The organism is Micromonospora echinospora (genome assembly GCF_900091495.1).
Taxonomy (GTDB): domain Bacteria; phylum Actinomycetota; class Actinomycetes; order Mycobacteriales; family Micromonosporaceae; genus Micromonospora; species Micromonospora echinospora.
This window is the reverse complement of sequence record NZ_LT607413.1, coordinates 3017499-3129906: the sequence shown is the minus strand read 5'-3', so window position 1 is coordinate 3129906 and position 112408 is coordinate 3017499. Positions and strand designations below refer to the sequence as shown.

116 protein-coding genes, 4 tRNA genes, 2 pseudogenes and 1 riboswitch (2 of these 123 only partly in view) are annotated in these 112408 nt (G+C 71.4%); of the genes and pseudogenes, 22 read left to right on the top strand and 100 right to left on the bottom strand.

What is annotated here, in order from left to right:
* The 6 genes from GA0070618_RS14525 to ung form a co-directional block, all read right to left on the bottom strand.
* Positions 1 to 1016: the 5' portion of an ABC transporter transmembrane domain-containing protein gene (locus GA0070618_RS14525; RefSeq protein ID WP_088982109.1), read on the bottom strand. The gene continues 688 nt to the left of window position 1, outside the view; 1016 of the gene's 1704 nt are visible here — the first part of the coding sequence; the start codon lies at positions 1014 to 1016; its stop codon lies off the left edge, out of view.
* Positions 1017 to 1083: 67 nt separating this feature from the next.
* On the bottom strand, positions 1084 to 1338 hold the full coding sequence (locus GA0070618_RS14520) for a hypothetical protein (RefSeq protein ID WP_088982108.1): 255 nt from the start codon (positions 1336 to 1338) through the stop codon (positions 1084 to 1086).
* A 67-nt stretch (positions 1339 to 1405) separates the two neighbouring features.
* Positions 1406 to 2452, bottom strand: a complete 1047-nt coding sequence (tsaD, locus tag GA0070618_RS14515) for a tRNA (adenosine(37)-N6)-threonylcarbamoyltransferase complex transferase subunit TsaD (protein ID WP_088982107.1) — start codon at positions 2450 to 2452, stop codon at positions 1406 to 1408.
* Positions 2453 to 2478: 26 nt separating this feature from the next.
* Entirely contained in the window at positions 2479 to 2988 is a 510-nt protein-coding gene (rimI, locus tag GA0070618_RS14510; protein ID WP_088982106.1) for a ribosomal protein S18-alanine N-acetyltransferase, read from the bottom strand.
* Entirely contained in the window at positions 2985 to 3662 is a 678-nt protein-coding gene (gene tsaB / locus GA0070618_RS14505) for a tRNA (adenosine(37)-N6)-threonylcarbamoyltransferase complex dimerization subunit type 1 TsaB (RefSeq protein ID WP_088982105.1), read from the bottom strand. Before tsaB ends, rimI begins: the two co-directional genes overlap by 4 nt.
* Positions 3663 to 3830: 168 nt before the next feature.
* Positions 3831 to 4532 carry a uracil-DNA glycosylase gene (gene ung, locus GA0070618_RS14500; RefSeq protein ID WP_088982104.1) on the bottom strand — a complete coding sequence of 234 codons (702 nt, stop codon included), beginning with the start codon at positions 4530 to 4532 and terminating at the stop codon, positions 3831 to 3833.
* A 194-nt stretch (positions 4533 to 4726) separates the two neighbouring features.
* Between ung and GA0070618_RS14495 the strand changes: the two genes are divergently transcribed.
* A complete protein-coding gene (locus tag GA0070618_RS14495; RefSeq protein ID WP_088982103.1) occupies positions 4727 to 5374 on the top strand; it encodes a hypothetical protein in 648 nt (215 codons plus the stop codon).
* A 115-nt stretch (positions 5375 to 5489) separates the two neighbouring features.
* On the opposite strand, the gene tsaE is transcribed toward GA0070618_RS14495, so the two are convergent.
* The 4 genes from tsaE to GA0070618_RS14475 form a co-directional block, all read right to left on the bottom strand.
* A complete protein-coding gene (gene tsaE / locus GA0070618_RS14490; RefSeq protein ID WP_088982102.1) occupies positions 5490 to 5972 on the bottom strand; it encodes a tRNA (adenosine(37)-N6)-threonylcarbamoyltransferase complex ATPase subunit type 1 TsaE in 483 nt (160 codons plus the stop codon).
* Between the two features lie 23 nt (positions 5973 to 5995).
* Entirely contained in the window at positions 5996 to 7090 is a 1095-nt protein-coding gene (locus GA0070618_RS14485) for an alpha/beta fold hydrolase (protein WP_088982101.1), read from the bottom strand.
* Positions 7087 to 8205 (bottom strand): alanine racemase, encoded by a 1119-nt coding sequence (gene alr, locus GA0070618_RS14480; protein ID WP_088982100.1) that lies wholly within the window; start codon positions 8203 to 8205, stop codon positions 7087 to 7089. The genes GA0070618_RS14485 and alr overlap by 4 nt, the downstream gene beginning before the upstream one ends.
* A 111-nt stretch (positions 8206 to 8316) precedes the next feature.
* Complete coding sequence (locus tag GA0070618_RS14475) at positions 8317 to 9786, bottom strand: NAD(P)H-hydrate dehydratase (protein WP_088982099.1); 1470 nt, start codon at positions 9784 to 9786, stop codon at positions 8317 to 8319.
* A gap of 231 nt (positions 9787 to 10017) precedes the next feature.
* Between GA0070618_RS14475 and GA0070618_RS14470 the strand changes: the two genes are divergently transcribed.
* Entirely contained in the window at positions 10018 to 10332 is a 315-nt protein-coding gene (locus GA0070618_RS14470) for a hypothetical protein (protein WP_231931738.1), read from the top strand.
* Positions 10329 to 11978: an alpha/beta hydrolase gene (locus GA0070618_RS14465; RefSeq protein ID WP_088982098.1), complete on the top strand. Its 1650-nt coding sequence runs from the start codon at positions 10329 to 10331 to the stop codon at positions 11976 to 11978. The genes GA0070618_RS14470 and GA0070618_RS14465 overlap by 4 nt, the downstream gene beginning before the upstream one ends.
* 117 nt (positions 11979 to 12095) lie before the next feature.
* Here the strand turns inward: GA0070618_RS14465 and glmS are convergent, their stop codons facing one another.
* Positions 12096 to 14003 (bottom strand): glutamine--fructose-6-phosphate transaminase (isomerizing), encoded by a 1908-nt coding sequence (gene glmS, locus GA0070618_RS14460; RefSeq protein ID WP_088982097.1) that lies wholly within the window; start codon positions 14001 to 14003, stop codon positions 12096 to 12098.
* Between the two features lie 209 nt (positions 14004 to 14212).
* On the opposite strand from glmS, the gene GA0070618_RS14455 reads away from it, so the two are divergent.
* Positions 14213 to 15427 carry a pyridoxal phosphate-dependent aminotransferase gene (locus GA0070618_RS14455; protein WP_088985526.1) on the top strand — a complete coding sequence of 405 codons (1215 nt, stop codon included), beginning with the start codon at positions 14213 to 14215 and terminating at the stop codon, positions 15425 to 15427.
* 107 nt (positions 15428 to 15534) lie between these two features.
* Here the strand turns inward: GA0070618_RS14455 and glmM are convergent, their stop codons facing one another.
* From glmM to GA0070618_RS14435, 4 genes are all read right to left on the bottom strand, one after another.
* A complete protein-coding gene (gene glmM, locus GA0070618_RS14450) occupies positions 15535 to 16890 on the bottom strand; it encodes a phosphoglucosamine mutase (RefSeq protein ID WP_088982096.1) in 1356 nt (451 codons plus the stop codon).
* 133 nt (positions 16891 to 17023) lie between these two features.
* Positions 17024 to 17488, bottom strand: a complete 465-nt coding sequence (rpsI, locus tag GA0070618_RS14445) for a 30S ribosomal protein S9 (RefSeq protein ID WP_088982095.1) — start codon at positions 17486 to 17488, stop codon at positions 17024 to 17026.
* 20 nt (positions 17489 to 17508) lie between these two features.
* Positions 17509 to 17952, bottom strand: coding sequence for a 50S ribosomal protein L13 (gene rplM, locus GA0070618_RS14440; RefSeq protein ID WP_088982094.1), 444 nt, complete (start codon positions 17950 to 17952; stop codon positions 17509 to 17511).
* Positions 17953 to 18160: 208 nt separating this feature from the next.
* Positions 18161 to 19540 (bottom strand): MFS transporter, encoded by a 1380-nt coding sequence (locus GA0070618_RS14435; RefSeq protein WP_088982093.1) that lies wholly within the window; start codon positions 19538 to 19540, stop codon positions 18161 to 18163.
* A 288-nt stretch (positions 19541 to 19828) separates the two neighbouring features.
* Here GA0070618_RS14435 and GA0070618_RS14430 point away from each other — a divergent pair, with 288 nt between their 5' ends.
* The 5 genes and pseudogenes from GA0070618_RS14430 (at position 19829) to GA0070618_RS14410 (ending at position 27623) form a co-directional block, all read left to right on the top strand.
* Positions 19829 to 22021, top strand: coding sequence for a molybdopterin oxidoreductase family protein (locus GA0070618_RS14430; protein WP_088982092.1), 2193 nt, complete (start codon positions 19829 to 19831; stop codon positions 22019 to 22021).
* Positions 22018 to 23496: an FAD-dependent oxidoreductase gene (locus tag GA0070618_RS14425; RefSeq protein WP_088982091.1), complete on the top strand. Its 1479-nt coding sequence runs from the start codon at positions 22018 to 22020 to the stop codon at positions 23494 to 23496. Before GA0070618_RS14430 ends, GA0070618_RS14425 begins: the two co-directional genes overlap by 4 nt.
* Before the next feature lie 32 nt (positions 23497 to 23528).
* Positions 23529 to 26054, top strand: coding sequence for a nitrite reductase large subunit NirB (nirB, locus tag GA0070618_RS14420; protein WP_088982090.1), 2526 nt, complete (start codon positions 23529 to 23531; stop codon positions 26052 to 26054).
* Positions 26051 to 26383: pseudogene (gene nirD, locus GA0070618_RS14415) on the top strand (nitrite reductase small subunit NirD); the annotation flags it as partial. The gene nirB and the pseudogene nirD, both read left to right, overlap by 4 nt.
* 151 nt (positions 26384 to 26534) lie before the next feature.
* On the top strand, positions 26535 to 27623 hold the full coding sequence (locus tag GA0070618_RS14410; protein WP_088985525.1) for a uroporphyrinogen-III synthase: 1089 nt from the start codon (positions 26535 to 26537) through the stop codon (positions 27621 to 27623).
* Positions 27624 to 27755: 132 nt separating this feature from the next.
* On the opposite strand, the gene GA0070618_RS14405 is transcribed toward GA0070618_RS14410, so the two are convergent.
* The 4 genes from GA0070618_RS14405 to GA0070618_RS14390 form a co-directional block, all read right to left on the bottom strand.
* Entirely contained in the window at positions 27756 to 28379 is a 624-nt protein-coding gene (locus GA0070618_RS14405; RefSeq protein WP_088982088.1) for a GTP-binding protein, read from the bottom strand.
* Entirely contained in the window at positions 28360 to 28725 is a 366-nt protein-coding gene (locus GA0070618_RS14400; protein WP_088982087.1) for a DUF742 domain-containing protein, read from the bottom strand. The genes GA0070618_RS14405 and GA0070618_RS14400 overlap by 20 nt, the downstream gene beginning before the upstream one ends.
* Positions 28726 to 28790: 65 nt before the next feature.
* Entirely contained in the window at positions 28791 to 29198 is a 408-nt protein-coding gene (locus tag GA0070618_RS14395; RefSeq protein WP_088982086.1) for a roadblock/LC7 domain-containing protein, read from the bottom strand.
* The gene (locus GA0070618_RS14390; protein WP_088982085.1) at positions 29195 to 32362 is read right to left on the bottom strand and encodes a sensor histidine kinase; all 3168 of its coding nucleotides are present in this window, start codon (positions 32360 to 32362) and stop codon (positions 29195 to 29197) included. Before GA0070618_RS14390 ends, GA0070618_RS14395 begins: the two co-directional genes overlap by 4 nt.
* A gap of 443 nt (positions 32363 to 32805) precedes the next feature.
* Here GA0070618_RS14390 and GA0070618_RS14385 point away from each other — a divergent pair, with 443 nt between their 5' ends.
* Complete coding sequence (locus GA0070618_RS14385; RefSeq protein WP_088982084.1) at positions 32806 to 33990, top strand: ABC transporter substrate-binding protein; 1185 nt, start codon at positions 32806 to 32808, stop codon at positions 33988 to 33990.
* A 152-nt stretch (positions 33991 to 34142) separates the two neighbouring features.
* Here GA0070618_RS14385 and GA0070618_RS14380 read toward each other — a convergent pair whose 3' ends face one another.
* Together GA0070618_RS14380 and GA0070618_RS14375 are read right to left on the bottom strand one after the other, a co-directional pair.
* Positions 34143 to 34988 (bottom strand): ABC transporter permease, encoded by an 846-nt coding sequence (locus GA0070618_RS14380; RefSeq protein WP_088985524.1) that lies wholly within the window; start codon positions 34986 to 34988, stop codon positions 34143 to 34145.
* Positions 34989 to 35126: 138 nt separating this feature from the next.
* The gene (locus tag GA0070618_RS14375; RefSeq protein WP_088982083.1) at positions 35127 to 36158 is read right to left on the bottom strand and encodes an ABC transporter substrate-binding protein; all 1032 of its coding nucleotides are present in this window, start codon (positions 36156 to 36158) and stop codon (positions 35127 to 35129) included.
* 272 nt (positions 36159 to 36430) lie between these two features.
* On the opposite strand from GA0070618_RS14375, the gene GA0070618_RS14370 reads away from it, so the two are divergent.
* The 4 genes from GA0070618_RS14370 to GA0070618_RS14355 all read left to right on the top strand — a co-directional run bounded on the left by GA0070618_RS14370 (position 36431) and on the right by GA0070618_RS14355 (position 40501).
* Positions 36431 to 37213 carry an ABC transporter ATP-binding protein gene (locus GA0070618_RS14370; protein ID WP_088982082.1) on the top strand — a complete coding sequence of 261 codons (783 nt, stop codon included), beginning with the start codon at positions 36431 to 36433 and terminating at the stop codon, positions 37211 to 37213.
* Between the two features lie 2 nt (positions 37214 to 37215).
* Entirely contained in the window at positions 37216 to 38163 is a 948-nt protein-coding gene (locus GA0070618_RS14365; protein ID WP_088985523.1) for an LLM class F420-dependent oxidoreductase, read from the top strand.
* The gene (locus GA0070618_RS14360) at positions 38160 to 38453 is read left to right on the top strand and encodes a cupin domain-containing protein (protein WP_088982081.1); all 294 of its coding nucleotides are present in this window, start codon (positions 38160 to 38162) and stop codon (positions 38451 to 38453) included. Before GA0070618_RS14365 ends, GA0070618_RS14360 begins: the two co-directional genes overlap by 4 nt.
* Before the next feature lie 158 nt (positions 38454 to 38611).
* On the top strand, positions 38612 to 40501 hold the full coding sequence (locus tag GA0070618_RS14355; protein WP_143740245.1) for a hypothetical protein: 1890 nt from the start codon (positions 38612 to 38614) through the stop codon (positions 40499 to 40501).
* Positions 40502 to 40504: 3 nt separating this feature from the next.
* On the opposite strand, the gene thiC is transcribed toward GA0070618_RS14355, so the two are convergent.
* The 7 genes and pseudogenes from thiC to thiE form a co-directional block, all read right to left on the bottom strand.
* Positions 40505 to 42097 (bottom strand): phosphomethylpyrimidine synthase ThiC, encoded by a 1593-nt coding sequence (thiC, locus tag GA0070618_RS14350; protein ID WP_088982079.1) that lies wholly within the window; start codon positions 42095 to 42097, stop codon positions 40505 to 40507.
* A 20-nt stretch (positions 42098 to 42117) separates the two neighbouring features.
* Entirely contained in the window at positions 42118 to 42903 is a 786-nt protein-coding gene (gene thiD / locus GA0070618_RS14345) for a bifunctional hydroxymethylpyrimidine kinase/phosphomethylpyrimidine kinase (RefSeq protein WP_088982078.1), read from the bottom strand.
* A 241-nt stretch (positions 42904 to 43144) separates the two neighbouring features.
* A pseudogene (locus tag GA0070618_RS14340) lies at positions 43145 to 43730 on the bottom strand (thiamine phosphate synthase); the annotation flags it as partial.
* A gap of 77 nt (positions 43731 to 43807) precedes the next feature.
* Positions 43808 to 44584, bottom strand: coding sequence for a thiazole synthase (locus GA0070618_RS14335; RefSeq protein ID WP_088982077.1), 777 nt, complete (start codon positions 44582 to 44584; stop codon positions 43808 to 43810).
* Positions 44581 to 44781 carry a sulfur carrier protein ThiS gene (thiS, locus tag GA0070618_RS14330; RefSeq protein ID WP_088982076.1) on the bottom strand — a complete coding sequence of 67 codons (201 nt, stop codon included), beginning with the start codon at positions 44779 to 44781 and terminating at the stop codon, positions 44581 to 44583. The genes GA0070618_RS14335 and thiS overlap by 4 nt, the downstream gene beginning before the upstream one ends.
* An 81-nt stretch (positions 44782 to 44862) precedes the next feature.
* Positions 44863 to 46005, bottom strand: coding sequence for a glycine oxidase ThiO (gene thiO, locus GA0070618_RS14325; RefSeq protein WP_172900295.1), 1143 nt, complete (start codon positions 46003 to 46005; stop codon positions 44863 to 44865).
* Positions 45999 to 46625 (bottom strand): thiamine phosphate synthase, encoded by a 627-nt coding sequence (gene thiE / locus GA0070618_RS14320; RefSeq protein WP_088982074.1) that lies wholly within the window; start codon positions 46623 to 46625, stop codon positions 45999 to 46001. The genes thiO and thiE overlap by 7 nt, the downstream gene beginning before the upstream one ends.
* A riboswitch (TPP riboswitch) is annotated at positions 46620 to 46729 on the bottom strand. Its footprint overlaps the gene before it by 6 nt.
* A gap of 159 nt (positions 46730 to 46888) precedes the next feature.
* Between thiE and GA0070618_RS14315 the strand changes: the two genes are divergently transcribed.
* Positions 46889 to 47809 carry a hypothetical protein gene (locus GA0070618_RS14315; protein WP_088982073.1) on the top strand — a complete coding sequence of 307 codons (921 nt, stop codon included), beginning with the start codon at positions 46889 to 46891 and terminating at the stop codon, positions 47807 to 47809.
* Positions 47810 to 47888: 79 nt separating this feature from the next.
* Here GA0070618_RS14315 and GA0070618_RS14310 read toward each other — a convergent pair whose 3' ends face one another.
* The 3 genes from GA0070618_RS14310 to GA0070618_RS14300 form a co-directional block, all read right to left on the bottom strand.
* Positions 47889 to 48833 carry an aldo/keto reductase gene (locus GA0070618_RS14310; RefSeq protein ID WP_088982072.1) on the bottom strand — a complete coding sequence of 315 codons (945 nt, stop codon included), beginning with the start codon at positions 48831 to 48833 and terminating at the stop codon, positions 47889 to 47891.
* A gap of 155 nt (positions 48834 to 48988) precedes the next feature.
* Positions 48989 to 50668: an ABC-F family ATP-binding cassette domain-containing protein gene (locus tag GA0070618_RS14305; RefSeq protein ID WP_088985521.1), complete on the bottom strand. Its 1680-nt coding sequence runs from the start codon at positions 50666 to 50668 to the stop codon at positions 48989 to 48991.
* Positions 50669 to 50709: 41 nt separating this feature from the next.
* The gene (locus tag GA0070618_RS14300; protein ID WP_088985520.1) at positions 50710 to 51315 is read right to left on the bottom strand and encodes a class I SAM-dependent methyltransferase; all 606 of its coding nucleotides are present in this window, start codon (positions 51313 to 51315) and stop codon (positions 50710 to 50712) included.
* Positions 51316 to 51438: 123 nt separating this feature from the next.
* Between GA0070618_RS14300 and GA0070618_RS33475 the strand changes: the two genes are divergently transcribed.
* A complete protein-coding gene (locus GA0070618_RS33475; RefSeq protein ID WP_143740244.1) occupies positions 51439 to 52671 on the top strand; it encodes a hypothetical protein in 1233 nt (410 codons plus the stop codon).
* A gap of 22 nt (positions 52672 to 52693) precedes the next feature.
* Here the strand turns inward: GA0070618_RS33475 and truA are convergent, their stop codons facing one another.
* The 57 genes from truA to GA0070618_RS14015 form a co-directional block, all read right to left on the bottom strand.
* Positions 52694 to 53524, bottom strand: a complete 831-nt coding sequence (gene truA / locus GA0070618_RS14290; protein ID WP_088982070.1) for a tRNA pseudouridine(38-40) synthase TruA — start codon at positions 53522 to 53524, stop codon at positions 52694 to 52696.
* Positions 53525 to 53592: 68 nt separating this feature from the next.
* A complete protein-coding gene (gene rplQ, locus GA0070618_RS14285) occupies positions 53593 to 54153 on the bottom strand; it encodes a 50S ribosomal protein L17 (RefSeq protein ID WP_088982069.1) in 561 nt (186 codons plus the stop codon).
* Positions 54154 to 54187: 34 nt separating this feature from the next.
* Positions 54188 to 55210, bottom strand: a complete 1023-nt coding sequence (locus GA0070618_RS14280; protein WP_088982068.1) for a DNA-directed RNA polymerase subunit alpha — start codon at positions 55208 to 55210, stop codon at positions 54188 to 54190.
* Between the two features lie 100 nt (positions 55211 to 55310).
* A complete protein-coding gene (rpsD, locus tag GA0070618_RS14275; RefSeq protein ID WP_046567178.1) occupies positions 55311 to 55937 on the bottom strand; it encodes a 30S ribosomal protein S4 in 627 nt (208 codons plus the stop codon).
* 13 nt (positions 55938 to 55950) lie between these two features.
* Entirely contained in the window at positions 55951 to 56358 is a 408-nt protein-coding gene (gene rpsK / locus GA0070618_RS14270) for a 30S ribosomal protein S11 (protein WP_030329919.1), read from the bottom strand.
* 18 nt (positions 56359 to 56376) lie between these two features.
* A complete protein-coding gene (gene rpsM, locus GA0070618_RS14265; protein WP_007073012.1) occupies positions 56377 to 56757 on the bottom strand; it encodes a 30S ribosomal protein S13 in 381 nt (126 codons plus the stop codon).
* Positions 56758 to 57022: 265 nt separating this feature from the next.
* A complete protein-coding gene (gene rpmJ, locus GA0070618_RS14260) occupies positions 57023 to 57136 on the bottom strand; it encodes a 50S ribosomal protein L36 (RefSeq protein ID WP_088982067.1) in 114 nt (37 codons plus the stop codon).
* A 97-nt stretch (positions 57137 to 57233) separates the two neighbouring features.
* The gene (gene infA, locus GA0070618_RS14255; RefSeq protein WP_007073013.1) at positions 57234 to 57455 is read right to left on the bottom strand and encodes a translation initiation factor IF-1; all 222 of its coding nucleotides are present in this window, start codon (positions 57453 to 57455) and stop codon (positions 57234 to 57236) included.
* A gap of 541 nt (positions 57456 to 57996) precedes the next feature.
* A complete protein-coding gene (gene map / locus GA0070618_RS14250) occupies positions 57997 to 58848 on the bottom strand; it encodes a type I methionyl aminopeptidase (RefSeq protein ID WP_088982066.1) in 852 nt (283 codons plus the stop codon).
* A gap of 113 nt (positions 58849 to 58961) precedes the next feature.
* Complete coding sequence (locus GA0070618_RS14245; RefSeq protein ID WP_088982065.1) at positions 58962 to 59615, bottom strand: adenylate kinase; 654 nt, start codon at positions 59613 to 59615, stop codon at positions 58962 to 58964.
* Positions 59616 to 60944, bottom strand: a complete 1329-nt coding sequence (gene secY / locus GA0070618_RS14240; protein ID WP_088982064.1) for a preprotein translocase subunit SecY — start codon at positions 60942 to 60944, stop codon at positions 59616 to 59618. It abuts the gene before it with no gap.
* 241 nt (positions 60945 to 61185) lie between these two features.
* A complete protein-coding gene (rplO, locus tag GA0070618_RS14235) occupies positions 61186 to 61629 on the bottom strand; it encodes a 50S ribosomal protein L15 (protein WP_088982063.1) in 444 nt (147 codons plus the stop codon).
* Entirely contained in the window at positions 61629 to 61811 is a 183-nt protein-coding gene (rpmD, locus tag GA0070618_RS14230) for a 50S ribosomal protein L30 (protein ID WP_088982062.1), read from the bottom strand. The genes rplO and rpmD overlap by 1 nt, the downstream gene beginning before the upstream one ends.
* Positions 61811 to 62425 (bottom strand): 30S ribosomal protein S5, encoded by a 615-nt coding sequence (rpsE, locus tag GA0070618_RS14225; RefSeq protein ID WP_088982061.1) that lies wholly within the window; start codon positions 62423 to 62425, stop codon positions 61811 to 61813. The genes rpmD and rpsE overlap by 1 nt, the downstream gene beginning before the upstream one ends.
* Before the next feature lie 33 nt (positions 62426 to 62458).
* Positions 62459 to 62848 (bottom strand): 50S ribosomal protein L18, encoded by a 390-nt coding sequence (gene rplR / locus GA0070618_RS14220; protein ID WP_088982060.1) that lies wholly within the window; start codon positions 62846 to 62848, stop codon positions 62459 to 62461.
* A complete protein-coding gene (gene rplF / locus GA0070618_RS14215) occupies positions 62845 to 63387 on the bottom strand; it encodes a 50S ribosomal protein L6 (RefSeq protein ID WP_088982059.1) in 543 nt (180 codons plus the stop codon). Before rplF ends, rplR begins: the two co-directional genes overlap by 4 nt.
* A gap of 16 nt (positions 63388 to 63403) precedes the next feature.
* Positions 63404 to 63811: a 30S ribosomal protein S8 gene (gene rpsH, locus GA0070618_RS14210; protein ID WP_013288624.1), complete on the bottom strand. Its 408-nt coding sequence runs from the start codon at positions 63809 to 63811 to the stop codon at positions 63404 to 63406.
* A gap of 97 nt (positions 63812 to 63908) precedes the next feature.
* Positions 63909 to 64094, bottom strand: coding sequence for a type Z 30S ribosomal protein S14 (locus GA0070618_RS14205; RefSeq protein WP_007465272.1), 186 nt, complete (start codon positions 64092 to 64094; stop codon positions 63909 to 63911).
* A 1-nt stretch (position 64095) separates the two neighbouring features.
* Positions 64096 to 64665: a 50S ribosomal protein L5 gene (gene rplE / locus GA0070618_RS14200; protein WP_088982058.1), complete on the bottom strand. Its 570-nt coding sequence runs from the start codon at positions 64663 to 64665 to the stop codon at positions 64096 to 64098.
* Positions 64665 to 64985 carry a 50S ribosomal protein L24 gene (gene rplX / locus GA0070618_RS14195; protein WP_172900294.1) on the bottom strand — a complete coding sequence of 107 codons (321 nt, stop codon included), beginning with the start codon at positions 64983 to 64985 and terminating at the stop codon, positions 64665 to 64667. Before rplX ends, rplE begins: the two co-directional genes overlap by 1 nt.
* Positions 64982 to 65350 (bottom strand): 50S ribosomal protein L14, encoded by a 369-nt coding sequence (gene rplN, locus GA0070618_RS14190; protein WP_007465279.1) that lies wholly within the window; start codon positions 65348 to 65350, stop codon positions 64982 to 64984. Before rplN ends, rplX begins: the two co-directional genes overlap by 4 nt.
* A 98-nt stretch (positions 65351 to 65448) precedes the next feature.
* Positions 65449 to 65730: a 30S ribosomal protein S17 gene (gene rpsQ, locus GA0070618_RS14185; protein ID WP_088982057.1), complete on the bottom strand. Its 282-nt coding sequence runs from the start codon at positions 65728 to 65730 to the stop codon at positions 65449 to 65451.
* Complete coding sequence (gene rpmC / locus GA0070618_RS14180) at positions 65727 to 65963, bottom strand: 50S ribosomal protein L29 (RefSeq protein WP_088982056.1); 237 nt, start codon at positions 65961 to 65963, stop codon at positions 65727 to 65729. Before rpmC ends, rpsQ begins: the two co-directional genes overlap by 4 nt.
* On the bottom strand, positions 65963 to 66388 hold the full coding sequence (gene rplP, locus GA0070618_RS14175; protein ID WP_007465292.1) for a 50S ribosomal protein L16: 426 nt from the start codon (positions 66386 to 66388) through the stop codon (positions 65963 to 65965). The genes rpmC and rplP overlap by 1 nt, the downstream gene beginning before the upstream one ends.
* A gap of 3 nt (positions 66389 to 66391) precedes the next feature.
* A complete protein-coding gene (rpsC, locus tag GA0070618_RS14170) occupies positions 66392 to 67246 on the bottom strand; it encodes a 30S ribosomal protein S3 (protein WP_088982055.1) in 855 nt (284 codons plus the stop codon).
* Complete coding sequence (rplV, locus tag GA0070618_RS14165; RefSeq protein WP_088982054.1) at positions 67246 to 67704, bottom strand: 50S ribosomal protein L22; 459 nt, start codon at positions 67702 to 67704, stop codon at positions 67246 to 67248. The genes rpsC and rplV overlap by 1 nt, the downstream gene beginning before the upstream one ends.
* A 35-nt stretch (positions 67705 to 67739) precedes the next feature.
* Positions 67740 to 68021 carry a 30S ribosomal protein S19 gene (rpsS, locus tag GA0070618_RS14160; RefSeq protein WP_020520478.1) on the bottom strand — a complete coding sequence of 94 codons (282 nt, stop codon included), beginning with the start codon at positions 68019 to 68021 and terminating at the stop codon, positions 67740 to 67742.
* A gap of 12 nt (positions 68022 to 68033) precedes the next feature.
* The gene (gene rplB / locus GA0070618_RS14155) at positions 68034 to 68873 is read right to left on the bottom strand and encodes a 50S ribosomal protein L2 (RefSeq protein WP_088982053.1); all 840 of its coding nucleotides are present in this window, start codon (positions 68871 to 68873) and stop codon (positions 68034 to 68036) included.
* A 12-nt stretch (positions 68874 to 68885) separates the two neighbouring features.
* Entirely contained in the window at positions 68886 to 69188 is a 303-nt protein-coding gene (gene rplW / locus GA0070618_RS14150; RefSeq protein ID WP_088982052.1) for a 50S ribosomal protein L23, read from the bottom strand.
* Positions 69185 to 69835 carry a 50S ribosomal protein L4 gene (gene rplD / locus GA0070618_RS14145; RefSeq protein WP_088982051.1) on the bottom strand — a complete coding sequence of 217 codons (651 nt, stop codon included), beginning with the start codon at positions 69833 to 69835 and terminating at the stop codon, positions 69185 to 69187. The genes rplW and rplD overlap by 4 nt, the downstream gene beginning before the upstream one ends.
* Complete coding sequence (rplC, locus tag GA0070618_RS14140) at positions 69832 to 70497, bottom strand: 50S ribosomal protein L3 (protein ID WP_088982050.1); 666 nt, start codon at positions 70495 to 70497, stop codon at positions 69832 to 69834. Before rplC ends, rplD begins: the two co-directional genes overlap by 4 nt.
* An 11-nt stretch (positions 70498 to 70508) precedes the next feature.
* Positions 70509 to 70817, bottom strand: coding sequence for a 30S ribosomal protein S10 (gene rpsJ / locus GA0070618_RS14135; protein WP_007073037.1), 309 nt, complete (start codon positions 70815 to 70817; stop codon positions 70509 to 70511).
* Between the two features lie 350 nt (positions 70818 to 71167).
* A complete protein-coding gene (gene tuf / locus GA0070618_RS14130; protein WP_088982049.1) occupies positions 71168 to 72361 on the bottom strand; it encodes an elongation factor Tu in 1194 nt (397 codons plus the stop codon).
* Between the two features lie 170 nt (positions 72362 to 72531).
* A complete protein-coding gene (fusA, locus tag GA0070618_RS14125; RefSeq protein ID WP_088982048.1) occupies positions 72532 to 74628 on the bottom strand; it encodes an elongation factor G in 2097 nt (698 codons plus the stop codon).
* Between the two features lie 77 nt (positions 74629 to 74705).
* Positions 74706 to 75176, bottom strand: coding sequence for a 30S ribosomal protein S7 (rpsG, locus tag GA0070618_RS14120; protein ID WP_046567226.1), 471 nt, complete (start codon positions 75174 to 75176; stop codon positions 74706 to 74708).
* Position 75177: 1 nt separating this feature from the next.
* Entirely contained in the window at positions 75178 to 75552 is a 375-nt protein-coding gene (gene rpsL, locus GA0070618_RS14115) for a 30S ribosomal protein S12 (RefSeq protein ID WP_014440718.1), read from the bottom strand.
* A gap of 461 nt (positions 75553 to 76013) precedes the next feature.
* Positions 76014 to 76439: a hypothetical protein gene (locus GA0070618_RS14110; RefSeq protein ID WP_088985518.1), complete on the bottom strand. Its 426-nt coding sequence runs from the start codon at positions 76437 to 76439 to the stop codon at positions 76014 to 76016.
* A 500-nt stretch (positions 76440 to 76939) separates the two neighbouring features.
* Positions 76940 to 77308, bottom strand: a complete 369-nt coding sequence (locus GA0070618_RS14105) for a hypothetical protein (RefSeq protein WP_088985517.1) — start codon at positions 77306 to 77308, stop codon at positions 76940 to 76942.
* Positions 77309 to 77413: 105 nt separating this feature from the next.
* Complete coding sequence (locus tag GA0070618_RS14100; protein ID WP_088982047.1) at positions 77414 to 81307, bottom strand: DNA-directed RNA polymerase subunit beta'; 3894 nt, start codon at positions 81305 to 81307, stop codon at positions 77414 to 77416.
* An 87-nt stretch (positions 81308 to 81394) separates the two neighbouring features.
* The gene (gene rpoB, locus GA0070618_RS14095; RefSeq protein ID WP_088982046.1) at positions 81395 to 84835 is read right to left on the bottom strand and encodes a DNA-directed RNA polymerase subunit beta; all 3441 of its coding nucleotides are present in this window, start codon (positions 84833 to 84835) and stop codon (positions 81395 to 81397) included.
* 573 nt (positions 84836 to 85408) lie between these two features.
* Positions 85409 to 85798, bottom strand: coding sequence for a 50S ribosomal protein L7/L12 (rplL, locus tag GA0070618_RS14090; protein WP_088982045.1), 390 nt, complete (start codon positions 85796 to 85798; stop codon positions 85409 to 85411).
* A gap of 54 nt (positions 85799 to 85852) precedes the next feature.
* Positions 85853 to 86398, bottom strand: a complete 546-nt coding sequence (gene rplJ / locus GA0070618_RS14085) for a 50S ribosomal protein L10 (RefSeq protein ID WP_088982044.1) — start codon at positions 86396 to 86398, stop codon at positions 85853 to 85855.
* 346 nt (positions 86399 to 86744) lie between these two features.
* Positions 86745 to 87437 (bottom strand): hypothetical protein, encoded by a 693-nt coding sequence (locus tag GA0070618_RS14080; protein WP_088982043.1) that lies wholly within the window; start codon positions 87435 to 87437, stop codon positions 86745 to 86747.
* A complete protein-coding gene (locus tag GA0070618_RS14075; RefSeq protein WP_088982042.1) occupies positions 87434 to 88399 on the bottom strand; it encodes an ATP-binding cassette domain-containing protein in 966 nt (321 codons plus the stop codon). The genes GA0070618_RS14080 and GA0070618_RS14075 overlap by 4 nt, the downstream gene beginning before the upstream one ends.
* Before the next feature lie 75 nt (positions 88400 to 88474).
* The gene (rplA, locus tag GA0070618_RS14070; RefSeq protein WP_088982041.1) at positions 88475 to 89191 is read right to left on the bottom strand and encodes a 50S ribosomal protein L1; all 717 of its coding nucleotides are present in this window, start codon (positions 89189 to 89191) and stop codon (positions 88475 to 88477) included.
* Positions 89192 to 89274: 83 nt separating this feature from the next.
* Entirely contained in the window at positions 89275 to 89706 is a 432-nt protein-coding gene (gene rplK, locus GA0070618_RS14065; RefSeq protein ID WP_088982040.1) for a 50S ribosomal protein L11, read from the bottom strand.
* Between the two features lie 188 nt (positions 89707 to 89894).
* A complete protein-coding gene (nusG, locus tag GA0070618_RS14060; RefSeq protein ID WP_088982039.1) occupies positions 89895 to 90617 on the bottom strand; it encodes a transcription termination/antitermination protein NusG in 723 nt (240 codons plus the stop codon).
* A gap of 29 nt (positions 90618 to 90646) precedes the next feature.
* A complete protein-coding gene (secE, locus tag GA0070618_RS14055; protein ID WP_088982038.1) occupies positions 90647 to 91039 on the bottom strand; it encodes a preprotein translocase subunit SecE in 393 nt (130 codons plus the stop codon).
* Between the two features lie 208 nt (positions 91040 to 91247).
* Positions 91248 to 91320: transfer RNA gene (locus GA0070618_RS14050), tRNA-Trp, on the bottom strand.
* A gap of 128 nt (positions 91321 to 91448) precedes the next feature.
* Positions 91449 to 91841 carry a MaoC family dehydratase gene (locus GA0070618_RS14045; protein ID WP_088985516.1) on the bottom strand — a complete coding sequence of 131 codons (393 nt, stop codon included), beginning with the start codon at positions 91839 to 91841 and terminating at the stop codon, positions 91449 to 91451.
* Between the two features lie 34 nt (positions 91842 to 91875).
* Positions 91876 to 92322 carry a MaoC family dehydratase N-terminal domain-containing protein gene (locus GA0070618_RS14040; protein ID WP_088982037.1) on the bottom strand — a complete coding sequence of 149 codons (447 nt, stop codon included), beginning with the start codon at positions 92320 to 92322 and terminating at the stop codon, positions 91876 to 91878.
* Between the two features lie 113 nt (positions 92323 to 92435).
* On the bottom strand, positions 92436 to 92603 hold the full coding sequence (rpmG, locus tag GA0070618_RS14035; RefSeq protein WP_013288652.1) for a 50S ribosomal protein L33: 168 nt from the start codon (positions 92601 to 92603) through the stop codon (positions 92436 to 92438).
* Between the two features lie 129 nt (positions 92604 to 92732).
* Positions 92733 to 92805 (bottom strand) — tRNA-Met (locus tag GA0070618_RS14030).
* A gap of 26 nt (positions 92806 to 92831) precedes the next feature.
* Positions 92832 to 92904, bottom strand: a tRNA-Thr gene (locus GA0070618_RS14025).
* 107 nt (positions 92905 to 93011) lie between these two features.
* On the bottom strand, positions 93012 to 95540 hold the full coding sequence (locus GA0070618_RS14020; RefSeq protein ID WP_088982036.1) for a putative bifunctional diguanylate cyclase/phosphodiesterase: 2529 nt from the start codon (positions 95538 to 95540) through the stop codon (positions 93012 to 93014).
* Between the two features lie 70 nt (positions 95541 to 95610).
* Positions 95611 to 95763: a hypothetical protein gene (locus GA0070618_RS33470; protein WP_157748944.1), complete on the bottom strand. Its 153-nt coding sequence runs from the start codon at positions 95761 to 95763 to the stop codon at positions 95611 to 95613.
* A gap of 472 nt (positions 95764 to 96235) precedes the next feature.
* Positions 96236 to 97096: an SDR family oxidoreductase gene (locus GA0070618_RS14015; protein ID WP_088982035.1), complete on the bottom strand. Its 861-nt coding sequence runs from the start codon at positions 97094 to 97096 to the stop codon at positions 96236 to 96238.
* Positions 97097 to 97223: 127 nt separating this feature from the next.
* On the opposite strand from GA0070618_RS14015, the gene GA0070618_RS14010 reads away from it, so the two are divergent.
* The 3 genes from GA0070618_RS14010 (at position 97224) to GA0070618_RS14000 (ending at position 99134) form a co-directional block, all read left to right on the top strand.
* Positions 97224 to 97577 carry a winged helix-turn-helix transcriptional regulator gene (locus GA0070618_RS14010; protein ID WP_088982034.1) on the top strand — a complete coding sequence of 118 codons (354 nt, stop codon included), beginning with the start codon at positions 97224 to 97226 and terminating at the stop codon, positions 97575 to 97577.
* Positions 97578 to 97611: 34 nt separating this feature from the next.
* Entirely contained in the window at positions 97612 to 98058 is a 447-nt protein-coding gene (locus tag GA0070618_RS14005; RefSeq protein ID WP_088982033.1) for an Rv0361 family membrane protein, read from the top strand.
* 122 nt (positions 98059 to 98180) lie between these two features.
* Positions 98181 to 99134 (top strand): DMT family transporter, encoded by a 954-nt coding sequence (locus tag GA0070618_RS14000; RefSeq protein ID WP_197701758.1) that lies wholly within the window; start codon positions 98181 to 98183, stop codon positions 99132 to 99134.
* On the opposite strand, the gene GA0070618_RS13995 is transcribed toward GA0070618_RS14000, so the two are convergent.
* From GA0070618_RS13995 to GA0070618_RS13970, 6 genes are all read right to left on the bottom strand, one after another.
* Complete coding sequence (locus GA0070618_RS13995; RefSeq protein ID WP_088985515.1) at positions 99090 to 99833, bottom strand: class I SAM-dependent methyltransferase; 744 nt, start codon at positions 99831 to 99833, stop codon at positions 99090 to 99092. The genes GA0070618_RS14000 and GA0070618_RS13995 overlap by 45 nt on opposite strands.
* 59 nt (positions 99834 to 99892) lie before the next feature.
* On the bottom strand, positions 99893 to 100546 hold the full coding sequence (locus GA0070618_RS13990) for a methyltransferase family protein (protein ID WP_088985514.1): 654 nt from the start codon (positions 100544 to 100546) through the stop codon (positions 99893 to 99895).
* Positions 100547 to 100548: 2 nt separating this feature from the next.
* On the bottom strand, positions 100549 to 100908 hold the full coding sequence (locus tag GA0070618_RS13985; RefSeq protein WP_088982031.1) for an ArsR/SmtB family transcription factor: 360 nt from the start codon (positions 100906 to 100908) through the stop codon (positions 100549 to 100551).
* A gap of 61 nt (positions 100909 to 100969) precedes the next feature.
* Positions 100970 to 101863: a phosphotransferase family protein gene (locus GA0070618_RS13980; protein ID WP_088982030.1), complete on the bottom strand. Its 894-nt coding sequence runs from the start codon at positions 101861 to 101863 to the stop codon at positions 100970 to 100972.
* 175 nt (positions 101864 to 102038) lie between these two features.
* Positions 102039 to 102569, bottom strand: coding sequence for a GNAT family N-acetyltransferase (locus GA0070618_RS13975; protein ID WP_088982029.1), 531 nt, complete (start codon positions 102567 to 102569; stop codon positions 102039 to 102041).
* Between the two features lie 443 nt (positions 102570 to 103012).
* Positions 103013 to 103408 carry a site-specific integrase gene (locus GA0070618_RS13970; RefSeq protein ID WP_143740243.1) on the bottom strand — a complete coding sequence of 132 codons (396 nt, stop codon included), beginning with the start codon at positions 103406 to 103408 and terminating at the stop codon, positions 103013 to 103015.
* Between the two features lie 315 nt (positions 103409 to 103723).
* Here GA0070618_RS13970 and GA0070618_RS13965 point away from each other — a divergent pair, with 315 nt between their 5' ends.
* Positions 103724 to 104092, top strand: a complete 369-nt coding sequence (locus GA0070618_RS13965; RefSeq protein ID WP_088982027.1) for a YciI family protein — start codon at positions 103724 to 103726, stop codon at positions 104090 to 104092.
* Between the two features lie 681 nt (positions 104093 to 104773).
* Here GA0070618_RS13965 and GA0070618_RS13960 read toward each other — a convergent pair.
* The 3 genes from GA0070618_RS13960 to GA0070618_RS13950 all read right to left on the bottom strand — a co-directional run bounded on the left by GA0070618_RS13960 (position 104774) and on the right by GA0070618_RS13950 (position 107176).
* On the bottom strand, positions 104774 to 105334 hold the full coding sequence (locus tag GA0070618_RS13960; protein ID WP_088982026.1) for a GNAT family N-acetyltransferase: 561 nt from the start codon (positions 105332 to 105334) through the stop codon (positions 104774 to 104776).
* Positions 105335 to 105581: 247 nt separating this feature from the next.
* Positions 105582 to 105980: a DUF3592 domain-containing protein gene (locus GA0070618_RS13955; RefSeq protein WP_088982025.1), complete on the bottom strand. Its 399-nt coding sequence runs from the start codon at positions 105978 to 105980 to the stop codon at positions 105582 to 105584.
* Positions 105981 to 107092: 1112 nt separating this feature from the next.
* A tRNA-Tyr gene (locus GA0070618_RS13950) sits at positions 107093 to 107176 on the bottom strand.
* A 152-nt stretch (positions 107177 to 107328) separates the two neighbouring features.
* Between GA0070618_RS13950 and GA0070618_RS13945 the strand changes: the two genes are divergently transcribed.
* Together GA0070618_RS13945 and GA0070618_RS13940 are read left to right on the top strand one after the other, a co-directional pair.
* Positions 107329 to 107823, top strand: coding sequence for a YajQ family cyclic di-GMP-binding protein (locus tag GA0070618_RS13945; RefSeq protein WP_088985513.1), 495 nt, complete (start codon positions 107329 to 107331; stop codon positions 107821 to 107823).
* Entirely contained in the window at positions 107823 to 108395 is a 573-nt protein-coding gene (locus tag GA0070618_RS13940; protein ID WP_211296293.1) for a GNAT family N-acetyltransferase, read from the top strand. Before GA0070618_RS13945 ends, GA0070618_RS13940 begins: the two co-directional genes overlap by 1 nt.
* Positions 108396 to 108419: 24 nt before the next feature.
* On the opposite strand, the gene GA0070618_RS13935 is transcribed toward GA0070618_RS13940, so the two are convergent.
* The 3 genes from GA0070618_RS13935 to GA0070618_RS13925 form a co-directional block, all read right to left on the bottom strand.
* The gene (locus GA0070618_RS13935; RefSeq protein WP_088982024.1) at positions 108420 to 109685 is read right to left on the bottom strand and encodes an MFS transporter; all 1266 of its coding nucleotides are present in this window, start codon (positions 109683 to 109685) and stop codon (positions 108420 to 108422) included.
* A gap of 254 nt (positions 109686 to 109939) precedes the next feature.
* Positions 109940 to 110815: a zinc metalloprotease HtpX gene (htpX, locus tag GA0070618_RS13930; protein WP_088985511.1), complete on the bottom strand. Its 876-nt coding sequence runs from the start codon at positions 110813 to 110815 to the stop codon at positions 109940 to 109942.
* A gap of 145 nt (positions 110816 to 110960) precedes the next feature.
* Positions 110961 to 112408, bottom strand: partial view of an NADH-quinone oxidoreductase subunit N gene (locus tag GA0070618_RS13925; protein WP_088982023.1) — the 3' portion only. The gene runs 13 nt beyond the window's last position; 1448 of the gene's 1461 nt are visible here — the last part of the coding sequence; its start codon lies off the right edge, out of view; it ends in the stop codon at positions 110961 to 110963.

The following is a 112408-nucleotide window of genomic DNA, read 5'->3' as shown; positions in this document are numbered from 1 at the left end:
ACCGGGCGGGCCGGGTCGGTCAGCTCCGGGGTCAGCCGGAGCAGGTCGACCACCCGACGGGCCGCCACGTGCCCCCGGGTCAACTGGTCGACCGTCTCGGTGATCGTCCGCAGCGGGGTGACCAGGAACGCGGTGTAGCCGTAGAAGGCGACGAGCTGGCCGGCGCTGATCTCGCCGCGCAGCGCGAACCGGGCTCCGAGCCAGGTGACCAGGGCGAGGAAGAGGCCGGGCAGCAGGATCTGCACCGCCGCCAGCAGCGAGTCAACCCGGGCCACCCGTACCCCCTCGGCGCGCAGCGCCTGGGACTCGGCCCGGTAGCGGGCCGCGACCACCTGCTCGCCGCCCACGCCCCGCAGCACCCGCAGCCCGCGCACGATGTCCCCGACCCGGGTGGTCAGTTTGCCCTCCTGGTCACGGTAGGTGCGCTGCCGGCGGTGCAGCGGCCGGATGAGCAGCGCGACCGTCGCCATCAGCACCGGCACGCCGAGCACCACCACCAGGCCGAGCGGCAGTGACGCGGTCAGCAGGATCACCGTGATGGTGACGAGGGCGACCACCGCGCCGCTGCCCCGGGCCAGGATCTCCATCGCGGAGCCGATCTGCCCGATGTCCGACGTGCCGATGCTGACCACCTCACCGGCGGCGACCCGCCGGGGCAGGGTGGCGCCGAGCCGGTTCGCCGCCTCGACGGTGAGCTGCACGGTGCGGTACGCGGCGGCGAGCCAGTTGTACACCGCGCAGCGGTGCCGCAGGACGCCCGCGACGGCCTGGAGCACCCCGAGCCCGAGCAGCACCAGCCCCCAGGTGACCAGCGCGTCGGGGTCACGCGCGGTGAGGCCGGCGTCGATCGCCTTTCCGATCGCCGCCGGGGCGAGCGCCTGGGCCACCATCCACACGACGCCGAGCGCGACCCCGGCGACCAGGGTGGGACGGCTCTGGTTGGCCAGCCAGACCAGGAAGCGGGTGGCCGACCGGGAGTCGGGGATGCCGGGATCGCCGGCCGGTAGGGAACGCATGACAGGACGAACGTATGCGACGGACACGGAACGCGCCCGTCACGTCACCCACCGGAAGGTCGGCGTGTCAGCGATCGACCTGCGTGAAGTCCCAGGAGTGGGCGGGCCGGGCGAGCAGCGTCGGCGGCGGTTCGGGCATCGAGCGGGGCGTGTTGCGCCACTTCGAGATGACCACCACCCGGTGGTCGGTGGAGGTGAAGACCTCGCTGGACACGTGCAGCGGGTCGTGGCCGAACTCCGGCAGCGCGATGTCGCAGACCCAGGCCAGCAGGTCGTCGAAGCCGTACGGCTCGGCGCGGGCCTCCCACATCCGTACGATCACGTCGACCGCCCCCTGCCTCCGCCTCGCCCCCGGGCTCCGCTGCCCCGTCTCGCCTCGTTCGCGAAGGTTACCCGCTCACCCTGGTCAGCGGCATGGCCGAATCGGCGGGCAGGTCGAGACGGCTCGGCGCGACCCCGGCGGCGACCAGGTGCGAGCCGAGCGCGGCGACCATCGCGCCGTTGTCCGTGCACAGCTGCGGCCGGGGCACCCGGACCCGGACACCGTGCCTGGCCGCGCGGTGCTCGGCCATCGCCCGCAACCGCGAGTTGGCGGCCACTCCCCCACCGACGACCAGCGTCTCCACGCCGTGCGACCGGCACGCGTCGAGCGCCTTGGTGACCAGCACGTCGCAGACCGCCTCCTGGAACGACGCCGCCACGTCGGCGACCGGCACCGGTTCGCCGGCCCGCTGCCGGGCCTCCACCCAGCGGGCCACCGCCGTCTTCAGCCCGGAGAAGGAGAAGTCGTACCGGTGCGCGGCGAGGTCCTTGGCGGCGGTGAGGCCACGCGGGAAGGCGATCGCTGCCGGGTCGCCGGCCCGGGCCTCCCGGTCGACGTACGGGCCGCCGGGGAAGGGCAGGCCGAGCAGGCGGGCCACCTTGTCGAACGCCTCACCGGCCGCGTCGTCGATGGTCGCGCCGAGCGGCGTGACGCCCCGGGCCAGGTCGTCGACGAGCAGCAGGGAGGAGTGCCCGCCGGAGACCAGCAGGGCGACCGCCGGTTCGGGCAGCGGACCGTGCTCCAGGGTGTCCACGGCGACGTGCGCGGCGAGGTGGTTCACCCCGTACACCGGCTTCTCGGCGGCCAGCGCGTAACCCTTGGCGGCGGCCACGCCGACCAGCAGCGCGCCGGCCAGGCCGGGACCGGAGGTCACCGCGATCGCGTCGATGTCGGCGAGGGTCACCCCGGCCTCGGCGAGCGCCCGGTCCATGGTGGGCACGATCGCCTCCAGGTGGGCGCGGCTGGCCACCTCGGGGACCACGCCACCGAAGCGGGCGTGCTGTTCCACGCTGGAGGCGAGCGCGTCGGCCAGCAGGGTGTGGCCCCGCACGATGCCCACGCCGGTCTCGTCGCAGGAGGTCTCGATGCCGAGGATCAGCGGTTCGTCAGCCATCGTGTGTCGTCAGTCCCTGCTGCTCGTCAGTCTCTGGTGCGCCGCATGACCAGCGCGTCGGTGTTGGTCGGCTGGTAGTAGCCGCGCCGGATGCCGACCGGCTCGAAGTCGTACCCGGCGTAGAGCTTCTGGGCCGGGGCGTTGTCCACCGCGACCTCCAGCAGCACGTCCCGGACGCCCCGCGTGTCGGCCTCGGCGAGCAGCGCCTCCAGCAGGGCCCGGCCGACCCCGCGCCGCTGGGCGTTCCGCCGGACCGCGATGTTCTGCACCCACGCCTCGTCCGGGCCCGCCACGGCGAGCCCGGCGTAGCCGAGCACCTCGCCGCCCTCGGTGCCGGTGCCGGCGGCCGGATCGGGGTCGGTGGCGACCAGGTAGTGGTGCCGGTTTGCCAGCTCGTTCCAGAACATCGCCGCCGACCACTGCTCGACGCCGAAGAGGTCGGCCTCGATCGGCAGCACCGCGTCGATGTGCCACCAGCGGAACCGGTCGACGCGGACGGTTCCCGGCCGTCCCCCCGCCGGACCGCCTGCGGTCACGGCAGCACCGACTTGCGGGCGGTGGCCGCCACCGCGTCCGGTCGGCGCAGGTAGAGCGGGGTGAGGCGTTCGCCGGGCGCGGCGGTGAGGATCCGCTCGGCGGCCAGCCCGGCCAGGGCGGCGGCCGACGGGTAGCGGGGTTCCTCCCGCAGCGGCAGGCCGAGCACGTCGGCGTAGCGGTGCGCGCCGTCGCCGACCATGGCGGTGGCCCCGAGGTCACGGGCCCGCTCGGCGACGAGGGCCGGCACGTCGACGTCCGGACCGGCGATCCGCTCGCCCGCCCCGTCGTACACCGCCCAGTAGACCTCCCGGCGACGCGCGTCGCTGGCGGCCAGCACCGGTTCACCGGCGGCGGCCGGGTGACCGACCGCGTCCAGGGAGCAGACGCCGTACGTCGGCACGCCGAGCACCTGCCCCATGGTGGCGGCGGTGACCAGCCCGACCCGCAGCCCGGTGAACGGCCCGGGACCGAGCCCGGCGACGATCGCGCCCAGGTCGGCGGGACGGGCGCCCACCTCGGCGAGGACCGCCGCAACCTGCGGCGCGAGCAGCTCGCCGTGGGCGCGGGCGTCGACCGTGCGCCGCTCCGCCCGGAGCGTGACGCCGTCCGCCGCGATCTCCGCCAGCGCGGCGGTCACCGCCGGGGTCGAGGAGTCCACCACCAGTACGAGCACGTGCCCACCCTAACCGGGCACACCGCCGGCCCTCCGCCGAGTCGGCCCCGACCCACGCCTCCACTGGTCGGGCTGCCCAGCGGCGGCACGGTCACCGGCCGGGCGCGTTCCTCGTCGCCCGGCCCGTGGACGGCCGGCGAGGGACGCGGCCCGGTGGACAGCGTCGGCTCAGCCCGCCGACCGCTCCCAGTCGACGGTGGGCAGGCCGGCGTCGGCGAGGGCCTTGTTCGCCGCGCTGAACGGGCGGCTGCCCAGGAAGCCGCGCGGGTTCATCGGGCTCGGGTGCCCGGCCTCCAGCACCACGTGCTGCGGGTTGGTCACCAGCGCCGCCTTCTTGCGGGCGTAGCCGCCCCAGAGCAGGAAGACCACCCGGTGGTCCAGCGCGTCGAGGGCCCGGATGGTGGCGTCGGTGAACTCCTCCCACCCCTTGTTGCCGTGCGATCCCGGCGTCGCCTGGCGGACGGTCAGCACCGCGTTGAGCAGCAGCACCCCCTGCGCCGCCCAGCCGTCGAGGTTGCCGCTGCGCGGCTTCGGCACGCCGAGGTCCTCGACCATCTCCTTGAAGACGTTGCGCAGCGACGGCGGCACGCTCACCCCGTCCCGCACGCTGAAGCTCAGCCCGTGCGCCTGCCCGGCCTTGTGGTACGGGTCCTGGCCGAGGATCAGCACCCGGCAGTCCTGCGGAGCGCAGAGACGGTACGCCGAGAAAAGGTCCTCGACCGGCGGGAAGACCGTCTGGGTGGCGTACTCCCGGGCGACGAACTCGCCGAGCGCGGCCGTGCGGGCCGGATCGAGGTGCGGCGCCAGCACGCTTCGCCACCCCTCCGGCAGCAGGTCCATCAGGTCCAGGGTCGGCACGTCCTCGGGCATGGGCCACCTTTCCGTCCAGCGGTCGGCTCTGTCGACCGCGCGGGGTCGGCTACTTCCTACCAGCCCGGCCCGACAGTCCTCCGGACGGGCGCTCCGCACCGGGTCGCAGCCCCGGAGCAGCCGGCCCCGGAGCAGCCGGCCCCGGTGGTGGCACGGTCGCACTACGCTGCGGCCACCTCACGAAAGGACACTTGATGCGCAAGACCCTGCTGCCGTTCCTGGTCCTCGCCCTGGCGACCGGGCTGGCCTGCGGTTCCGGTGGCGACACCACCCCCGACGACGAGGCGGTCGCGACCCCCGCCCAGGGCCTGGACAGCCCTGCCGCCGACGTCACCGACCCGGTCCCGGCGGCCACCACCGAGCCCGCCCCGGCCACGGTCAAACCGCTGACCTGCAAGCAGCTACAGACCGCGTCGCTGGGCAACGCGGCCCAGCCGTACAACGGCTACCGGGACCCGATCCCGCTGGTCGACGGCATGTGGTCCGGTGAGGACGGGGTGGTCGTCCGGTTGCAGGCGCCCTGCGCGATCGGCGAACTGACCGGCGACAAGGCCGCCGACGCGGTGGTGCCGGTGCTGATGGACGGCGGCGGCACGGGCAAGTTCTGGCAGCTCGCGATGTTCCGCAACGTCGACGGCCGGCCGGCGTACCTGACCATGGTCGAGATCGGGGACCGCACCCCGATCGAGAAGGTGGCGATCAGTGCCGGGCGGGCGAGGGTGGAGTACCTGAAGCGCCCCGACGACCCGTCGTCGACGGTGGACGTGGTCCGCCGTACCTCCGTGTACGAGCTCGACGGGAACAACCTCGTGGAGATCGGCTACTTCGACGACCCCGCCTGAGCCGTCCCGCCGCGTGGGTGGGGTCACCGTCCCGGCGGCCGGCCCCACCCGACCACGCTTCCGCGACCTGCCGCGCCGACCGGTACCGGCACCCGTCAGCCGCCCGGTCCCCGGATCAGGCGGACAGGGCCCTCAGCCGGATGGGCCAGTCGCCGCCCACCGGGACCAGCTCGGCGGTGCGGGTGTCGTCGTCGTGGCGGTCGAGCCGGACGTGCAGGTGCGACTCGGTCAGGTGCTCGGCCAGGCCCTCGCCCCACTCGACCACCGTCACGGAGTCGTCCAGCGAGGCGTCCAGGTCGAGGTCGTCGATCTCGGCGCGCGGATCGGTGGCGTCGCCCAGGCGGTACGCGTCGGCGTGCACCAAGCCCACGCCGCCGCGCGCCGGATCCGGCCGGTGCGCCCGGGCGATCACGAAGGTCGGCGAGGTGACGTCGCCGAGCACGCCGAGGCCCGCGCCGATGCCCTGGGTGAGCGCGGTCTTGCCGGCCCCGAGCGGCCCGGTGAGCAGCACCAGGTCACCGGCGCGGAGCACCCCAGCGAGCCGGCGGCCGAAGGCGTGCGTGTCGGCCAGGGTGGGCAGCTCCACGACGACCGACACCGTTCCTCCACCGCGCACACCGCTCAAAGTCGCTCCAGGAAGTCCGTCAGGGCGGCGTTGACCTCGTCCGCGTGCTCCAGCATGACCACGTGCCCGCTGTCCGGGATCCGGACGAACTCGGCGTGCGGCAGCCGGCGCACGATCTCCTCCGAGTGGGTCACCGGCGTGATCATGTCCTTCTCCCCGGCCACCACGAGCACCGGGGTGCCGGCCAGTGCGGCGAGCGCCGGGTAGCGGGCGTGGGTCGCCAGGGTACGCAGGTATCGGGTGACCGTGTCGGCCGAGGTACGGGAGTTCATCTCCTCCACGTACGACACCAGGGCCGGGCTCGGCTTCGGGGTGCCGAAGCCGTACCGGCGGGTGAGCAGCCAGGCCACGTTGGAGGTGGACCGGCGGGCCCGGTCGATGATCGTTCCGCCGTACCGGGTGGTGGTGTTGACCATGTAGAGCACCGGCGGGCCGACCCGGCCGAGCAGGGCCGGGGCGACCAGCTTGGTCTCGGCGAGCAGTCCACCGGAGGTGGCCATCAGCACGGTGCCGACCACCCGGTCGCCGAACATCTCCGGGTACAGCTCGGCGAACGCCATGATGGTCATGCCGCCCATCGAGTGCCCGACCAGCACCAGTGGCCCGTCCGGGGTGGTCCGGTCGATGACCCGGCGCAGGGCGTGGCCGAGCGCGGTGAGGTCGTACTCGCCGGTCTCCAGCTTGCCGGAGCGGCCGTGGCCGGGCTGGTCGTACGCGACGACCCGATGCTCGCCCCGCTCGGCGAGCAGCTTGCGCTGGAAGTGGAAGGTCCCCATGTCCAGGCAGAACCCGTGCACCAGGACGACGGTGGGCCGCCCGGGGGCCGGACGGGTCGGCTCGACCACCTCCACGTGCAGGTCGGTGCCGTCGGGCAGTTCCATCCGGAACGACTCGTCGTACCGCGGTTGGCCGAAGACCTCGTCGGCGTACCGGTCGGTGGGGTCGGCCTTGTACCGGCGGACCAGGGCCCGTTCGGTGGCCACTCCCGCCGCGAGCCCGGCGGCGGCCACCCCGACGGCCGCGCCGACCAGGCCGGCGACCTTCCCGGCGGCGGTACGCGGCCGGGGCACCCGGTCGAGCAGGGGGGTCATGTCCGCTCGCCGTCGTACACCCGGGCGACCCGGCAGCCGCCGAACCGGGTGACGATCTCGTAGTTGATGGTGCCGACCGCCTCGGCCCAGTCGTCGGCGGTGGGCTCGCCGTCGACGCCGCTGCCGAAGAGGACCGCGACGTCGCCCGCCGCCACCGGGTCGTCGCCGCAGTCGATCATGATCTGGTCCATGCAGACCCGACCGGCGATGGTCCGGTTCCGCCCGGCGAGCCGGACCGGGCCGACGTTCGAGGCGTGCCGGGGCACCCCGTCGGCGTAGCCGACGGGCACCAGGGCCAGCGTGGTCTCCCGCTCGGTGGTGTAGGTGTGGCCGTAGGAGACGCCCGTGCCGGCCGGGACCCGTTTGGCGAGCGTCACCCGCGCCCGGGCGGTCATGGCGGGACGCAGGCCGTGCCGCTCGCCGGCCACCGGGGAGAGCCCGTAGACCGCCAGACCGGGACGGACCAGGTCGAAGTGGGTGTCGGGGCGGGTCAGGGTGGCCGCCGAGTTGGCCAGGTGCCGTTGCCGGGGGCGCAGTCCGGCCCGCTCGACCATGGCCAGCGCCTCGTGGAAGACCGCGATCTGCCGGTCGATGGTCGGGTGCCCGGGCAGGTCGGCGTAGGCGAAGTGGCTCCACACGCCGACCACCTCGACCAGGCCGTCGGCCTGAGCCTTGGCGGCGGCCTCCAGGAGCGCCGGCCAGTCGGCGACGGTCGCGCCGTTGCGGGAGAGCCCGGTGTCGATCTTCAGGTGCAGCCGGGCCGGACGCTCCGCCCGCCGGGCCGCGACGATCATCTCGTCGAGCTGGCCCTCGCTGGCGGCGGAGAGGTCGACGTCGGCCGCCACCCCCTCGTGCAGCGGCAGCCCGGGGCTGAGCAGCCAGGCCAGCACCGGCGCGGTGATCCCGGCCCGGCGCAGGGTGAGCGCCTCGTCCAGGGTGCAGACCCCGAGCCAGTCCGCCCCGGCGTCGAGCGCCGCGCGGGCCGCCGGGAGCATGCCGTGCCCGTACCCGTCGGCCTTGACCACCGCCATCAACTCCGCGCTGGTGCCGGAGCGCAGCCGCGTCACGTTCTCCCGGATGGCGTCAAGATCAACCCGTACCTCGGCCTGCCACATGGCCCCAGCCTACTGACCACGGTGATCGGCGCCCTCCAGCGCCGCTGAAGGTTTTCCGGACGACCCGCCCTACGCCGCCGGTCGGGCGCCGCGCTCGCGGGTCGCCGCCGGTCAGCCCAGCCCGGCCAGGACCGGCCGGAGCGCGGCGGCCACGTCGGTCGCGGTCACCGGCCCGTGCCGGGCCGCCTCCCGGCCGGCCAGCCCGTGCAGGTACGCGGCCAGCGCGGCGGCCCGCTCGGCCGGCAGCCCGGCGGCGAGCAGCGAGCCGAGCAGACCGGCCAGCACGTCGCCGGTGCCGCCGGTGGCCAGGACCGGGGTGCCGGTCGGGTTGACGTAGGCGCGTCCGGCCGGCGTGCCGACCACCGTACGGCTCCCCTTGAGCAGCACCACCGCGTTCATCCAGGCGGCCAGGCGCAGCGTCGCGGCGACCCGGTCCGCCCCCGGCTCCTCCCCGCAGAGCCGGGCGTACTCCCGGTCGTGCGGGGTCACCACGATCGGGGCGTCCCGCCCGCGCAACCGGTCGGCCATCGAACCGTCCACCAGCATGGTCAACGCGTCCGCGTCGAGCACCACCGGCACCGGCGCGGCGAGCACGGTACGCAGTTCGGCGACGGCCTCCGCGCCGGTGCCGAGCCCCGAACCGCAGACCCACGCCTGCACCCGCCCGGCGTCGGCCACCCGCCCGGTGGCGATCACCGACGGATGGTGGCGCAGCACCTCGGCGGCGGCGCTGCCGGCGTACCGGACCAGGCCGGTCGGGCCGGCGAGCGCCCCGGCGACGGAGAGCACCGCCGCGCCCGGGTAGGTCGCCGATCCGGTGGCCAACCCCACCACGCCCCGGTTGTACTTCTCCGATGCGGGACCGAGCCGGGGCCAGCCGTCGACCACGTCCGTCACTTCGGTGACGTGCAGTGCCGGAGTAGCGCGCAGCCAGGGCCCCAGACCGATGTCGACCAACTCGACCTGGCCGGCGTACGCCGCCGCCTCCCCCACCACCAGAGCCGGCTTGAGCGCGCCGAAGGTCACCGTCACGTCGGCGCGCAGCGCGCCCGGCCGGCCGTCGCTGTCGTGCGGCACGTGACCGGTGTCGACCGCGACCCCGCTGGGCACGTCCACCGCGACCACGGTGGCCCGCCCGCCGTCCCGGCCACGGACCTCCCCGAGCCGCGCCACCAGCCGCGCCACCGACTCCCGGAGCCCGCCGCTCCCACCGATCCCGACGATGCCGTCGAGCACCAGGTCGGCCCGGGCCGGCAGCTTGGCGACGGTCCGGCCACCGGCGGCCCGCAGCGCGGCGAGCCCGTCGGCGTGCGCCCGCCCGGGGCTGAGCAGCAGCGCCTCGACCGCGGCGCCCCGGCGGGCCAGGTGCGCCCCGGCGAGGAGGGCGTCGCCGCCGTTGTCGCCGCTGCCGACCAGCAGCAGCACCCGCCCGCCGTACACCCCGCCCCGGTCGGCGAGGAGCAGCGCGCAGCGCCGGGCCAGCCCGGCGGCGGCCCGCGCCATCAGGGCGCCTGTCGGCAGCGTCGCCATCAGGCCCGCCTCCGCCGCCCGTACGTCACCGACCCGCCACACCGGCCTCATGCCCACCCCATCCTGTCGGCCCGATCGGCCCACGTCCGCCCCGCGACATCGACGGCGACGGTCACCGACCCACCCTAACGGCGCGGAGGGTAGCCGCCGGCCTCCCTGCGGGCAATCCCTGTGGACAGAACGCGGATCCGTCCCGCGCCGGTTGTCCACAGCCGGTTCCACGACCGTTCCGCCAGCCCTAGCGTCGGCGGCACAGGCGGGTCGTCGAGCGGGAGGTGCGTGGTGGACGAAGAACGTGGATCGGGCGGGCCGCCGCTGACCGTCGACCTGCCGGCGTTGCGCACCACCGCCGCCCGGCTCGCCGACGAGGCGTACCCGCTGGGACACGGGCTGGCCGGGGTGCCCGGGCTGACGGTGCCCGCGCCCCACTGGCGCAGCGCACGGGCACTGTCCGACCTGGAGTCGGCGGTGCACGCCTGGTTCGGGGCGCTCGGCGCCCGGCTGGCCGACACCGCCACGGCGGTCCGCACCGCCGCCGACCGCTACGCCGCGACCGACGAGCGGGCGGTCCGGCGACTGCCCACCCCGGGCCGGTGAGCGGCTATGCCCGGCTCTGGACGACCGACCCGGCGACCTGGGAGCGGGCCGGCGTCGCCTGGCGGGGTGCCGGCGCCCTGGTGGACCGCCGGGCCGCCGGGCTCTCGGCCGGGGCCACCGGACTCCGGGACGCCTGGGCCGGCGCCGCCGCCGGGGCGGCCGGTGACCGGCTCACCGGGATCCGGTCCGAACTGGTCTCGGTCTCCCCGGTGCCGATCGAGGTGGACCAGATTCTCGCCGAGTTCGCCGCCCGGCTCCGACGGGCGCGGGCCCGACTGGCCGACGCGGTGACCCGGATCGACGCGGCGGGGCTCGGGATCGACCGGGACGGGCGGGTCACCATGCCCGCCACCGCACCCGGTCAGCGCGGTGCGACCGTGGGTCGGGAGGGTGGGCCGACCGCGGGTCGGGTCACCCGGCCGGCGGACCGGGCCGCCGAGGCGGCGCGCCTCTCGGCGGAGGTCGGCGACGCGCTCGCCCTGGCCGAGGCGGCCGACCGGGAGGCGACCGCCCGGCTCGGCGCGCTGACCACCGCCGCGCGCGCCGGTTGGGTGACGCCGCCGCCGACGTACCGGCCGCCGCCGGAGGCCGACCCGGCGCTGGTCCGGCGCTGGTGGGCCGGGCTGACCCCGGCCCAGCGCCGCTGGCTGGTGGTGCACGAGCCGGCCCGGGTCGGACGGCTGGACGGGGTGCCCGCGACCGCCCGGGACCAGGCGAACCGGCTCCTTTTCGAGGACCACCGGGAACGGCTCCTGGCCCGGCGGCGGGAGCTGCTGCGCCGGGTTCGGCGAGGACCGGCGGAACTGGCCGGGGTGGCCCGGCTCGACGCCACGCTGGCCGGACTCGCCACCCTCGCCGACCGGCTGGCCGCGCCGGGCACGGCCGACGCGCCACGGGCGTACCTGCTCGGGCTGGACCCGGCCGGCGACGGGCGGGCGGTGGTCGCGCTCGGCAACCCGGACCGCGCCGACCGGGTGCTCACCTATGTGCCGGGGATGACCGCCGACCTGGCCGACGCCGACGGCGAACTGGGTCGCGCGGCCCGGGTGGCGGCCCGCGCCACCGCGCTCGACCCGGGCGGGGAGACCTCGGCGGTGCTCTGGCTGGACTACGACGCCCCGGACTTCGTCCACGAGGCGTACCGGGCCCGGCAGGCCGAGGACGCCGCCGCCGGGCTGCACCGCTTCCAGGAGGGGCTGCGCCTCACCCACGAGGGGCCGCCGGGCCGGCAAACCGTCCTCGGGCACAGCTACGGTTCGCTGGTGGTGGGCACCGCCGCCCGGGAACACGGCCTGGCCGCCGACGCCCTGGTCTTCGTCGGTTCCCCGGGTGTCGGCGTGGACCACGCGGCCGACCTGCGCCTGCCGCCCGGTCAGGTCTGGGCGAGCACCGCCACCGACGACGTCATCGGCCTGGTCCGGCCGCCGGTCGAGCTGGCCGGGCGGGCGGCGGTCGGGGCGGCTCTGCCCTGGTTGGCCGGGGACGTGGTCGGACGGCCCGACGACGACCTCTGGTTCGGCCGCGACCCGACCGACCCGGGTTTCGGCGGACGGGTCTTCCCGAGCGGCCGGTACGGCCACACCGGTTACTGGGAGCCGGCGAACCCGGCCCTGGACGGCATGGCCCGCATCGTGGTGGGACGCTGACGGCCCCCTCCCGCAGCGGAAGGGGGCCGGACGACAGCGCGATCTCCTGGCAGGTCGCCGGAGCCGCCTCAGGTCGGGGGACGTCCGGTCACCCGGACGGCCGGAACGAGGTGGTGACTACTCGACGGTGACCGACTTGGCCAGGTTGCGCGGCTGGTCGACGTCGTGGCCCCGGGCGGCGGCGATCTCGGCGGCGAGCACCTGCAACGGCACGGTGGTGACCAGCGGGGCCAGCAGCGTCGGGGTGCGCGGCACGTAAATCAGGTGGTCGGCGTACGGGACGACGGCCTGGTCGCCCTCCTCGGCGATCACGATGGTCCGGGCCCCCCGGGCACGGACCTCCTGGATGTTCGAGACGACCTTGTCGTGCAGCATGCCCCGGCCCACCGGCGACGGGACGATGCAGATCACCGGGGTGCCCTTGTCGATCAGCGCGATCGGGCCGTGCTTCAGCTCACCGGCGGCGAATCCCTCGGCGTGCATGTACGCCAGTTCCTTGAGCTTGAGCGCGCCCTCCAGGGCCACCGGGTAGCCGACGTGCCGGCCGATGAAGAGCACGGTCGGCTCGGCCTTCAGGTCGCGGGCCAGCTCCCGGACCGGCTCGATCCGGTCCAGCAGCTCGCGCAGTTTGCCGGGCATCTGGTGGAGCTGGTCCACCACGGCGGCCACCTCGTCGGCGAACTTGACCCCGCGCACCTGGGCCAGGTGCAGGCCGATCAGGTAGCAGGCGACGAGCTGGGTAAGGAACGCCTTGGTGGAGGCGACCGCGATCTCCGGGCCGCCGTGGGTGTAGAGCACGGCGTCGGACTCACGCGGGATGGTGGACCCGTTGGTGTTGCAGATGGCCAGCACCCGGGCCTTCTGCTCCTTGGCGTGCCGCAGCGCCATCAGGGTGTCCATGGTCTCGCCGGACTGCGAGATCACCACGATCAGCGTGGACCGGTCGAGGACCGGGTCGCGGTACCGGAACTCGCTGGCCAGCTCCACCTCGCAGGGGATCCGGGTCCAGTGCTCGATGGCGTACTTCGCGACCAGACCGGAGTGGTAGGCGGTGCCGCAGGCCACGATGAAGATCTTGTCGACGTCGCGGAGGTCCTGGTCGCTGAGGCGTACCTCGTCGAGCATGATCTCGCCGGTCTCGGTGAGCCGGCCGAGCAGCGTGTCGGCGACCGCCTGCGGCTGCTCCTCGATCTCCTTGAGCATGAACCAGTCGTAGCCGCCCTTCTCGGCGGCGGAGGAGTCCCAGTCGATGTGGAAGTCCTTGCCGCTGGCCGGCTGCCCGTCGAAGTCGGTGATCTCGATGCTGTCCGGGGTGATCAGGACGATCTGGTCCTGCCCCAGCTCGACCGCCTCCCGGGTGTGCTCGATGAACGCGGCGACGTCGCTGGCCAGGTAGTTCTCCCCGTCGCCCCGGCCGACCACGAGGGGCGAGTTGCGCCGCGCGCCGACCACCGCACCGGGCACCCGGGCGTCCACGGCGAGCAGCGTGAACGCCCCCTCCAGCCGCTGGCAGACCGCCCGCATCGCGGCGACGAGGAGCTGCGGCCCGTCCGGCTCGCCGGCGGCGCGCAGCTCGGCCAGCGCGGCGGAGAGCAGGTGGGCAGCGCACTCGGTGTCGGTGTCGCTGAGGAAGGTGACCCCGTCGTCCTCCAGCTCGGCGCGGAGCTTGGCGAAGTTCTCGATGATGCCGTTGTGGATCACCGCCACCCCGTTGTCCGGGGAGAGGTGCGGGTGGGCGTTACGGTCGGTCGGGCCGCCGTGGGTGGCCCAGCGGGTGTGGCCGATGCCGGTGGTGCCGTCGCCGATGCCGACCTCCCGGCAACCGGTCGGGTCCGCGCTGATCCGCTCGGCCAGGACCTTCTCCAGGTTGGCCAGCTTGCCGGCCTTCTTCTCGGTCAGCAGCTCGTCCGCGCAGACGACGGCGACGCCCGCCGAGTCGTAGCCGCGGTACTCCAGCCGCCGCAGCCCGTCGAGCACGATGCCGAGCGCCGGGCGCGCACCGGCGTAACCCACGATTCCACACATGAACCGCAGCCTAACCCAGCTTCACTCACCACGCCTGCTCGGAACTGGGGTTATCGCTCACCGAACTTGAGCGATCGGACTCCATCCCGGGACATCCGTGACGAAAACCCCGCCCCCGGCAGGCCAGGCATGGACACGGGCCACCCGGGGAACAGGGCCGACGCCGCAGGCGAATCGGGGGACGTGAGGTGCCGGCGACAGCCCGTAGGCTGGCCGACGTGACGACGACCACGAATGCCGACGTGCCCACGGATCCACTGGTGGCCCGGATGCGTCCGTTCGGCACCACCATCTTCGCCGAGATGTCCGCGCTGGCGGTGCGGACCGGCGCGGTCAACCTCGGGCAGGGCTTCCCGGACAGCGACGGCCCTCCGGAGATGCTCGCCGCCGCCGTCGAGGCGGTGCGCGGCGGCCAGAACCAGTACCCGCCCGGTCCGGGCATCCCGGCGCTGCGCACCGCGATCGCGGCCCACCAGCGCCGCTTCTGGGCACTGGAGTACGACCCGGACGGCGAGATCGTGGTCACCGCCGGTGCCACCGAGGCGATCGCGGCGGCGATCCTCGCCCTCTGCGAGCCCGGTGACGAGGTGGTCTGCTTCGAGCCCTACTACGACTCGTACGCGGCGTCGATCGCGCTGGCCGGGGCGGTCCGCCGGCCGGTGACCCTACGTCCGGACGCCGACGGCCGGTACGCCTTCGACCCGGACGCGCTGCGCGCCGCGTTCGGTCCCCGTACCCGGCTGGTCCTGCTCAACTCCCCGCACAACCCCACCGGAAAGGTCTTCACCCCGGACGAGCTGCGCCTGGTCGCCGAGCTGTGCCAGGAACACGGCGCGTACGCGGTGACCGACGAGGTCTACGAACACCTGGTCTTCACCGGCACCGGGCACGTCCCGCTGGCCACCCTGCCCGGCATGCGCGAGCGCACCCTGCGGATCTCCTCGGCCGGCAAGACGTTCTCCTGCACCGGCTGGAAGATCGGCTGGGCGAGCGGCCCGGCGGGGCTGGTCTCCGCGCTGCTCCGGGTGAAGCAGTTCCTCACCTTCGTCAACGCCGCGCCGCTGCAACCGGCGGTCGCGGTGGCGCTGGCCCTGCCGGACAGCTACTACACGGGGTTCGCCGAGGACCTGCGGCAGCGCCGGGACCAGCTCGTCGGCGGGCTCGCCGGGGCCGGATTCGACGTGCTCACCCCGGAGGGGACGTACTTCGTCACCGCCGACATCACCCCGCTGGGCGGGACGGACGGCGTCGAGTTCTGCCGCTCCCTGCCGGAGCGCTGCGGCGTGGTGGCGGTCCCGACCCAGGTCTTCTACGACGACGTGGCCGCCGGCCGCCCGTTGATCCGGTTCGCCTTCTGCAAGCGTCCGGAGGCGCTCACCGAGGCGGTCGCCCGGCTGCGCACCCTCGCCACCTTGGCCACCTAGGGCCTCGGAGGGCCCGGTGACCGACCCGGACTGCGGTATGTCGGGGCTTCCGACCCCGTCGGACACCCCGACATACCGCGTCCCGAGTGGATCGAAGGCGGGGCCGGTCAGGCCGTGGGGCTGGCGGTGCGGACCTCGGCGGCGATGCGCTCGGCGACCTCCTGGGCGACCTGCTCGGTGGCGGCCTCGACCATCACCCGCACCAGCGGCTCCGTGCCGGAGGGTCGCAGCAGCACCCGGCCGGTCTCGCCCAGCTCCGCCTCGGCCCGTTCGACCTCGGCGAGCACCGCCGGCGCGCCCGCGCCGACCGTCCGGTCGCCGACCGGCACGTTGATCAGCACCTGCGGCAGCCGGTTCACCACCGAGGCCAGCTCGGCCAGGCTGCGGCCGGTGGCGGCCATCCGGGACATCAGGTGCAGCCCGGTGAGCACGCCGTCGCCGGTGGTCGCGTACGCGGGCATGACGATGTGGCCGCTCTGCTCCCCGCCGAGGGCGAGCCCGGAGGCGCGCAGCTCCTCCAGGACGTACCGGTCGCCGACCTTGGTCTCGATCAGCCGGATGCCCTCGGCGGACATCGCCAGGCGCAGGCCGAGGTTGCTCATCACCGTGGCGACCAGGGTGTCCTCGGTGAGGGTGCCGGCGTCGCGCATGGCCAGCGCGAGGATCGCCATGATCTGGTCGCCGTCCACCTCGTCGCCGTCGGCGCTGACCGCCACACAGCGGTCGGCGTCGCCGTCGTGGGCGATGCCCAGGTGCGCGCCGTGCTCGACGACGGCGGCACGCAGCGCGTCGATGTGGTTCGAGCCGCACTCGTCGTTGATGTTGAGCCCGTCCGGCTCGGCGTTGATCGCGACGACCTCGGCGCCCGCCTCGCGGTAGGCGACCGGCGCCACGTCGGAGGCGGCCCCGTTGGCGCAGTCGACGACGACCTTGATGCCGTCGAGCCGGTGCGGCACCGTGCCGATCAGGTGCTGCACGTAGTGGTCGGCCCCGTCGAGCAGGTCGTGCACCCGGCCGATGCCGGCACCGACGGGCCGGTCCCAGGCGGTGGTGGCGTTCGCCTCGATCGCGCCCTCGATCTGGATCTCGATGTCGTCCGGCAGCTTGTGCCCACCGGCCGCGAAGAGCTTGATGCCGTTGTCCGGCATCGGGTTGTGCGACGCGGAGAGCATCACGCCCAGGTCGGCCTTGGCCTCGGCGGTCAGGTACGCCACCGCCGGGGTGGGCAGCACGCCGACCCGGACGACGTTGGCCCCGGCGCTGGTCAGCCCGGCCACCACCGCGGCCTCCAGCATCTCGCCGCTGGCCCGCGGGTCCCGCCCGACGACGGCCAGCGGCGGGTGGCTGCGGTCCGACTCGGCGAGCGTGTGCGCGGCGGCCACCGCCACCGCCAGTGCCAGCTCGGGTGTGAGGTCGACGTTCGCCCGCCCGCGTACGCCATCCGTGCCGAACAACCGACCCATACCCGCCAACCTCCAGAAAAAACGGTCACTGCCAGAGAGAACTGGTGGAGAAAGCGGAACGGCCGGCCCACCTCCCCGGGATCGAGGGGAGGCGGACCGGCCGTCCGTCAGACGTACAAGGTGGAAACGCTGGTCAGCGCTTCGAGTACTGCGGCGCCTTGCGGGCCTTCTTGAGACCGTACTTCTTGCTCTCCTTGACGCGGGCGTCACGGGTGAGGAAGCCGGCCTTCTTCAGCGCCGGACGGTCGTCCGGCTCGCTGACGATCAGCGCCCGGGCGATGGCCAGCCGCAGCGCGCCGGCCTGGCCGGTGGTGCCGCCGCCCCGCAGGTTGGCGATCACGTCGAAGGCCTCGGGCTTCTCGGCGGTGACCAGCGGGTCCTTGATGAGCTGCTGGTGCACCTTGCTCGGGAAGTAGGCCTCGAGGTCCCGGCCGTTGCAGGTGATCTTGCCGCTACCGGGGACGATGCGCACCCGGACGATGGCCTCCTTGCGGCGGCCCACGGTCTGGATGGGGCGGTCACCACGGGGCGCGCGGGCGACGGGCGCCGGCGCCTCGGTGGCGTCGACGCCAACCTCGGTCTCGGTGATGTCGGTCATGCTGATTCCTTCGCCCGCGCTCACTGCGCGATCTGCTTGATCTCGAACGGCACCGGCTGCTGCGCGGCGTGCGGGTGCTCGGCGCCGGCGTAGACCTTCAGCTTCTTGATCAGCTGACGGCCGAGCTTGTTGTGCGGCAGCATGCCCTTGACGGCCAGCTCGATGGCGCGCTCCGGACGCTTGGTCAGCAGCTCGTCGTAACCGACCTGCTTCAGACCACCCGGGTAGCCGGAGTGGCGGTAGGCGATCTTCTGCTGCCGCTTGTTGCCGGTCAGCGCAACCTTGCCGGCGTTGACGATGACGACGAAGTCGCCCGTGTCGACGTGCGGCGCGAAAGTCGGCTTGTGCTTACCACGCAGCAACGTGGCGGCGTGGGTGGCCAGGCGGCCCAGCACGACATCAGAGGCGTCGATGACGTGCCACTGACGCTCGATCTCACCCGGCTTCGGGCTGTACGTACGCACAGGTCTACCTTGTCTCGTCGTCGGTCTGGGGTCGCGCGCCGAGGTGACCAGGGGTTCCGGGCCGGACCAGCGCGCACGAACGACCAAGCGTACCTGAAGCGGTACGCCGCTGAATGTCGTACAACAGCAGGCAACGATACCCGGCGGCCGGCACGCGGGTCAAAACGGGGTCGGCGCCGCGCGCCGGCTCGCGGGGACGTGGCATGAATCACACTTCGGCGAGTCGCCCGGCTCCCGGCCGCAGGTAGACCAGCCAGGTCACCAGCAGGCACACCGCGTAGTAGCCGATGAACGCCAGGTATGCGGCGTCCGCGCTCTGCCAGGTCAGGAACGACTGCCGGAAGGCGATGTTCACCAGCAGCCCACCGGAGGCCCCCACCGCCCCGGCGATGCCGATCAGCGCCCCGGTCAGCCGCCGCGCCCGGCGGTCGGCCTCCGCCACGTCCCACCGACCGGCGGCCACCCCGGCCGCGGCCCGGGACCGGAAGATCGCCGGGATCATCTTGTACGTCGAGCCGTTGCCGATCCCGCTGGTCACGAAGAGGGCCAGGAACCCGGTCAGGTAGAGCGGGAGCGACCGCTCGCGGGCCGCGTAGAGCACCAGCGCCGCGCCGCCGGCCATCGCGGCGAAGTTCCAGAAGGTCACCCGGGCCCCGCCGTACCGGTCGGCGAGGTGGCCGCCGACCGGCCGGATCAAGGAGCCCACCAGCGGGCCGAGGAAGGTCAACCAGGCCGCGTCGACCGGGGTGGCGAAGCGGTCGGCGAACTCGATCTGGAGCACCTGGCCGAAGGCGAAGCCGAAACCGATGAACGAGCCGAAGGTGCCGACGTAGAGCAGGGACATCACCCAGGTGTGCGACTCGCGGGCGGCCTCGCGCAGCGCCCCCGGCTCGTTGCGCGCCGCCGGCACGTTGTCCAACCACCGGGCCGCGGCCAGCGCCGCCAGCACGATCAGCGGCAGGTAGACCGCCGGCACCAGCCGGGGGTACGCCGCCCCGGCGGTGGCCAGCACCGCCAGCCCGACGAGCTGCACCGCCGGTACGCCCAGATTTCCACCCCCGGCGTTGAGGCCCAGCGCCTTACCCTTGAGCCGCTCCGGGAAGAAGAGATTGATGTTCGCCATCGAGGAGGCGAAGTTGCCGCCACCCACGCCGGTGAGGCAGGCCAGCACCATCAGCGTGGAGTACGACACGCCCGGTTCGAGCAGCACCGCCATCGGCACCGCCGGCACGAGCAGCAGCAGCGCGCTGGCGATCGTCCAGTTCCGCCCGCCGAAGCGGGCCACCGCCAGCGTGTACGGCAGCCGCAGCGTCGCCCCCAACGCCGCCGGCACGGCGGTGAGCAGGAACTTCCCGGCCGGGTCGATGCCGTACTCGGGGCCGAGGAAGAGCACGGTCACCGACCAGAGGCTCCACACCGAGAAGCCCACGTGCTCGGCGAAGATCGACACCCACAGGTTGCGGCGGGCGACCCGCGCCCCGGTGGTGCGCCAGAACTCCGGGTCCTCCGGCCGCCAGTCGTCGAGCCGGTGCCGGCGGCCCGGCCTCGCGGCGGTGTCGGTGACCGGCGCGGTGGAGAGGATGCTCACGCCACGGCTCCTTCTCGTCTCGGGGCGGGACGAGGGGAACGCTAGACGGCAGCGGTTACCCGTCAATGCCCGTCCCGCGTCGCCCTGGATACGGGCGGCGCACGGCCGGTCCGGAGCCGCCGTGAGGGAAGGCCGTCCCGGACGACGCCCCTGCTCGGCGCGGCGCGCCCCCTCCCCGGGCGTCGACCGGCACCGATCTTCTGCCCCGGGGCGGTGTGAACGCCTCGTGACAGGGCCGAAACCAACGGGACGCGGCACGGAAACCGCCCGCCGGCACGCTTTGCCGACATGACAGACGGTGCACGAGCCGCGACCACGCCGGGGCGGACGCCCCACGAGGCGGCCACGCACTGCCCGTACTGCGCTCTCCAGTGTGGAATGCTCCTGAGCGAACGGGACGGGCGGATCGAGGTCCTGCCCCGCGACTTCCCCACCAACCGGGGCGGCCTGTGCCAGAAGGGCTGGACCGCCGCCGAGCTGCTCGACCACCCGGAACGGCTGACCACCCCGCTGCTGCGCGGACCGGACGGCCGGCTGGCCCCGGCGACCTGGGCCGAGGCGTACGCCCGGATCGTCACCGGGATCCGCGACACCCAGGCCGCGCACGGCCGGGACGCGGTCGCGATCTTCGGCGGCGGCGGGCTGACCAACGAGAAGGCGTACGCGCTGGGGCGGTTCGCCCGGGTCGCGCTGCGCACCCGCATGATCGACTACAACGGACGCTTCTGCATGTCCTCGGCGGCGGCAGCCGGGATGCGCGCCTTCGGCATCGACCGGGGCCTGCCCTTCCCCTTGGCCGACCTGGGCCGGGCCGACACCCTGCTGCTGGTCGGGGCGAACCCGGCCGAGACCATGCCCCCGCTCGCCCGGTACCTCACCGAACAGCGCGAACGCGGCGGACGGCTGATCGTCGTCGACCCCCGGGTCACCGCCACCGCCCGCCTGGCCGACCTGCACCTGCAACCGCTGCCCGGCACCGACCTGGCGGTGGCGAACGCGCTGCTGCACGTCGCGCTGACCGAGGGCTGGGTGGACCGGGAGTACGTGGCCGCGCGCACCGAGGGCTTCGACGCGGTACGCCGGATCGCGGCGGGCTGGTGGCCGGCCCGCGCCGAGCGCCTCTCCGGGGTGCCCGTGGCCGACCTGGAGGAGGCGGCGCGGGCGCTGGGCACCGCCCGGACCGCGATCATCCTCACCGCCCGGGGCGCGGAGCAGCACGCCAAGGGCGTCGACACGGTCAGCGCCTTCGTCAACCTGGCGCTCGCCCTCGGCCTGCCCGGCCGCCCCGGCTCCGGGTACGGCTGCCTGACCGGTCAGGGCAACGGCCAGGGTGGCCGCGAGCACGGGCAGAAGGCCGACCAGCTGCCCGGGTACCGGAGGATCGACGACCCGGCCGCCCGGGAGCACGTGGCCGCCGTCTGGGGCGTGCACCCCGACGAACTGCCCGGTCCCGGGGTGTCCGCGTACGAGCTGCTCGACCTGCTCGGCACCCCGACCGGCCCGAAGACGCTGCTGGTCTTCGGCTCCAACCCGGTGGTCTCCGCGCCCCGGGCGGCCCGGGTGGAGCGCCGGCTGCGCGACCTGGACCTGCTGGTGGTCGCCGACTTCCTGCTCTCGGAGACGGCGGCCATCGCCGACGTGGTGCTGCCCACCGCCCAGTGGGCCGAGGAGGACGGCACGATGACCAACCTGGAGGGGCGGGTGCTGCGCCGCCGGGCGCTGCGCGAACCGCCGCCGGGCATCCGCACCGACCTGCGCATCCTCGCCGACCTCAGCGCCGCCCTCAACGCGCCCTCCGCGCCCGCCGCTGAGGTGGTTGCAGGGGACCCTTCCTACCCCTTTTTGCCGAGCAGGGGTCCCCTGCAACCACCCGACGCGCCGGCCGACGCCGACCCGCGGGTGGTGTTCGCGGAACTGCGGCGTGCCTCGGCCGGCGGGGCGGCCGACTACGCCGGGGTCACCTGGGAGCGGATCGACGCCGCCGACGGCGTCTTCTGGCCCTGCCCGGACACCGACGGGCCGGACACGCCGCGCCTGTTCGCCGAGCGTTTCGCCACACCGAGCGGCCGGGCCCGGTTCCACCCCGTCGAGCACCGGCCGGCGGCCGAGGAGGTGTGCGCCGAGTACCCGTTCTACCTGACCACCGGCCGGGTGCTGGCGCAGTACCAGTCCGGCACCCAGACCCGCCGGGTCGGGGCGCTGCGGCGGGCCGCGCCCGAACCCTTCGTCGAGCTGCACCCCGACCTGGCCGCCCGCCTCGGGGTCGAGGAGGGCGAGGAACTGCGGGTCACCTCGCGCCGGGGCGAGATGCGCGCACCGGCCCGGATCACCGCGACGATCCGCCCGGACACCCTCTTCGCGCCGTTCCACTGGGGTGGCGCCGGCCGGGTCAACTCGGTGACCAACGACGCGCTCGACCCGGTCTCCCGGATGCCCGAGTTCAAGGTCTGCGCCGTCCGCGTGGAGAAGGTGACACCGTGACCGGCCGGATCGTGATCGTCGGATACGGCATGGCCGGGGCCCGCCTCGCCACCGAACTGCACGCCCGCCCCGGCGACCACAAGGTCACCGTGCTCGGGGCGGAGCCGCACCGGGCGTACAACCGGATCATGCTCTCCACCCTGCTCGCCGGAAAGGTCGACGAGGCCGACGTGGAGCTGACCGACCTGGCCGGGCAGGGGGCGGACGTCCGGACCGGAACGGCGGTCACCGCGATCGACCGGGCCGCCCGCACGGTCCGGACCACCACCGGCGAGCAGATCGGGTACGACCACCTCGTCCTCGCCACCGGCAGCCGGGCGGTGGTGCCGCCGCTGGCCGGGCTGGACGTCGACCGGCTCCCGGACCGGGTAGTGCCGTTCCGCACCCTGGACGACTGCCGGCGCATCCTGGCCGCCGTCCGGGACGCCCGGACCGTGCTGGTGCTCGGTGGCGGCCTGCTCGGGCTGGAGGCGGCCCGGGGACTGGCCGCCCGGGGACTGGACGTGCACGTGGTGCACCCGGTCGGCCACCTGATGGAACGCCAACTCGACCCGGCCGCCGGGGCGGTGCTCGCCGGCACCCTGGCCCGCCTCGGGGTGCGTACCCACCTGGGGGTGTCGGCGACCGGGGTGGCCGTCAGCCCCGACGGGGTCCGCCTCGACCTGGCCGACGGCCGCGTGCTCGACGCCGACCTGCTGGTCCTCGCCTGCGGGGTACGCCCGGACACCGCCCTCGCCGCCGCGGCCGGACTCACGGTGGAGCGGGGCGTGGTGGTCGATGAGCGGCTGCGCACCGACGATCCGCACGTCTCCGCGATCGGCGACTGCGCCCAGCACGACGGTGTGGTCGGCGGGCTGGTCGCGCCGGCCTGGGCCCAGGCCCGGGTGGTGGCCCGGCTGCTCACCGGCGAGGACACCCGGGACCGGTACCGGCCCCCGCCGGGGGTGACGCGGCTCAAGGCGGCCGGGATCGACCTGGCCGCGATGGGCGAGCTACCCCCGCCGGGCGTCGCCCACGCGCCAGCGGGCGACGACGGGGCGGCCCGGTGCGAGGAGCTGACCTTCGCCGACCCGACCCGGGGCACGTACGCCCGGGTACGGATCACCGACGACCGGCTGACCGGCGCGATCCTGCTCGGCGACAACCCGGCCGTCGGCACGGTGATCCAGTTGTTCGACCGGGGTTCCCCGGTCCCGGCCGACCGGCGGGCGCTGCTGCTCGGCCGGACGGTCGACCCGCCCGGCGGGGCCGAACCGGTGGCGTCCCCGGCACTGATGCCGGACGCCACGACGGTCTGCCGGTGCAACGCGGTCAGCAAGGCGGACCTGGTCGGCTGCTGGCGGGCCGGCGCACGCTCGGTGGCCGACGTGGTCACCGCCACCCGGGCCGGAACCGGCTGCGGCAGTTGCCGGGACGCGGTCGCCGGAATCGTCGAGTGGCTGTCCGGGGTGGACCCGGTGGAGGTGACGCGATGAGTGGAACTCACCCGATGGACGCAGGTGACGGGATGGACGACAACGACGGGACGACCGGTGGCCGGCTGGTGGTGGTCGGCAACGGGATGGTCGGCCAGCGCCTCGTGGAGGCGCTGCGCGCCCGGGACACCGCCGGACGCTGGCGGGTCACGGTGCTCGCCGAGGAGCACCGGCCGGCGTACGACCGGGTGCGGCTCTCCGCGTTCTTCGACGGCGTGGACGCCGACGAGTTGAGCCTGCACACCCCGGACGACGGGGTCGAGCTGCGGCTGGGCGAGCCAGTCACGGCGGTCGACCGCGTCCGGCGGGTGGTCACCACGGCCGGGGGCGAGCACCCGTACGACGCGTTGGTGCTGGCCACCGGCTCGTACGCCTTCGTACCGCCGGTGGACGGCACGGAGCTGCCCGGGGTCTTCGTCTACCGGACGCTCGATGACCTGGAGGCGATCCGGGAGCACGCCCAAAGTCGGCGGGTCGGCGCGGTGATCGGCGGTGGGCTGCTCGGGCTGGAGGCGGCGAACGCGCTGCGCCTGCTCGGGCTCGACACCCACGTGGTCGAGTTCGCGCCCCGGCTGATGCCGGTGCAGGTCGACGAGGCGGGCGGGGCGATGCTCCGGCGCTACGTCGACGAGCTGGGGGTGCGTACCCACCTCGGGGTCGCCACCACCGCGCTGCGCGCCGGGGCGGACGGCACGGTCGCCGGTCTGGTCCTCTCCGACGGCACCACGGTCGACGCGGAGCTGGTGGTGGTCGCCGCCGGCATCCGCCCCCGCGACGAGCTGGCCCGCGCGGCCGGTCTGCCGGTCGGGCCGCGTGGCGGCGTGCTGGTCGACGACACCTGCCGGACGGAGGACGCGCGGATCTGGGCGGTCGGCGAGTGCGCGGCGGTCGACGGGGCCTGCTACGGCCTGGTCGCCCCCGGGTACGCGATGGCCGAGGTGGTGGCCGACCGGCTGCTCGGTGGGGCGGCCGCCTTCCCCGGGGCGGACACCGCGACGAAGCTGAAGCTGCTCGGGGTGGACGTGGCGTCGTTCGGCGACGCGCACGGGGTGACCCCGGGCTGCCTGGACGTGACGTTCACCGACCCGGCCACCCGGGTCTACGCCAAGCTGGTCCTCTCCGACGACGCGCGCACCCTGCTCGGCGGGGTGCTGGTCGGCGACGCGAGCGCGTACCCGACGCTGCGGGCGAGTGTCGGCGGCCCGCTGCCGGCTCCGCCGCTGGCGCTGCTCGCGCCGGCCGGGGAGGCAGCGGCCGGCGGGGTGGCCACGCTGCCCGCCGCCGCCCAGGTCTGCTCGTGCAACGCGGTGACCCGGGAGCAGGTGGACGCGGCGATCGCGGACGGCTGCGCCGACGTGCCGGCGCTGAAGGCGTGCACCCGGGCCGGCACGAGCTGCGGCTCCTGCGTGCCGCTGCTCAAGCAGCTGCTCGACGCGGCGGGGGTGGTGCAGTCGCGGGCCCTCTGCGAGCACTTCGACGTCAGCCGCAAGGAGCTGTTCGAGATCGTCCGGGTCCGGGGCATCCGGACCTTCTCGCAGCTGGTGGCGGAGCACGGGCGGGGGCGGGGCTGCGACATCTGCAAGCCGGTGGTCGCCTCGATCCTGGCCTCGCTCGGCAGCGGGTACGTGCTCGACGGCGAGCAGGCGTCGTTGCAGGACACCAACGACCACTTCCTGGCCAACCTGCAACGCGACGGCAGCTACTCGGTGGTGCCCCGGATCCCCGGCGGCGAGATCACGCCGGAGAAGCTGATCGTGATCGGCGAGGTGGCCCGGGACTTCAACCTCTACACGAAGATCACCGGTGGTCAGCGGATCGACCTGTTCGGGGCGCGGGTGGACCAGTTGCCGGCGATCTGGCGGCGGCTGGTCGACTCCGGTTTCGAGTCCGGCCACGCGTACGGCAAGGCGCTGCGCACGGTGAAGTCCTGCGTCGGCGAGACCTGGTGCCGGTACGGGGTGCAGGACTCGGTCGGGCTCGCCATCGCGCTGGAGCTGCGCTACCGGGGGCTCCGCGCCCCCCACAAGATCAAGTCGGCGGTCTCCGGGTGTGCGCGCGAGTGCGCCGAGGCGCGCAGCAAGGACTTCGGCGTCATCGCCACCGAGACCGGCTGGAACCTCTACGTCGGCGGCAACGGCGGGTTCCGCCCCCGGCACGCCGACCTCTTCGCCACCGACCTGACCACCGAGGAACTGGTCCGCTACGTCGACCGGTTCCTGATGTTCTACGTCCGCACCGCCGACCGGCTGCAACGCACCGCCGCCTGGATCGAGGCGATGGACGGCGGCCTCGACCACCTCCGCGCGGTGATCGTCGACGACTCGCTCGGGCTGGCCGCCGAACTGGACGCGGCGATGGCCCGGCACGTCGGTTCGTACTCGGACGAGTGGCGGGACACCCTGGCCGACCCGGAACGGCTACGCCGCTTCACCTCCTTCGTCAACGCGCCGGACGTACCCGACCCGTCGATCACGTTCACCGAGGAACGGGGCCAGCCGGTGCCGGCGGTGGCCGGCCGGCAGCCGGTCGTCCTGGGCCTCCCGGAGGTGCGGCGATGAGCACGACGCAGGGCTGGACCCCGGTCTGCGGGCACGACCGGCTGGAGCTGGACCGGGGCGTGGCCGCCCTGGTCGACGGGGTGCAGGTGGCCCTCTTCCGCACCCTCGACGGGCTGTTCGCGATCGACAACCGGGATCCGGTCTCCGGCGCGTACGTCCTCTCCCGGGGTCTCGTGGGCAGCCGCGACGGGGTCCCCACCCTCGCCTCGCCGTTGCACAAGCAGGTGTACGACCTGCGTACCGGCGCGTGCCTCGACCGGCCCGGGGCCGCCGTGACCCGGCACGGGGTGCGCTGCCGCGACGGCGTGGTCGAGGTACGGCTGCACGAGCCGGTGCGGCACCCCGACGGCGACGGCCGTTCCGTCGGCGCTGCCGGCAACGGCTCCGTGAGAGCTACCGACGAGCGTTCCGTCGACGGTGCCGACGGGCGCGTCCCCGACCGGGCCGGCGTCGGTGCCGGGGGGAGCCGTGGGGGGCACGGTGGCTGACGAGCTGGCCGGCTTCACCATCGGCGTGACCGCCGACCGACGACGGGACGAACTCGCGGCGATGCTGGAACGGCGCGGCGCGCGGGTGGTGCTCGCCCCGGCGCTGCGGATCGTGCCGCTCGCCGACGACAGCGACCTGCGCGAGGCCACCCGCGCCTGCCTGCAACAGCCACCGGACATCCTGATGGCCAACACCGGCATCGGCATGCGCGGCTGGCTGGAGGCGGCCGAGGGGTGGGGACTGGCCGAGTCGCTGCGCTCGGTGCTCGCCGACACGTACGTGGTGACCCGGGGCCCCAAGGCCAGGGGCGCGATCCGGGCCGCCGGCCTGCACGATCAGTGGTCGCCGGACTCGGAGAGCTGCGAGGAGGTGGTCGACCACCTGCGCCGGCGCGGGGTGGCGGGTCAGGTGATCGCGATGCAGCTGCACGGCGACCGCCAGCCGGAGTGCACCATGGCGCTGGAGGCGGCCGGGGCGACGGTGATCGAGGTGCCGGTCTACCGGTGGGCCCCGCCCACCGACGCGGCTCCCCTGCACCGCCTCATCGACCTGGTCGCCGCCCGGCTGGTCGACGCGGTCACCTTCACCTCGGCACCGGCCGCCGAGGCGCTGCTGCGGGCCGCCGGGGACCGGGCCGAGGCGGTGCTCGGGGCGTTCCGCAGCGACGTGCTGGCCAGCTGCGTCGGGGCGGTGACCGCCGAGCCGCTGCACCGACGGGGAGTGCCGGTGAGCGTGCCCACCCGGGCTCGTCTCGGCGCGCTGGTCCGGCACATCGTCGACGAGCTGCCCCGCCGTACGGTGACCCTGAAGGCCGCCGGCCACCAGCTCACCCTGCGCGGCCACGCCGCCGTGATCGACGGGGAGCTACGGCCGTTGGCCCCCGCGCCGATGGCGGTGCTCCGGGCACTGGCCCGCTCCCCCGGCCGGGTGTTCTCCCGCACCGCCCTGCTGCGCACCCTGCCGCGCGGCGCGGACGAGCACGCGGTGGAGATGGCGGTGGCCCGCATCCGCGCCGGCCTGGACGCCCCACGCGTGGTCCAGACCGTCGTCAAACGCGGCTACCGCCTCCGCATCGACTGACGGGTGGACACGAGCACACCCGCCAAACCCCCACAAAAGCCGCCGATCGGGCACCACAATTCCATGATCAACGGGACAGGGTCCCCTGCTACGCGCAAAGCGGTAGCAGGGGACCCCTGCAACCACGCGTCGTCAGCCGACCGGGGTCGGGAAGCCGCGGCCGTGCTCGGCCTGAAGGCGGAGCATGGCGTGCTCGACCACGGTCACCAGCACCTGCTTGACCGACTCGCGGTGCCGGGCGTCGGTCAGGATCAGCGGCACCTGCGGCGAAATCGCCAGCGCCTCCCGGACCTCCTCCAGGTCGTAACGCGGCGCGCCGTCGAAGTGGTTGAGCGCTACCACGTACGGCAGCTTGCGGTTCTCGAAGTAGTCCAGCGGCGCGAACGCGTCGGTGATCCGGCGGGTGTCCACCAGCACGGCGGCACCCACCGCACCCTTGATGATCTCGTCCCACATGAACCAGAACCGGGTCTGGCCCGGGGTGCCGAAGAGATAGAGGATCAGGTCCTCGGCCATGGTGATCCGGCCGAAGTCCATGGCGACCGTGGTGGTCTGCTTCCCCGGCACCTTGGACGGGTCGTCGATACCGACGCCCGCCGCCGTCATCACCGCCTCGGTGGTCAGCGGGGTGATCTCCGAGACCGCGCCGACCAGGGTTGTCTTGCCCACGCCGAACCCGCCCGCGATCACGATCTTCGCGGAGGTGATACCCCGGTTGCGGCGTGCCCCGGCGGGGTCATAGCCTGCGAAGTCCACTTAGCACCCTCTCAAGCAGTTCCATCCGCTCCTCGTACGCCTCGGCGGGAGCGGCAGTGTGTAGCGTCAGCAGACCCTCGGCCACCATGTCGGCGACCAACACCCGGGCCACGCCCAGCGGCACCCGGGTGTACGCCGCGATCTCCGCCAGAGACTGCGGACGCCCCTCGCAGATCGTGGCGATGCGATGCTTGTCATGGCCGGCGAAACGGGACTCGGCGACGGCGGTGGGGCTCGCCGTCATCACCGCCTCCAGAGCGATGTCCTGGCGCGGCTCGGTTCGTCCCCGGGTGACCGCGTACGGACGCACCAACGCGCCGCGCGGGTCCTCTCGCCTCCGGTCCATTCGCGATCACCTCCTTCCGCCGGCGCCGCCTGTCGGCACCGGATGACGGTTTCTGCTCGCCGCTACTACCGGACCACGGCCTCTCGGGGCAACGGCACCAGCGCCGCCCCGACCCGTTCCACCAGCAGCGCCATCTCGTACCCGACCTGGCCCACGTCGCAGCTACGGGCGGCAAGCACCGCCATCGACGAGCCGTCGCTGATGGACATCAGGAACAGGTAACCGCTGTCCATCTCGATGACGGTCTGGAGCACGCCACCGGCGCTGAACATCCGGGCCGCGCCCTCGGTCAGGCTGACCACGCCGGAGGTGATCGCGGCGAGCTGGTCGGCCCGGTCCGCCGGCAGGTCACGCGAGGAGGCGAGCAGCAGCCCGTCCGCGGACACCGCGACGACGTGGGCGATACCCGCCACGCTGTCGGCGAAGTTGGTGAGCAGCCAACCCATGTCCTGCATAGCCGCTGGCCTGTTCATCGGCTCGTCTCCTTGGTCGAATCGCTGTTCAGGTCCGCGCCGGCCGTCCGACCGCGTTGCACACCGCGGTGGTAGGCCGAGAGCAGACCGCGTACTTCGTCAGGGGTGCGCCGGGTGCTGGCCCGGCTGCCCTTGGGCTCGACGCCGCCGGGGACGAGCTGCGCCTGCGGCACCCGCTTCGGCAGCCCGGAACGGGTGGTGCCCGCAGCGGCCGGCTCGGCGGCCTTCACCGCCCGGGACCAGCCCTCGTCCGCCGCCGTACGCCAACCGTCCGTGCCGGTCGGCGCGGACGTCGGCGCTGGCGTCGGCTCGGCCTGGGCCACCGGGGCCGGGATCGGTGCCGGCTCGGCGGTCGGGGCCGGTACCGGCGGGACCGCGGCGACCGGCTCGGGGGCCGGCGTCGTCGGCGCCGTCGCCACGGGCGGCGGCGTGTACGACGGGGGCGGCGGCTGCGTCACCGGCGGCGTGGCGGCCGGGACGACCGTGGCACCCGGCGTACGCCCGGGCAGCCTCGGCAGCTGCGGAACCTCGGCGGTCGGGGCGCTGGCCGCCGTCGGCGCGGGCCCGGCCGGCGCCTGGTCGAACTGCGGACGGGCGAAGATGGCCGTCGCGTCGTTGCCGTGGGTACGGAACCAGGCGGTTTCCATCTCCCGGAAGATCGGCGCCTCGGCCGGCTCGGCCGGCCGGGGAGCCGGCAGGGCGGGCGTGGTGAGCGGGGCCACCGACGGCGGCAGGGCCGGCGGGGTGGCCACCGGACCGGCCACCGGACCGGCGGGCAGCGTGGGGGCCGGAGGCGCCGGCTGCGACCGGTCGTTCCCCGGGTTCCCCGGGCTCCGCTGGGGCAGCGGGTTCAGGGTGGGGAACGCGGTGGTCGGCGTACCCGCCAGTCCGCTGCCCGCGACCGGTGCCGTCGGGGTGAACGCCGAGGTGGCCAGGGTCGGCGACGCCGTGGTCGGGCCGCCCACGTTCACCGTCGGTCCGGTGTCGCGGCTCTCGTTGGCGGCCGGCCACGGGGTCGGTGACGGGTTGGTGCGCCACTGGTCGGTGGTGAGGGTGGCCGCCGAGGTACGCCCGGTGCCGACCAGCGGCTCGCCGAACGGGGACGGCGAGCCGGCGGCCGGGGCCTGCTCGACGGCGAGCGGCTGACGCGGCCGGGGCAGCGGGTCCCGGGCCGGGCCACCACGCCCCTGCGGCAGCACCACGGTCGAGTTGGGCAGGGTGACCTGGGCGACGGTGCCGCCCTCCACGTTGCGCCGCAGTTCGACCCGGATGCCGTAGCGGGAGGCCAGCCGGCTGACCACGGCGAGACCCATCAGCCGGAACGCCGCGACGTCCACCGTCGACGGGGCGGCCAGTCGCCGGTTGAGTGAGTCGAGCTGCTCGTCGGTCAGGCCGAGACCACGGTCCTCGATCTGGATCAGCACGTAGTCGCGGATCCGCCGGCCGTCGGCGACCACGGTGGTGGTCGGCGGGGAGAACCGGGTGGCGTTGTCCAGCAGCTCGGCGACGAGCCGGACCACGTCGTTGACGGCGTGGGCGGCGACCGAGATGTCCGTGTCGACCGTGCCGAACTCGATCCGGTTGTAGAGCTCCACCTCGGACTGCGCGGCGCGCAGCACGTCGACCAGGAGCGCGTCGTCGCGACGCGGCACGGCCGAGTCGGCGCCGGCGAGCACCAGCAGGTTCTCGTCGTTGCGGCGCATCCGGGTGGCCAGGTGGTCCAGCTCGAAGAGCTGGGCGAGCCGCTTCGGGTCCTCCTCGCCACGCTCGATGGCGTCCAGCTCGCCGATCATCCGGTCGACCAGGGTCTGACTACGACGGGCCAGGTTGAGGAACATCGCCGAGACGCTGGCCCGCAGGGCGGCCTGCTCGGCCGCGATCCGGACCGCCTCCCGGTGGACGACGTTGAAGGCGAGCGCGACCTGACCGACCTCGTCCTTGTTGGTCAGCTTGATCGGGTCGCGGACCTCCTTGACGACCTCCTCCACGCCGCTGTCGCCGACGTTGCCCATGTTCTGCAGCCGCTTGACCGCCTCCGGCAGGTCGTGGTTGGCCACCGAGAGCGCGCCCTCCCGCAGCCGACGCAGCGAGTGGTTGAGCGACCGGGCCAGCACGACGGCGAGGGTGATGGCGACGACGAGGGTGAGCAGGACCAGCAGCGACTCGATCACGGCCTGCCGGATGACCGCCGTACGGGCGTCGTCGGTCTGGCTGAGCAGCCGGTCCTGGAGCTGCACCTCGGTCCAGCGCATCAGGTCGTTCACCGCGCCGATGGCGAAGGTCGCGTCGTCGGCCCGGACCAGGGCCGGCGTCTGCCCGACGGAGCGGGTGATGTCGGCCGCGACCCGGTCGGCGAGGACCACCGCGTCACCGGTGACCGTGTTGTCGACCAGCGCCTGCTGGGTCGGGTCCGCGGCGAGCGAGAACGTGAGCAGGGCCTCCTGCTGGCTGGTGAGCGTGGCGACGAAGGAGGAGAACTGCTCCTCGTCGATCCGGTTGGCCGCGAGCGCGGCGAAGGCGACGGCCTCCTGTTCGGCCACGGCCGACTTGGCGCGGCTGAACGCGGCGACCGCCCGCCGGCTGTCGGCGAGCGCCCCGTCACCGGGGAGCTGGGCCAGCGCGTCGCCGTAGCCGACCAGGTCGGCCAAGACGACGCCGTATCGCAGCACGGCCGCGGAGACCGGCATCTGGCGGCGGTCCACCACCTCCTGCCGGGTCGCGTTCAGGGTGGCCAGGTGGTCGTCGACGATCCGGAGCCGGTCGCTGACCGCCGAGGGCACCTCGCCCAGCTCACGCCGTTGCGCGTTGTACTGGGAGACCCGCTGGTCGGTGCGGCGCACGTGGAGGTTGAACGAGTCCGGCTTGGCGCTGGGCGAGGCCAGGTAGGTCGCCGCCGCCATCCGCTCCCGGTGCAGGTCCTGGGTGAGCGCCGAGATGTCGACCGAGAGCGCGGTCAACGAGCGGGCCTGGTTGGCCTCGACGGCGCCCTCACCGACCGAGATGAGACGTACGGTGGCCAGCGCGACGACCGCGGCGACGGGTACGACGAGGATCAGCGCCAGCTTTGACCGGATCCGCGCGTCGCGCAGCCGGGGCAGCCGGCGCCGTCGCTTCTCCTGGGTGGGCTGACCGCTCTCGGGCAGGGTCGTAGGTGCGGTGCTCACGACATCGCCTCCGTCGCTTCTTCCACGCTTGACCCGCCGACCCGCGCCTGGTGCAGCGGACAGCGCCACGCGCGGCACGGCCGCGATTTCATCAGAGAAGATCGGGTTTGGGAAGCCGCAGTGAGACAGGAAACGTTAGGAGAGCACCAAACCGCTGAAGTGGTCAACTATTACCTTCATTTCCACAAGGCCCTGATCAGGGCAGATGATCCACAGTATTCGTCCGCTTCTGCTCAGTGAGCATTTGCAAAACTTCGGGGCCACCACCATGTGGGACGGCCATCCCGAAACGCCCCGGCCACCCGCGCTTGACCACGAGGGCCCGGCATTGGCAAGGTTTTGCAGGCTTCGCGCACACCGTACGGCAGACCCATCCCGTTCCTCCACTGAGGACGGAAATAGCGGGGATCGGGCACCGCCCACCCGCCATCTGGAGGACCAAGTTGAGCCCCTTCCGCTCCGTGACCACCGCGGCGCTCGCATTGGCCGTCCTGGCCACCACGCTCACCGGTTGCCAACTCGGCGAGGAACCACAGGACACCAGCCCCATCGTCATCGGCGTCGACCTCGAACTCTCGGGTCCGCAGGCGGCCACCGGCAAGGCGTACCAGCGCGCCCTGGAACTCAAGCGCGACCAGTTGAACGCCTCCGGCGCCCTGGGCGGCCGGAAGGTCGAGCTCAAGGTCCGGGACAACCGCTCCGACGCCGCCGAGTCGCAGCGCAACATCGGAGACTTCGGTAACGACGCCTCGGTCACCGCCGTCATCATGGGCGGTTGCAACGAGTGCGCGGTCAACGCCGTCCGCACCATCGACGAGAAGAAGGTTCCGACGATCGCCCTGGCCGCGTCGGGCGCGATCACCTCCGCGTCCGCCGCGCAGCGCTCGTACGTGTTCAAGCTGGCTCCGAACGCCACGGACAGCGCGGACGCCCTCACCGCCGAGCTGACCCGGCGCGGGGTCAAGGAGGCGGCGCTGCTGCACAGCGACGACGACTACGGCCGGGAGGGGGTCACCACCCTGCGCGCCGAGTTCACCAAGGCGAGAATCAAGATGACGGCCGTCCAAGCGGTCAAGAGCACCGACACCGACGTCACCGCGCCGGTGGAGGCGCTGGTCGAGGAGGAGCCCGACGCGCTGGTGTTCTGGACCCCGTCCGAGCAGGCGATGCTCGCCACGACCGCAGCCCAGAAGGCGAAGTTCAAGGGTGCGGTCTTCCTCGACGCGGCGGCGGCCGGTGAGCTCTTCCTCGGCGCCTCGGCCCGCTCGGCCGAGCAGGCCACCCTGGTCTTCACCCAGACCATGGTGATCGACGACGTCATCGCCACCACCCCGGCCAAGGCCGCCCGCCGGCAGTGGTTCCGGGACTACACCGCCCGCTTCGGCGGGTACAACGGCTTCTCCTCGTTCGCCGCGGACGCCGTGCAGCTGATCGCGGACGCCGAGCTGCGTGCCGGTGGCGAGCCCGGACAGGTCGACCGGGACGGGCTGCGCGACGTGCTGGAGACCTCCCAGATGGACGGCCTCTCCGGCCCGATCCGGATGACCCCGGACAACCACTCCGGACTGATGCCCCAGGCCCTGACCACGCTGGTCGCCCAGGGCGGTCGGTGGCGGCTCGCCGGGTAGGTGGGTGGGTGTGGCCCACCACAACCGGCTCCGGGCGGTCAGGCTTGGTCCCTGCGCCGGTTGTGGTGGGCCACACCGTCGGTGAGCTGGGGGTCTACGGCCGACGTCGGGTTGCCGGTCGACGTGGTTCCCGGTTGGGCACCATGTGGGGTTCAGCGGCTGGACGTGGTGGCGCGGACCCACGGCAGGGCCAGCCGTTCCAGCAGCACCAGCGCGAAGTAGAGCAGAATGCTCATCGTGGCGATCAGGACGATTGCGGCCCACGAGGTGGAGTACGCCCCCACCCCGTTGAACTGGAGGATCTGGTAGCCCAGGCCAGCCTCACCGGCCTGGAACTCCCCGATCACCGCGCCGATCGCGGCCAGCGGCATGGCGACCTTGAGCCCGACGAAGATCTGCGGCAGGGCCGCCGGGAAGCGCACCTTCCGGAACGCCTGCCACCAGGAGGCGTTCAGGGAGCGGGCCAGTTCGGCGAGCTCGGCCGGCGTGGTGGTCAACCCGGTCGCGGTGGAGAGCACGATCGGGAAGAAGCAGAGCAGGAACACCATGGTGAGGATCGGCTTCTGCCCCCAGCCGAGGGAGACCACCAGCAGCGGCCCGAGCGCGATCTTCGGGACCGCGTTGACCGCCACCAGCAGCGGTGAGAACATCCGCTCCACCCGTCGGGAGGCGGCCAGCGCCAGCCCGATCAGGACCCCGGCCACCGTCGACAGCAGGAAGCCGACGACCGTGGAGAGGGTGGTCGCCCCGGTCGCCTCCAGCAGCACCGACCGGTTCTCGACGAGGGCCTGGAAGACGTCCTCCGGTGGGGGTAGCGAGGCCGGGTGGACGAGGTGGAACACCGAGGTGATCAGCCACCACGCGACCATCGCGATGAGGACGCCGAGCAGCGGCAGGCCGATGGCCGCCGACCCGGGTCCGAGCCGACGGGCCGCCGCCCGGGCCGGGGTCGGCTTGGTTGTCGCGGGCTCCGCGGCCCGCTCCTGCAACTCCGTCATGTCATCTTCCTTCTCCTCGGTCCGTCGGGTGGAGGTGTCCCGGGACATGAGTGGGAGCCTCCCCCGCTCCGACGGCCGGAGCGCGAGCGGAGGGTGCGCTCCGCCGGTCACAGCGGAACGCACCCCCGGGTGGATCGGTCAGGCCTTCGGCGCGAGGTTGAAGTCGACGACCTGATCCGGGGTGATGTTCTGCTTGAGCGCCCCGGCGCCCTGGAGGATCGCGATGCTCTTGGCGACCCGGCCGCTGTCCAGCGCACCGATGGCGGTACCCGAGTTGCTGGACCGGACGTAGCCGGCCATCAGCTCCAGCTCGGCGGCGGCGGAGACCGGGTTGGCCTCGGCGACGTTCTTCTTGAGGATCTCGCCGGCCTCCTTCGGGTTGGCGAGGCTGTACTCCAGGCCCTTGAGCAGCGCGGCGGTGAAGCGCTTGACCATCTCCGGGTCTTCCTTGGCGAGCTTCTTGGAGGTGATCAGCGCGTTGCCGTAGAGGTCGGTCATCACGTTGCTGTACGGCAGCATGACCGGCTCCTTCTTGGTCACCGCCTTCACCGTGGGCGCGCCCACGACGAACTGGCCGATGCCGTCGACGCTGCCGGCGGCGAGGATGCCCATCAGGGTCTGGGCCTCGCCGTTCTGCCACTTCACCTTGCTGTTGTCGATGCCGGCCAGCTTGGCGTAGGTCGGGAAGAGGTTCCGGACCACCGAGGACGGGGTGTCGGCGAGGGTCTTGCCCTCCAGGTCCTTCGGGGAGGCGATGCCCTTGTCAGCGGTGGTCACGATGGCGGCCATGGTGCGCTGCTGGATGGCCGCGACGGCGACGAAGTCCTTGGGCTTGTCGTCCCCGCCGCCGAGCTGGAGGAGGCCACCGGTCAGGTCGATCGGGCCGAAGTCCGCCTGACCACCGACGATCGTCTGGATCACGCCACCGGTGCCCTGGCCCGGCTTGATGTCGACGTCGAAGCCGGCCTCCTTGAAGAAGCCCTTCTCCTTCGCCACCCACGCGTAGGAATCCCGGCCGAAGTTACCGAAGGAGGTGAGATACGTCACCTTGCGCATCGAAGCGCCGTCGCCACTACCGGAGCCGGAGTCGGAGTCACTGCTGCAAGCGGAGACCAGAGCCAGGGCCGTAGCCAACGCGGCCACGGCGACAGTGCGGGTCAACCTTCTCATTGTCGTGCACCATGTCCTTTCCAGACCGGCAGCGATGGCCACCGGAGGAGTTGTCGAGCCGGATGACGCCGTGGTGAGGGGGGGTGGGGACCGGCGTCATCTTCGCGGGGGACTCTTCGCCGGCACAGCGTACGAGAGAGTCACCTTGGCGACACCAGGTGGATCCGGTTACGGAACGACAACAGATTGTTGTCCACCCTGGACGGTGTCAAGCAGACGTAATGCCGTTAGCCTTGCGTCGCTCGCGAATACCGTGGATGGGAGAACGCCGGATGATACGACTGTCGGGGGTGTCGCGCACCTTCACCGGTCGCTCCGGTCAGGTCGAGGCGTTGCGTGGCATCGACCTGGACGTTGCCGAGGGCGAGTTCGTCGCCGTGCTCGGGCGGTCCGGCTGCGGCAAGTCCACCCTGCTCCGGCTGATCGCCGGACTGCTCCCGGTCACCGCCGGGCAGGTCGAGGTGGACGGCCGGCCGATCGACCGGCCCCGGCAGGACATCGCGATGCTGTTCCAACGCCCGGCGCTGCTGCCCTGGCGCAACGTGCTGGACAACGTCCTGCTGCCGGTGGAGATCTTCGGCTGGAGCCGGTCCAAGCACCGGCAACGGGCCCGTGACCTGCTTGAGGTGGCCGGGCTGGCCGGTTTCGAGAAGCGGCTGCCGCACGAGCTCTCCGGCGGCATGCAGCAGCGGGTCTCGCTCTGCCGCTCGCTGATCGCCGAGCCGCGGGTGCTGCTGATGGACGAGCCGTTCTCCGCCCTCGACGCGCTCACCCGCGAGGAGCTCTCAGTCGAGTTGCAGCGGGTGCACATGGAGAACCAGGCCACGATCGTGTTCGTCACCCACTCCATCGACGAGGCGGTGCTCCTCGCCGACCGGGTGGTCGTGCTCAGCCCCCGGCCCGGGCGGATCCGCAAGGTGGTCGACGTGGACATCCCCCGGCCACGCAGCCTCGGCCGCAACGCGCACCTGGCCGACGTCGCCCGGGTCAGCGCCGACCTGCACGAGCTGCTCATGGAGCGGGACCCGGAGCCGGCCGGGGCGAAGGGCCAATGACCGTGCGGGTGTGCGTCTTCGTCGAACCGCACCGGGGAGCCACCTACGACGACCAGCTCCGGTTCGCCCGTCGGGTGGAGGAGGCCGGCTTCGAGGGGTTCTTCCGGGCCGACCACTACCAGTCGATGGGGGCCGACCCCGGCCTGCCCGGCCCGACCGACGCCTGGCTGACCCTGGCCGCGCTGGCCCGGGAGACCTCCCGGATCCGGCTGGGGACGCTGGTCAGCTCGGCCACGTTCCGGCTGCCCGGACCGCTCGCCGTGATGGTGGCGCAGGTCGACCAGATGAGCGGCGGCCGGGTCGAGCTGGGCATCGGCGCCGGCTGGTACGAGCGCGAACACCTCTCGTACGGCATCCCGTTCCCGCCCGTGGTGGAACGTTTCGACCGGCTGGCCGAGCAGTTGGAGGTGGTCACCGGCCTCTGGCGTACCCCGGTTGGTGAGACGTACCACCACGACGGCCCGCACTACCGGCTGGTGGACGCCCCCGCCCTGCCCAAACCGACGCAGGTGCCCGGTCCGCCGATCATCGTCGGCGGCAAGGGCCCGAAGCGCACCCCTGAGCTGGCCGCCCGGTACGCCGACGAGTTCAACATGCCGTTCCGGAGCGTGGCCGAGACCGCTGCGACGTACGAGCGCGTACGCGAGGCGTGCGACCGGCACGGCCGGGACGCCTCGGGACGCCCCCCGCTGGTGTTCTCCGCCGGGATCGTGGTGGCGGTCGGGCGTACCGACGCCGAGGCCCGGCGACGGGCCGAGCCGCTGCACGCCAAGAGCGCGCTGCCCCCGGAGGACTCGGTGGTCGGTTCGCCCGCCCAGCTCGTCGACCGGCTCGGTGAGTTCGCCGCGATCGGCGCCACCCGGGTCCACCTGCGCCTGATCGAACTCGACGACCTGGACCACCTCGACCTGATCGCCAACGAGGTGCTACCCCAACTGGAGGCGCGATGAGCACGGAACTGGGCCCGGTGGGCCAGGAGATCGTCCTGGAGAACGACAAGGTCCGGGTCTGGCACATCCGCCTCGAACCGGGCGAGCAGCAGCCGCTGCACCGCCACGACCACCCGTACCTGGTCATCGCGGTGCAGGGGGCGAAGAACGTCATCCAGACCGTCGACGGCACGCGGATCGACGCCGACGAGCCCACCGGCGGCGTGGTCTACCGGGACCCGGGTGCGGTCCACATGCTCACCAACGTCGGCGACACGACGTACCTCGCGCGGCTCGTCGAACTGAAGTAGTCACCACCGGTGGATTGAGTAGCCGCCCCCGGCGAACCGACGTAGTCGTCGGGTAGGTACTTGAGTTGCCGTCACCTTCGAGCATCGGGGACGGCGCGCCTGCCGCGTGATGCCCCGTTTTGGTGGCGATCGGGGTCGACGGGCCGTAACGTGCGCACATGGCCATACGGACCTGGGGCAGATCTCTGCTGGTGGCGCTCGGGGTGAGCGCGCTGGCCGGGGCCGGCCAACTCGGCATCGCGTACGGTCTCGGCATCCTCCGGTTCGCCCGGTCCTTCGTCGACGCTCCCGGCCACTGGCCGGCGCAGCTCGTCTGGGTGAGCTGGTTCGCGGCCGGCGCCACCATGGTCGGAGCCGTGTTCGCCGAGCGATACGCCCGCCGGGCCGACCTCCCGGTAACCACCGTCGTGCAGGTCACCATCGCCGTGGCCGCCACGCTGGGCGCGACGGTGGTCGCACCGTTGTGCATGCTGCCGGCCCGCAACGCGCAGGTGCCCTCCGGAGACCCGGTGCTGACCGTCGCGGTCAGCGCCCTCTTCGGCGCACTGGCCGGGACGGTCGCCGCCCTCGCCGTGCTCCGGTACGCCCCGGTGAGCTGGAACGTCGCCGCGTCCACCGCCGCGATCTGGCTGCTCGCGCTGCTGTCGGTCGTACCGTCGCTCGGTGCGGTCGGGCAGCTGCCGACCGTACGCCTCGGTGCGCTGGACCCGGCCTGGCTCGCGCCGGACACCGCCGGACGCCTGGCCGTGCTGATCCTGCCCGGTCTGGCCCTGCTCGTCGGAGCGGCCGTGGCCGGGGTGGCCCGGTGGCGCGGCCAGCCCCCGCTGCTCGGCGGCGCCAGCGGGGTGGCGGCACCACTGCTGGTCGCGGTCGCCTACCTGCTCGCCGGTTCGCCACAGGGGGACGACGGCTACCAGTCCAAGCCCTACCTGGCCGCGCTGCTCGCGGTGCCGACCGGGGCACTCGGGGCGGCTGCCGCCGCCGTGCTGCGCCGGCCGGAACTGGACGCCGCCACCCTGCTGCGGTGGCCACCGGCGGGCCTCGCCACCCTGCTGCGCCGGTCACCGCCGACCGTCGCCGCCCTGCTGCGGCGACCGCTGCGGACCCGGTCCCGGAGCGACGCCATCGAGCCGACCGACATCCTGCGTCCCCTTCCCGCCGACCCCGGACCGCCGCCCGTCCCGGCACCGCCCCGGCCGACCGACGACACGGTCTCCGCTCCGGCCCAACCGACCGACGACCCGGCACCCACTCCGACCCGAGTGACCAGTCACCCGGCGCCCGCTCCGACCCGAGCGACCAGTGACCCGGCGCCCGCTCCGGCCGGCTCCGCCGGGACGGCCCCGCCCGTTTCCGGCGCGACCGGCCACGACGTCGAAGCCGACTGGTTCGAGACCACCATCCCCCAGCCGGCCGTACCCGCGCCGGAGCCGACCGGAGACGTCACCGCAGAGCCGCCCGGCCGGGCCGGGCCCCAGCCGGTCGGACGGCTCCCGTGGCACGTCCCCCAGCCCACCGGCGCCGACCGGAACCGGCCGGGCACGACGGACTGGCCGAGTACGCCCGGCACGGCGCAGACCGTGTCGACCGGGGGGCTGGACTGGTCGCGCCCCTCCCCGGACCGGTACGCCGGTGACGTGGGACCCGGCCCGGTACCCACCCCCCGCGAGATGCCGGGGCTCGGACACACCGACACGACGAGCGGCGGCACCCCGGACGACACCGGCGCGTCGACCGGCACCGGGCCGGGGACGCACAGTTCGGCAGCTCCCTTGCCCAGGGCGGCCGGAAGCGCCGGCGACCAGGGCGACGCCTCGGCCACCGGCGGTTTCCGCAAGCTGCGCGGCCTGCTCCGACGCGACCGGTCCCCGGCCGGCGCGGGCACCGGCGGCCGGTCGGAGGGGGCGGAGCCGGCCCTGCTCCCCCAGGACGAGGAGTACGTCGACTGGGTCGCCCAGCTGGGCCAGCCGATGCCGGACACCGTCGCCCCCTCGGACCCGGGCGACCGGCGCAGCCTCCGCTCCGACGCGCGGCACCCGCACGACTGACGGTCAGGCCAGCGGGAGGTAGACCCGGCTCCCCGAGGCGACGAACTCCTCGGACTTGTCCCGCATGCCCCGGGCCGCGTAGTCCTTCAGCTCCTGCGTGATCTTCATCGAACAGAACTTCGGCCCGCACATCGAGCAGAAGTGCGCGGTCTTCGCCGGCTGGGCGGGCAGGGTCGCGTCGTGGTACGCCCGCGCGGTCTCCGGGTCCAGCGAGAGGTTGAACTGGTCCTCCCAGCGGAACTCGAACCGGGCCTTGGAGAGCGCGTCGTCCCGGGCCTGCGCGCCGGGATGCCCCTTGGCCAGGTCGGCCGCGTGCGCCGCGATCTTGTACGCGATCACGCCGGCCTTCACGTCGTCCCGGTCGGGCAGGCCGAGGTGCTCCTTCGGCGTCACGTAGCAGAGCATCGCGGTGCCGAACATACCGATCATCGCCGCGCCGATGGCCGACGTGATGTGGTCGTACGCGGGCGCGATGTCGGTGGTCAGCGGGCCGAGCGTGTAGAACGGGGCCTGGTGGCACCACTCCTGCTGGAGGTCCACGTTCTCCTTGATCTTGTGCATCGGCACGTGTCCCGGACCCTCGATCATCACCTGCACGTCGTGTTCCCAGGCGACGCCGGTCAGCTCCCCGAGGGTCCGCAGCTCGGCGAACTGGGCCTCGTCGTTGGCGTCCGCGATCGAGCCCGGTCGCAACCCGTCGCCGAGGGAGAACGTGACGTCGTAGCGGACCAGGATCTCGCAGAGTTCGGCGAAGTGGGTGTAGAGGAAGTTCTCCTCGTGGTGGGCCAGGCACCAGGCCGCCATGATGGAGCCGCCCCGGGAGACGATCCCGGTCACCCGGTCGACGGCCAGCGGCACGTACGGCAGCAGCACCCCGGCATGCACCGTCATGTAGTCCACGCCCTGCTCGGCCTGCTCGACCACGGTGTCCCGGAACACCTCCCAGCTCAGCTTCACCGGGTCACCGCCGACCTTCTCCAGCGCCTGGTAGATCGGCACCGTCCCGATCGGCACCGGCGAGTTGCGGACGATCGCCTCCCGGGTCTCGTGGATCCGCCGGCCGGTGGAGAGGTCCATCACGGTGTCCGCGCCCCACCGGGTCGCCCAGGTCAGCTTCTCCACCTCCTCGGCGACCGAGGAGGTGACCGCCGAGGTGCCGATGTTGGCGTTCACCTTGACCAGGAACGCCTTCCCGATGATCGCCGGCTCGCACTCGGGATGGTTGACGTTCAGCGGCAGCACGGCCCGTCCGGCCGCGATCTCGTCGCGGACGAACTCCGGGGTCACACCCTCCCGGATCGCCACGAACTCCATCTCCGGGGTGACGATCCCCGCCCGCGCGTACCCGATCTGGGTGGGCCGCTTCCCGGTCACCCCCGCGAGCGGGGTGCCGGCCCCGCGCACCGGGGCGACGTCGCCGCGCTCGGCGATCCACGGCCCACGCAGCGGTGGCAGCCCGACCTCCGGGTCGGAGCCGGGGCCCGATGTGTCGTAGAGCCGCACCGGCGGGTTGTCCCCGGTCAGCTCCACCTCGGCGAAGGGCACCCGGACGTCCGGCCGGGACCCCTCGACGTAGACCTTGCGTCGTGCCTGCATGACAGCCTCCCTGGTGGTCGTCAGGACCAGCCGAAGTGGTCCAGCGGGCCACGGCCCGCGCCCAGTTCCCAGTTCCGCGCGCCGGTCAGCGCGCGGGTGACGTACTCCTTGGCGGTCGCCACCGCCGTCGGCACCGCCTCGCCCGCCGCCAGCCGCACGGCGATCGCCGCCGAGAACGAGCAGCCGGTGCCGTGGTTGTGTCCCGTGTCCACCCGGGGCGCGCGGAGCACGGTGGTCGTCCCGCCGCCGACCAGCACGTCGACCGCCTCGCCGTCGGCGTCCACGTCGCCACCGGTGACCACCACGAACGCCGGGCCGCCGGCCGCGAGCGCCCCGGCGGCGGCGACCATCTCCCCGACCGTGGTCACCGGCGCTCCGGTGAGGGCCTCGGCCTCCGCGCGGTTCGGCGTCACCACCAGCGCGTACGGCAACAGCCGCTCGACCGCCCCGACCACGCCGAGCCGGTGTCCGCTGGTGGCGACGAGCACCGGGTCGACGACCAGGTTCGGCAGCCGCCCGGAGCGGGCCGCCCCGGCCACCACGTCGGCGATCGCCGGGGTGCCGAGCATGCCGGTCTTGACCGCCCGGACCCGGAAGTCACCGAGCACGCTGTCGAGCTGGTCGGTGACCGTGGCCGGAGGCAGCGGCAGGACGGCGTCCACGCCCCGGGTGTTCTGCGCGGTCACGGCGGTGACCACGCTGGTGCCGTACGCGCCGAGCGCGGCGAACGTCTTCAGGTCGGCCTGGATGCCGGCACCGGCACCGGAGTCCGAGCCGGCGATGGTCAGCACGGTCGTCGGGGTCATCGTCGGTCTCCGGTGGGTGCGGTGGGGGGCCGTGGTCGGGCGTGCCCGCCACCTCCGGCGTGAACCGTGGTCGGGGTGGAGGGCTGCGGCCGGACGTGCCCACTCCGGGCGGTCAGGCTTGGTCCCTCCGTGGTCACGCCCGGCCGCAGCCCTGGGTCGGAGACCTTCGTCCCGGCGTGTCGGGTGTCCGGCCTGGTGGCGGCAACCTTCGTCCCTGCGTGTCGGGTGTCCGGCCTGGTGAGGGCCGCCTCCGCGAAGGCGCGGGTCAGCGTGGTCGCCGCCTCGGTCGGGTGCTCGGCGCGCATGAGGGCACCGAGCACGGCCACCCCGACGGCGCCCGCCGCGACGCAGGCGTGCACCTGGTCGGGGGTTCCGATCCCGCCGAGGGCGAGGACCGGCACCGGGCTGGTCCGGATCAGGTCGGCCAGTCCGTCGGGGTGCAGGGGTGGTCCGTAGCCGGGTTTGGTCGGGGTGGGATGGACGGGCGAGACGGTGGCGTAGTCCTCGGTGGTGAGTCGGGCCAGTTCGGCCCGGTCGTGGCAGGAGCGGCCGACCAGGCCGAGTCGGGGCGGCGGGTACGGGCCGGCGGCGGGCAGGTGGACGGCGTCGCCGCCCAGCGGGTCGGGGCCGGCGACGACCAGGGTGCCGCCCGCGTCGGCCAGGATCGCCCGCAGTTCGGCGGCGAGGGCGGCACGCTCGGGACGGGGCAGGTCCTTCTCCCGCAGCACCACCCAGCGCACTCCCCCGGCCACCGCTTGGGCGACGACCTCGGCCAGCCCCCGGTCGGCCGACCGCCGGTCGGTCAACAGCACCACTCCGGACGGGATCGTGGTGGAGACCGGCCCGCCCGGGGGCTGCCGCGCACCACGATCGGGAGCAGGCCGACCGGCGGCGAGCGGGGCGGTCACAGCTCCGGCCGTCCCTCGTCGGCTGTGGACGCCAGGGCGTGGAAGCGGTGCGGGATCCGACCGGCCCGGTACGCCAGCCGTCCCGCCTCGACGGCGTGGCGCATCGCGCCGGCCATCGCCTCCGGATCCGCGGCCCGGGTGACCGCGCTGGCCAGCAGCACCGCGTCGCAGCCGAGTTCCATCGCGAGCGCGGCGTCACTGGCGGTGCCGATGCCCGCGTCCAGGACCACCGGCACGTCAACCTCCTGCCGGATCAGCCGGATGTGGTGCGGATTGGTGACGCCCAGGCCGGAGCCGATCGGCGCGCCGGCCGGCATCACCGCCGCGCAACCCACGTCGACCAGCCGCCGGGCCAGCACCGGATCGTCCGAGGTGTACGGCAGGACGGTGAATCCGTCGTCGACGAGCTGTTCGGCGGCGCGCAGCAGCTCCACCCCGTCGGGCAGGAGGGTCCGCTCGTCGCCGATCACCTCCAGCTTCACCCAGTCGGTGTCGAACGCGTCCCGGGCCAGGTGGGCGACCTTAACCGCCTCCCCGGCGGTGTAGCAGCCGGCGGTGTTGGGCAGCAGCCGCACCCCGCACCGGTCGAGCAGGTCCAGCAGGCCGCCGTGCCCGCTGGTCGGGTCGACCCGGCGCAGCGCCAGGGTGACCAGCTCGGTGCCGGAGGCGCGGATCGCCCGTTCGAGCACGTGCAGGTTGGCCGCGCCGCCGGTGCCCAGGATCAGCCGGGAGGCGAACGTCGTACCACCGAGGACGAAGGACACCGTGCTCACCCGCCCTGCGCCGCGCTGAGCACCTCGACCCGGTCGCCGTCGCGCAGCGCCGTGGCCGGCCAGCCGGTCCGGGGCACCACCTCGCCGTTGACCGCGACCGCCACCCCGCGCTGGTCGGCGGTGACCTCGCGGACCAGGTCCGCCACCGTCGCCGCGTCGGGCAGGATCCGCCCGACGCCGTTGACCGTCAGTTCCACCTGTCGTCCTTCCGTTGCAGATCGCGGACTTCCGTGAGGTGTCCGTGGGTCACGGACCCGTGCGCGTACGCCTTGGTGGGGTCACCGACCGGTCGCCGGCCGGGTGGGCGGGCCGAACCGGTCCGGGGTGAAGGGGGCGAGCATCGCGTCGGGGGTCCCGGTGGTGACCAGGTCGGTGACCAGGTCGGCGGTGACCGGGGTGAGCACGATGCCGTGCCGGTGGTGGCCCGACGCGACCAGCACGCCGGGCCGGCCGGGGAGCGCGCCGACGACCGGGGCGTTGTCCGGAGTGCCGGGACGGAATCCGGCGGTCGTCTCGACCAGGTCGTACTCGGCCAGCTCGGGCAGCAGGTCGACGGCCGCCCGGAGCAGCCGCAGCACCGCCCCGGCGGTGACCGCCGGATCCGTCCGTTCCTCGACGGTCGCCCCGACCACCACCTCCCCGTCGGCACGGGGCACGACGTACACCTGCTCGCCGTCGACGTACCCCCGAACGACGTGCCGGAAGCCCGGCGGGCCGCCACCGGGCGCGCGGAGGCGGAGGATCTGCCCCTTCACGGGCCGGACCGGCAGGCCGGTGAGGGCGGCGGTGCCGCAGCCGGCGGCGACCACGACGGCCGGCGCGACCACCTCGTCGAGCCGGCCGACCGGGGCGTCGACCAGCACCGCGCCGGCCCGCTCGGCGGCGGCGCGCAGTGCCGGCAGCAGGCGGCGGGGGTCGACCTGGTGGTCGCCGGGGGCGAACGCGCCGCCGCGCACCCGGGGCGCGAGCGCCGGCTCACGGTCCCGCAACCCGCTGGGGCGCAGCGCGGTGATCGGCAGCCCCAGCTCCCGCTGGTACGCCCCGAGCCGGCGCACCTCGGCCAGGTCGTCGCCGGTGCGACCGACGATCAGGGTGCCCTCGGTGCGGTAGCCGAGGTCGACGCCGCTGGCGGCGGTCAGCTCGGCGGCGAATGCCGGCCAGCGGGCGGCGGACTCGACGAGCAGCCCGGTCAGCGCGGTCTCCCCGAAGTACGCCTCGGCGACCGGGGCGAGCATCCCGGCGGCCACGGTGGACGCCCCCGACCCGGACGCCGGGTCGTGCACGGTCACCGTCAGTCCCCGCGCGGCGCAGCGCCACGCGATCGCCCACCCGACGACTCCACCCCCCACCACCGCCACCTCCGGTGCAAGCAGGGGACCCCTGTTACCGCTTTTTGATGAGCAAGGGCCCCCTGCTACCACCTGAGGGCTCCGAGCAGCTCGGCCGTCGCGCGGGCCGGGTCGGCGGCGGTGGAGAGCGCCCCGACCACCGCCACCCCGTACGCCCCGGCGGCGCGCAGCGCCGGCACCGTCGCCGCGGTCACTCCGCCGATGGCGATCACCGGCACCGGCACCGCGTCGGCCACCGCGCGTATCCCGTCCGGACCGATCGGTGCCGGCAGGCCGTCCTTCGTGGTGGTCGCGTGACAGGGACCCACGCCGAGGTAGCCGGCCCCGGCAGCGACCGCCCGCGCGGCGGCGACCGGTTCCCGGGCGGTCGCGCCGAGCACCGCGTCGGGGCCGAGCACCTGGCGGGCCGCGTCGACCGGCAGATCGTCCGCGCCGACGTGTCCGCCCGCCGCGCCGGCCGCGAGCGCCACGTGCAACCGGTCGTTGACCAGGCACGTCGCGCCGACCGGCCGGCACAGGTCGAGGATCCGGCAGGTCAGGTCGTACGCCTCGCGGTCGGTGGCGGAGTCCTCGACCCGGACCTGCACCACCAGCTCGGAGCCGGCGACGCCGAGGGCGGCCCGGACCACGGCGAGCGGATCGCGCCCGGGGCGGGTGTCGGTGACAAGATGCAGTCGTCCCAGGGACGGCACGGCAACTCTCCTCCCTGCGCCGGCATTACCCGGATCAGGTTCGACGGTCGGGGGCTCCCAGCCCCCCTCTCAGCCCGGTCCACCGGGCTCCCGTGGGTTACTTGCGTGCCACACCGTACGACGGATCGGGGAATCCGCCAAGGAAGCCATGTCCGTTTTTCCACAGGTCGGGGTGATTCTTCCGCACCGACGACAGTGGAGAAAATCTCACAATTACCCTTTGGGGGCAGCGCGTGACCATCCGGTCACGGCATGCTGTCCTGATGCCGCGCCTACCCCAGGTTCCGCCCGGTCTCGAGTCCCGGCCCTTCCGCGGCAGCATCGCCGTGGCCCACGGCCTTCTCACCTGGACGATGCTGCGCGGACGCGCCTGGCAGCGGCTGCTGCCGGACGTCTACGTACACCGGGCGGCCCACCGACCGGACGACCATCGCGTGTGGTGCGAGGCCGTGGCGCTGGTGCTCCCGGCCGGCGCCGCGATCGCCGGGCTGAGCGCGGCGTACCTGTGGGGCGCCGGTCTGCTGCCGCCGGACGCGCCGGTCACCGTGGTGCTGCCCCGGTCGGCCCGGATGCGCCCGCACGCCCGGGTGGCCGTCACCCGCTCGGTCCTGCCCGAGGCCGATCTGACCGTCCACACCGGGTTGCCGGTCACCACCGCGCTCCGGACGGCATTCGACCTGGGTCGCCGGCCGCCGCGCACCGAGGCGGTGGTCGCCGTCGACACGCTGCTGCACCACCGTGTGGTGGACCTGCCCGCCCTGCGGGCGTACGCTGCCGGCCGCGCCGGCTGGCCCGGGCTGCCGCTGCTGCGGGAGGTGCTCTCGCTCGCCGATCCGCTCGCCGGGTCCCCGATGGAGACCCGGCTGCGCCTGCTCCTGCTCGACGCCGGGCTACCCACGCCGGCAGTGCGACACGACGTACGCGACGCCCTGGGCCAGCTCGTCGGCCGGGTGGACCTCGCCTACCCCACCCGCCGGGTCGCGGTCGAGTACGAACCCGGCCCGCCCCGCGACCCGGCGTGGCTCCGTCGGGAGGCGAACCGGTTCCACGCGCTGCGCGCCGCGGGCTGGCGGGTGTTCCGCTGCACCTCCGACGACGTGCTCCGCCACCCTGCCCGGACCGCCCGGATGGTGGCCGCCGCGCTGCGCGGACGACCCGCGCAACGGGTCAACGGTCTGGTCTGAACCGACCGCCGGCCGGCGCGACACGGGCGGCTGCTCCGCCATCCGGGTCCGCCTCCGACGGTCGGTGCGTGACCGACCGTCAGAGAAGGGCGCGCAGGGCGGCCAGGTCGTCGTCGTCCGGTTGCCAGGCACCGGCCTCGGCGTTGGCCCGTACCTGCTCCGGCGTGGTGGCCCCGGCGATCACCGAGGTGACCGCCGGCTGGGCGGCCAGCCCACCGATGGCCACCTGGAGCATGGTCAGCCCTCGCTGGTCGGCGTACGCCCCGATGGCTTCGATGGTGTCCCAGTCGGCGGTGGCGAACCGCTGCGCGTACCGTCCGCCCCCGGAGAGTCGGCTTCCCGCCGGAGGCTGCTCGCCGCGCCGGTACTTGCCGGTGAGCAGGCCGTCGGCGAGCGGGAAGAACGGCAGCAGCCCGAGCCCGAACCGCTCGCACGCCGGCACCACCTCGGTCTCCACCGCACGTTCCAGCAGGCTGTAGTGGTTCTGGGCGCTGACGAAGCGGGTCGTGCCGGCGGTCCGGGCGGTCCAGTCCGCGTCGGCGATCTGCCAGCCGCTGAAGTTCGAGTTGCCCAGGTAGCGGACCTTGCCGGCGCGGACCAGGTCGTCCAGGGCGGCGAGGGTCTCCTCGACCGGGGTGCCCGGGTCGGGCTCGTGCATCTGGTAGAGGTCGATGTGGTCGGTGCCGAGTCGGCGCAGGGACGCCTCGACCGCGCGGGCGACGTACCGGCGGGCACCGCGCGCGCCGTGGTCCGGACCGTTCATGCCGTGCATGTCCATCCCGAACTTGGTGGCCAGCACCACGTCGTCGCGCCGCCCGCGCAGGGCCGCACCGAGCATCTCCTCCGAGCCGCCCTGCGGCTGGCCGTAGATGTCGGCGGTGTCGAAGAAGTTGATGCCGGCGTCGAGGGCGGCGTCCACCACCGCACGGGTCCCGGCGAGGTCGAGCTTGCGGCCGAAGTTGTTGCAGCCGACACCGACCACGGACACCACGAGCCCCGAGTCGCCCAGCCGGCGGAAGGTCATCTCAGTCACGAGATCAACTCTATGCGGCGATGGTTGCAGGGGTCCCCTGCTACTCAAAAAGCGGTAACAAGGGTCCCCTGCTACCACCCACCCCCACGCCTGCTACCAGCTACCCCCGCCCCTGCTACCACCCCACTCGCGGCAACCGCTGGAGCTCAGCCGACGTCCCAGACCGGTTCCGGGGTCTCGCGGACCTCGCCGTCGCCGGCGAAGAGGACGAAACGGTCGAAGGTGCGGGTGAACCAGCGGTCGTGGGTGACCGCGACCACCGTGCCGGCGAACGCCTTCAACCCCTCTTCGAGGGCCTCGGCGCTGGCCAGGTCGAGGTTGTCGGTGGGCTCGTCGAGCAGCAGCAGCGTCGCCCCGGACAGCTCCAGCAGCAGCACCAGGAACCGGGCCTGCTGCCCACCGGAGAGGGTGCCGAACCGCTGGTCGCCCTGGCCGGCCAGTTCGTACCGGCCGAGGGCGGCCATCGCGGTGTGCCGGTCCATGCCGGCCCGGTGCTCGTCACCCCGCCAGAGGATCTCGACGAGGGTCTTGGCCATCAGTTCGGGCCGGTCGTGGGTCTGCGAGAAGTGCCCGGGGCGGACCCGGGCGCCGAGCCGGACCACCCCGTCGTGGGCGACCGGGGCGAGCGCGGCGGCCCCGTCGACCGGACCGTTCGCCGGGTCCGGGTCGGTGCCGCCCCGGGCCAGCAGGCGCAGGAAGTGCGACTTGCCGGTGCCGTTCGCGCCGAGCACCGCGACCCGGTCGCCGTACCAGATCTCCAGGTCGAAGGGGTAGGTCAGGCCGTCCAACTCCAGGGCCTCGCAGATCACCGCACGCTTGCCGGTCCGCCCGCCGGTCAGGCGCATCCGGATGTCCTGGTCCTTCGGGGGTACGGGCGGCGGCCCGGCCTCCTCGAACTTGCGCAACCGGGTCTGCGCGGCCTGGTAGCGGGACGCCAGCCCGTCGTTGTACGCGGCCTTCTGCTTGTACATCAGCATCAGCTCGCGCAGTTTCTGGTGTTCCTCGTCCCAGCGGCGGCGCTGCTCGTCGAGGCGGGCGTGCCGGGCCACCCGGGCGTCGTACCAGGTCGCGAAGCTGCCCGGGTGCACCCAGGCGCTGCCGCCCTCCACGGCGACCACCCGGTCGGCGGTCTGGGCCAGCAGTTCCCGGTCGTGCGAGACGTACAGCACGGACTTGGTGGACTCGCGCAGCCGCGCCTCCAGCCATCGTTTGCCGGGCACGTCGAGGAAGTTGTCCGGCTCGTCGAGCAGGAGCACCTCGTCGGGGCCGCGCAGGAGCAGTTCCAGGGCGAAACGTTTCTGCTGGCCGCCGGAGAGCGTCCGCACCGGACGGTCCCGGGCGGCGTCCCAGGGCAGGCCGAGGACGATGGTGGCGACGGTGTCGAAGAGCACCTCCGCGTCGTAGCCGCCGACCTCGCCCCAGGCGGCCAACGCGTCCGCGTACGCGAGCTGCGCCTTGCCGGCGGCGGTGCTGTACTTGCCGCGCACCTCGGCGGTCCGCATCGCCGCCTCGGTCTCGACCAGCCGGCGGCCGGCGTCGCGCAGCGCGGGCGGGGCGAGGCCGAGCGCCAGGTCGGCGAGGGTGGAGTCGTCTCCGATCATGCCGATGAACTGCCGCATCACGCCGAGCCCACCCGCGCGGGCCACGCCACCGACGGCGACCGGCAGGTCTCCGGCGACCATCCGCAGCAGGGTCGTCTTGCCCGCCCCGTTCGGCCCGACCAGGGCGACCTTGGCCCCCTCACCGACCCGGAACGACACGTCGGCGAAGAGTTCCCGACCGTCCGGCAGGGTGTGCGCCACCCCGGCCACGTCCACGTATCCCACCCGGGCATCCTGCCCGAGCGACACGGGCCCGGGACATCCATTTACCGGGTGACGCGGAGCACCCGGTAGCCCTTCTGACTGGCGTGCCGGACGACCTGCCAGCCCTGGTCGGTGAGCCAGCCGTGCAGCGAGTCGCCGCCGAGGTGCCGGGCGACCACGAGCCAGGCGACGCCGTCCGGGGCGAGCCGGGGCAGCCAGCGCAGCAGCAGGGTGTGCAGTTCCTCCTTGCCGACCCGGATCGGCGGGTTGGACCAGAGCTGGGCGAAGGTGACGTCGTCGGGTACATCGTCCGGCGCGGCCACCCGCACCCGTCCGGCGGCCCCGACCCGGGCGGCGTTGCCGGCGGTGAGTTCCCGGGCGCGCTCGTTGACGTCGACCGCCCAGACCGTCGCCGCCGGGGCGTGGGTGGCGAGGACGCAGGTGATCGGCCCGAATCCGCAGCCGAGGTCGAGCAGCGCCCCGGCGGTCTCCGGCGTGGGCAGCTCGGCCTTGCGCAGCAGGACCGCGGTGCCCGGGTCGAGGCGGTCGGCGGAGAAGACCCCGCCGGCGGAGTCCAGGGTGTAGTCGCGCCCGGCGACGGAGAACTCGACCTGCCGCGGCTGGGGCAGGCTCGCGGGGCGGGAGCTGAAGTAGTGGTCGCCGGTCACGTCCGCATTCTCCCGCACCGGCGTGGAGGGGCCGGCACCGACGTTCTGCTGTCCGGAGCGGAGCGTCCAGGGCTAATTTCCCGTTTTAACCCCCGAAAGGAGTAATGCACTTAATCTGAGGCCATGGTGTACCGGTACGAGTCCGATGAGGACGCATTGCAGGGGCTTCCGCACTCCGGAGCCGACCCGTCGGTGGCCCGCGCGCGACGCGCCTCCGCCGGCCCCTCCCCCTCCCGCTTCCCGACGCCGGACCTGCCCCCGGTCCCCCGGGTGACTGCCGAGCCGGCCCGGGCCGCCGTTCCGGTGCCACCCCCGGGCATGCCGGTGCCCGAGGAGAGCCCTGCTCCCGCCGCCCCGCCCGAACCGCAGCCCATCGGCCCGGAACCCGCCGCACCCCAGGCCGCCGCACCCCAGGCCGTCGCGCCCCAGACCTTCGCGCCACAGGCCGCCGCGCCTCAGAGCTTCGCGCCACCGTCCGCCGCAGCTCAGACTGTTGACCCGGAGCGGGCCGCCGGGGCGGAGAGCGCCACGCAGCCGGCCGCAGCGTCCGCTGTGGTGTCCCCGACGGTACGCGTCCCCCGGATGGGTGGCCGGCTGTGGCAGGTGGTGGTGGGGGGCGCGGCGGTCCTGGTGCTCCTGGCCATCTGCGGCCTCGGCACCGCCGCCGTGTTCATGGAACGAGACTCGGCGTCGGAGTCACAGATCCCACCGCCAGCCCAGCCCGACGCGGCGCGCACCGAGGAGCCGGCCCGGACCGACCTGGACTCACGCGACACCGACCCGCTGCCGCTGACCGCGCGGGAGGTGTTCCCGGGCCAGCAACTGGTCGTCGCCGACGGGCAACCGGCGTACCAGGTCCTCAAGACCCACTCCAGCGCGAGCTGCGCGGTGGCGGCCACCGACGACCTCGCCGACCTGCTGGTCCGGCTCGGTTGCAACCAGGTCGTCCGGGGCACCGTCCGGGCACCGGACGGCGAGCACCTGGCCACCGCCGGGCTGTTGAACCTCACCGACCAGGCCACCGCCGAACGGGTCCGGGAACGGATCCGGGAGATCCTCCAGGAGCGCCGGGGCCGGTTCCTGGCCCTGGAGGCCGGCGACGAGACCGAGGCGTTGACCACCGCCGCGGCCCGGGTCGCCTGGCAGGTACGTGGCCACTACATCGCCTACTGCCTGGTGGTCCGGGCGGACGGTCAGCCGGTCGGCGCGAACGACCCGGAGGCGAAGCAGGTGCTCCACGACCTGATCGAGCGTCACCTCGACAAGGGCGTGCTGGAGCGTCGGGCCGAGGGCGACCTCGTCCAGCCCAACCCGGAGGGGACCAGGAGAACGGACCCGGACACCAACGACGACTGAGTCGCCCGCGCGGCGGTCGGGGTCAGGACGTGCTCGGCACCCGCAGGCGACGGGTGAGGTCGGCGCGGCGCGCGTACTCCGTCGGGTCGTCGGGGTAGCCGACCGCGACCAGGGTCAGCCCGTGCGCAGGCGCCACGGTCACCTCACTCGACCGTTCCCGCCGGCTCAGCAGGCTCGCCGGCCAGTCGACCGGGCGTCGGCCGTCCCCGGCGACCAGCATCGCCCCGACCAGGCTGCGCACCATCGCCTGGCAGAACGCGTCCGCCTGCACGGTGGCGACCAGCAGGCCGTCGGGGTCCCGTCGCCAGTCCAGCCGGGTCACCTCGCGCAGCGTGGTGGCGTTCTCCTTGCGCTTGCAGTACGCGGCGAAGTCGTGCTCGCCCACCAGCCCGGCCGCGGCGGCGTTCAACGCCGCCAGGTCCAGCGGGCGCGGCCAGGCCAGCACCTCGTGCCGGCGCAGCGGCTCGGCGCCCCACGGGGCGTCGGTCACCCGGTACTCGTAGCGCCGGAAGGTCGCCGAGAACCGGGCGTCGAAGTCGGCGGGCACCTCGGTCATCGCCCGGATCCGCACGTCCGGCGGGAGCAGCCGGGCGAGCCGGCGCAGCAGACCGCCCTCGTGCGCCTGCCACACCTCGGCGGGCAGGTCGAGGTGGCACACCTGGCCGCTGGCGTGGACCCCGGCGTCGGTCCGGCCGGCCACGGTCAGTCCGGTCGCGACGCCCGCCCCGAGCACCAGGTCCAGGGTCGCGGTGAGCACCCCGGCCACCGTCCGCCGCTCCGGCTGCGCGGCCCACCCCGAGAAACCGGTGCCGTCGTACGCGACGTCCAGCCGAAGCCGGATCCGCTCCTCCACTCGTACCTCCGCGTCATGCATCGGGCCCGGCACCCCGAAGGGTGCCGGGCCCGATGGTGGCCTCATGCTCAGGCCTTGTCGTTCTCGCCGGCCTCGTCGCTGTCCTCGCGGGCGGCGGCGGTGTCGCCGGACGCCGACACCGGGGCCTCGGCGTCCTGGTCGCCGCTCTTGGCCTGCGGAGCCTCGTCGGCCGGGGCGAGCGCCTCGACCTTGTCCTGCTGCGCGGCCTTGCGGGCGGCGGTCTTCCGGTTCGCCTTGGCCTCGGCGACCTGAAGCTCCTCGACCAGCTCGATGATCGCCATCGGCGCGGCGTCACCCTTGCGCGGACCGGTCTTCACGATCCGGGTGTAGCCACCGTTGCGGTTGGCGTACCGGGGCGCGATCTGGTCGAACAGGGCGTAGACCACGTCCTTGTCCTTGACGACGCCCAGCACCCGCCGCCGCGAGGCCAGGTCACCGCGCTTGGCCTTGGTGATGAGCTGCTCGGCCAGCGGACGCAGCCGCCGGGCCTTCGTCTCGGTGGTCTGGATCTTGCCGTGCTGGAACAGCGCGGTGGCCAGGTTGGCCAGCATCAGCCGCTCGTGCGCGGGGCTGCCGCCGAGGCGGGGGCCCTTGGTGGGCGTGGGCATGCCTGTTGCTCCTCGTTTAGATGCTCAGCCGCGGTTACAGCTGCTCGGTCTCGCGGTAGTCGTCGGTGTCGTAGTCAGCCTCGCCGAAGGTGTCCACGACGTGTGCCGGGTCGAAGTTGGGCGCGGAGTCCTTCAGGCCCAGCCCCATCCCGGCGAGCTTCATCTTGACCTCGTCGATCGACTTCTGACCGAAATTGCGGATGTCGAGGAGGTCGGCCTCGGTGCGCCCGATCAGCTCACCGACGGTGTTGATGCCCTCGCGCTTCAGGCAGTTGTACGAGCGGACGGTGAGGTCCAGCTCCTCGATCGGCAGGGCCAGGTCCGCCGCGAGCTGGGCGTCCTGCGGGGACGGCCCGATGTCGATGCCCTCGGCGGTCTCGTCCAGCTCCCGGGCCAGCCCGAAGAGCTCCACCAGCGTCGAACCGGCGGAGGCCAGCGCGGTACGCGGCCCCATCGACGGCTTGGTCTCGACGTCGATGATCAGCCGGTCGAAGTCGGTCCGCTGCTCGACCCGGGTCGCCTCGACACGGTAGGTGACCTTCAGGACCGGCGAGTAGATCGAGTCGACCGGGATCCGGCCGATCTCCGCGCCGGCCTGCTTGTTCTGCGCCGCCGTGACGTAGCCGCGACCCCGCTCGACGGTCAGCTCCATGTCGAGCCGGCCCTTGCCGTTGAGGGTGGCGAGCTTCAGCTCCGGGTTGTGCACCGAGACGCCGGCCGGGGGCTGGATGTCGCCCGCGGTCACGTCGCCCGGACCCTGCTTACGCAGGTACATGCTGACCGGCTCGTCGTGCTCGGAGCTGACGCAGAGCTCCTTGATGTTCATGACGAGCTCGACCACGTCCTCCTTGACACCGGGGATCGTGGTGAACTCGTGCAGCACGCCGTCGATCTTGATCGAGGTCACCGCCGCACCCGGGATGGACGACAGCAGCGTACGCCGCAGCGAGTTGCCCAGGGTGTAGCCGAAGCCCGGCTCCAGCGGCTCGATGGTGAACCGGGACCGGGTCTCGTTGATCGACTCTTCGGAGAGGGTCGGTCGCTGGCTGATGAGCATGTCTTCTCTTCTCTTCCGGGGCGCCCGCCATATGACGCCCACGACAAACTGTTCCGGTGGTCCGCCCCGGGAGGGGACGGACCACCGCAACGAGCTCCGACTACTTCGAGTAGAGCTCGACGATCAGCTGCTCCTGGACCTGCGTGTCGATGACCTGCCGGGCCGGGAGCGAGTGCACCAGGATCTTCATCTGGCTGGGGATCGCCTCCAGCCAGGCCGGCACCGTCTTCGAGCCGGCCTCGGCCTGGGCCACGATGAACGGGGTGAGCTCCTTGCTCTTGCCCCGGACCTCGACGATGTCGTGTTCCTTCACGCGGTACGACGGGATGTCGACCTTCTTGCCGTTCACCGTGAAGTGGCCGTGCTTGACCAGCTGACGGGCCATGTCCCGGGACTTGGCGTAGCCAGCCCGGTAGACCACGTTGTCCAGCCGCGACTCGAGGATCTGCAGGAGGACCTCACCGGTCTTGGCCTGCTTGGCCACGGCCTCCTCGTAGTACCCGCGGAACTGCTTCTCCAGCACGCCGTACACGCGGCGGGCCTTCTGCTTCTCGCGGAGCTGGAGCAGGTACTCCGTCTCCTTGGTGCGGCCCCGGCCGTGCTGTCCGGGCGGGAACGGCCGCGACTCGAACGGGCACTTCGGGCCATCGCACTTGCTGCCCTTGAGGAACAGCTTCATCTTCTCCCGCCGGCAACGGCGGCAGTCAGCACCGGTGTAACGAGCCATCTCTCTCTACCTCTCAGACCCGACGACGCTTCGGCGGACGGCATCCGTTGTGCGGCTGCGGGGTGACGTCGGCGATCTGGCCGACCTCCAGCCCGACTGCCTGCAGCGAACGGATCGCGGTCTCCCGGCCGGAGCCGGGGCCCTTCACGAAGACGTCGACCTTGCGCATGCCGTGCTCCATCGCCCGGCGCGCGGCGGCCTCGGCGGCCAGCTGCGCGGCGAACGGGGTCGACTTGCGGGAGCCCTTGAAGCCGACCTGACCGGCGGAGGCCCAGGAGATGACCGCACCGGTCGGGTCCGTGATGGACACGATCGTGTTGTTGAAGGTGCTCTTGATGTGCGCCTGCCCGTGGGCGACGTTCTTGCGTTCCTTGCGCCGGACCTTCTTGACGGCGGCTCCGGCACGAGCCTTCGGTGGCATAAGTCTGTGCGCTCCTAGTTACTTCTTGCCGGGCTTCTTCTTGCCGGCGACGGTCCGCTTCGGGCCCTTCCGGGTCCGCGCGTTGGTCCTGGTCCGCTGCCCGCGCACGGGCAGACCCCGGCGGTGCCGGATGCCGGCGTAGCAGCCGATCTCGACCTTGCGGCGGATGTCAGCGGCGACCTCGCGGCGCAGGTCGCCTTCTACCTTGTAGTTCGCCTCGATGTGGTCGCGGAGCTGGACCAGCTCCTCGTCCGTGAGGTCCCGAGCGCGCTTGTCCGGCGAGATGCCGGTGGCGGCGAGCGTCTCCAGGGCACGGGTGCGACCCACGCCGAAGATGTAGGTGAGCGCGATCTCCATCCGCTTTTCGCGGGGGAGGTCGACGCCGACTAGACGTGCCATGTGCGGGCGTACTCCCTTGTGGTGTTCTGGCGGAGGTCTGAGCCCGCCCCACCCCGTTCCGACCGTCGCTCCGACCGGACGCGCCGTGACGCGTCGCGACCGGGGGCGGTCGTTGCCCGAACGGGCCCCGGCCTCCGACCGGGGGTCAGCCACGTGGGAGTACGCGATGCGTACCGCTCGCGGCTGGGACGAGCTGATGATGTGGTGTCGGGATCCGCGGCCCGAACCGGTTCGACCGACCGTCGGACGGTCGGTCAGCCCTGGTTCAGCCCTGGCGCTGCTTGTGGCGCGGGTCGGAGCAGATGATCATGACCCGGCCGTGCCGGCGGATGACCCGGCACTTGTTGCAGATCCTCTTGACGCTCGGCTTGACCTTCACGGTTGCCTTACTTCCCATCTGGCCCGGAGACGCGACGAAGCGCGACACCGGACGTCGAAGACGGACACGGGGACTACCCGGCCGTCGTCAGGCGTGGTTACTTGTAGCGGTAGACGATGCGCCCGCGGGTCAGGTCGTACGGCGAGAGTTCGACGACGACCCGGTCCTCCGGCAGGATGCGGATGTAGTGCTGCCGCATCTTGCCGCTGATGTGAGCCAGCACCTTGTGACCGTTCGCGAGCTCCACCCGGAACATGGCGTTCGGCAGGGGCTCGATGACTCGACCCTCGATCTCGATGGCTCCGTCTTTTTTCGGCATGTCCTCCGCTGTCCTGACGTCGGTTACTCCGGACGGCCCACAACGTCTTACACGAACTTCTGATGGTCATCAGAGGGTTCGAGCCAGCCGCGGCTCCGACCGCCACCGAAGCGCAGGGCGGGCATGCCGGAGTGGACGCTGTGCGCCGATCTGAAAGTGTACGCTCGCCGACCTGCGCACGCCAAACCGGCCACCCCGGTCACTCGAAATCAGGACAAACAGTCGCTGATCACGCCTCGCCGAGCGCCACCCGCACCCGCTGTGCCGACGCCGCCCGGTCGGTGTCGGCCGCCCGCATCCCGCCCCGGTCCATGGGCCGGGTGTGCCACCGGTCGACCACCCCCGCCCCGCCTCCGACCTCCGGACCCTTCCTAGACCGGCGGTGGGATCGGTGCCCGTGCGGAGCAGAGAACACCGCAGGACGGCCGAGCGGACGGTTGCCGGGCCGCGGGGAACCGGCGGCCGACCCGAGGTGGCGAGGTGGCCGAGAAGGAAGCGGTGTTCGGGGGCGTGGAGGGCGCGGGCGGCGATGGGCGACCGGTCAGAGCGCGGGCGAGTCGGCGCGCTGGCGGGAGGTCACCAGGTCACCCAGGCGGGCCCGGCCGCCGTCCGGGGCGGTGAGCACCCAGACACCATCCTCCAGCAGCGCCATGGAGTGCTCGACGTGTGCGGCGACCGAACCGTCCCGGGTCGCCACCGTCCAGCCGTCGGCCAGCTCGACCGTACGCGGCGACCCCATCGTGATCATCGGCTCGATGGCGAGCGCGATCCCGGGGACCAAGCGCGGCCCGCGCCCCGGACGCCCGTGGTTGAGCACGTGCGGATCCTGATGCATCTCGGTGCCGATGCCGTGCCCGCCGTACCCGTCGACGATGCCGTACCGGCCGCCCTTACGGACCGCCTTCTCCACCGCGTGGGAGATGTCGGTGAGCCGGCCCCGGCCGTTCGCCGCCCCTCGGGCCGCGGCGGCGATCCCCGCCCACATGGCGTCCTCGGCGACCTCGGCCATCCGCAGCAGCGCGGGATCGACCGTACCGACCCCGACGGTGATCGCCGCGTCGCCGTGCCAGCCGTCCAGGACCGCCCCACAGTCGATCGAGATCAGGTCGCCCTCCCGGAGGACCTGGTCGGGCGCGGGGATGGCGTGCACTACCTGCTCGTTGACCGAGGAACAGATCGAGGCGGGGAACCCGTGGTAGCCCTTGAACGAGGGCACCGCGCCGGCGCCCCGGATCACCGACTCGGCGATCGCGTCCAGGTCGGCGGTGCTGACCCCCGGTGCCACCGCCTCGCGCATCCGCTGCAGGGCGGCGGCCACCACCAGGCCGGCGGCCCGCATCTTCTCGATCTGCTCGGGGGTCTTCAGCTGGATGTCCAGCTGGGGACGGCGCATGACGCGGTTACCTTTCGTCAACGGGAGGCGGGGGCACGACGGGACACGCTCGTACTCCTCGCACTCTAGCCGCCACGAAAGGCAGGGCCCTGGCCGTCGCGGGAGCGCGGGCGTCAGCCGCCGTAGGAACGCAGGGCGTCGATCGCCCGGACGGTGACGTCCTCGACCGGTCCGGTCGCGTCGATGCCGACCAGCTTGCCCTGGGCGCCGTAGTAGTCGACCAGCGGAGCGGTCTTCTCGGCGTACTCGCGCAGCCGGGCGGCGATCGTCTCGGGCTTGTCGTCGTCACGCTGGAACAGCTCCGCGCCGCAGCGGTCGCAGATGCCGTCCCGGGTGGTCGCGTCGAACTCGACGTGCCAGATCTTGCCGCAGCCCCGGCAGGTCCGGCGGCCGGAGAGCCGCCGGATCACCTCGTCGTCGTCCACCACCAGCTCCAGCACCACGTCGAGCGCGGTACCGAGGTCGGCGAGGAGCTTGTCCAGGGCGGCGGCCTGCGGCGTCGTCCGCGGGAAGCCGTCGAGCAGGAAGCCCTCGGCGGCGTCCGGCTCGGCGAGCCGGCCCCGGACCATGTTGATGGTCACCTCGTCCGGGACCAGCTTGCCGGCGTCCATGTAGCGCTTGGCCTCGACCCCGAGCGGCGTGCCCTGCGAGACGTTCGCCCGGAAGATGTCCCCGGTCGAGATCTTCGGAACCGACAGGTGCGCGGCGATGAACTCCGCCTGTGTGCCCTTGCCCGCGCCCGGCGGGCCAACCAGAACGAGTCGCATCTACCGCAGGAACCCTTCGTAGTTCCGCTGCATGAGTTGGCTCTCGATCTGTTTCACGGTCTCCAGGCCCACGCCGACCATGATCAGCACGGCGGTGCCGCCGAACGGGAAGTTCACGTAGGCCTGGCTGTCCAGCCAGATGAAGAAGAAGTTCGGCAGGACCGAGATGACCGCGAGGTAGAGCGCGCCCGGCAGGGTGATCCGGCTGAGGATGAAGTCGAGGTACTCGGCGGTCGGCTTGCCGGGGCGGATGCCCGGCACGAAGCCGCCGTACTTCTTCATGTTGTCCGCGACCTCGGTCGGGTTGAACGTGATCGAGACGTAGAAGTAGGTGAAGAAGATGATCAGCAGGAAGTAGACCGTGATGTAGATCGGGCTGGTCGGGTCGGCCAGGTTGTTCTGGATCCAGGCCTGGGTCTTGCCCGGGTTGTTCTGGTCGAAGAACTGGAGCGCCAGCTGCGGCAGGTAGAGCAGCGACGAACCGAAGATGACCGGGATGACACCCGCCTGGTTGACCTTCAGCGGGATGTAGGTCGAGGTGCCGCCGTACATCCGCCGGCCGATCATGCGCTTGGCGTACTGCACCGGGATCCGGCGCTGTGCCTGCTCGATGAAGACGACCGCGGTGATGACCAGCAGGACCAGCACGATGACGAGGGCGAACCAGTCCCAGCCCTTGCTGATCTTGATCTGCCAGCCCTCGCTGGGGAGCCGGGCGGCGATCGAGGTGAAGATCAGGACGGACATGCCGTTGCCGACGCCCCGGTCGGTGATCAGCTCACCGAGCCACATCACCATGCCGGTGCCGGCGGTCATGGTCATGACCAGGATGGTCAGCGTCAGCCAGTCCGGGATGCCGGTGCCCTGCGGGATGATCGGGAACTGGTCGCACTGGTTGTTGAAGAGCTGACCGGAGCGGGCCAGGGCCACGAACGCCGACGCCTGGAGCACGCCCAGGCCGAGGGTCAGGTACCGGGTGTACTGGGTGATCTTCGCCTGGCCGGCCTGGCCCTCCTTGCGGAGCTGCTCCAGCCGTGGGATCACCACCGTCAACAGCTGCAGGATGATCGACGCGGTGATGTAGGGCATGATGCCCAGCGCGAAGACCGAGAGCGACAGCAGCGCGCCGCCGGAGAAGAGGTTCAGCAGGTTGAAGACTCCGTTGGAGCCCCCCTCCATGCTGTCGATGCACTTCTGCACGTTCGCGTACGAGACGCCGGGGCTGGGCAGTGTCGCACCGAGCCGGTAGACCGCGATGATGCCGACTGTGAACAGCAGCTTCTTGCGCAGGTCAGGCGTACGGAACGCACTGAGAAAGGCGGACAGCAACTTCTTCCTCCTGCGCGAGGCGGGCCGCCGGTGGAACCCTGGCGGGGACGGGGCGGGATGGCGGTCGGGCGAGCGCCCGATATCCATAGCTGGGAAGGGACTCTAACAGTCCGACCGCCGTCCGGGCAGGCTTGCCCGGGAACATAAACCGGTAACGATGTGATTCGGAACACTGACACGCAGTAGACCGTGGCGCCCGCCAGTTGTCGTCAACTGAACGAGCGCCACGGTCCTGGTTGCCCTACAGCTCGGTGACCGAACCACCGGCGGCAGCGATCTTCTCCTTGGCCGACGCGCTGAACGCGTGCGCCGACACCTGGAGCGCCACCCCACCGAGATCCCCGCTGCCGAGCACCTTCACCGGGTGGCCCTTGCGGACCGCGCCGGCCTCGACCAGCTCGTCGGGGCCGATCTGGCCACCGTTGGGGAAGAGTTCGGCGAGCCGGTCCAGGTTGACCACCTGGAAGACCACCTTGAACTTGTTCTTGAAGCCCTTCATCTTCGGCAGGCGCATGTGGATGGGCATCTGCCCACCCTCGAACGCCGGCGAGATGTTCTTACGGGCCTTCGAGCCCTTCGTACCGCGACCGGCGGTCTTGCCCTTGGAGCCCTCACCGCGACCCACCCGGGTCTTGGCGGTCTTGGCACCGGGCGCCGGGCGCAGGTGGTGGACCTTGATCGTCATTACTCGACCTCCTCGACCTTCACGAGGTGGTTGACCGCGAAGATCATGCCCCGAATCTCGGGGCGGTCCTCCTTGACCACCACGTCGTTGATCCGCTTGAGACCGAGCGAACGCAGCGACTCACGCTGGTTGTGCTTGGTCCCGATCCCGGACCGGACCTGGGTGACCTTCAGGCGTGCCATCAGGACGCCACCCCCGCCCGCGCAGCCAGCATCGCGGCCGGCGCGACATCCTCGACCGGCAGGCCACGACGGGCGGCGACCTGCTCCGGGGACTCCAGCCCCTTCAGGGCCGCCACGGTGGCGTGCACGATGTTGATCGGGTTCGACGAGCCGAGGCTCTTGGAGAGCACGTCGTGGATACCCGCGCACTCCAGCACGGCACGCACCGGGCCACCGGCGATGACGCCCGTACCGGCGGAGGCCGGCTTGAGCAGCACCACACCGGCGGCGTCCTCGCCCTGCACCGGGTGCGGGATCGAGGCACCGATCCGCGGCACCTTGAAGAAGTGCTTCTTGGCCTCCTCGACGCCCTTGGCGATCGCCGCGGGCACCTCCTTGGCCTTTCCGTAGCCCACGCCGACGGTGCCGTCGCCGTCGCCCACGATCACCAGGGCGGTGAAGCTGAAGCGACGACCACCCTTCACGACCTTGGCGACGCGGTTGATCGCGACGACCCGCTCGAGGTGCGGGGTCTTCTCGACGGGCGCGTTTCCGCGGCCGCCCTCACGGCGGTTGTCGCGGCGACCACCCTCGTTGCCACCGGACCCGCCGCCACGGCGCTGTTGACCTGGCATCAGCAGCCTTCCTTCTCTCTCGTGACGGGGTTGTTAGAACTCGAGTCCGGCTTCGCGAGCGGCGTCGGCCAGAGCGGCGACCCGCCCCGCATACCGGTTGCCACCACGGTCGAAGACGACCTTCGAGACGCCGGCGGCCTTGGCCCGCTCGGCGAGCAGGGTGCCGACCTTGCCGGCCAGGGCGCTCTTGTCGCCCTCGGCGCCCCGCAGCGAGGCGTCCAGGGTCGAGGCCGACGCCAGGGTGTGACCCTTGGTGTCGTCGACGATCTGGGCCACGATGTGGCGCAGCGACCGGGTGACGACCAGGCGGGGACGCTCGGCGGTGCCGTTGACGTTCTTACGCACCCGGAAGTGCCGACGCGCACGCCCGACGGCACGCTTGGCGGCGACGCCGCGGCGGCGCTTGAGCAGCGTGGCGCTCACTTCTTACCTGCCTTTCCAGCCTTACGGCGGATGACCTCGCCCTGGTACTTCACGCCCTTGCCCTTGTAGGGCTCCGGCGGGCGGATCTTCCGGATGTTGGCGGCGACCTCACCGACGAGCTGCTTGTCGATGCCGGCCACGTGGAACAGCGTCGGCTTCTCGACGGTGAAGGTGATGCCGTCCGGGGCGGGGACCAGGACCGGGTGCGAGAACCCGAGCGCGAACTCGAGGTCCTTGCCCTTGGCGGTCACCCGGTAACCGGTGCCGGCGATCTCCAGGCTCTTGCGGTAGCCCTCGGTGACCCCGACGATCATGTTCGCCACCAGGGTACGGCTCAGGCCGTGCAGCTCCTTGGCCTTCCGCTCGTCGTTCGGGCGGTTGACCTGCAGCTCGCCGTTCTCCGCCTTCTCCACCGTGATCGGCTCGGAGAGGGTGTGCGACAGCTCGCCCTTGGGGCCCTTGACCTTGACGGTCTGGCCGTCGATCGTGACATCGACGCCGGCTGGCACCGGGATCGACTTACGTCCAATACGCGACATTTCTACCTGTCTCCCGTTACCAGACGAAGGCGAGGACTTCCCCGCCAACGCTCCGCTTGCGGGCCTGCCGGTCGGTGAGCAGCCCCTGGGACGTCGAAATGATCGCCACGCCGAGGCCGCCGAGCACCCGCGGGAGCCCATCCGACTTGGCGTAAACCCGGAGACCGGGCTTGGACACGCGCTTGATGCCGGCCAGGCTCCGCTCCCGGTTCTGGCCGTACTTCAGCTCGACGACCAGTCGCTTGCCGACGGCGCCCTCCTCGGGCTCCTCGACCGACCAGGTGGCGATGTAACCCTCGGCCTTCAGGACCTCGGCGATGTTCGCCTTGATCTTGGAGTAGGGCATCGTCACCCGGTCGTGGTACGCCTGGTTGGCGTTACGCAGACGCGTGAGCATGTCTGCGATCGGGTCGGTCATCGTCATGGATTTCGTCTACCTTTCTCGCCGGGGTTCCCGCGGGTACGCCCGGGGGCCTACGGCGAAGAGACAGTGCAGCTGACGCGCGGAGCGCGCCGGGCTATTACCAGGAAGCCTTGGACACGCCGGGCAGCTCACCGCGGTGGGCCATCTCCCGGATGCACACCCGGCAGAGACCGAACTTGCGGTAGACCGCCTTCGGACGCCCGCACCGCTGGCAGCGGGTGTACGCGCGAACCGAGAACTTCGGCTTCGCGGCCGCCTTGATGATCAGCGCCTTCTTGGCCATCTCAGTTCTCCTTGAACGGGAAGCCCAGGAACTTGAGCAGCGCCCGGCCCTCGTCGTCGGTCGTGGCGGTCGTGACCACCGTGATGTCCATGCCCCGCTGGCGATCGATCTTGTCCTGGTCGATCTCGTGGAACACCGACTGCTCGGTCAGACCGAACGTGTAGTTGCCGTGCCCGTCGAGCTTGCGCCCGTCCAGGCCGCGGAAGTCCCGGATACGCGGCAGCGCGATGGAGAGCAGCCGGTCAAGGAACTCCCACATCCGGTCGCCCCGCAGGGTGACCTTCGCGCCGATCGGCATGCCCTCGCGGAGCTTGAACTGCGCGATGGACTTGGTGGCCCGCCGCACCTGCGGCTTCTGGCCGGTGATCGTGGCCAGGTCGCGGACCGCGCCGTCGATCAGCTTGGCGTCGCGGGCGGCCTCGCCCACACCCATGTTGACGACGATCTTGACCAACCGCGGAACCTGCATGGGGTTCGCGTAGTTGTGCTGCTCCTGCAGCTTGGCCACGATCTCGTTGCGGTACCGCTCCTTGAGGCGCGGCAGGGTCTTGGTTTCGGTAGCCGTGGTCATCACAGGTCCTTACCGGTGCTACGCGCGATGCGGACCTTCTGGCCGTTCTCGTCGAACCGGTACCCGATACGGGTCGGCTTCCCCTCGGAGTCCAGGACCTGCACGTTGGAAACGTGGATCGGGGCCTCCTGGGTGACGATGCCACCGGTCTTGGCGCCACGCTGGGTGGTGCGGATGCGGGTGTGCTTCTTGACGCGGTTCACGCCCTCGACGAGGACCTTGTCCTGCCGCGGGTAGGCCGCGATGACCTTGCCCTTGGCACCCTTGTCCTTGCCGGCGATGACGACGACCGTGTCGCCCTTCTTGACCTTCACGGTCACAACACCTCCGGCGCGAGAGAGATGATCTTCATGAACCGCTTGTCCCGCAGCTCCCGACCGACCGGGCCGAAGATACGGGTACCGCGCGGGTCCCCACCGTCCTTGATGATGACGGCGGCGTTCTCGTCGAAGCGGATGTACGAGCCGTCCGGCCGCCGCCTCTCCTTGGCGGTGCGGACGACGACGGCCTTGACGACGTCGCCCTTCTTCACACCGGCGCCCGGGATCGCGTCCTTGACGGTGGCCACGATGACGTCGCCGATGCTCGCGTAGCGCCGACCGGAGCCACCGAGAACGCGGATGCACAGGATCTCCCGGGCACCCGTGTTGTCGGCGACGCGCAGTCGCGACTCCTGCTGAATCACGTCTATCTCCTATGTCTGCCGGTTCTCCGGCCGCTGAACGCGGCCGGAGCCTGGCGGAACCTTGCGCCCGACTGCCGCCGGGCGAGCTCGAGCCTTCGCTACTTGGCCTTTTCCAGGATTTCCACGATCCGCCACCGCTTGGTGGCCGACAGCGGCCGGGTCTCCATGATCAGAACCCGGTCGCCGATGCCGGCGGCGTTCTGCTCGTCGTGCACCTTCAGCTTGCTGGTACGGCGCATGATCTTGCCGTACAGCGCGTGCTTGACCCGGTCCTCGACCTCGACGACGACGGTCTTGTCCATCTTGTCGCTGACCACGAGGCCCTCACGGACCTTGCGGCGAGCCCGCACGGTGGCGGTGGTGTTCTCGGTCTCGCTCATGATGCAGTCACCTCAGTCGGCGCGGCCGAGAGCCCCAGCTCGCGCTCACGCATGATCGTGTAGATCCGGGCGATCTCCCGACGGATGACCTGGAGCCGCCGGTTGTTGTCGAGCTGACCGGTGGCGGCCTGAACGCGGAGGTTGAACAGCTCCGCCTTGGCCTCCCGCAGCTTCGTGACCAGCTCCTCTTCGGAGAGCTCACGCAGCTCGGCGGCCTTAACGCCCGCTGCCATCAGGATTCACCCACTTCGCGCGTCACAATGCGGCACTTCATCGGGAGCTTGTGGATCGCGCGACGCATCGCCTCTCGCGCGATCTGCTCGTTGGGGAAGGACATCTCGAAGAGGACCCGCCCCGGCTTCACGTTGGCCACCCACCACTCGGGCGAACCCTTACCGGAACCCATCCGGGTTTCCGCCGGCTTCTTGGTCAGCGCCTGGTCCGGGAAGATGGTGATCCAGACCTTGCCGCCACGCTTGATGTGGCGGGTCATCGCGATACGAGCCGACTCGATCTGCCGGTTGGTGACGTACGCCGGCTCCAGAGCCTGGATCCCGAACTCGCCGAACACCACCCGGTTACCACCCTTGGACGCGCCGCTGCGGTCCGGGTGGTGCGGCTTGCGGAAGCCCTTCGGGGGCTTGCGCGGCATCAGCATCTGTCAGCCCTCCTGCTGCGTTTCTGCCGCGGCGGCGACGGCGGAAGCATCCACCTGCTCGCCACTCGGCGTCTCGGCCTGCTGCGCGACGGTGGTCGCGGCGGCCCGGCCGGCCTCGGTGCCACCGGAGGTCGTGCCGGCGGAACCGGAGCGACCACGGCGCGGACGGTCGGGACGGTCGCCACGCTCACGACGCGGGCGGGACGGGGCCTCGGCCGGGGCCTCCCGGCCCGGAACCGCGTCGCCCTTGTAGATCCAGACCTTCACGCCGATCCGGCCGAAGGTGGTACGGGCCTCGAAGAAGCCGTACTCGATGTTGGCCCGCAGCGTGTGCAGCGGAACCCGGCCCTCGCGGTAGAACTCGGTCCGGCTCATCTCGGCGCCGCCGAGCCGGCCCGAGACCTGGACCCGGATGCCCTTGCAGACCGGGTTCTTCATCGCGGACTGCATGGCCTTACGCATCGCCCGACGGAAGCTGACCCGGCTGGAGAGCTGCTCGGCCACGCCCTGCGCGACGAGCTGCGCGTCCGACTCGGGGCTCTTCACCTCGATGATGTTGAGCTGCACCTGCTTGCCGGTGAGCTTCTCCAGCTCCCCCCGGATCCGGTCGGCCTCGGCGCCCTTACGGCCGATGACGATGCCCGGACGGGCGGTGTGGATGTCGACCCGGACCCGGTCGCGGGTGCGCTCGATGTCGACCTTGGAGATGCCGGCCCGCTCCAGCCCCTTGGACATCATGCGGCGGATCTTGACGTCCTCGCCGATGTAGTCCTTGTAGAGCTTGTCCGCGAACCAGCGGGACTTCCAGTCGGTCGAGATGCCGAGCCGGAACCCGTGCGGGTGAACCTTCTGACCCATTACTCGGCGCCCTCCGTCTTGCTCTGCGTCTCAGCCGGCTCGGCCTGCTTCGCCGGGGCCGCCTTCTTCGCCGAAGACTTCTTCGGCGCGGCCGGCGCGACCGCCTCGACCGCCACCGTGATGTGGCACGTGCGCTTGCGGATCCGGTACGCCCGGCCCTGCGCCCGCGGCCGGAACCGCTTCATGGTCGGGCCCTCGTCGACGAACGCCTCGCTGACGAGCAGCGCGTCGGGGTCCAGCCGCTCGTTGTTCTCCGCGTTGGCGATCGCGCTCGCGAGCACCTTGTACACCTGCTCGCTCGCAGCCTGCGGCGCGAACTGCAGCACCGTGAGCGCCTCCTTCGCGGGCAGGCCGCGGACGAGGTTGACCACCCGGCGCGCCTTCATCGGCGAGATGCGCACGTGCCGCGCAATCGCCCGCGCGCCCGGAAGCACCGGAGCGTCGCCCTTTCCTGGCATCGCTGTAACCCCTTGTTCCTCTATCCGTGGCTCGCCTAGCGGCGGCGGCTCTTGCGGTCGTCCTTCTCGTGACCCTTGAACGTGCGGGTCAGCGCGAACTCGCCGAGCTTGTGCCCGACCATCGCCTCGGTGACGAACACCGGGACGTGCTTGCGTCCGTCGTGCACGGCGATCGTGTGTCCCAGCATCTCCGGGATGATCGTCGAGCGCCGCGACCAGGTCTTGATGACGTTCTTCGAGCCCTTCTCGTTCTGCACTTCCACCTTCTTGAGCAGGTGGTCGTCGATGAACGGGCCCTTCTTCAGGCTGCGAGGCATCTTCTATCTCCCTCAGCCGCGCTTACGCGTGGCGTAGCGGCGGCGGACGATCAGCCGGTCGCTCGGCTGGCCCTTACGGCGGGTACGGCCCTCGGGCTTACCCTTCGGGTTGACCGGGTGGCGACCACCGGAGGTCTTACCCTCACCACCACCGTGCGGGTGGTCCACCGGGTTCATCGCCACACCACGGACGGTCGGGCGCTTGCCCTTCCACCGCATCCGGCCGGCCTTGCCCCAGTTGATGTTCGACTGGTCGGCGTTGCCGATCTCGCCGACGCTCGCGCGGCAGCGGACGTCGACCCGCCGGATCTCACCGGACGGCATCCGGAGGGTGGCGTACGCGCCCTCCCGGCCCAGCAGCTGGATGCCGACGCCGGCCGAACGGGCCAGCTTGGCCCCGCCGCCCGGACGCAGCTCCACGCTGTGGATGGTGGTACCGACCGGGATGTTCCGCAGCGGCAGGTTGTTGCCCGGCTTGATGTCCGCGCCGGGACCCGACTCGACGGTGTCGCCCTGCTTCAGGTCCTTCGGCGCGAGGATGTAGCGCTTCTCGCCGTCGGCGTAGTGCAGCAGCGCGATGCGCGCGGTGCGGTTCGGGTCGTACTCGATGTGGGCGACCTTCGCCGGCACGCCGTCCTTGTCGACCCGCTTGAAGTCGATCAGACGGTACTGCCGCTTGTGTCCGCCACCCTGGTGCCGGGCGGTGATCCGGCCGTGGGCGTTCCGACCGCCCTTCTTCGGCAGCGGAGCCAGCAGCGACTTCTCCGGCGTCGACCGGGTGATCTCGGCGAAGTCGGCGACACTGGAGCCACGCCGGCCCGGCGTCGTCGGCTTGTACTTACGGATAGCCATTGTCTACACCCCTCAGCTGACCGGGCCGCCGAAGGCCTCGATACGGTCACCGTCAGCCAGCTTCACCATCGCCCGCTTGGTGGCCTTGCGCTGGCCGAAGCCGGTCTTGGTGCGCTTGCGCTTGCCCTCGCGGTTGAGCGTGTTGACCGTCAGGACGCGGACGTTGAAGATCTGCTGGATAGCGATCTTGATCTCGGTCTTGTTGGCGTCCGGGTGCACCAGGAAGGTGTACCAGTTGCGGTTCAGCTCGCTGTAGCTCTTCTCCGAGACGACCGGCGCCACGATGATGTCGCGCGGGTCGGCGATCGTGCTCACTTGCCACCCTCCTCGGTGGTCTCGGCGGGCACGCCGAGGAACTCGTCCAGGGCGCCCTTGGTGAAGACCACGTCGTCGGCCACCAGCACGTCGTACGTGTTGAGCTGGCCGGCCTCGATCAGGTGCACCCGCGGCTCGTTGCGCAGCGACACCCAGTTCAGCTCGTCGGTGCTGCTCAGCACGACCAGGACCCGCCGGGCCTCGGTCAGCTTCGCCAGCGTGGCCAGGGCCGCCTTGGTGGACGGCTTCTCGCCGGAGACGAACGCCTCGACGACGTGCACCTGGCCGGCGCGGGCCCGGTCGGAGAGGGCCCCGCGCAGCGCGGCGGCCTTCATCTTCTTGGGGGTCCGCTGGCTGTAGTCGCGCGGCACCGGGCCGTGCACCACACCACCGCCGGCGAACTGCGGCGCCCGGGTCGAACCCTGGCGGGCGCGGCCGGTGCCCTTCTGCTTGTACGGCTTCTTGCCGCCACCGGAGACCTCGCCGCGGGTCTTCGTCTTGTGCGTGCCCTGGCGGGCGGCCGCGAGCTGGGCCACCACCACCTGGTGCATCAGCGCGACGTTGGCCTGCACGTCGAAGATGTCTGCCGGGAGCTCGACGGAGCCCTTCTTGGTGCCGTCGACGGTGAGCACGTCAACCGTGGTCACTTCGCCGCACCGCCCTTCTTCGCCTTGGCCTTGGCCGCGGTACGGACCAGGACCAGCGCGCCCTTGGGGCCGGGGATGGCGCCACGGACGAGCAGGAGGTTGTTCTCGGTGTCGACCGCCTGGACGGTCAGGTTCTGGACGGTGTAGCGCACGCCACCCATCCGGCCGGCCATCCGGGTGCCCTTGAAGACGCGACCCGGGGTGGCGCAGGCGCCGATCGAGCCGGGCGAGCGGTGCTTGCGCTCGACACCGTGGCTGGCCCGCAGACCGTGGAAGCCGTGCCGCTTCATCGGGCCGGCGTAGCCCTTGCCCTTGGTCTTGCCGGTCACGTCGATCGAGGCGCCCGGGGCGAACTCGGAGACGGTGACCTCCTGGCCGAGGGCGTACTCGGCGGCGTCGATGGTGCGCAGCTCGACGATGTGCCGGCGCGGCGCCACCTCGGCCTTCGCGTAGTGGCCGCTGATCGGCTTCTTGACCTTGCGCGGGTCGATCGCGCCGTAGGCCAGCTGGATGGCCGAGTAACCGTCCTTCTCGGCGCTACGAACCTGGCTGACGACGCACGGGCCGGCCTGCACCACGGTCACCGGGACAACCTTGTTGTTGTCCCAGACCTGGGTCATGCCGAGCTTTGCGCCCAGGATCCCCTTTACTTGCCTGTCCATTTGTCCGGTCCCTACAGCTTGATCTCGATGTCGACGCCAGCCGGCAGGTCGAGGCGCATGAGCGAGTCGACCGTCTTGGGGGTCGGGTCGATGATGTCGATCAGCCGCTTGTGCGTACGCATCTCGAAGTGCTCGCGCGAGTCCTTGTACTTGTGCGGCGAGCGGATAACGCAGAAACGGTTGATCTCCGTGGGCAGCGGCACCGGGCCCGCGACCTGCGCCCCGGTGCGCGTCACCGTCTCGACGATCTTCCGAGCCGAGGAGTCGACGACCTCGTGGTCATAGGCCTTGAGCCGGATGCGGATCTTCTGTCCCGCCATGGTGGCTTCTGTTCCTTCTCTCGATGCCGCTGTGTTGCGGGCGCCTGCACCGGCTGGCACAGGCCCACTTCCGCCGACCCCCGCGGTCGGGCGTGTCGCGCCCTCGGGCCAGGCTCCGCCCCGGAAGGCCGGAGCGATACTGACCGCACGGTGGGTCAAGGCGCCGATCGCACTACCGCGACCTGAACGCCGTGCGAGGGTGGTTGACGGCAGGCCGCCAACCACCCTACGCCCGACTGTTCTCTCACCCGGAGGTTCGGCGAAATCCGAACGCAGGCGACGAACTGTCGTTACGCAACCTGACTAGTATGCCGCACGACCGGCGGCGGGTCTAATCGGGGTTACCCAGCTCACTTGATGATCTTGGTGACGCGACCAGCGCCGACCGTACGGCCACCCTCCCGGATCGCGAACTTGAGGTTGTCCTCCATCGCGATGGGCTGGATCAGCTTCACGGTCATCGTGGTGTTGTCGCCCGGCATGACCATCTCGGTGCCCTCGGGCAGCGTGACGACGCCGGTGACGTCCGTGGTCCGGAAGTAGAACTGCGGACGGTAGTTCTGGAAGAACGGGGTGTGCCGTCCACCCTCCTCCTTGGAGAGGATGTAGACGGTCGCCTCGAACTCCGTGTGCGGGGTCGAGGTGCCCGGCTTGACGACCACCATGCCGCGCTCGACGTCCTCGCGCTTGATACCCCGCAGCAGCAGACCGACGTTCTCGCCCGCGCGGGCCTCGTCGAGCAGCTTGCGGAACATCTCGATACCGGTGCAGACCGTCTTCATCGACTTCTCCTTGATGCCGACGATCTCCACCTCCTCGTTCGGCTTGAGGACGCCGCGCTCCGCGCGACCGGTGACGACGGTGCCACGACCGGTGATCGTGAAGACGTCCTCGATCGGCATCAGGAACGGCTTCTCGGTCTCACGCTCCGGCTGCGGGATCGCGGTGTCGACCGCGTTCATCAGCTCCAGGAGCTTCTCGGTCCACACGGGGTCACCCTCGAGGGCCTTGAGCGCCGAGACCTGGACGACCGGCAGGTCGTCACCCGGGTACTCCTGGTTCGAGAGCAGCTCACGAACCTCGAGCTCGACGAGCTCCAGGAGCTCCTCGTCGTCGACCATGTCGCTCTTGTTGAGCGCCACGACGATGTACGGCACGCCGACCTGGCGGGCCAGCAGCACGTGCTCGCGGGTCTGCGGCATCGGGCCGTCGGTCGCCGCGACCACCAGGATCGCGCCGTCCATCTGCGCGGCACCGGTGATCATGTTCTTGATGTAGTCGGCGTGCCCGGGGCAGTCGACGTGCGCGTAGTGCCGGTTCTCGGTCTGGTACTCGACGTGCGCGATCGAGATCGTGATGCCCCGGGCCTTCTCCTCCGGCGCCTTGTCGATCTCGTCGAACGGCGTGTACGGGTTGAGGTCCGGGTACTGGTCGTGCAGGACCTTCGTGATGGCCGCCGTCAGCGTCGTCTTACCGTGGTCGATGTGACCAATGGTGCCGATGTTGACGTGCGGCTTAGTCCGCTCGAACTTCGCCTTCGCCACTGGTGTCCTCCTGTGGACTTCTTGGTTCGTACGCCCCGGCGCGCCGTTGTAGCGCTTAGGACTCTGTCGACAGCCTTTCCGACCGTACGGCCGGAGAGCTTGTGGGACTTGCGGCGGTGAAGCCTACAGGCCCGGTCTCATGCAGCCCCGCGGAGGCCGCAGGCGAGAAACTACTCGCCCGTGGCCTTCGCGATGATCTCCTTCGCCACGCTGGCCGGAACCTCGGCGTAGGAGTCGAACTGCATGCTGTAGCTAGCCCGGCCCTGGGTCTTCGACCGCAGGTCGCCGACGTAGCCGAACATCTCCGACAACGGCACCAGAGCCCGGACGACGCGGGCGCCGCTGCGCTCCTCCATCGCCTGGATGATGCCGCGGCGGGAGTTGAGGTCGCCGATGACGTCACCCATGTTCTCCTCCGGAGTGGTGACCTCAACGGCCATCATCGGCTCGAGGAGAGCGGGATCGGCCTTGCGGGCCGCCTCCTTCATCGCCATCGAGCCGGCGATCTTGAATGCCATTTCCGACGAGTCGACCTCGTGGTACTGGCCGTCCACCAGGGTGAGCTTGACGCCCACCAGGGGGAAGCCGGCGAGGATGCCGAACTGCATGGCGTCCTGCGCACCCGCGTCCACCGACGGGATGAACTCCCGGGGGATACGGCCACCGGTCACGGCGTTGGCGAACTCGTAGGTCGGGGCGTCGTTGCCCAGCGGCAGCGGCTCCAGGCTGATGATCACCCGGGCGTACTGGCCGGAACCACCGGTCTGCTTCTTGTGGGTGTACTCGACCTTCTCCACCTTGCGGCGGATGGTCTCGCGGTACGCCACCTGCGGCTTGCCGATGTTCGCCTCGACGTTGAACTCGCGGCGCATCCGGTCGACCAGGATGTCCAGGTGCAGCTCGCCCATGCCGGAGATGACCGTCTGACCGGTCTGGTCGTCGAGCTTGACCCGGAAGGTCGGGTCCTCCTCGGCGAGCCGCTGGATGGCGGTGCTGAGCTTCTCCTGGTCGGCCTTGGTCTTCGGCTCGATGGCGACCTCGATGACCGGCTCCGGGAAGGTCATCGACTCCAGGATGACCGGGTTCGCCGGGTCGCAGAGCGTGTCACCGGTGGTGGTCTGCTTCAGACCCTGCACCGCGATGATGTCGCCAGCCTGGGCCGAGCTGCGCTCTTCCCGCTTGTTGGCGTGCATCTGGTAGATCTTGCCGATCCGCTCCTTGCGGTCCTTGGTGGAGTTGACCACCTGGGAGCCGGACTCGAGCGTGCCGGAGTAGATCCGCACGTAGGTGAGCTTGCCGAGGTGCTTGTCCGTCTGGATCTTGAACGCCAGCGCGGAGAACGGCTCCGCCTTCGACGGCTTCCGCTGCAGCGGGGTCTCACCGTCGGTCGCGGTGCCCTCGATGGCCGGGATGTCCAGCGGCGACGGCAGGTAAGCGACCACCGCGTCGAGCATCGGCTGGATGCCCTTGTTCTTGAAGGCGGTACCGGTGAGGACCGGGTTGGCCTTGCCGCCGATGGTGGCCCGGCGGATGGCGGCCTTGACCTCCTCGACGGAGATCTCCTCGCCCTCCAGGTACTTCTCCATGACCGCGTCGTCGACGTCGGCCAGGGTCTCCATCAGCTTCTCGCGCCACTCGGCGGCGGAGTCGGCGAGGTCCGCCGGGATCTCCTCGACCGCGTAGTCCTCACCCTTCTGGGTCTCGCCGCGCCAGGTGAGCGCACGCATCTCGACCAGGTCGACCACGCCGATGAAGTCGCTCTCGGCACCGATCGGGATCTGGAGCACCAGCGGGGTGGCGTTGAGCCGGTCGATCATCATCTGCACGCAGCGGAAGAAGTCGGCACCGGTCCGGTCGAGCTTGTTGACGAAGCACATCCGGGGGACGTTGTACTTGTCGGCCTGACGCCAGACGTTCTCCGTCTGCGGCTCCACACCGGCGACACCGTCGTAAACGGCCACCGCACCGTCCAGCACCCGCAGCGACCGCTCGACCTCGACCGTGAAGTCGACGTGGCCGGGCGTGTCGATGATCTGGATCGTGTGGCCCTTCCACTCACACTTGGTGGCGGCGGAGGTGATGGTGATCCCCCGCTCCTGCTCCTGCTCCATCCAGTCCATGACGGCGGCGCCCTCGTGGACCTCACCGATCTTGTACGTGATGCCGGTGTAGAACAGGATCCGCTCGGTGGTCGTGGTCTTACCGGCATCGATGTGCGCCATGATGCCGATGTTGCGTACGTTGGCGAGCGCGTCTGCGGCGGCCACTTCAATCCCTACTTATCGTCGTCTCGACTCAACTGGTGGCGGTTCCGGTGCCCCGGAGGGCACCGGAACCTGATGTGTTACCAGCGGTAGTGCGCGAAGGCCTTGTTGGACTCGGCCATCTTGTGCGTGTCCTCACGCCGCTTCACGGCGGCGCCGAGGCCGTTGCTGGCGTCCAGCAGCTCGTTCATCAGCCGCTCGACCATGGTCTTCTCGCGCCGGGCGCGGGAGTAGGTCACCAGCCAACGCAGGCCCAGGGTGGTCGCCCGCGCCGGACGCACCTCGACCGGGACCTGGTAGGTGGCGCCACCGACCCGGCGGCTGCGCACCTCGAGGGTCGGCTTGACGTTGTCCATCGCCCGCTTCAGGGTGACGACGGGGTCGGTGCCGGACTTCTCGCGGCAGCCCTCCAGGGCCGCGTACACGATGCGCTCGGCGAGCTGGCGCTTGCCGCGCAGCAGGATCTTGTTCACGAGCTGGGTGACCAGCGGCGAGTTGTACACCGGGTCAGCGACCAGCGGCCGCCGCGGAGCGGGTCCCTTACGGGGCATCTCAGCTCTTCTCCTTCTTCGCGCCGTAGCGGCTGCGCGCCTGCTTGCGGTTCCGGACGCCCTGGGTGTCCAGCGATCCGCGGACGATCTTGTAACGCACGCCGGGGAGGTCCTTCACCCGGCCGCCACGGACGAGCACGATCGAGTGCTCCTGCAGGTTGTGACCCACGCCCGGGATGTAGGCGGTCACCTCGATCTGGCTGCTGAGCTTGACACGAGCGACCTTGCGCAGCGCCGAGTTCGGCTTCTTGGGGGTAGTGGTGTACACGCGGGTGCACACGCCACGGCGCTGGGGGGAACCCTTCAACGCCGGGGTCTTGGTCTTACTCGTCTTGGCCTGGCGGCCCTTGCGGACCAGCTGCTGGATCGTGGGCACCGGGTTTCTCCGCTCCCTTCGGCCGCGTCACGCGACCGCGCCGTCTGCTCGTAGTCGCCCTGATGGACGACTCTCCTACATTCCGACCAGGGCCACCTCTCGGAGGTCCCGGCACCCGCGGTCGGGCGTGTCGCTCAACTCACGGTTTCCGGTGCCGACGCGCGCGCCGCACCGGGTGTGTCCCTGGCACACGGTCGCCCGCTCGCCAGGTGTTGTGGCTCTGTGGTGCTGCTGCCCAACGACCGGGTCGCCGGATCCAGCGCACGCACGAGTTGCCCGGGCTGGCCGGGCACAAGGGGAAAGAGTACCTACCACAAGCGTGCAGGTCAAAACGGGGTGGTCCGGTAGGAATGCGTACCCGCTCCCCCGGCTCCCGACGACCTGCCCGTCCGCGTCGGGCATCTACGGGTAACAAGTGTAACGGCTACCCCGCGTCCCGGCCCGGCGACCCCGCACCGGCCTCAGGCGAACTGGACGAGCACCGCCACACCGAGCCCGAGCAGGCTGAGCGCCAGCCCGGTCGCGCCACAGCTGATCCCCGCGACGGCCAGCCCCCGGCCGGTGAACCGGACCCCCGGCGGCACCACCGGCCGGCGGATCTGCCGGGCCCCGAGCAGGCCGGCGGCCACCGCCCCGGCCCCGGTCAGCACACCCAGCAGGGTGAACGCTCCGGCGGCCCACGCCCCCCAGCCTCCGGCGGCACCGGCCAGGCCGAAGCAGCCGACCACCAGGGAGACCAGGATCGAGATGATGCCGGCGACCAGCGAGCCCACCGCGAGGCCGGAGGTGACCGGGGGCACCTCCAGGTGGGCCACGCCGAACGGCGTACCGGGGACGGGGTCGATCCGCTTGGGCGGCAGCACCGCCTCCCGGGGCGGCGGCGGCACGGGCCGGCCCGGATGCCCGACCGGGCCCGGCGGTGGAAACGGCGAGGGGAACGGCCCGCCGACAGGACCGGGGTGCGCCGGAGCCGGCCCCGGAGCCACACCACTCCCCACGGGGGCGGCGTCGACCCCAACCGACGGCGGGACCGGAGCCGCGGCCGACCGGTCGGCGGCCGGCGTCCCGGCGGGCGGGACGGGGACCGGGGCGGCTTCCGGGGCCGCCGTCAGCGGAACCGGGGCCGGGCTGCCGGAGGGGTCGGCTCCCGGGGTCGCCGGCGGGACGGGGACCGGCCCGGCGGCGGGATCGGAGGTCAGGGCCGCTGGGGCGGAGGCAGGGCTGGCAGAGGGGCCGGCGTCGGGAGTCACCGCCGGCTGCGCCGGGGCGTCCGCCGACGGCTGCACCGGTTCGGTCAATGGGTCCTCCTGTCGACGGGCACCGGCCACCGCCGCGCGGCGGGTACCGGGCTCAGGCTACCGCCGGGACGCCGCCCGGCACGGCCGGGTCAGTTGACGTTCGGGGCGAAGTCCTGGGAGTAGGGCGCCTCCGCGAGCCGGACCAGGCCGTACACCACGGCGAGCACCACGGTCACCGTGGCCAGACCCAGACCGATCCAGGCCAGCCGCTCCCCCTGGCGCAGCCAGGCCCCGCCGGTCAGGAAACCCCCCGAGGCGTACGCCTCCCGGCGGGCCTGCCGGGAAAGTTGCAGTGCCACGGTCGCCGGCACGACACCGCCGAGGAAGAGGCCGGTCAGCGCGGCGATCAGCCCGAGGGCGAACACCGCCCGGGCCTTCGTCGAGCGGGCCGGGTCAGGGTCGAGCGGATGGCGCAGGCCCTGACGCACGGCGGGTGACTGCCCGGGCGCCGTCGTCATGCCCTCCATCATGCCCCGACCCGCCCGTCGGGGTGTCGGCGGAGGCCGACGCCCCGGTACGCGACGAGGCCCCCGGCGGGTGCCGGGGGCCTCGTCGTGGCACTACTAGCGGTACGACCCGAAGTCGAAGTCGTCCAGCGGCACCGCCTGGCCGCTGGCCGGCCCGAAGCCGTAGTCGGTCTCCGGGTAGCCGGTCATCGAGTAGACCTTGGCCTTCGCCTCCTCGGTCGGCTCCACCCGGACGTTGCGGTACTTGCTGATGCCCGTACCGGCCGGGATGAGCTTACCGATGATCACGTTCTCCTTCAGGCCGATCAGCGAGTCGCTGCGGGCGTGGATCGCCGCGTCCGTCAGCACCCGGGTGGTCTCCTGGAAGGAGGCCGCCGACAGCCACGAGTCGGTGACCAGCGACGCCTTGGTGATACCCATCAGCACCGGACGTCCGGCGGCGGGCTCGCCGCCCTCGGAGACGAGTCGGCGGTTCTCCGACTCGAACAGCGCCCGGTCGACCAGCACACCCGGCAGGAACTCGGTCGAGCCGGAGTCGATGACCGTCACCCGCTTGAGCATCTGGCGGATGATGATCTCGATGTGCTTGTCGTGGATGAGCACACCCTGCGAGCGGTAGACCTCCTGGACCTCCTGGGTCAGGTGGACCTGGACCGCGCGCGGGCCGAGGATACGCAGCAGCTCGTGCGGGTCGATGGTGCCCTCGGTGAGCTTCTCGCCGACCTCGACGTGGCCCCCGTCGTGCACGCCCGGCCGCAGCCGGACCCGCTTCGAGATCTTGTCGTAGACGATCTCGTCGCTGCCGTCGTCCGGGATCACGATGATCTTCCGCGAACGCTCGCCGTCCTCGATCCGGATCCGGCCGGGGGTGTCGGCGATCGGCGCCTTGCCCTTCGGGACCCGGGCCTCGAAGATCTCCGTGACACGCGGCAGACCCTGGGTGATGTCCTCACCCGCGACACCACCGGTGTGGAAGGTACGCATGGTCAGCTGCGTACCCGGCTCACCGATGGACTGGGCGGCGATGATGCCGACGGCCTCGCCGATGTCCACCGTCTTGCCGGTGGGCAGCGACCGCCCGTAGCAGGCACCGCAGACGCCCAGCTTCGACTCGCAGGTGAGCACGCTGCGCACCCGGACGTTCTCCACCCCGGCGGCGACGATCTTGTCGACCAGGATCGAGTTCAGGTCTGCGCCCCGCTCGACGACGATGGTGCCGTCCGGCCCCTTGATGTCGTCGGCCAGGGTCCGGGCGTGCACGCCGGTCTCGGCGTGCTCGTGCACCACCAGCGTGCCGTCGATCCGCTCGCCGACCTGCATCGGGATCGCCCGGTCGGTGCCGCAGTCCTCCTCGCGGATGATGACGTCCTGCGAGACGTCCACCAGACGACGGGTCAGGTAACCCGAGTCGGCGGTCCGCAGCGCGGTGTCCGCCAGACCCTTCCGGGCGCCGTGCGTGGAGATGAAGTACTCCAGTACGGACAGACCCTCCCGGTAGCTCGACTTGATCGGCCGGGGGATGATCTCGCCCTTCGGGTTGGCCACCAGGCCACGGATCGCGGCGATCTGCCGGAGCTGGAGCAGGTTACCGCGGGCACCCGAGTGGATCATCTTCCACAGCGGGTTCTCCCGGGGCAGCGAGGTCTCCAGGTTCTTGGCGACCTCGTTGGTGGCCTTGGTCCAGATCTCGATGAGCTCGCCGCGGCGCTCCTCACCGGTCATGAGGCCACGCTGGTACTGCTTGTCGATCCGGTCGGCTTCCTTCTCGTACCGGGCCAGGATCTCCTGCTTGCTCGGCGGGGTGACGACGTCCTCCATGCCGATGGTCACGCCGGACCAGGTGGCCCAGTGGAAACCGGCCTCCTTGAGCCCGTCGAGGGTGGCCGCGAGGGCCACCTTCGGGAACCGCTCGGCGAGGTCGTTGACGATCGCCGAGAGCTGCCCCTTGCGCACCTCGTAGTTCACGAAGCGGTAGCCGACCGGCATGGTCTCGTTGAACAGCACCCGGCCGAGGGTGGTGTCGACGATCAGCGGCTCGCCCTCGACCCAGCCCTCCGGCGCGACCCACGGCTCGGCCCCGGCGCCGTTGTCGACATCGGTGACGCCGCGCAGCCGGATCCGCACCGGCGACTGGAGGTGCAGCTCACCGTTGTCGAAGGCCATCCGCGCCTCGGCGTCCGAGCTGAACGCCCGACCCTCGCCCTTGCCACCCGGGGTGTAGTGGGTGAGGTGGTACAGACCGATGATCATGTCCTGGGTGGGCATGGTCACCGGCTTGCCGTCGGCCGGCTTGAGGATGTTGTTCGACGACAGCATCAGGATCCGCGCCTCGGCCTGCGCCTCGGCGGAGAGCGGCACGTGCACCGCCATCTGGTCACCGTCGAAGTCGGCGTTGAACGCGGTGCAGACCAGCGGGTGGATCTGGATGGCCTTGCCCTCGACGAGCTGCGGCTCGAACGCCTGGATGCCCAGTCGGTGCAGGGTGGGCGCCCGGTTGAGCAGCACCGGGTGCTCGCCGATGACCTCTTCCAGCACGTCCCACACGACCGGCCGCTGCCGCTCGACCATCCGCTTCGCGGACTTGATGTTCTGCGCGTGGTTGAGGTCGACCAGCCGCTTCATCACGAACGGCTTGAACAGCTCCAGCGCCATCTGCTTGGGCAGGCCGCACTGGTGCAGCTTCAGCTTCGGGCCGACGACGATGACGGAACGGCCGGAGTAGTCGACCCGCTTACCGAGCAGGTTCTGCCGGAACCGGCCCTGCTTGCCCTTGAGCATGTCGGAGAGCGACTTCAGCGGCCGGTTGCCCGGACCGGTGACCGGACGACCGCGACGGCCGTTGTCGAACAGCGCGTCGACGGCCTCCTGGAGCATCCGCTTCTCGTTGTTGACGATGATCTCGGGCGCGCCGAGGTCGATCAGTCGCTTGAGGCGGTTGTTCCGGTTGATCACCCGGCGGTACAGGTCGTTCAGGTCGGAGGTCGCGAAGCGGCCACCGTCGAGCTGCACCATCGGCCGCAGGTCCGGCGGGATCACCGGGACGCAGTCGAGCACCATGCCGAGCGGCGAGTTGCGGGTGTTCAGGAACGCGGCGACGACCTTGAGGCGCTTGAGCGCCCGGATCTTCCGCTGCCCCTTGCCGGAGCGGATGATCTCGCGGAGGTTCTCGGCCTCGGCGTCGAGGTCCATGTTCTGGACCAGCGCCTTGATCGCCTCGGCGCCCATGCCGCCGGTGAAGTACTCGCCGAACCGGTCCCGCAGCTCGCGGTAGAGCAGCTCGTCGGTGACCAGCTGCTTCGGCTCCAGCTTGCGGAAGGTGTCGAGCACCTCGTCCAGACGGTCGATCTCGCGCTGGGCCCGGTCGCGGATCTGGCGCATCTCGCGCTCTCCGCCCTCCTTGACCTTGCGCCGGACGTCCGCCTTGGCACCCTCGGCCTCCAGCTCGGCCAGGTCGGCCTCGAGCTTGGCGGCCCGCTTCTCGATCTCCGAGTCGCGGCTGTTCTCCGACTGCCGCTTCTCGGCGAGGATCTCGTTCTCGATGGTGGAGAGGTCACGGTGACGCGACTCGGCGTCCACGCTCGTCACCACGTACGAGGCGAAGTAAATGATCTTCTCGAGGTCCTTGGGGGCGAGGTCCAGCAGGTAGCCCAGCCGGCTCGGCACGCCCTTGAAGTACCAGATGTGGGTCACCGGGGCGGCCAGCTCGATGTGCCCCATGCGCTCACGACGCACCTTGGAGCGGGTCACCTCGACGCCGCAGCGCTCACAGATGATGCCCTTGAACCGGACCCGCTTGTACTTGCCGCAGTAGCACTCCCAGTCCCGCTGAGGACCGAAGATCTTCTCGCAGAAGAGCCCGTCCTTCTCCGGCTTCAGGGTGCGGTAGTTGATCGTCTCAGGCTTCTTGACCTCGCCGTGGGACCACTGCCGGATGTCGTCGGCGGTAGCGAGGCCGATGCGCAGCTCGTCGAAGAAGTTGACGTCGAGCACTTGGTTATCCCTCACATCAAGTCAGCTCGGTTGATGGTTCGGCGGATCGGGTGCGGCGGCGGGCTCACGCCGCCGCACCCGGCCCGATCAGACTTCGTCGACGCTGCTCACACCCTCGTTGGGACGGCGGGAGAGGTCGATGCCGAGTTCCTCCGCCGCCCGGAACACCTCGTCGTCGGTCTCGCGCATCTCCAGGGCCACACCGTCGGAGGAGAGCACCTCGACGTTGAGGCAGAGCGACTGGAGCTCCTTGAGCAGGACCTTGAACGACTCCGGGATGCCCGGTTCGGGGATGTTCTCGCCCTTGACGATCGCCTCGTAGACCTTCACCCGGCCCAGGACGTCGTCGGACTTGATGGTCAGCAGCTCCTGGAGCGCGTAGGCCGCGCCGTAGGCCTGCATGGCCCAGCACTCCATCTCACCGAACCGCTGGCCACCGAACTGCGCCTTACCACCCAGCGGCTGCTGCGTGATCATCGAGTACGGGCCGGTCGACCGAGCGTGGATCTTGTCGTCGACCAGGTGGTTCAGCTTGAGGATGTAGATGTAGCCGACCGCGATCGGGTCCGGCAGCGGCTCGCCGGAACGACCGTCGAACAGCTGCGCCTTGCCACTGGACCCGATCAGCTGCTTGCCGTCCCGGTTGGGCAGGGTCGACGCGAGCAGACCGGAGATCTCCTCCTCGCGGGCACCGTCGAAGACCGGGGTGGCCACGTTGGTGTCCGGCTCGGCCTCGGCGGCCTCGATCGAACGCAGCGCCCGCTTCCAGTCGGCGTCGTCGCCCTGGACGTTCCAGCCGGTCTTGGCGACCCAGCCGAGGTGGGTCTCCAGGACCTGACCGATGTTCATCCGGCCCGGCACACCGAGCGGGTTGAGCACGATGTCGACCGGGGTGCCGTCCTCCAGGAACGGCATGTCCTCGACCGGCAGGATCTTGGAGATGACGCCCTTGTTGCCGTGGCGGCCGGCGAGCTTGTCGCCGTCCTGGATCTTCCGCTTCTGGGCGACGTAGACCCGGACCAGCTCGTTGACGCCCGGCGGCAGCTCGTCGCCGTCCTCGCGGGAGAAGGTCCGGACGCCGATGACCGTGCCGGTCTCGCCGTGCGGCACCTTCAGCGAGGTGTCCCGGACCTCGCGCGCCTTCTCACCGAAGATCGCGCGGAGCAGCCGCTCCTCCGGGGTCAGCTCGGTCTCGCCCTTCGGGGTGACCTTGCCGACCAGGATGTCGCCGGGGACGACCTCGGCGCCGATCCGGATGATGCCGCGCTCGTCGAGGTCGGCGAGCATCTCCTCGCTGACGTTCGGGATGTCGCGGGTGATTTCCTCCGGGCCGAGCTTGGTGTCCCGGGCGTCGACCTCGTGCTCCTCGATGTGGATCGAGGTGAGCACGTCCTGCTGCACGAGGCGCTGCGACAGGATGATCGCGTCCTCGTAGTTGTGGCCCTCCCAGGTCATGAACGCCACGAGCAGGTTGCGCCCGAGCGCCATCTCGCCCTCGTCGGTGCACGGACCGTCGGCGATGACCTGGCCGGCCTCGACGCGGTCGCCCTCGAAGACCACCGGCTTCTGGTTGACGCAGGAGCCGGCGTTGGAGCGGCGGAACTTGTGCAGCAGGTACGTCCGGCGGTGGCCGTCGTCCTGGTGGATGGTGATGTAGTCGGCGCAGAGGTCCTCGATCACACCGCCGACCTCGGCCACCACGACGTCACCGGCGTCGACCGCGGCACGGTACTCCATGCCGGTGCCGACCAGCGGCGACTCCGCCTTGACCAGCGGCACGGCCTGACGCTGCATGTTCGCGCCCATCAGGGCCCGGTTGGCGTCGTCGTGCTCGAGGAACGGGATCATCGCGGTCGCGACCGAGGTCATCTGCCGCGGCGAGACGTCCATGTAGTCCACGGCCGACGGCGCGACGTCCTCGGTCTCGCCGCCCTTACGGCGGACCAGGACCCGGTCCTCGGCGAAGGTGCCGTCGGCCAGCAACGGCGCGTTCGCCTGGGCCTTGACGAACCGGTCCTCCTCGTCCGCGGTCAGGTAGTCGATCTGGTCGGTGACCCGACCGTCGACGACCTTCCGGTACGGCGTCTCGATGAAGCCGAACGGGTTGACCCGGGCGAAGGTGGAGAGCGCGCCGATCAGGCCGATGTTCGGGCCTTCCGGCGTCTCGATCGGGCACATCCGGCCGTAGTGCGACGGGTGCACGTCCCGGACCTCGAAGCCGGCCCGCTCCCGGGACAGACCACCCGGGCCGAGCGCGCTCAGCCGGCGCCGGTGGGTCAGGCCCGCCAGCGGGTTGGTCTGGTCCATGAACTGGGACAGCTGCGACGTGCCGAAGAACTCCTTGATCGCCGCCACCACCGGGCGGATGTTGATCAGGGTCTGCGGCGTGATCGCCTCGACGTCCTGGGTGGTCATCCGCTCGCGGACGACCCGCTCCATGCGGGAGAGGCCGACCCGGACCTGGTTCTGGATCAGCTCGCCGACGGTACGCAGGCGACGGTTGCCGAAGTGGTCGATGTCGTCGGCCTCGTAGCCCTCCTCACCGGCGTGCAGCCGGCAGAGGTACTCCACGGTGGCGACGATGTCGTCCTCGGTCAGCGTGCCGGTGGTGATCGGCACCTGGACTTCGAGCTTCTTGTTGAACTTGTACCGACCGACCTTGGCGACGTCGTACCGCTTCGGGTTGAAGAAGAGGTTGTCGAGCAGGGTCTGGGCGTTCTCCCGGGTCGGCGGCTCGCCAGGGCGCAGCTTCCGGTAGATGTCCAACAACGCCTCGTCCTGGCCGGCGATGTGGTCCTTCTCCAGGGTGGTCATCATCAGCTCGGACCAGCCGAACCGCTCGCGGATCTGCTCGGCCGACCAACCGATCGCCTTGAGCAGGACGGTGACGGCCTGCCGGCGCTTACGGTCGATCCGGACACCCACGGTGTCGCGCTTGTCGATGTCGAACTCCAGCCAGGCACCCCGGCTCGGGATGACCTTGACGCTGGAGAGGTCGCGGTCGGAGGTCTTGTCCGGCTGCTTGTCGAAGTAGACGCCCGGCGACCGGACGAGCTGGCTGACGACCACACGCTCGGTGCCGTTGATGATGAAGGTGCCCTTCGGCGTCATCATCGGGAAGTCACCCATGAACACCGTCTGGCTCTTGATCTCGCCGGTGGTGTTGTTGGTGAACTCCGCGGTCACGAAGAGCGGCGCGCAGTAGGTCAGGTCCTTCTCCTTGCACTCCTCGATCGAGGCCTTCACCTCGTCGAAGCGCGGCGCCGAGAAGGAGAGCGACATGGTGCCGGAGAAGTCCTCAATGGGACTGATCTCGTCGAGAATCTCCGCGAGACCCGAGCGTGCGTGCGGGTCGTCAGCCGACCGGCCCTGCCAGGCCTCGTTGCCGACGAGCCAGTCGAAGGACTCGTTCTGGATGGCGAGGAGGTTGGGGACCTCGAGATGTTCGGTGATCCTGCCGAATGAGACACGGCGGGGAGCGAAAGCGCTCGACGTACGACTGGTCTTCGCAGGGCGGGAAGCTGCCAAGATGCGTCCTTCCGAGGACCGGTGCTGCAGAACGGCTGGTACGCGTGCACTCCAATGACCCCACCAGAAACACCCATAATTGGACATTCCGAGCAGGGGTCGAGATCGGAAGGCAGCGCAAACTAGCAGTGTAGCCGAAAGGCTAACCGCTGTCCAGCCCACCCCGCAGGTCGCCGCGGAACGTGCCTCGGGACCCCCCGAAACGGGGTCTACCGGGCCGCTCGGAACGCGGCGCTCCCGCTGGACCACCCGGTCTGCTGCGGCATGGTGCCGCCGCAGCCCTTACCCCGGGCGTGGCCGTCGCAAGCGTGGAAGGTCTTGCAGGTGTCAGCGTGCCTGCCCGGGCAGGGTCGCGTCAAGGGCTGATCACCTTCCGGAGCCCTCTTTCCCACCGCCGTGCGACCGCCCGACACCGCTGCGTCACCGGGCACCGGAGCCAAAGCCCAGCTCACCCGCATTGCCATCAGGTGACCGAACGGCGACGGGCGGTGATCCCGTGCTGGGATCACCGCCCGTCATGTGCTGTCGTGTGCCTCAGCTCACGTGAACCGGGGCACCGTCGAGGCACTCAGGTCACTTGAGGGTGACCTTGGCGCCCTCACCCTCGAGCTTGGCCTTGGCCTTCTCGGCGGTCTCCTTGTTGACCTTCTCCAGGATGGCCTTCGGGGCGCCCTCGACGGCGTCCTTGGCCTCCTTCAGGCCCAGGCCGGTCAGCTCACGCACGACCTTGATGACCTGGATCTTCTTGCCACCGTCGGCCTCGAGGACGACGTCGAACTCGTCCTTCTCCGGCTCGGCCTCGGCGGCCGCGCCGCCACCGGCCGGGCCGGCGACCATCATCGCGGCCGGGGCCGCGGCGGTGACCTCGAAGGTCTCCTCGAACTGCTTCACGAACTCGGAGAGCTCGATCAGCGTCATCTCCTTGAACGCGTCGAGCAGCTCGTCGGTGCTGAGCTTCGCCATGGCTGGCGTCCTTTCCTAATCTACGGAAGATCGAACCGGGGTGCCGGGAGGCCGTCAGGCCGCCTCGGCGCCCTCCTTCTCGCGCTTGTCCTGCAGAGCAGCCGCCAGACGGGCGGTCTTCGACAGCGGGGCCTGGAACAGGGCCGCGGCCTTGCTCAGGTTGCCCTTCATCGCGCCGGCCAGCTTGGCCAGCAGCACCTCACGGGACTCCAGGTCGGCGAGCTTCGTGACCTCGGCCGCGGAGATGGCCTTGCCCTCGAAGACACCGCCCTTGATGACGAGCTTCGGGTTGGCCTTCGCGAAGTCGCGAAGCCCCTTCGCCGCCTCGACGACGTCGCCCGAAACGAAAGTCAGCGCGGTAGGACCGGAGAACAGCTCGTCGAGGCCGCTGATGCCAGCGTCCGTCGCGGCGCGCTTGGCCAGCGTGTTCTTGGCGACCGTGTAGGTGGTCTCCCGGCCCAGCGAACGCCGCAGCTGGGTCAGCTGGGCGACCGTGAGGCCGCGGTACTCGGTCAGCACGGTGGCGCCGGCGCCCCGGAACTGCTCGGTCAGCTCGGCGACGGCCGTGGCCTTGTCGGCCCGGATCGGCTTGTCCGCCATGTCCCTCCTCTCTCGTTGCGCCAGGCTGGTCACCAACGAAGCCGGAAGGCGTCGGTGGTGGCGGAGGAATCGCGGGTAACGAGAAAAGCCCCGGCGCAGGGCGCACGGGGCGAGGGCCGGCAGATCAGGACGCAGTCGGCGGACCACGTGCCAACGAACCGGTTTTCGCTTGCCGCCCTACGCGGGTCGCCCGTCATTCGCGGGACCTTCGACCGTGCCTGAGCACGGTGACCAGCGGTCTCTGGGTGGTACCTCATCCAAATTACTCTGGATAACACCGGAAGACTACGCGACCCCTCCCCCACCGCCAAATCGGCCCGGCGTGGGCTCGGTCACCCCGGCGGCCTCAGCCCCGCAGCCGGCGACGCCAGGCGTAGCCGGCCAGCACCACCCCGCTCCAGAGCACCGCCCAACCCGTGAGCAGGAGCGCCGCCGGCATCGCCACCCCGGCCGCGGTGGCCCGCGCGGTCGGCATCACCGGCGGCGCGAGCCACGGCAGCGCCGAGCCGGAACGACCGAACACCACCGCGACGACCGAACCGACGGCGAGCACCGCCACGCTGTACCCGGTGCTGCCGACGCAGGCGCGACTGGCCAGCGCGCCGAGCGCCACGGCGGCCGGCACGGCGATCAGGTGGGCCCAGAGTCCCAGCGCGATCCCCACCGGCAGGGGCCGGTCGTCGGCGGCCACCGGGCCGGCCAGCCCGCCCAGCGGCCACGGAAGCAGCAACGCCAACGCCACCGTGCCGAGCGCCACCACCGTGGCGGCGACCAGACCGGCCACCTGCTCCCGGCGACGGCTGCCGACCGTCACCAACGCCATCCGGCGCTGCACGTCCGGCTCCACGTCCAGCAGCAGCTTGGTCTGCCAGGCCAGCACCGGGAAGAGGACCACCGCCGAGACGCCGTACGCCTCGGCCGGCTGGGCGCGGCCCCCGCCGTAGAGGACCCCGAGCACGACCAGGCCGGCGAGCAGGGGCGCGAGAATCCGGCCGGTACGCAGGAAGCCCGCCAGCCGCAGCCGGACCAACGCGGTCACCGGGCCACCCCGTCCGGGACAGTGGTGCCGTCCGCCGGTCGGCGCGGCCCCACCCCGGCATCCGACCCCACCCCGACGTCCGGCACCGGGGCGTCGACCGTCGCCCGGTTGCCGTCGCCGGCCGCCCCGTCGTCCGGCTCGACCACGTCCCCCGTCGGCCCGGCGTCGGGCGTCGTCCCGGCTCCGGTCGTCGGCAGGCACTCACGCCCCGCTTCCGGGCCGTCCCCGGCCGGTTCAGGCGTGCGTACCCGCAGGATCTGGTGGCCGGCGGCGCGCAACCGGGCGACGGTGCCGGTGACCCGCGCGGCGGGCACCGCCACCTCGACCACGACCATGCCCTCCGACTCGCCGGCGCGCTCGGTCACCGTGCCGTCGGCGACCGTCCAGTGTCGCGCTCCGGGCAGCCGGAGCGTCTCGTTGCGGTGGTCGCTGACCAGGACCCGACCGCCGGCGGCGAGCACCTCGTCGACCACCAGCGGCACCAGGTCGCGGGCGGCGGCGTCCAGCCCCTCCCAGGGCTCGTCGAGCACCAGCAGGCCGGGCAGCCGGAGCATCGCCTGCGCCAGGCCCACCTTCTGCGCCGTCCCTTTCGACAGGTCGGTCAGGCGAACCCGCCGGAAGCCGGCGATGCCCAGCCGGGACGTCCACTCGTCGACCGCCCGGTCCGCCTCGGCGGCGGACAGCCCGGCGACCCGGGCCATCGCGGTGAGGTAGTACGCCACGGTGAAGGGCTGGTCGGCGGGGAACCGCTCCGGCACCCAGCCGACGTGTCGGGGGCGGTCGACGACCCGGCCACGGGTGGGACGGAGCACCCCGGCCGCCACCTGGAGCAGGGTGGACTTGCCGGCTCCGTTGCGGCCGAGCACGACGGCCACCTCGCCCGGCTCGACCTGTGCGTTCGCCTGCCGCAGCACCCACGGGCCCCGCCGGTGGTAGCGCACCGAGACGTTCTCCAGCCGCATGCCGACGAGCCTGCCACAGAAGACACGAATCGGGGCGCCGCCACCAACGGTGGCGACGCCCCGATCGGGTGTTCGTCAGCCCTCGGCCGAGGCCTCGTGCAGGTTCTTCACCAGGTTCGGGTCGACCGGAACGCCCGGGCCCATCGTGGTGGTGAGGGTGACCTTCTTGAGGTACTTGCCCTTGGCAGCCGACGGCTTGACCCGCAGCACCTCGTCGAGGACGGCCGCGTAGTTGTCGATCAGCTGCGTCTCCGAGAAGGACGCCTTGCCGATGATCAGGTGCAGGTTCGAGTGCTTGTCCACCCGGAAGGCGATCTTGCCGCCCTTGATGTCCGTGACGGCCTTGGCGACGTCCATGGTCACCGTGCCCGTCTTCGGGTTCGGCATGAGACCGCGCGGGCCCAGGATCCGCGCGATCCGGCCGATCTTGGCCATCTGGTCCGGCGTGGCGATGGCCGCGTCGAAGTCCAGCCAGCCCTCCTGGATCCGGGCGACCAGCTCGTCGGTGCCCACCTCGTCGGCACCGGCGCCGGCGGCCTCCTCGGCCTTTGCGCCGGCGGCGAAGACGATCACGCGGGCGGTCTTGCCGGTGCCGTGCGGCAGGTTGACCGTGCCCCGGACCATCTGGTCCGCCTTCCGCGGGTCGACGCCGAGGCGCATGGCGACCTCGACCGTGGCGTCGAACTTGACGGCGGCGGTCTCCTTGGCGAGCTTGACCGCCTCGGCCGGGGTGTACAGCTTCGACCGGTCGATGACCTCGGCGGCCTTGCGGTAGCTCTTGCTGCGCTGCATGTTCTGACTACTCCTGTGGTCTCTGGCGGGCGCCGTGCATCGTGCGCCCTCCCACGAACGGGTCTGGTGTCGGGTCGCCGAGGTCAGTCGTTGACGATGATGCCCATCGACCGGGCGGTGCCGGCGATGATCTTCTCAGCCTGGTCGATGTCGTTGGCGTTGAGGTCGGCCATCTTCTTCTCGGCGATCTCGCGCAGCTGGGCACGGGTGACCGAGCCGACCTTGTCCTTCTGCGGCACGCCGGAACCCTTCTGCACGCCGGCGGCCTTGATCAGCAGCCGGGCGGCGGGCGGGGTCTTCAGCACGAAGGTGAAGGACCGGTCCTCGTACACGCTGATCTGGGCGGGGACGATGTCGCCCCGCTGCGACTCGGTCTGCGCGTTGTAGGTCTTGCAGAACTCCATGATGTTCACGCCGTGCTGGCCGAGCGCGGGGCCGACCGGCGGCGCCGGAGTGGCCTGGCCCGCCGGCAGCTGAAGCGTGAACGTCTTGACGAGCTTCTTCTTCGGAGGCATGTCTCTTCCTGGGGCTTGGAACGGGAAAAGTGATGCTGGCGCGTCCCGTTCGATGCGCGCACGGTCAGCACGACAGAGCGGGGCGACGTTCTAGGGTAGCGCAGGCCGCCGTCACCCCGTGCGGCGAGGGCCGGCGACGGGGTACGGCACGGGGCGGCGGGCCATTGCCCACCGCCCCGGACGCCGCGTCAGATCTTGGTGACCTGGTTGAAGTTCAGCTCCACCGGGGTCTCCCGGCCGAAGATCGACACCAGCACCTTGAGCTTCTGCTGGTCGGCGTTGATCTCGCTGATCGTGGCCGGCAGCGAGGCGAACGCGCCGTCGGTGACGGTGACCGAGTCGCCGACCTCGAAGTCGAGGACCTTGACCTCGGGCTTCGCCTTCTTCTGCTCGGTCTCCACCGCCGGGGCCAGCCACTTCAGCACCTCGTCGAGGGAGAGCGGGGCCGGGCGGTCGGCCCGGTCGGTCGCCCCCACGAAGCCGGTGACGCCCGGGGTGTTGCGGACGCAGGAGTACGACTCCGGGGTGAGCTCCATCCGGACCAGGATGTAGCCCGGGAAGACCTTGTTCTGGACCTGGAGGCGCTTGCCGTTCTTGACCTCGACCTCTTCCCGGGTCGGCACCTCGACCTGGTAGATGTAGTCCTCCATGTCGAGGGACGTGATCCGGGTCTCGAGGTTGGTCTTGACCTTGTTCTCGTAGCCCGCGTAGGAGTGCACCACGTACCAGTCGCCCGGCGCGTAACGCAGCTTCTGCCGCAGCTCGGCAACCGGGTCGAAGTCCTCCTCGGGGGCCGGCTCGGTCAGCGCGAACTCCGGCTCGCTGGCGGCCTCGACCGACTCGTCACCCGCCGCCGTCACCACCGAGGACTGCTCGTCCGCGGGTCCGGCGGTCTCGTCGTACTCAGGCACGCTCGCTCACTTCCGTCACTATCGCTTGGTCAGCTGGATCCGCCGAAGACCACCAGCGCACCCTTGGCGAACACGAAGTCGAGTCCGACGACGAGCGCGGTGACCACCGTCACGAACGCGACCACCACCGCGGTGTAGGTCAGCAGCTCCTTACGGGTCGGCCAGATGACCTTACGCAGCTCGGCCACGACCTCGCGGATGAACCGCGCGAAGCGTCCGAACAACCCGACCTTGTCGTCCGACTTGGTCCTCGGCTTACTGTCGGCCGAGTCGGCCTTGGTCCGCGACCGGGTCGCGGTCCCGCCCCGGGAGACCGGCTCCTCCGCGTCGTTGGCGTCCTCGTCGTCGGCGACGCTCTCGACGGTCTCGTCGTCGAGACGGTCGTCGCCGGCGTCCTCGCCGCGGCGCTTGTTGTCGGCCACTTCGCCCTCCGTCGCGGATGTCGGGTCGCACGTTGTCGGACGTGCGCGGCGCTGGTCACGCCGGCCGGACCAACCGTCCCGCGACGGGCCGCGGCCGGCGGATCAGCCGAAGGGCCCGATGCCTCGGAGCCATCCTGCCGATGCCACCACCGCGGGCCGAACGCCGCCGGCAGGCGGCGCAGCCCACGAAACGGTCAGGCCTGAGGCGCAGGGGTGACAGGACTTGAACCTGCAGCCTGCGGTTTTGGAGACCGCTGCTCTGCCAATTGAGCTACACCCCTGTGCGGCATCGCTCACCCCGCACCGACACGCAGGACGGTGCAGGGGTCACTTGCCCCACGGCGGACCAGTGTACGGGTAGTGGGTCGACTTTCCCAACCGGTCTGCCCCTGGCGGGTCGAAACGCAGGTCAGCGGGGTGCGCGGATGGTCGCCCGGGCCTGGGCGAGGACCTTCTCGCCGTTGCAGGTGGCGGTCAGGTCGAGGCGGGTGAGCCCGTCCTCGGTAATCTCCCGCACCTTCGCGGTGACCTCGATCTCGGCGCCCTCGTCGTCGTCCGGCACGACCACCGGACGGGTGAAGCGGACGTTGTAGTCGACCACCGCGTCCGGCGCGCCGGCCCACTCGGTGACCGCCCGCCCGACCAGCGCCATGGTGAACATCCCGTGCGCGATCACCCCGGGCAGTCCCACGCCGGTGGCGAAGCGGTCGCTCCAGTGGATGGGGTTGAAGTCGCCGGAGGCGCCCGCGTAGCGGACCAGGTCCGCCCGGGTGATCCGGTACGTCTGGGCGGGCAGCTCGATCCGGGCCTTCCCCGTGTCGGTCACCGTGTCCATCTCAGTCCTCCCCGCGCACGACGAGCTTCGTCCAGACGGTGACCACGGGCTCGTCGGCCACCGTGGAGACCTCGGTCCGGATGGTCAGGAAGCCGTGCCCGCCCCGGTTGTCGATCGCCTCGACGTGGTTGACGCAGACCAGCTCGTCCCCGGCGGCCACCGGGCGGGTGTAGGCGAAACGCTGGTCGCCGTGGACGACCCGGCTGTAGTCGACCCCCAGGTCCGGGTCGTCGACGATCTGGCGGCTCGCCGCCATGGTGATCGTCACCGGGAAGGTCGGCGGGGCGACCACGTCGCGGTGGCCGAGGGCCCGGGCGGCCTCCGGGTCGTGGTAGGCCGGGTCGGTGGCGCCGATCGCCGTGGCGAACTCACGGATCTTCTCTCGGCCCACCTGGTAGGAGGCGGTCGGCGGGTAGCTCCGGCCGACGAAGGACGGGTCCAGTGACATGCGGAGAACCTACACGGACGAAAAACGCCGATCCGGCGCGCACGGGCGAAAGCCGTGCGCGCCGGATCGGCGTCGGAAGCTGAGTGGACCGGCCGGCGGAACCGGCCGCCGGGTCAGCGGGTCTCGCGGTGGACGGTGTGCTTGCCGTCCCGGGGGCAGAACTTCTTCAGCTCGATGCGGTCCGGGTCGTTACGGCGGTTCTTGCGCGTGATGTAGTTGCGCTCCTTGCACTCCACACACGCCAAAGTGATCTTCGGCCGGACATCGGTAGCCTTCGCCACGGCGGAGTGCCTTCCTCGCTAAGGATCAACTACGGCGTAGTAGCCTACGCGCTGACTACGCGGACACGCAAAGTGGGCGCCATTGGCGCCCGTTCACCGGCCACCGGACATCGGCCCGGAGGACGAGAGTAGCGGTGGCCGGACTTGAACCGGCGACACAGCGATTATGAGCCGCTTGCTCTGCCATCTGAGCTACACCGCCGCAGGCGGGTCCAGCCGGACCCTCTGAGCCCCCTTACGGAATCGAACCGTAGACCTTCTCCTTACCATGGAGACGCTCTGCCGACTGAGCTAAGGGGGCCTACCCGATCACCCCGGAGGGCGTCGCGCAGGGGTAACAGTACACGGCGGAGCCCGGGAGGTGAAATCGGATCCCCCCATCCCCGCCGCGACGGGCATCGGCGCAGGTCAGGGCACTACACGGAGACGGCGTACGTCCGCGGTGGGCAGCGACTCGACCTCCGCCTGGGCCCCGAACCACGCCTCCAGCCGCTCGTACGGCAGGGGACGGCTGAACAGGAAACCCTGGCCGATGTCGCAGCCGATGTCCTGGAGCAGTTCCAGGGTCAGCTCGCTCTCCACCCCCTCGGCCACCACCGCCAGGCCGAACTGCTGGGAGAGGGTCACCACGGCGTTGACTATCGCCAGGTCGCCCGGATCGGTCGCCATGCCCTGGACGAAGGAGCGGTCCACCTTCACCTCGTGCACCGGCAGCCGGCGCAGGTAGGCCAGGGAGAAGGAACCGGTGCCGAAGTCGTCCACCGACAGGCGGACACCGAGGTCACGCAGACGGCGCAGGGTCGGGATCGGGCGGTCGGTGCCGTCCAGGACCCCGGTCTCCCTGATCTCGAAGGTGAGGCGCTGCGGCGGCACGCCGTACTCGTCCAGCAGCTCGCGCACCTGGTCGGGGAAGTGCCGGTCGGTGAGCGTACGCGCGGAGAGGTTGACCGCGACGGAGAGCGGCTGCTCGGCGTGCGTCCAGTCCCGGCTGCGCCGCAGCCCCTCCCGGAGCACCAGTTCGGTGAGCCGGCCGAGCTGGCCGGTGTGCTCGGCCACCGCGACGAAGTCCTCCGGCGTGACCGAGCCGTGCGCCGGGTGCTCCCAGCGGGCCAGGCACTCCACCCCGACCAGTCGCCGGTCGCGCAGGGTCACCTTGGGTTGGAAGTAGACCTCGACCCCGCCCTCTTCGAGGGCCTGTCGCAGGTCACCGGCGATGCCGAGACGGCGTAGCGACCGGGACTCCAGCGCCGGGTGGAACAGCTGGATGCTGCCCGGCATGGACTTCGCCGCGGTCGCCGCCAACTCCACCCGTTGCAGCAGGGTCGCCGCGTCGCTGCCGTGGTCCGGGTGGACGGCGACCCCGACCGCGGTATCCACGTCCAGGGTGAGCGGCTCGAAGACCATCTCGTCGCGGATCTGCTCGCGCAGCCGCGTGGCCAACTCCAGGGCCGCGTCGGCGCTCTCCACCCGGAGGGTGAGCAGGAACTCGTCCCCACCGAGCCGGCCGACCAGGGCCGACGAGGGGGCCGACGCGCGCAGCCGCTCGGCGACCTCGGCGAGGACCTTGTCCCCGGCGGCGTGGCCGAGGGACTCGTTGACCTGGCGCAGCCCGTCGACGTCGAAGAGGAGGACGGCCACCACCTCACCCGGGGCACGGATCCGGACCGCCTCGCCGAGCGCGTCGGCGATCCGCCGCCGGTTCGGCAGCTTGGTCAGCCCGTCGTGGTACGCGTCGTGCCGGAGCCGGTCGACCAGCCGGGAGTTCTCCAGGGCGACCGCGGCGTGCGCGGCCACCGTCTCGAAGACGGGGATGTCGTCCGGGGTGAAGTGGCCGGCGTCGCTGAGCCGGTTGACCACCTCGAGCGTGCCGATCACCGCCTGGCCCGAGCGCAGCGGCACGGTGATGACGTCCTTCACGCCGCTGCCGCGCAGGGCGGCCCCCAGACGGTCGTCCCCGTCGAGGCGGGCGCCCCAGACCAGGGTCCGCCGTTCCCGGCGGGCCTCCTCCCGCACCACCACCGGGGTGGGGGCGACGTCGAGCAGACCCGGGGTGTCCACCCGGGCGGTGAGCATGACCTCGGAGTGCCGGCCCTGGGCGGGCAGCCAGAGCGTGGCGTACTCGGCCTGCATGAGCTTGCGGATCCGGGCGAGCAGGACGTCGATCAGGGTGCCGTCCTGGCCGCTGGCGGTCATCGCCCGGGTCAGCTCGTACATGTCACCGAGGGTGCGGTGCTGGCGGAAGAACTGCGCGTAGGAGCGGTAAACCAGGACCACCGCGAACGCCAGCACCGCGATGAGCACCAGTGCCCACCAGGTGGTCTCGATCGCGATCAGGACCACCAGGCCCATGACCACGTTTATCCCCGACGTCAGCAGGGGCGCACCGGCGGTGCGGACCACCTCCCGCCCGGCCTGCCAGCCGTGCATCAGGGAGATCACCCCGCCGACCGCCGCCAGCGAGGCCAGGGTGTGCACGCTGACCGCGCCGAACAGGGACAGCCAGGTGTGTGGGCCCACGCCCTCCAGCGGCGGCAGCGCGACCAGCACCAGGCCGGCCAGCGACACCGAGGCGCCGGCCTTGGAGACGTTGAACCAGAGCTTGGTGGGCGAGATCCGGCGGCGGAACTGGACGATCAGCACCGCCGCCACGCTCAACGCGACCACCGTCAGCGGCGGCAGCCAGAAGAAGGCGAGAACCAGCGGGATCTCGTTGATCGTGAAGGTGAGTCCCTGCCGGCGGATGACGAAGTGCAGCACCTGCGTGCCGGCCGCGACCATCACGACCAGCAGGGTGAGCGTCAGTATCGGGTTACCCGGCGACGGGTCCGACACGAGGGCGAGGGCGACGGAGCAGACGACCGCGAAGAGGGCCAGCGGACCGGTGATCAGCCAGGCCTGGTCAGTCGATCTGCGCGACGACGGGCGAGCGCTCGTCATCCGGCTCCCTCGTTACTCGTGTCTCGAACGGGCCTCCGACCAGCGATCTCCCGACGGCGTCGGACCGGCCTCAGGGGGCGAGGACGTTGACCACCGGGGCGCTCCACTCGAAGTCGGAGTCGGTGCCGGCGTTGTTGTTGGCGCCGGAGAAGCCGGCGGCGGCCAGGGCAAAAACCATCAGCGCCATGACTGCGGCGAACCGGAAGGGCTTCCGACCAGACATCAGTGCGCTCCTGTCAACAGGGGTGAGGGGGAGACGGATGGAGGAGGTTCCACGATCGTGCCACAGAGGTCCGATCGAGCAAAGGGGCGTGGGAACGGGCCCACCGGGGATAGGCCAGTTTCGGACCGTTCGTACCTACCCCGACTCCGAATAGCTACCCCTGGTTTCGGCGTTCATCTCACCATCTGCACCTTCCCGCTCATGTTGCCGCAGTACGTGATTCGTCATCAATCCCCAAGATCGCCTCCATTCGCACACCCACCCCCACCTGCCAGGATGCACCTTCAACCCTAGCCCCCAGGAGCGACAAAAATAGAGGAGTGTCGAACGATGGGAATTGGGGTACCGGGAACTGGCCCGGCAAATGCCCATCGCGCCGGCAAAACTTCCACATCAGCGCCACGCTGCGTCCCGACGCCGCCACAGTGGGCAGTGCGCCACCCGTCGAGGAAGGACGGGTGGCCACAGTGCACTACCGCGCCGACGGCAACGCGGCGCCGACCGCCTCGGCGAGCAAGGTCGGCTCCCGGCCGATCAGCGCCCGCAGGTCGTCGCCGTCGACGTACAGGTCGCCGGCCGCCAGTCCCCGGTCGGCGTCGGCGAGAACCGCTGCGTACGACTCGGGCAGGCCCGCGCCAACCAGGATCTCGGTGTACTTCTCCACCGGCAGGTCGGTGTACGCGACGTCCCGCCCGCTCTGCCGGGACACCTCGGCGGCCAGGTCGGCCATCGTGAACGGCGCGCCACCCAGCTCGTACACCCGGCCGGCGTGCCCCTCGGTGGCCAGCACGGTGGCGGCGGCCTCGGCGTAGTCCGCGCGGGCGGCGGCACTGACCCGGCCGTCGCGCGCCGCGCCGAGGACCCCGTGCTGGAGGTACGTGGCGAGCTGGCCGGTGTAGTTCTCCAGGTACCAGCCGTTGCGCAGCAGCACGTACGGCAGACCGGACGCGGCCAGTTCCCGCTCGGTGGCCAGGTGCTCGGCGGCGAGCAGGAGGCTGGAGGTGTCGGCCTTCACGATGCTGGTGTAGGCGACCAGCCCGACGCCGGCCTCCCGTGCGGCGGTGACCACGTTGTGGTGCTGGGGCCCCCGCCGCCCGGCCTCACTGCCGGAGACGAACAGCAGCTTCTCCGCGCCGACGAACGCGGCCCGCAGCGACGCGGGGTCGCCGTAGTCGGCCGCCCGCGCCACCACGCCACGTGCTTCGAGGTCGGCGAGGCGGGACACGTTCCGGCCGAGGGCGACGATCTGGTCCGCCGGTACGCCGCGTCGCAGCAGCGACTCAACGGCGAGACGGCCGAGGTGACCGGTGGCACCGGTGACGACGATGGACATGTGCTCTCTCCTCTGAAAATCCGGGTCCGACCTGTGTCACCTGGCCCCAACGGGAAGACCTTCGCCTTACTTCCCGTTGGAGAGTAGGCACCTTGAAGTAACCTACTTTCTGAGAGAGAGTAAAGACGTGGAACCGGATCCCTACCAGCGGAACTGCGGCAGCCGGCAGGTCCTCGACCGGATCGGCGACCGGTGGAGCGTGCTGGTCGTGCTCACCCTCGCCCATAGCGGGAAGCGCTACGGCGAACTGGCCCAGCGCATCGACGGCGTCAGCCAGAAGATGCTCACCCAGACGCTGCGGGGCCTGGAACGCGACGGGCTGGTCACCCGCACGGTGCACGCCACCGTGCCGCCCCGCGTCGACTACGAGTTGACCGACCTCGGCCGCAGCCTGGTCGACCTGGTCGCCGGTCTGGAGGCGTGGGCGACCGGTCACCTGGGCGAGATCGAGGCCGCCCGAGCCCGCTACGACGCCCGCTGACCTGCGCTGGCGCCCGCTCCCTACCCTCGTGGCCATGGCATACCAGCCGGTTCCGGCCCCCTCCGCTCCCCGCCGCACCACGCGGACCATCCTCATCGTCGTCGGCGTGGTCCTCGTCCTCTGCTGCCTCGGCGGTTCGATCGGCGGCTTCTGGCTCTACCGCACCGTCAAGGACGCGGTCGGACCGGCCTCGGACAGCGCCACCACGTACCTCGACGCGATGCGGCGTGGCGACCACTCGGCCGCCTACGGGCAGCTCTGCGCGCCGACCCGGAGCCGGATCAGCGAGGCCGACTTCACCCGGATGCAGGCGGCCCAGCCCCGCCTGCGCGAATACGAGATCACCGGCGTGAACGTCACCAGCACCAACGGCCGGACCGAGGGTTCCGCGACCGTCCGGCTGACCCAGGAGAACGGCACCGAGACCACCCAGCTCTTCCGGCTGGTCAAGGAGGACGGCACCTGGCGCGTCTGCCAGTAGCAACAGGTTGGTAGCAGTGCCGCTGGCAGTGCCCAGTAGTAGCAGCGTCGATAGCAGTGCCGCCGGCCAGGGGACGCTTGGTAGCAGGGGACCCCTGTTACCGCATTTTGAGGAGCAGGGGTTTGCCGGGCATTGACCATCAGGCCGTCAGCCGGGCTGGTCTGGCCCGGATGGCGGCGCTGGCGCTGCTGTGGGGGTCGAGCTTCCTCTGGATCAAGCTGGCCCTACGCGACTTCAACCCGGTGCAGATCGTCTTCGCCCGGCTCCTGCTCGGCTTCGTCGTCCTCGCGCCGCTCGCCCTGGCCCGGGGCCTGGAGTTTCCGCGCGGCTGGCGGTTGTGGGGACACCTGGCCGTCGCCGCGCTGCTCGCCAACGCGATCCCCTACGTGCTGTTCGGCGTCGCGGAGGAGACCATCGGGTCGAACGTCGCCGGGGTGCTGAACGCCACCACTCCGCTGTGGACTCTCCTCCTGGCGTTCCTGGTCGGAGTGGACCGGTCGGTGAGCTGGACGAAGGCGGGCGGGTTCGCGCTCGGGTTCCTCGGTGTCGTCGTCATCTTCTCGCCGTGGAAGTCCGCGAACGAGATCGCGAGCTGGGGTGGGCTCGCCTGTCTCGCCGCTGCCGCCAGCTACGGCATCAGTTACGTCTACATGGGCCGTCACCTGGCCGGTCGCGGGATCAGTCCGCTCATGCTGTCGGCGAGCCAGCTCGGCGCGGCCACCGTCCTGCTCGCCCTGGCGATGCCGTTCGCCGGGCTGGAGCCGCCCACCTGGCGGTGGGACGCGGTGGTGAGCCTGGTCGTGCTCGGCCTCCTCGGCACCGGCGCGGCCTACGTGCTGAACTACCGGATCATCGCCGACGAGGGCGCGACGGCCGCCTCCGTCGTCGGGTACCTGCTGCCGCTGGTCGCCGTCGGCCTGGGCTGGCTCGTCGTGGACGAGGTCGTCACCCCGGCCATCCTGGCCGGCGTCGTCCTGGTCCTCCTCGGCGTCGTCCTCGCCCGCAGGGCGACAGGCGGCATCGGCGTACGGTCAGTCGGCCGCCGGAAGACGGTAGACGGAGACGTGCGAACGTGACTCGGCGGTGAACTCGGTGGAGTCCCAGTCCGCGTGCCGGCTCTCCAACTCGAAACCGGCCAGTTGCGCCATCAGGTCCAGCTCGGCGGGCCAGATGTAACGGTGCGGGCTGCGGTACAGCTTCGCCTCCCGCCCCGCCCCGAACCGGAAGTGGTGCGAGACGACCTGCTGGTGGAGCACGTCGTACGTGTCCAGGCCGATGTAGTCGGACTCGGAGAGCCAGACCGTGGCCGACTGACCCGGCGGAAGCTTGCGCAGCTCCGGCACCCACAACTCGATCACGAACCGCCCTCCCGGGCTGAGGTGCCGGGCGGCGTTGCGGAAGCATGCGACCTGCTCGGCCTGTATGAGCAGATTGGAGATCGTGTTGAAGACCAGGTAGACCAGCGAGAATTCGCCCGGCGCGACGGTGGTCGCCATGTCGCCGACGACCACAGGGACCGTCGCCTCGTCCACCTTCGTCCGCAGTTGGTCGAGCATCGGGCGGGACAGCTCGATACCGGTGACGGACACTCCCCGTTCGGCGAGCGGGATGGCCACCCGGCCGGTGCCGACGGCGAACTCCAGCGCCCGGCCACCGTCGGCCAGTTCGGCGAGGCGGTCGACGGTCGGGCCGAGCACCTCGGGGGCGAACATGCCGGTGCCGGGCGTGTCGTAGCCGCGAGCGGCCTCGACGTCCCAGATGTCCTCTTGTCGCATACCGTCGACCATTGTCCAACCTGGATACGACGTCCACCGATTTTCGGGTCCCCGGTTCGCTATCCCGCTCTGGAGGAAGACGATCCGGTACGGCTCGGGCTCCTGTCCTGGGGCCTGATCCGGCCGAGGCCGGGCAGGAAGCGGCCGACCCGGGCGGCATACCGTACGTAGTCCGTACCGTGGACGCTCATCAGGTAGGGCTCCTCGACGGCTCGGACCTGTAGTTGCAGCGCCAGGACCAGTACCAGCCAGGCGGCGAGCGCCACGGCGTTGGGCACCATCAGGGCCAGTCCGAGCGTGGTGGCCGCCATGGCGGTGAAGATGGGGTTCCGGGCGAGCGCGAACGGGCCGCCCGTCACCAGGCTGGTGTGTTCGGTCGGGTCGACGCCGATACGCCACGAGGCACCCATGGCGAGCTGGGCGGCGAGCGCCGCGCCGATGCCGGCGACGGTGAGGAGCAGGCCGACGACGTGCAGGGGGCGGTGATCGAGGCCGGGCAGCGGCGACAGGCCGGCGAGGGCAGCCACCGGCCCGGCGAAGCCCAGCAGGAGCGCGGCGACGAACAGTAGCTTGGCCCACCATCGCAGGGTGCCGGGCGGACCGGCGTCGAGGCGCAGACCGGTGTCACCTGTGCTCCGCCACTGCGTCAGCGTGCGCCAGCCGAAGGCGAGCAGCAGTCCGAGCAGGTAGAGCAGGAGCGCGAGCCAGGCCACCGTCACGCCCTCCCCTCCGTGGCGGAGTCAGCCGGGGTTCCGTAGACCGGGCAGAGCGCGACCGCCGCCCCCGTCGCGGCCAACACCTGTTCCGCCGACCGCAGCAGGTCCAGCAGTTCGGGTCGGGTCAGTGCGTAGAACGACTGGCGACCCTCCACCCGGTAGTCGATCAGACCGCAGTCACGAAGACACGCCAGGTGCTTCGACACCGTCGACTGCGCCAGACCCAACTCGCTGGTCAGGTCCACCACCCGCGCCTCGCCCGACGCGATCCGGCGCAGGATCGCCAGCCGGGTCGGGTCGCCGAGGGACCGGAACAACGCCACAGCCGGAGTCAGACCATCCGCACGACTAATCGCCACAGGGCGATGATAGCCGAGATTGGCGATGGGTTTTCATCCGAGGCGGCGTCACCGCTCGACGCTATTGCGTCCGGTAGCGGGCGAGGCACTCCTGCGTCCAGCTGGTGTGACGCTCGCGCAGGTCGGCTGCGGTCAGATCGGTGCGGCCAAGATCGTGATAGTTGGGAAGCCAGGTCTCGACGCTGCGGTACGAGTTCTGGACAGCGAACAGGTCCCACAACGCCAGGTCGGGCACCGCTTCTGCTGCTTGCTCGTACGCCCTCAGGAACATCTCCGCCGAGTCCGGGCCGTGCAGCAGACGCAGATCAAGCCGGCACCAGCTCACGTCGAGGCCACGCGGCGCCCGTGCGGCCCCCGACCAGTCGACGACGCCAGTGATCACCTTCTGTTCCCACAGGACATTGCCGGACCAGAAGTCGTAGTGCGTCAGAACGGGTCTCTGACCGGCAAGACGATCACCATGGGCAGCCAGGATCGATGCGGCAGGCCCCGCGCCGACGCCGGCAGGGGACGAAGCGGATGCTGCTGCCATGCCGTCGCGGAGCGCGGTAAGGCGGGTGAGCGGCACGGCGTGGATGCGGGCCAGGACTCGTCCCAACTGTTCGGCCGCAGTCTGAGCGGAGACCGACGTGATGTCGGCACGGCCGGGCAGCCGGGCGACCAGGAGGGCCGGTTCACCGAATCGACGACCGGCGGGGTCGGCGTCCAAGAGCCTCGGAGCCCAGCCGTCCAGGCCGTCGAGAGCTGCCAGCACGCCGGCTTCCCGGGCAGCGGCGTCGTCGCCCGGCGGGAACCTGCGCAGCACCATCTCCCCCGTCGGACGCTCGGTCCGCAGTAGGTAAGTGGCCGCGTGGGTGCCGCCGGTGAGTCGCCGAACGGTGTACGCGCAGGCACCCGGACCGGCGACCTCCGCAGCCCACGCGAGGGCTGACGAAGGAGGCTGCGACTTGGTCACCGCGCCAATACTGCACGAGCCGTCGTACGCCGGCTATGACCTTGCCCTGGTCAGCGCCACCGACTGCGGTTGCTTCCGCCAGGCGGACACCAGCCGGTCAACCGCCCACCGCCTGCCCACGCCCACGAGGTCGCTGGCGAGGCGTCACCGCCTCCTGGTCCGATCGAACGACGGATCATTCGGGCCTCCCGCTGGCCTCCTCGACGAAACCGAGGCGCCGGTTCATTGCGATAGCGGACACATTGCGCGGGTGGTGGAACGCCACGAGCCGCCGGTAGCCCGAAGAGCGGACGAACCGGATCGCGAGGAGTTTCAGCGCCAGCGACAGGCCTTGGCCGCGGTAAGGCGCGAGCACACCCGTCATCTCGCTGAACGCGTACCCCTGGGCCGGATGCAATGAGGTCGCAGACATTCCGATCCACACGCCATCGCGAATCGCGAGCATGACTCCGTCCGCGCGGAAGCTCGGCACGTCGATGCGCCGCGAGACGTACTCGTCGTACGTGTAAAACTCGCCGCGCTCCGGGATGTCAGCCGAGCAGGTCTTGTTCAGGTCGTACAACGCCCGCCGGTGGCCGGCCGAGTCGCCGACCTCGGCGAACGTGGTGAACTCGATACCCGACTCTCGTGCCCCATGCAGGTATGGCCCGAAATCCCCGTCGTTGAATTCGTCCACGTTCAGTTGCAGGCGCACCCAGTCCACCATGATCGGATGGTATCGGGGAACCTCGGGACATCCCAGCGCGTCCCGATGTCGTTCATCGCGTCGCAGCCGTGGCGGAACTCCTGAGGGCGGTTCCCCTGGCTGGCCGACAACGATACGTATGCGACACGCCAGCGAGACCGAACGGGTTGGAGCGGGACTGGAGTGAGACTTGCAAACGAGGCCCCTGACCGGCATTCTCGCTGGTCAAGGGCCTCGTTTTGCACCTGGTGGCGGGTAGAGGATTCGAACCTCTGTAGCTTTCACGACGGATTTACAGATTCGCCCGTATCCACAATGTCGGCCAACAGGATGCCCAGGTCAGCGCCGGTCCGGCGAGGAGTCAGCATCTCCCGACTCCCCCACGTGCCCGTTGCATGCCCGATCGAGGAACCGCGCCACATCGGCATCCCGACCATCGACAGCACGGGCGTAGTGCCGCGTGGTCACGCTGACGTTCGAGTGGCCGAGACGACGAGCGGCGACGAGGGCGCCGTGAGAGTCCGCGACCCAGCCACCGCGCGCCCCCGGAGATCGTGCGGGATGAGGTCGGTCAAGCCGGCACGCTCCACCGCCCGGTCGAAGCGGTACTTCCAGCCGTTGCAGCCCTGCGGCCGATCGGCGGTCCGCTGCTGACGACCGGGGAACAGGAAGGTGTCAGGGTGCTGGGGCAGGTCGGCCAAGCGCTGACGGAGCCGGTCGACCACAAACGCCGGTAGGGCCAGCTCCCGCCGCTGGTGACTCTTCGGCGTGTCGACGACCGGTCCGCCGGGAAGCTGCGCGACCGACTCAGCGACGATCATCCGGCCATCAACCAGTCGACATGGCGCCACCGCAGACACAGGGCTTCCCCGATCCGCAGCCCGCCGTACACGAGGACCAGGACGTCACACGGAGCAGGGCGCTTGCACCGGATGGTGTTGGGTCTGTGTGATCCGGCAACACATGCGCGACAGGTCTCCGCCAGCTGATGCGCGACGGCCTAGAAACCCGCTGACCACCTGACGGGCCAACGCGCGGTCTGCCGATGTGCGGTCGTTGGTCTGAGCGAGTTCATGGGCGCCGTAGACGCTCTCTGCGGCAGGGTGCCACGGTGTTGCGTCAGTCGTCAGTGGTAGGACTGGCGGCAGCGAGTCGTCCTTGAGAGGAGAGCCGCCGTGGCTCAGTACGCTGTCCTGATCTACGCCAACGACTCCGCCCACGCACCGGAGGCCACCGCAGCCGACACCGAGTCGTGCGACCAGCACGCTGACGAGCTGGTGGCCGATGACTCGATGCTCATGGCATACGCGCTGACACCGCGTGACATGGCGATGTCGCTGCGGGCGGACTCGACCACCGAAGGGCCGTTCCTCGACTCTCGGGAGATCGTCGCCGGCTTCTACGTCATCGAGGCACCAGACCTGGACGCGGCGCTGGCCATCGCGGGCACCAACCCCGTGCTTCGCCAGGGCGGCGGTGTGGAGGTGCGACCGGTCCACAGCGGTGGAGTGGTCAAACGCGCGAGGGAGCAGCAGACCGCGTAGCTATCAGAGCGGACCTAGACGACGCCCAGTGCGAGCGGTCCCGAACGCACGCACATGCCGCGATCCGTGCTCGACATGTTGCAGGTCACCTGGCGGACGACTGTCGCACATCAGTCGACGGAGGACAATGTGTTGGTCTGGCGTTGCCGAATTGGCCTCTTAAGAATCAAGGCGGCCCGCAAGCGGGCCGCGCCGGCCCGGCCCCGGCCTGCTGGCGACCTCCGGCCGGCATCGGCCGGGCCGGCCGGCCACGCTGACGGAACACCAAAGGCGTAAGGGGCTGAGGCGGGACGATCGCCATCGGGGTTGCTTCCCGTCGAGGTTGGGGCGATCGGCTGCCGCGCAGCCAAGCTGCTGCGGCTAACGCCTTCGCTGACGGATGGTTCATTTGGGAGCCGAGTCTTCTTTACCGGAAGCACAAGGCGCAGGTTACGGCTCAGGATTACCATAACGACATAGTGGAGCGACAGAGCCGGCACGAATTTATCGTTGCAAGGGTCAACGCTCTTGTTTCTTACCTCAAACCGGGATTGCCGCAATAGGTGGTTACCCGTGCGTGCCCGTCGGATGCCTTCATGCCGGCGGGCGCTTTGCTTGTTCCTGCTTACCCTGGCCGGAGCGTATGTCCGGCTCCAGTTGATGCGTTACAGATCGGTGTCACATGATCGGTGACACGTCGGGCTAGACGATTTCAAACCCGTCCCCGGGTCGTGGTGCGCGTCCGGCTATCGCGGCGAAAAACAAGCGGTCGCGCCAACGGCCTCCGATGTGCAGGTGGTCGTGGAGTCGTCCTTCACGACGCATCCCAATCTTTGCCAGGACACGGGCAGAGGCGGTGTTGTCCGGGTCGCAGGTAGCCGTGATCTTATGTAGGCCGAGCGTGTCGAGTCCCAGGCGCAGCACTGCGGCAGCGGCCTCGGTGGCCAGACCGTGCCCCCAGTGCGGGCGGGCCAGCACGTATCCCATTTCGCCCCGGCGATGGACCTCGTTGGTAACGCGCAGCTCGACCGAACCGATGAGAACCTCGTCGTCGCGGCGGATGACGGCAAGTGCGAACCTCGTCCTCGGTAACACCTGGGCGTCCCGCACCGCCTGAACTAGGAATGCGGCGGTGTCGTTGAGTGTGTCCGGCCCCCACTCGGTGTACCGAGTGACATCCGGGTCGCTGGCGTAGGCGTGAACGGCCGGTTGGTCTTCTGCTCGGAAGTCACGTAGCAGCAGCCGTGGCGTGCGTAGATTCATCGCGGCGCATTATCGAGCATGATGCGCCGCAGGCGCGCCAGCGGGTGTCACCCTCCGACGACAACATGCGGCATGCCTCGGCTGTCACGGCTCAAGTGGAGCCAGGGTGTAACGCATCAACCGGAGTCCGACACCTGGCCGGAGCGTACTGTGTTCAGACTTTCTTTACTTGGTCAAGGGCGGGCCTGCGGCCCGCCGCCGGGGCGCGCGTGCGGCCTGGCGGCCGGTCACGCCCAGGCGCGGCTCATCAGAGGAGCCCGTTTAGGGCGACGGCCACCATGCCGCCGCCAAGCAGCATAAACAGCGGTGCGAGAAACGTCATCTTCCCCCAGTGGACGGCGACGCGTTCGGCGGTGTCATGCGGGTGATTCGGGTCGTAGATGACCTTTACCCGGCGACCCGGCTTAGGGCCTGGAAACGAGGAGAACGAACTAGTTGCCGTTACCTCCTGGCCATCCGCCGTAACAAACTGGAACTCCCCCGCACGACTTTGCACGCCCGGACGGATCGACGCATCGACCCGTCCGACGAACACTCCGTCCGCACGCTTCCCGCGCCGATGCAACCGGATTGAGTCAATTTCCCCCCTGATCCCCCCGTACAAGAACAGGCAACCGAAGACCCCAGCCAGCAGGGTTTGGAACATCGGGACCCCCTCGGAGTCATGGCGCTGACGGAACCGCAGCTACTGCCATGTCCCGCCCCTCCACTGAATACTGTGATGTTAGATGCCGATCACTTACCGTGTCGAGCCGGAGATTGCGACGCCAGCAGGCCTCCCATTCACGACCTACAACGCATGCCGCCGAGCCGGCTCTGCTGTCCACTGCCGCAAGCGTTCGTGGCAGGTCTTTCAGGGCTGGCCGGCAAGCGCGAGCGAGTCGTACGCCAGGTCAAAGCGCCTCCGGCGGGGGCCTCAGGCTCCGGGATGGCTGAGGGCCATCGGCATCTTGCGGTCCGTGGGTGGTTGGGGCTGCGGCGGTGTCCGCCGGGGGCAGGCTCCGCGACACGAGAGCCAACTAGTCGATCTATCGTGCCTAGGTGATCTTGGGGGAGGGTGTACCGGCGAGCGTGCCGGATCAGCGGGTTCAGCCGTTCCGGCCGCGCCGACGTTGGCCGGTGGTGGCCGCCGTGGCGGTGGCCGTGGTGTGCGCCTCCCTGCTGACCACGGCGGCTGTGGTGGCCGGTCGAGTGCAGTCGGACGCCGAGCGCGCAGAGGGCCACCCCCGAGGCTGCGGTGACCGTGTGGGTTCTCCAGCTCAGCGCGGGCAAGCGCATCGGGTTGTCGCGGGTGCTGGCCGACGAGCGGCACGACGAGTTGCGCGACCAGTGGCAGAAGTACCGGGCCGCGATGGAGAGCACCGGGCGTCCGCCCTCGAAGGTGGAAACGGTCGGCCGCCTGGTCGTCGACGAGCGTTCCGAGGATCGCGCCCTGGTCGTCGCGCAGGTGCGCGGGGTCTGGTGGGGACGGGCCGTCAGCGATGGCCGGTACGGCGCACCCGTGGCGGTGGGAGACACGGCGGGATGCCGGCGGGTGGCGTGTCTGGTCGGCCGAGCTACCGCCGTGGTGTGGCACGCATGTCCGGGCCGATCTCTGCCCCGAGGAGCAACCGCAGCAGTAGCCCACAACCAACATCAGCGTTCCCGCCAGGTTCCCGTGGACGCCCATCAGACACCGGATCTAGCTGGACTCCGCTGGACTCAACCAAATAGGCCCCTGACCGGCGTTCATGCTGGTCAGGGGCCTATTTGTGCACCTGGTGGCGGGTAGAGGATTCGAACCTCTGTAGCTTTCGCGACGGATTTACAGTCCGCTCCCATTGGCCGCTCGGGCAACCCGCCAGGGCACCCCACCGCGCCGTAACGCGGTAGCGGAGCAAGGATAGCGGCTCCACCCGGGGTCCGTGCAACCGGGTACGGTCAGGGGGCCGTACCGCTGGTCGAGGACGACCGCAACCGTCAAGCAGGACAGCCGGACAAGCAGGAGCATGAGCATGGCAGCCAACCCGTCGTTCGACATCGTCAGCAAGGTCGACCGTCAGGAGGTCGACAACGCCCTCCGCCAGGCGGAGAAGGAACTCGCGACGCGGTTCGACTTCCGGGGCACCGGCGCGGAGATCTCCTGGTCGGGCGAGGAGGCGATCAGCCTCCAGGCAGAGACCGAGGAGCGGGTCCGCGCCGCGCTGGACGTCTTCAAGGAGAAGCTGGTCAAGCGAAACATCTCGATGAAGTCGCTGGACGCCGGTGACCCGCGTTCCTCGGGCAAGGTCTTCAAGATCGACTGCAAGGTGATCCAGGGCATCGACTCGGACAAGGCCAAGGCGATCAGCAAGAAGATCCGGGACGAGGGGCCGAAGGGCGTCCAGGCGCAGATCCAGGGCGACCAGCTCCGGGTCACCGGTAAGAAGAAGGACGACCTCCAGGCGGTCATCGCCCTGCTCAAGGCCGAGGACTTCGGGGTCGCACTCCAGTTCACCAACTACCGCTGATGGTCTCCGACGTGCGGCTCCGCGATGTCGAGGTGGACGACGTGGAGGCGTACGTCCGGATGCGTTGCGATCCGGCGATGACGGCCCACCTCGGTGGGCCGTTCCCCCGGGACCGGGTGGAGGCCCAGGTGGCCCGGGACGTCGAACTGGCTACCGGCGGCACCAGCCTGATCAAGATGATCGTCGTCGACTCCCCCGGGGCGGGCACGGTGGCCGGCACGGTGACGCTCTTGCCGCACGAGGTCGACGGGGAGCCCGGGGCGGGCACGGTGGCCGGCACGGTGACGCTCTCGCCGCACGAGGTCGACGGGGAGCCCGGGGCGGAGATCGGCTGGATGGTGCTTCCCGAACACCAGGGACGCGGACTCGCCCGGCGCGCCGTCCGGAGCCTGCTCGACCTGGCCGCCTCGGACGACCGGTGGGGCGTGGTGCACGCCTTCCCAGACGTCGGCAACGTCCCCTCGAACGGCATCTGCCGGGCCCTCGGTTTCACCTCGCTCGGCGAGCGGGAGTGGCCGTTCCGGGGACGGGTCTTCCGCGTCCACCACTGGCGGATCGACCTGCGGGGCTGACCCGTCCCCGGCGTACCGCGCGGGTCAGACCGCCTCGGCGGCGAGGGTGTGTTCGGTGCGTACGGCCTGGGCCTCGGCGCGGGCGATGGAGCCGCCGGGGCGGCCCGCCACCCCGGCCGCGACGAGGACCGCCGCACCGGCGAAGACGAACGCCCACGGGACGCCACCGTGGTCGACGATCAGGCCGGCCACCGCGCCGCCGGCGGCGCTCGCGCCGACCGACATGGTGACCACCCAGGTGTACGCCTCGTTGAGCATGCCGGCCGGGGTGACCCGGCCGACCATGGTGTTCTCCAGGGTGAGCGCGGGGGCGATGGTCGCTCCCCCGACGACCAGCGCCACGCCGAGCGCCAGCGGGGTGGGCATCGCCGCGAAGACCAGGAAGCTGGCCCCCACGCCACCGAGCAGCCAGGCGAACTGGCGGGTCATGTTCCTCGCCGGGCGGCGGGTGCCGAACCAGAAGCCGCCGACCGCGCTGCCCACTCCCCAGACGGCGAGCAGCACGCCGGCGAGGCTTTCCGCGTCCCCGTCGGTCGAGGCGCTCGCGTACGCCGGGACGGTCACGCCGGCCGCGCCGAACGCGATGCCCAGCCCGGCGACGCAGAGCAGCAGGGCGGGGAAGCCGGGCACCCGCAGGGGGCCGAGCCCCTTGGCGTGGGCGTGCCGGGGGTGCGGCTGCCAGTTGCGCATCACCCGGCCGAGGGCGACCACAGCGGTGCCGACCAGGGTGACCACGGCCGCCCCGACCAGGGCCGCCCGGGCGTCGGCGACCAGCACGAATCCGGCCACCAGCAGCGGGCCGAGGACGAAGACGACCTCGAAGAGGGTGGTCTCCGCGGCCAGCGCGGTGTTGCGCAGGTGGTAGCGGCCGCTGGCGACGGTGGTCAGGTCGTTCCAGGCGCCCCGGATCGCGGCGGTGAGCGGCGGGTACGTCGCACCGGCCACGCCCGCCGCGACGTAGATCAGGGGCAGCGCCTCGGCTCCGGACCGGCTGGCCAGCAGCAGGCCGACCAGGGCGAGCGGGTGGGCGATCCCGGTGGCGAGCAGGACCGGGGTGGGCCCGATCCGGTCGGCGATCCGGCCGGCCACCGGGCTGAACGCGGCGCCCGCGACGGCGTACGTGGCTCCGGCCACGGCGGCCAGCGAGTACCGCCCGGTGACCTCCTCGACGAGCAGCAGCAGCACCAGCGAGGTCATCCCGATCCCGAGCCGGCCGATGATGCCGGTGACCAGCAACACCGGTGCTCCGGGGATCCGCCATACGTCCCGGTACCGACCCAGTGCGGCCACGGTGTCTCCTCTGCTGCGGACGCAGCCGTTCGCGCCCGCGGTGAGCGGTGATGGTGTGTGGCGGCGCGGTAATGGGCGGACGGCTCTACGACCCTGACGCCGGACGGTCCGACCATAACCTGTTCCGGGAGTACGGAGAAACGGTTACCCCAGCGGTCACGGACGGGTGACAGGGTTCCGCCCGCGACCGGGACCTGGTCGCGGGCGGAACGGGTGGCGTTCAGGGGCGGCCGGGGCGGTTCCCCGGCGTACGGTCAGCGCTGGAACTGCACCGGGCCGCTGTTCGCGGCCATCTGCTCCAGTCGGCGGACCCGCTCCTCCATCTTCGGGTGGGTGGAGAAGAGGTTGGCGATGCCGCCGCCCTTGAACGGATTGTCGATCATGAGGTGCGCGGTGCTGGTGAGCTGCCCCTGGGCGGGGAGCGGCCGACGCTGGGTACCCATGTGGATCTTGCGCAACGCGCTGGCCAGGGCCAGCGGGTCGCGGGTGAGCTGGGCCCCCGAGGCGTCCGCCTGGAACTCCCGGCTCCGACTGACCGCCAACTGGATCACCGTGGCCGCGATCGGGCCGAGGATGATGGTCAGCAGCAGCACGGCCGGGTTCGGGCTGTCCTCGTCGTCCCCACCACCGAGCGGGATGAACCAGGCGATGTTGGCCAGCATGGTGATGATGCCGGCCAGGCCGGCGGCCACGCTGGAGATCAGGATGTCCCGGTTGTAGACGTGCGACAGCTCGTGTCCGATGACGCCCCGTAGCTCCCGGTAGTCGAGGATCTCGGTGATCCCCTGGGTGACACAGACCGCAGCGTTGCGCGGGTTACGGCCGGTGGCGAAGGCGTTCGGCTGGGCGGTGGGGCTGACGTAGAGCCGGGGCATCGGCTGCCGCGCCTCGGTCGCCAGCTCCCGGACCATCCGGTACAGCTCCGGGAACTGCGCCTCGCTGACCGGCTGGGCCCGCATCGACCGCAGGGCCAGCTTGTCGGAGTAGAAGTAGGTGACGCCGTTCATGACCAGGGACGCCACGACGGCGATGACGAGTCCGCCACTGCCGCCGAACCAGTAGCCGACCGCGAGGATCAGCGAGGTGAGCAGGCCGAGCAACGCGGCGGTCTTGAGACGGTTGTGGTGCACGATCACTCCTTCGGTGCCCGGATCCGCCGGGATCCGTCAACCGGTGACAACAACCCGGTACCCCGCAACCATCCCTCTCATGACTGTGAGTAACCTGAGAACGGCACGCGAAGGCACCGCGACCACCCGGAGAAGGACGCCCCGGCTAGACCAGATCGAACAGGAGCTGCGGGGCCAGACCGAGCACAACCGCTACGGCGCTGGCAGCCGCCAGCGCGACAATGACGCTCCGTGACGGAGTGCGGGAGGGCGCCGACTCGGTCGGTGAGGCGTACAGGGTCGCGGCGACGCGCAGGTAGTAGGCCAGGCCGACGACCGCGTTCACCGCCACCACCAGGGCCAACCAGCCCGACCCGCCCGCCACCAGCGACCGGACCACGGTCACCTTGGCGAACAGCCCGGCCAGGCCCGGCGGCAACCCGGCCAGCCCGACCAGGGCCAGCCCGAACGCCGCCCCCACGAAGCGGTGTCGCCGCGCCACGCCCCGGTACTGCTCGATCGTGCCGCCGTCCGCGCCGTCCGGGCGCAACGCCACCACGCCCGCGAACGCGGCGAGCTCCAACACCACGAAGAAGACCGCGTACGCCACGGCGGCGGCGTACGCGGCGGCCCGGGCGTCGGCGGTGCGCCCGGCGGCCAGCGCCAGCGCGCCCAGCGGGGCGAGGATGTAGCCGGCCTGGGCCACTGAGGACCAGGCGAGCAGCCGGACCATCCGCCGCTGCCGCAGCGCCACCAGGTTGCCGACGGTCATGGTGAGCGCGGCCAGCAGGGCGAGCACCGGACCGGTGACGGTCGCCGGCAGCGCGTACTGGACCACGGCGAGCAGCGCGACCACCCCGCCGAGCTTCGAGGCGGTCGACAGGTACGCGGCCACCGGCACCGGCGCACCGTCGTAGGTGGCCGGCGCCCAGGCGTGGAACGGCACCGCCGCCACCTTGAACGCCAGCCCGAGCACCACCAGCGTCACCGCGACCGTGGTCAGCGGCAGGTCGAGCAGCGTGCCGTCGGCCAGCGCCGCGCCGAGCGGACGCAGGTGCAGCCGGCCGGTGACCGCGTAGAGCAGTGCCGCGCCGAGCAGGGTGACCGTGGTGGCCACCACGCTGACCACGAAGAAGGTCACCGCCGCCTCGGCCCCGGCCAGGCTGCCCCGACGCAGCCCGACCAGCACGTAGAGCGGCAGGGTGAGCGTCTCCAGCGCCACGATCAGGGTGATCAGGTCGCCGGCCGCGCCGAGCACGACGCCGCCGGTCATCGAGCAGGCGAGCAGGAAGCAGAACTCCCCCACCGGCACCCGACCGCCGCGCAGCAGCGGACCGGAGAGCGCCAGCACACCGAGGGTGAGCAGGGCGAAGACCGTCCCGACCAGTCCGGCCCGGTCGTCGGCGACCCAGGAACAGCCGTCGGCGACGCAGAACGTCCCCCGGTCGCCGCCGGCGGCGACCAGCGCCGCGCCGAGCGCGGTGGCGGTCGCGCCGAACGCGGCAGCCGCCACCGTGGCGCGCGGCCGGGCCAACAGCAGGTCGACCAGGAGCACGAGGACGGCCGTCCCGGCGGACAGGTACCCGGGCAGCAGCGCCACGTGGTCGACCGACT

Excerpts from the sequence above, each read along its gene's own strand:
- tsaD (WP_088982107.1), bottom strand. The coding sequence starts at position 2,452 with ATGGCTGACGAACCGCTGATCCTCGGCATCGAGACCTCCTGCGACGAG.
- ung (WP_088982104.1), bottom strand. The coding sequence starts at position 4,532 with ATGCCCGAGGACGTGCCGACCCTGGACCTGATGGACCTGCTGCCGGAG.
- GA0070618_RS14495 (WP_088982103.1), top strand. The coding sequence starts at position 4,727 with ATGCGCAAGACCCTGCTGCCGTTCCTGGTCCTCGCCCTGGCGACCGGG.
- GA0070618_RS14485 (WP_088982101.1), bottom strand. The coding sequence starts at position 7,090 with ATGACCCCCCTGCTCGACCGGGTGCCCCGGCCGCGTACCGCCGCCGGG.
- alr (WP_088982100.1), bottom strand. The coding sequence starts at position 8,205 with ATGTGGCAGGCCGAGGTACGGGTTGATCTTGACGCCATCCGGGAGAAC.
- GA0070618_RS14475 (WP_088982099.1), bottom strand. The coding sequence starts at position 9,786 with ATGAGGCCGGTGTGGCGGGTCGGTGACGTACGGGCGGCGGAGGCGGGC.
- glmS (WP_088982097.1), bottom strand. The coding sequence starts at position 14,003 with ATGTGTGGAATCGTGGGTTACGCCGGTGCGCGCCCGGCGCTCGGCATC.
- glmM (WP_088982096.1), bottom strand. The coding sequence starts at position 16,890 with ATGGGTCGGTTGTTCGGCACGGATGGCGTACGCGGGCGGGCGAACGTC.
- rpsI (WP_088982095.1), bottom strand. The coding sequence starts at position 17,488 with ATGACCGACATCACCGAGACCGAGGTTGGCGTCGACGCCACCGAGGCG.
- GA0070618_RS14430 (WP_088982092.1), top strand. The coding sequence starts at position 19,829 with ATGACAGACGGTGCACGAGCCGCGACCACGCCGGGGCGGACGCCCCAC.
- nirB (WP_088982090.1), top strand. The coding sequence starts at position 23,529 with ATGGACGACAACGACGGGACGACCGGTGGCCGGCTGGTGGTGGTCGGC.
- GA0070618_RS14400 (WP_088982087.1), bottom strand. The coding sequence starts at position 28,725 with ATGGACCGGAGGCGAGAGGACCCGCGCGGCGCGTTGGTGCGTCCGTAC.
- GA0070618_RS14395 (WP_088982086.1), bottom strand. The coding sequence starts at position 29,198 with ATGAACAGGCCAGCGGCTATGCAGGACATGGGTTGGCTGCTCACCAAC.
- GA0070618_RS14380 (WP_088985524.1), bottom strand. The coding sequence starts at position 34,988 with ATGACGGAGTTGCAGGAGCGGGCCGCGGAGCCCGCGACAACCAAGCCG.
- GA0070618_RS14375 (WP_088982083.1), bottom strand. The coding sequence starts at position 36,158 with ATGAGAAGGTTGACCCGCACTGTCGCCGTGGCCGCGTTGGCTACGGCC.
- GA0070618_RS14370 (WP_088982082.1), top strand. The coding sequence starts at position 36,431 with ATGATACGACTGTCGGGGGTGTCGCGCACCTTCACCGGTCGCTCCGGT.
- GA0070618_RS14360 (WP_088982081.1), top strand. The coding sequence starts at position 38,160 with ATGAGCACGGAACTGGGCCCGGTGGGCCAGGAGATCGTCCTGGAGAAC.
- GA0070618_RS14355 (WP_143740245.1), top strand. The coding sequence starts at position 38,612 with ATGGCCATACGGACCTGGGGCAGATCTCTGCTGGTGGCGCTCGGGGTG.
- thiC (WP_088982079.1), bottom strand. The coding sequence starts at position 42,097 with ATGCAGGCACGACGCAAGGTCTACGTCGAGGGGTCCCGGCCGGACGTC.
- thiD (WP_088982078.1), bottom strand. The coding sequence starts at position 42,903 with ATGACCCCGACGACCGTGCTGACCATCGCCGGCTCGGACTCCGGTGCC.
- GA0070618_RS14315 (WP_088982073.1), top strand. The coding sequence starts at position 46,889 with ATGCCGCGCCTACCCCAGGTTCCGCCCGGTCTCGAGTCCCGGCCCTTC.
- GA0070618_RS14310 (WP_088982072.1), bottom strand. The coding sequence starts at position 48,833 with ATGACCTTCCGCCGGCTGGGCGACTCGGGGCTCGTGGTGTCCGTGGTC.
- GA0070618_RS33475 (WP_143740244.1), top strand. The coding sequence starts at position 51,439 with ATGGTGTACCGGTACGAGTCCGATGAGGACGCATTGCAGGGGCTTCCG.
- rplQ (WP_088982069.1), bottom strand. The coding sequence starts at position 54,153 with ATGCCCACGCCCACCAAGGGCCCCCGCCTCGGCGGCAGCCCCGCGCAC.
- GA0070618_RS14280 (WP_088982068.1), bottom strand. The coding sequence starts at position 55,210 with ATGCTCATCAGCCAGCGACCGACCCTCTCCGAAGAGTCGATCAACGAG.
- rpsD (WP_046567178.1), bottom strand. The coding sequence starts at position 55,937 with ATGGCTCGTTACACCGGTGCTGACTGCCGCCGTTGCCGGCGGGAGAAG.
- rpsK (WP_030329919.1), bottom strand. The coding sequence starts at position 56,358 with ATGCCACCGAAGGCTCGTGCCGGAGCCGCCGTCAAGAAGGTCCGGCGC.
- rpsM (WP_007073012.1), bottom strand. The coding sequence starts at position 56,757 with ATGGCACGTCTAGTCGGCGTCGACCTCCCCCGCGAAAAGCGGATGGAG.
- infA (WP_007073013.1), bottom strand. The coding sequence starts at position 57,455 with ATGCCGAAAAAAGACGGAGCCATCGAGATCGAGGGTCGAGTCATCGAG.
- map (WP_088982066.1), bottom strand. The coding sequence starts at position 58,848 with ATGCGCCGTCCCCAGCTGGACATCCAGCTGAAGACCCCCGAGCAGATC.
- GA0070618_RS14245 (WP_088982065.1), bottom strand. The coding sequence starts at position 59,615 with ATGCGACTCGTTCTGGTTGGCCCGCCGGGCGCGGGCAAGGGCACACAG.
- rplO (WP_088982063.1), bottom strand. The coding sequence starts at position 61,629 with ATGACGATCAAGGTCCACCACCTGCGCCCGGCGCCCGGTGCCAAGACC.
- rpmD (WP_088982062.1), bottom strand. The coding sequence starts at position 61,811 with ATGGCACGCCTGAAGGTCACCCAGGTCCGGTCCGGGATCGGGACCAAG.
- rpsE (WP_088982061.1), bottom strand. The coding sequence starts at position 62,425 with ATGCCAGGTCAACAGCGCCGTGGCGGCGGGTCCGGTGGCAACGAGGGT.
- rplF (WP_088982059.1), bottom strand. The coding sequence starts at position 63,387 with ATGTCGCGTATTGGACGTAAGTCGATCCCGGTGCCAGCCGGCGTCGAT.
- rpsH (WP_013288624.1), bottom strand. The coding sequence starts at position 63,811 with ATGACGATGACCGACCCGATCGCAGACATGCTCACGCGTCTGCGTAAC.
- GA0070618_RS14205 (WP_007465272.1), bottom strand. The coding sequence starts at position 64,094 with ATGGCCAAGAAGGCGCTGATCATCAAGGCGGCCGCGAAGCCGAAGTTC.
- rplE (WP_088982058.1), bottom strand. The coding sequence starts at position 64,665 with ATGACCACGGCTACCGAAACCAAGACCCTGCCGCGCCTCAAGGAGCGG.
- rpsQ (WP_088982057.1), bottom strand. The coding sequence starts at position 65,730 with ATGAGCGAGACCGAGAACACCACCGCCACCGTGCGGGCTCGCCGCAAG.
- rpmC (WP_088982056.1), bottom strand. The coding sequence starts at position 65,963 with ATGGCAGCGGGCGTTAAGGCCGCCGAGCTGCGTGAGCTCTCCGAAGAG.
- rplP (WP_007465292.1), bottom strand. The coding sequence starts at position 66,388 with ATGCTGATGCCGCGCAAGCCCCCGAAGGGCTTCCGCAAGCCGCACCAC.
- rpsC (WP_088982055.1), bottom strand. The coding sequence starts at position 67,246 with ATGGGTCAGAAGGTTCACCCGCACGGGTTCCGGCTCGGCATCTCGACC.
- rplV (WP_088982054.1), bottom strand. The coding sequence starts at position 67,704 with ATGCCAGGAAAGGGCGACGCTCCGGTGCTTCCGGGCGCGCGGGCGATT.
- rpsS (WP_020520478.1), bottom strand. The coding sequence starts at position 68,021 with ATGCCTCGCAGCCTGAAGAAGGGCCCGTTCATCGACGACCACCTGCTC.
- rplB (WP_088982053.1), bottom strand. The coding sequence starts at position 68,873 with ATGGCTATCCGTAAGTACAAGCCGACGACGCCGGGCCGGCGTGGCTCC.
- rplC (WP_088982050.1), bottom strand. The coding sequence starts at position 70,497 with ATGGACAGGCAAGTAAAGGGGATCCTGGGCGCAAAGCTCGGCATGACC.
- rpsJ (WP_007073037.1), bottom strand. The coding sequence starts at position 70,817 with ATGGCGGGACAGAAGATCCGCATCCGGCTCAAGGCCTATGACCACGAG.
- rpsG (WP_046567226.1), bottom strand. The coding sequence starts at position 75,176 with ATGCCCCGTAAGGGACCCGCTCCGCGGCGGCCGCTGGTCGCTGACCCG.
- GA0070618_RS14105 (WP_088985517.1), bottom strand. The coding sequence starts at position 77,308 with ATGACGACGGCGCCCGGGCAGTCACCCGCCGTGCGTCAGGGCCTGCGC.
- rplL (WP_088982045.1), bottom strand. The coding sequence starts at position 85,798 with ATGGCGAAGCTCAGCACCGACGAGCTGCTCGACGCGTTCAAGGAGATG.
- rplJ (WP_088982044.1), bottom strand. The coding sequence starts at position 86,398 with ATGGCGGACAAGCCGATCCGGGCCGACAAGGCCACGGCCGTCGCCGAG.
- GA0070618_RS14075 (WP_088982042.1), bottom strand. The coding sequence starts at position 88,399 with ATGCGGCTGGAGAACGTCTCGGTGCGCTACCACCGGCGGGGCCCGTGG.
- rplA (WP_088982041.1), bottom strand. The coding sequence starts at position 89,191 with ATGCAGCGCAGCAAGAGCTACCGCAAGGCCGCCGAGGTCATCGACCGG.
- rplK (WP_088982040.1), bottom strand. The coding sequence starts at position 89,706 with ATGCCTCCGAAGAAGAAGCTCGTCAAGACGTTCACGCTTCAGCTGCCG.
- GA0070618_RS14040 (WP_088982037.1), bottom strand. The coding sequence starts at position 92,322 with ATGTCACTGGACCCGTCCTTCGTCGGCCGGAGCTACCCGCCGACCGCC.
- GA0070618_RS14020 (WP_088982036.1), bottom strand. The coding sequence starts at position 95,540 with ATGACGAGCGCTCGCCCGTCGTCGCGCAGATCGACTGACCAGGCCTGG.
- GA0070618_RS33470 (WP_157748944.1), bottom strand. The coding sequence starts at position 95,763 with ATGTCTGGTCGGAAGCCCTTCCGGTTCGCCGCAGTCATGGCGCTGATG.
- GA0070618_RS14015 (WP_088982035.1), bottom strand. The coding sequence starts at position 97,096 with ATGTCCATCGTCGTCACCGGTGCCACCGGTCACCTCGGCCGTCTCGCC.
- GA0070618_RS14005 (WP_088982033.1), top strand. The coding sequence starts at position 97,612 with ATGGCATACCAGCCGGTTCCGGCCCCCTCCGCTCCCCGCCGCACCACG.
- GA0070618_RS13995 (WP_088985515.1), bottom strand. The coding sequence starts at position 99,833 with ATGCGACAAGAGGACATCTGGGACGTCGAGGCCGCTCGCGGCTACGAC.
- GA0070618_RS13975 (WP_088982029.1), bottom strand. The coding sequence starts at position 102,569 with ATGGTGGACTGGGTGCGCCTGCAACTGAACGTGGACGAATTCAACGAC.
- GA0070618_RS13960 (WP_088982026.1), bottom strand. The coding sequence starts at position 105,334 with ATGAATCTACGCACGCCACGGCTGCTGCTACGTGACTTCCGAGCAGAA.
- GA0070618_RS13955 (WP_088982025.1), bottom strand. The coding sequence starts at position 105,980 with ATGTTCCAAACCCTGCTGGCTGGGGTCTTCGGTTGCCTGTTCTTGTAC.
- GA0070618_RS13945 (WP_088985513.1), top strand. The coding sequence starts at position 107,329 with ATGGCAGCCAACCCGTCGTTCGACATCGTCAGCAAGGTCGACCGTCAG.
- GA0070618_RS13940 (WP_211296293.1), top strand. The coding sequence starts at position 107,823 with ATGGTCTCCGACGTGCGGCTCCGCGATGTCGAGGTGGACGACGTGGAG.